At 62.8% G+C, this 114,945-nt stretch carries 100 protein-coding genes, 1 tRNA gene and 16 pseudogenes (1 of these 117 only partly in view); 53 read left to right on the forward strand and 64 right to left on the reverse strand.

The genetic code is table 11. The features are described from left to right. A partial coding sequence (locus tag CSV86_RS13445) for a hypothetical protein (RefSeq protein WP_170394774.1) occupies positions 1-184 on the reverse strand: 184 nt, incomplete at its 3' end. 47 nt (positions 185-231) lie between these two features. Here CSV86_RS13445 and CSV86_RS13450 point away from each other — a divergent pair. Then, on the forward strand, positions 232-663 hold the full coding sequence (locus CSV86_RS13450) for a hypothetical protein (protein ID WP_170394777.1): 432 nt from the start codon (positions 232-234) through the stop codon (positions 661-663). Between the two features lie 24 nt (positions 664-687). Here the strand turns inward: CSV86_RS13450 and CSV86_RS32745 are convergent, their stop codons facing one another. From CSV86_RS32745 to CSV86_RS13500, 10 genes and pseudogenes are all read right to left on the reverse strand, one after another. Further along, complete coding sequence (locus tag CSV86_RS32745) at positions 688-819, reverse strand: hypothetical protein (RefSeq protein WP_170394780.1); 132 nt, start codon at positions 817-819, stop codon at positions 688-690. Next, positions 804-989 carry a hypothetical protein gene (locus tag CSV86_RS33905; protein WP_170395057.1) on the reverse strand — a complete coding sequence of 62 codons (186 nt, stop codon included), beginning with the start codon at positions 987-989 and terminating at the stop codon, positions 804-806. Before CSV86_RS33905 ends, CSV86_RS32745 begins: the two co-directional genes overlap by 16 nt. Positions 990-992: 3 nt before the next feature. Beyond that, entirely contained in the window at positions 993-1,475 is a 483-nt protein-coding gene (locus CSV86_RS13465) for a hypothetical protein (RefSeq protein WP_311985874.1), read from the reverse strand. Between the two features lie 118 nt (positions 1,476-1,593). Continuing rightward, a complete protein-coding gene (locus tag CSV86_RS13470; protein WP_170394783.1) occupies positions 1,594-2,118 on the reverse strand; it encodes a hypothetical protein in 525 nt (174 codons plus the stop codon). Next, positions 2,081-2,767 (reverse strand): hypothetical protein, encoded by a 687-nt coding sequence (locus tag CSV86_RS13475; RefSeq protein WP_170394786.1) that lies wholly within the window; start codon positions 2,765-2,767, stop codon positions 2,081-2,083. Before CSV86_RS13475 ends, CSV86_RS13470 begins: the two co-directional genes overlap by 38 nt. 56 nt (positions 2,768-2,823) lie before the next feature. Further along, a pseudogene (locus tag CSV86_RS32750) lies at positions 2,824-3,588 on the reverse strand (hypothetical protein); the annotation flags it as partial. Between the two features lie 7 nt (positions 3,589-3,595). Next, positions 3,596-4,255 carry a hypothetical protein gene (locus CSV86_RS13485; RefSeq protein WP_205346333.1) on the reverse strand — a complete coding sequence of 220 codons (660 nt, stop codon included), beginning with the start codon at positions 4,253-4,255 and terminating at the stop codon, positions 3,596-3,598. Next, on the reverse strand, positions 4,234-5,163 hold the full coding sequence (locus CSV86_RS33820) for a flagellin family protein (protein WP_205346334.1): 930 nt from the start codon (positions 5,161-5,163) through the stop codon (positions 4,234-4,236). Before CSV86_RS33820 ends, CSV86_RS13485 begins: the two co-directional genes overlap by 22 nt. A gap of 356 nt (positions 5,164-5,519) precedes the next feature. After that, positions 5,520-7,246, reverse strand: a pseudogene (locus tag CSV86_RS33825) (filamentous hemagglutinin N-terminal domain-containing protein); the annotation flags it as partial. Positions 7,247-7,491: 245 nt separating this feature from the next. Next, positions 7,492-9,185 (reverse strand): annotated as a pseudogene (locus CSV86_RS13500) (ShlB/FhaC/HecB family hemolysin secretion/activation protein). Positions 9,186-9,900: 715 nt separating this feature from the next. Between CSV86_RS13500 and CSV86_RS13505 the strand changes: the two are divergent. Beyond that, positions 9,901-10,385, forward strand: a pseudogene (locus CSV86_RS13505) (helix-turn-helix domain-containing protein); the annotation flags it as partial. A 22-nt stretch (positions 10,386-10,407) separates the two neighbouring features. Next, entirely contained in the window at positions 10,408-10,668 is a 261-nt protein-coding gene (locus CSV86_RS31960) for a JAB domain-containing protein (protein WP_376699760.1), read from the forward strand. A gap of 119 nt (positions 10,669-10,787) precedes the next feature. Here the strand turns inward: CSV86_RS31960 and CSV86_RS13515 are convergent, their stop codons facing one another. The 6 genes and pseudogenes from CSV86_RS13515 to CSV86_RS13535 all read right to left on the reverse strand — a co-directional run bounded on the left by CSV86_RS13515 (position 10,788) and on the right by CSV86_RS13535 (position 17,978). After that, positions 10,788-11,924: a cupin-like domain-containing protein gene (locus CSV86_RS13515; protein ID WP_009394210.1), complete on the reverse strand. Its 1,137-nt coding sequence runs from the start codon at positions 11,922-11,924 to the stop codon at positions 10,788-10,790. Positions 11,925-12,067: 143 nt separating this feature from the next. Next, positions 12,068-13,075, reverse strand: coding sequence for an SbmA/BacA-like family transporter (locus CSV86_RS13520; RefSeq protein WP_170394795.1), 1,008 nt, complete (start codon positions 13,073-13,075; stop codon positions 12,068-12,070). A gap of 73 nt (positions 13,076-13,148) precedes the next feature. Then, on the reverse strand, positions 13,149-13,787 hold the full coding sequence (locus tag CSV86_RS31965) for a TolC family protein (RefSeq protein ID WP_240160506.1): 639 nt from the start codon (positions 13,785-13,787) through the stop codon (positions 13,149-13,151). Between the two features lie 86 nt (positions 13,788-13,873). Further along, positions 13,874-14,434 carry a TolC family protein gene (locus tag CSV86_RS31970; protein ID WP_240160507.1) on the reverse strand — a complete coding sequence of 187 codons (561 nt, stop codon included), beginning with the start codon at positions 14,432-14,434 and terminating at the stop codon, positions 13,874-13,876. Between the two features lie 125 nt (positions 14,435-14,559). Further along, positions 14,560-16,712, reverse strand: a pseudogene (locus CSV86_RS13530) (peptidase domain-containing ABC transporter). A gap of 12 nt (positions 16,713-16,724) precedes the next feature. After that, a complete protein-coding gene (locus tag CSV86_RS13535) occupies positions 16,725-17,978 on the reverse strand; it encodes an HlyD family secretion protein (RefSeq protein ID WP_051032662.1) in 1,254 nt (417 codons plus the stop codon). A gap of 230 nt (positions 17,979-18,208) precedes the next feature. On the opposite strand from CSV86_RS13535, the gene CSV86_RS13540 reads away from it, so the two are divergent. The 3 genes from CSV86_RS13540 (at position 18,209) to CSV86_RS33400 (ending at position 20,635) form a co-directional block, all read left to right on the forward strand. Next, positions 18,209-18,418, forward strand: coding sequence for a response regulator transcription factor (locus CSV86_RS13540; RefSeq protein WP_009394215.1), 210 nt, complete (start codon positions 18,209-18,211; stop codon positions 18,416-18,418). Between the two features lie 104 nt (positions 18,419-18,522). Next, entirely contained in the window at positions 18,523-20,313 is a 1,791-nt protein-coding gene (locus tag CSV86_RS13545; RefSeq protein WP_158487688.1) for a hypothetical protein, read from the forward strand. Next, positions 20,291-20,635 (forward strand): toxin-activating lysine-acyltransferase, encoded by a 345-nt coding sequence (locus tag CSV86_RS33400; protein ID WP_205346336.1) that lies wholly within the window; start codon positions 20,291-20,293, stop codon positions 20,633-20,635. Before CSV86_RS13545 ends, CSV86_RS33400 begins: the two co-directional genes overlap by 23 nt. A gap of 943 nt (positions 20,636-21,578) precedes the next feature. Here CSV86_RS33400 and CSV86_RS13555 read toward each other — a convergent pair. The 8 genes and pseudogenes from CSV86_RS13555 to CSV86_RS13590 form a co-directional block, all read right to left on the reverse strand. Next, positions 21,579-21,807 (reverse strand): annotated as a pseudogene (locus CSV86_RS13555) (transposase); the annotation flags it as partial. A 116-nt stretch (positions 21,808-21,923) separates the two neighbouring features. After that, positions 21,924-22,319, reverse strand: coding sequence for an Arm DNA-binding domain-containing protein (locus tag CSV86_RS13560; RefSeq protein ID WP_009394219.1), 396 nt, complete (start codon positions 22,317-22,319; stop codon positions 21,924-21,926). A gap of 225 nt (positions 22,320-22,544) precedes the next feature. Continuing rightward, positions 22,545-22,620: transfer RNA gene (locus CSV86_RS13565), tRNA-Gly, on the reverse strand. A 65-nt stretch (positions 22,621-22,685) separates the two neighbouring features. Continuing rightward, entirely contained in the window at positions 22,686-23,246 is a 561-nt protein-coding gene (gene pgsA / locus CSV86_RS13570; protein WP_009394220.1) for a CDP-diacylglycerol--glycerol-3-phosphate 3-phosphatidyltransferase, read from the reverse strand. Between the two features lie 33 nt (positions 23,247-23,279). Then, entirely contained in the window at positions 23,280-25,103 is a 1,824-nt protein-coding gene (gene uvrC / locus CSV86_RS13575; protein ID WP_009394221.1) for an excinuclease ABC subunit UvrC, read from the reverse strand. A gap of 2 nt (positions 25,104-25,105) precedes the next feature. Next, entirely contained in the window at positions 25,106-25,747 is a 642-nt protein-coding gene (gene gacA / locus CSV86_RS13580; protein ID WP_009394222.1) for a response regulator transcription factor GacA, read from the reverse strand. A 134-nt stretch (positions 25,748-25,881) separates the two neighbouring features. Continuing rightward, complete coding sequence (locus CSV86_RS13585; RefSeq protein WP_009394223.1) at positions 25,882-26,235, reverse strand: helix-turn-helix domain-containing protein; 354 nt, start codon at positions 26,233-26,235, stop codon at positions 25,882-25,884. Between the two features lie 134 nt (positions 26,236-26,369). Continuing rightward, positions 26,370-26,801 carry a GNAT family N-acetyltransferase gene (locus CSV86_RS13590; protein ID WP_009394224.1) on the reverse strand — a complete coding sequence of 144 codons (432 nt, stop codon included), beginning with the start codon at positions 26,799-26,801 and terminating at the stop codon, positions 26,370-26,372. 164 nt (positions 26,802-26,965) lie between these two features. Here CSV86_RS13590 and CSV86_RS13595 point away from each other — a divergent pair, with 164 nt between their 5' ends. Then, entirely contained in the window at positions 26,966-28,597 is a 1,632-nt protein-coding gene (locus CSV86_RS13595) for an inorganic phosphate transporter (protein WP_009394225.1), read from the forward strand. On the opposite strand, the gene CSV86_RS13600 is transcribed toward CSV86_RS13595, so the two are convergent. Continuing rightward, entirely contained in the window at positions 28,598-29,662 is a 1,065-nt protein-coding gene (locus CSV86_RS13600; RefSeq protein WP_009394226.1) for a sigma-54 interaction domain-containing protein, read from the reverse strand. Positions 29,663-29,956: 294 nt separating this feature from the next. Between CSV86_RS13600 and CSV86_RS13605 the strand changes: the two genes are divergently transcribed. Together CSV86_RS13605 and CSV86_RS13610 are read left to right on the forward strand one after the other, a co-directional pair. Continuing rightward, positions 29,957-31,180: a lipase family protein gene (locus CSV86_RS13605; protein WP_009394227.1), complete on the forward strand. Its 1,224-nt coding sequence runs from the start codon at positions 29,957-29,959 to the stop codon at positions 31,178-31,180. A gap of 12 nt (positions 31,181-31,192) precedes the next feature. Further along, positions 31,193-32,379 (forward strand): annotated as a pseudogene (locus CSV86_RS13610) (LLM class flavin-dependent oxidoreductase). 142 nt (positions 32,380-32,521) lie between these two features. Here the strand turns inward: CSV86_RS13610 and hpaA are convergent. Beyond that, positions 32,522-33,424, reverse strand: a complete 903-nt coding sequence (hpaA, locus tag CSV86_RS13615) for a 4-hydroxyphenylacetate catabolism regulatory protein HpaA (protein WP_009394229.1) — start codon at positions 33,422-33,424, stop codon at positions 32,522-32,524. A gap of 166 nt (positions 33,425-33,590) precedes the next feature. On the opposite strand from hpaA, the gene CSV86_RS13620 reads away from it, so the two are divergent. The 8 genes from CSV86_RS13620 to hpaI all read left to right on the forward strand — a co-directional run bounded on the left by CSV86_RS13620 (position 33,591) and on the right by hpaI (position 40,922). Then, positions 33,591-34,262: a fumarylacetoacetate hydrolase family protein gene (locus tag CSV86_RS13620; protein WP_009394230.1), complete on the forward strand. Its 672-nt coding sequence runs from the start codon at positions 33,591-33,593 to the stop codon at positions 34,260-34,262. Further along, entirely contained in the window at positions 34,262-35,035 is a 774-nt protein-coding gene (locus CSV86_RS13625) for a fumarylacetoacetate hydrolase family protein (RefSeq protein WP_009394231.1), read from the forward strand. Before CSV86_RS13620 ends, CSV86_RS13625 begins: the two co-directional genes overlap by 1 nt. Positions 35,036-35,040: 5 nt before the next feature. Then, positions 35,041-36,501: a 5-carboxymethyl-2-hydroxymuconate semialdehyde dehydrogenase gene (gene hpaE / locus CSV86_RS13630; protein WP_009394232.1), complete on the forward strand. Its 1,461-nt coding sequence runs from the start codon at positions 35,041-35,043 to the stop codon at positions 36,499-36,501. 169 nt (positions 36,502-36,670) lie between these two features. Then, positions 36,671-37,528, forward strand: a complete 858-nt coding sequence (gene hpaD, locus CSV86_RS13635; RefSeq protein WP_009394233.1) for a 3,4-dihydroxyphenylacetate 2,3-dioxygenase — start codon at positions 36,671-36,673, stop codon at positions 37,526-37,528. 15 nt (positions 37,529-37,543) lie between these two features. Beyond that, positions 37,544-37,936 carry a tautomerase family protein gene (locus tag CSV86_RS13640; protein WP_009394234.1) on the forward strand — a complete coding sequence of 131 codons (393 nt, stop codon included), beginning with the start codon at positions 37,544-37,546 and terminating at the stop codon, positions 37,934-37,936. A gap of 49 nt (positions 37,937-37,985) precedes the next feature. Continuing rightward, a complete protein-coding gene (locus tag CSV86_RS13645; RefSeq protein WP_009394235.1) occupies positions 37,986-39,290 on the forward strand; it encodes an MFS transporter in 1,305 nt (434 codons plus the stop codon). Between the two features lie 11 nt (positions 39,291-39,301). After that, entirely contained in the window at positions 39,302-40,105 is an 804-nt protein-coding gene (hpaH, locus tag CSV86_RS13650) for a 2-oxo-hept-4-ene-1,7-dioate hydratase (protein ID WP_009394236.1), read from the forward strand. A gap of 13 nt (positions 40,106-40,118) precedes the next feature. Next, the gene (hpaI, locus tag CSV86_RS13655) at positions 40,119-40,922 is read left to right on the forward strand and encodes a 4-hydroxy-2-oxoheptanedioate aldolase (RefSeq protein WP_009394238.1); all 804 of its coding nucleotides are present in this window, start codon (positions 40,119-40,121) and stop codon (positions 40,920-40,922) included. 88 nt (positions 40,923-41,010) lie between these two features. Here the strand turns inward: hpaI and hpaR are convergent, their stop codons facing one another. Next, positions 41,011-41,436, reverse strand: coding sequence for a homoprotocatechuate degradation operon regulator HpaR (hpaR, locus tag CSV86_RS13660; RefSeq protein WP_009394239.1), 426 nt, complete (start codon positions 41,434-41,436; stop codon positions 41,011-41,013). A gap of 167 nt (positions 41,437-41,603) precedes the next feature. Here hpaR and CSV86_RS13665 point away from each other — a divergent pair, with 167 nt between their 5' ends. Then, complete coding sequence (locus tag CSV86_RS13665; protein WP_009394240.1) at positions 41,604-41,969, forward strand: cupin domain-containing protein; 366 nt, start codon at positions 41,604-41,606, stop codon at positions 41,967-41,969. 111 nt (positions 41,970-42,080) lie between these two features. On the opposite strand, the gene CSV86_RS13670 is transcribed toward CSV86_RS13665, so the two are convergent. The 5 genes from CSV86_RS13670 to CSV86_RS13690 form a co-directional block, all read right to left on the reverse strand. After that, positions 42,081-42,659 carry a TetR/AcrR family transcriptional regulator gene (locus tag CSV86_RS13670; protein WP_009394241.1) on the reverse strand — a complete coding sequence of 193 codons (579 nt, stop codon included), beginning with the start codon at positions 42,657-42,659 and terminating at the stop codon, positions 42,081-42,083. A gap of 121 nt (positions 42,660-42,780) precedes the next feature. After that, positions 42,781-43,740 (reverse strand): transcriptional regulator FeaR, encoded by a 960-nt coding sequence (feaR, locus tag CSV86_RS13675; RefSeq protein ID WP_009394243.1) that lies wholly within the window; start codon positions 43,738-43,740, stop codon positions 42,781-42,783. Between the two features lie 187 nt (positions 43,741-43,927). Continuing rightward, on the reverse strand, positions 43,928-44,515 hold the full coding sequence (locus tag CSV86_RS13680; protein ID WP_009394245.1) for a DUF3156 family protein: 588 nt from the start codon (positions 44,513-44,515) through the stop codon (positions 43,928-43,930). After that, a complete protein-coding gene (locus CSV86_RS13685) occupies positions 44,475-45,977 on the reverse strand; it encodes an APC family permease (RefSeq protein ID WP_009394247.1) in 1,503 nt (500 codons plus the stop codon). Before CSV86_RS13685 ends, CSV86_RS13680 begins: the two co-directional genes overlap by 41 nt. Positions 45,978-46,205: 228 nt before the next feature. Beyond that, positions 46,206-46,703: a PaaI family thioesterase gene (locus tag CSV86_RS13690; RefSeq protein WP_009394249.1), complete on the reverse strand. Its 498-nt coding sequence runs from the start codon at positions 46,701-46,703 to the stop codon at positions 46,206-46,208. Between the two features lie 711 nt (positions 46,704-47,414). Between CSV86_RS13690 and CSV86_RS13695 the strand changes: the two genes are divergently transcribed. After that, a complete protein-coding gene (locus CSV86_RS13695; RefSeq protein ID WP_009394253.1) occupies positions 47,415-48,059 on the forward strand; it encodes a TIGR04211 family SH3 domain-containing protein in 645 nt (214 codons plus the stop codon). Here CSV86_RS13695 and CSV86_RS13700 read toward each other — a convergent pair. Continuing rightward, complete coding sequence (locus tag CSV86_RS13700) at positions 48,056-48,997, reverse strand: LysR family transcriptional regulator (RefSeq protein ID WP_009394255.1); 942 nt, start codon at positions 48,995-48,997, stop codon at positions 48,056-48,058. The genes CSV86_RS13695 and CSV86_RS13700 overlap by 4 nt on opposite strands. A gap of 90 nt (positions 48,998-49,087) precedes the next feature. On the opposite strand from CSV86_RS13700, the gene CSV86_RS13705 reads away from it, so the two are divergent. From CSV86_RS13705 to fusA, 9 genes and pseudogenes are all read left to right on the forward strand, one after another. Continuing rightward, complete coding sequence (locus CSV86_RS13705; protein WP_009394257.1) at positions 49,088-50,140, forward strand: Gfo/Idh/MocA family protein; 1,053 nt, start codon at positions 49,088-49,090, stop codon at positions 50,138-50,140. A 144-nt stretch (positions 50,141-50,284) separates the two neighbouring features. Beyond that, entirely contained in the window at positions 50,285-51,661 is a 1,377-nt protein-coding gene (locus CSV86_RS13710) for an MFS transporter (protein ID WP_009394259.1), read from the forward strand. Positions 51,662-51,679: 18 nt separating this feature from the next. Then, positions 51,680-52,120 (forward strand): type II 3-dehydroquinate dehydratase, encoded by a 441-nt coding sequence (aroQ, locus tag CSV86_RS13715; RefSeq protein WP_009394261.1) that lies wholly within the window; start codon positions 51,680-51,682, stop codon positions 52,118-52,120. A gap of 217 nt (positions 52,121-52,337) precedes the next feature. After that, a pseudogene (locus CSV86_RS13720) lies at positions 52,338-54,301 on the forward strand (type VI secretion system Vgr family protein). Next, positions 54,298-55,206 (forward strand): DUF4123 domain-containing protein, encoded by a 909-nt coding sequence (locus CSV86_RS13725; RefSeq protein WP_009394268.1) that lies wholly within the window; start codon positions 54,298-54,300, stop codon positions 55,204-55,206. Before CSV86_RS13720 ends, CSV86_RS13725 begins: the two are co-directional and overlap by 4 nt. After that, positions 55,199-55,588 carry a toxin VasX gene (locus CSV86_RS13730; protein WP_170394798.1) on the forward strand — a complete coding sequence of 130 codons (390 nt, stop codon included), beginning with the start codon at positions 55,199-55,201 and terminating at the stop codon, positions 55,586-55,588. The genes CSV86_RS13725 and CSV86_RS13730 overlap by 8 nt, the downstream gene beginning before the upstream one ends. A gap of 14 nt (positions 55,589-55,602) precedes the next feature. After that, positions 55,603-57,759 (forward strand): T6SS effector BTH_I2691 family protein, encoded by a 2,157-nt coding sequence (locus tag CSV86_RS13735; RefSeq protein WP_170394801.1) that lies wholly within the window; start codon positions 55,603-55,605, stop codon positions 57,757-57,759. Further along, positions 57,759-58,742, forward strand: a complete 984-nt coding sequence (locus CSV86_RS13740; RefSeq protein WP_037058362.1) for a DUF6708 domain-containing protein — start codon at positions 57,759-57,761, stop codon at positions 58,740-58,742. Before CSV86_RS13735 ends, CSV86_RS13740 begins: the two co-directional genes overlap by 1 nt. Positions 58,743-58,832: 90 nt before the next feature. Next, positions 58,833-60,937 (forward strand): annotated as a pseudogene (fusA, locus tag CSV86_RS13745) (elongation factor G). A gap of 51 nt (positions 60,938-60,988) precedes the next feature. Here fusA and CSV86_RS13750 read toward each other — a convergent pair. Both CSV86_RS13750 and CSV86_RS13755 read right to left on the reverse strand, forming a co-directional pair. Next, on the reverse strand, positions 60,989-62,191 hold the full coding sequence (locus tag CSV86_RS13750) for a delta-60 repeat domain-containing protein (protein WP_009394275.1): 1,203 nt from the start codon (positions 62,189-62,191) through the stop codon (positions 60,989-60,991). Between the two features lie 124 nt (positions 62,192-62,315). Then, positions 62,316-63,779 (reverse strand): SulP family inorganic anion transporter, encoded by a 1,464-nt coding sequence (locus CSV86_RS13755; RefSeq protein ID WP_009394276.1) that lies wholly within the window; start codon positions 63,777-63,779, stop codon positions 62,316-62,318. 524 nt (positions 63,780-64,303) lie between these two features. Between CSV86_RS13755 and CSV86_RS13760 the strand changes: the two genes are divergently transcribed. The 6 genes from CSV86_RS13760 to CSV86_RS13785 all read left to right on the forward strand — a co-directional run bounded on the left by CSV86_RS13760 (position 64,304) and on the right by CSV86_RS13785 (position 74,089). Then, positions 64,304-65,581, forward strand: coding sequence for a bifunctional O-acetylhomoserine aminocarboxypropyltransferase/cysteine synthase (locus CSV86_RS13760; protein WP_009408837.1), 1,278 nt, complete (start codon positions 64,304-64,306; stop codon positions 65,579-65,581). A 244-nt stretch (positions 65,582-65,825) separates the two neighbouring features. Beyond that, positions 65,826-67,595, forward strand: a complete 1,770-nt coding sequence (locus CSV86_RS13765; protein ID WP_009408839.1) for a flavin monoamine oxidase family protein — start codon at positions 65,826-65,828, stop codon at positions 67,593-67,595. Beyond that, on the forward strand, positions 67,592-69,274 hold the full coding sequence (locus CSV86_RS13770) for an alpha-keto acid decarboxylase family protein (RefSeq protein ID WP_009408840.1): 1,683 nt from the start codon (positions 67,592-67,594) through the stop codon (positions 69,272-69,274). The genes CSV86_RS13765 and CSV86_RS13770 overlap by 4 nt, the downstream gene beginning before the upstream one ends. Positions 69,275-69,295: 21 nt before the next feature. Further along, positions 69,296-71,293 carry a hypothetical protein gene (locus CSV86_RS13775; protein WP_009408841.1) on the forward strand — a complete coding sequence of 666 codons (1,998 nt, stop codon included), beginning with the start codon at positions 69,296-69,298 and terminating at the stop codon, positions 71,291-71,293. 223 nt (positions 71,294-71,516) lie between these two features. Beyond that, entirely contained in the window at positions 71,517-72,020 is a 504-nt protein-coding gene (locus tag CSV86_RS13780; protein ID WP_009408842.1) for a hypothetical protein, read from the forward strand. Positions 72,021-72,133: 113 nt separating this feature from the next. After that, positions 72,134-74,089, forward strand: coding sequence for a DNA topoisomerase III (locus tag CSV86_RS13785; protein WP_009408843.1), 1,956 nt, complete (start codon positions 72,134-72,136; stop codon positions 74,087-74,089). Between the two features lie 121 nt (positions 74,090-74,210). Here the strand turns inward: CSV86_RS13785 and CSV86_RS13790 are convergent, their stop codons facing one another. Next, the gene (locus CSV86_RS13790) at positions 74,211-75,032 is read right to left on the reverse strand and encodes a class I SAM-dependent methyltransferase (protein WP_009408844.1); all 822 of its coding nucleotides are present in this window, start codon (positions 75,030-75,032) and stop codon (positions 74,211-74,213) included. Positions 75,033-75,148: 116 nt separating this feature from the next. On the opposite strand from CSV86_RS13790, the pseudogene CSV86_RS13795 reads away from it, so the two are divergent. Next, positions 75,149-75,552 (forward strand): annotated as a pseudogene (locus CSV86_RS13795) (VOC family protein). 82 nt (positions 75,553-75,634) lie between these two features. Here the strand turns inward: CSV86_RS13795 and CSV86_RS13800 are convergent. The 3 genes and pseudogenes from CSV86_RS13800 to CSV86_RS13810 form a co-directional block, all read right to left on the reverse strand. Continuing rightward, the gene (locus tag CSV86_RS13800) at positions 75,635-77,728 is read right to left on the reverse strand and encodes a TonB-dependent siderophore receptor (RefSeq protein ID WP_009408848.1); all 2,094 of its coding nucleotides are present in this window, start codon (positions 77,726-77,728) and stop codon (positions 75,635-75,637) included. Between the two features lie 184 nt (positions 77,729-77,912). Then, entirely contained in the window at positions 77,913-78,857 is a 945-nt protein-coding gene (locus CSV86_RS13805) for a p-hydroxyphenylacetate 3-hydroxylase reductase component (RefSeq protein ID WP_009408850.1), read from the reverse strand. Positions 78,858-78,924: 67 nt separating this feature from the next. After that, a pseudogene (locus CSV86_RS13810) lies at positions 78,925-80,093 on the reverse strand (p-hydroxyphenylacetate 3-hydroxylase oxygenase component). A 259-nt stretch (positions 80,094-80,352) separates the two neighbouring features. Here CSV86_RS13810 and CSV86_RS13815 point away from each other — a divergent pair. After that, on the forward strand, positions 80,353-81,837 hold the full coding sequence (locus CSV86_RS13815) for an aldehyde dehydrogenase family protein (RefSeq protein WP_009408853.1): 1,485 nt from the start codon (positions 80,353-80,355) through the stop codon (positions 81,835-81,837). Between the two features lie 198 nt (positions 81,838-82,035). After that, entirely contained in the window at positions 82,036-82,899 is an 864-nt protein-coding gene (locus CSV86_RS13820) for a LysR family transcriptional regulator (protein WP_009408855.1), read from the forward strand. Here CSV86_RS13820 and CSV86_RS33405 read toward each other — a convergent pair. From CSV86_RS33405 to CSV86_RS13845, 6 genes are all read right to left on the reverse strand, one after another. After that, positions 82,896-83,591 carry a CBS domain-containing protein gene (locus tag CSV86_RS33405; RefSeq protein ID WP_240160510.1) on the reverse strand — a complete coding sequence of 232 codons (696 nt, stop codon included), beginning with the start codon at positions 83,589-83,591 and terminating at the stop codon, positions 82,896-82,898. The two genes, CSV86_RS13820 and CSV86_RS33405, sit on opposite strands and share 4 nt — an antisense overlap. Before the next feature lie 11 nt (positions 83,592-83,602). Beyond that, positions 83,603-84,043 carry an HPP family protein gene (locus CSV86_RS33410; RefSeq protein WP_240160511.1) on the reverse strand — a complete coding sequence of 147 codons (441 nt, stop codon included), beginning with the start codon at positions 84,041-84,043 and terminating at the stop codon, positions 83,603-83,605. A 201-nt stretch (positions 84,044-84,244) separates the two neighbouring features. After that, positions 84,245-84,955 carry an anti-sigma factor gene (locus CSV86_RS13830; RefSeq protein WP_009408858.1) on the reverse strand — a complete coding sequence of 237 codons (711 nt, stop codon included), beginning with the start codon at positions 84,953-84,955 and terminating at the stop codon, positions 84,245-84,247. After that, a complete protein-coding gene (locus tag CSV86_RS13835; RefSeq protein ID WP_009408859.1) occupies positions 84,952-85,488 on the reverse strand; it encodes a sigma-70 family RNA polymerase sigma factor in 537 nt (178 codons plus the stop codon). The genes CSV86_RS13830 and CSV86_RS13835 overlap by 4 nt, the downstream gene beginning before the upstream one ends. A 68-nt stretch (positions 85,489-85,556) precedes the next feature. Further along, the gene (locus CSV86_RS13840; RefSeq protein WP_009408861.1) at positions 85,557-86,081 is read right to left on the reverse strand and encodes a DUF3455 domain-containing protein; all 525 of its coding nucleotides are present in this window, start codon (positions 86,079-86,081) and stop codon (positions 85,557-85,559) included. Between the two features lie 122 nt (positions 86,082-86,203). After that, complete coding sequence (locus CSV86_RS13845; RefSeq protein ID WP_009408863.1) at positions 86,204-86,491, reverse strand: hypothetical protein; 288 nt, start codon at positions 86,489-86,491, stop codon at positions 86,204-86,206. 154 nt (positions 86,492-86,645) lie between these two features. Here CSV86_RS13845 and CSV86_RS13850 point away from each other — a divergent pair, with 154 nt between their 5' ends. Continuing rightward, on the forward strand, positions 86,646-87,083 hold the full coding sequence (locus CSV86_RS13850) for a hypothetical protein (protein WP_009408865.1): 438 nt from the start codon (positions 86,646-86,648) through the stop codon (positions 87,081-87,083). Between the two features lie 83 nt (positions 87,084-87,166). On the opposite strand, the gene ppnN is transcribed toward CSV86_RS13850, so the two are convergent. After that, complete coding sequence (ppnN, locus tag CSV86_RS13855) at positions 87,167-88,540, reverse strand: nucleotide 5'-monophosphate nucleosidase PpnN (RefSeq protein WP_009408867.1); 1,374 nt, start codon at positions 88,538-88,540, stop codon at positions 87,167-87,169. 164 nt (positions 88,541-88,704) lie between these two features. Next, complete coding sequence (locus CSV86_RS13860; RefSeq protein ID WP_009408869.1) at positions 88,705-89,898, reverse strand: Bcr/CflA family multidrug efflux MFS transporter; 1,194 nt, start codon at positions 89,896-89,898, stop codon at positions 88,705-88,707. A 230-nt stretch (positions 89,899-90,128) separates the two neighbouring features. On the opposite strand from CSV86_RS13860, the gene CSV86_RS13865 reads away from it, so the two are divergent. Continuing rightward, positions 90,129-90,677, forward strand: a complete 549-nt coding sequence (locus CSV86_RS13865; RefSeq protein WP_009408871.1) for a cupin domain-containing protein — start codon at positions 90,129-90,131, stop codon at positions 90,675-90,677. Between the two features lie 33 nt (positions 90,678-90,710). Here CSV86_RS13865 and CSV86_RS13870 read toward each other — a convergent pair. Beyond that, positions 90,711-92,191: pseudogene (locus CSV86_RS13870) on the reverse strand (DASS family sodium-coupled anion symporter). A gap of 445 nt (positions 92,192-92,636) precedes the next feature. Between CSV86_RS13870 and CSV86_RS13875 the strand changes: the two are divergent. Continuing rightward, complete coding sequence (locus CSV86_RS13875) at positions 92,637-92,969, forward strand: hypothetical protein (RefSeq protein WP_009408875.1); 333 nt, start codon at positions 92,637-92,639, stop codon at positions 92,967-92,969. A gap of 97 nt (positions 92,970-93,066) precedes the next feature. Here the strand turns inward: CSV86_RS13875 and CSV86_RS13880 are convergent, their stop codons facing one another. The 5 genes and pseudogenes from CSV86_RS13880 to CSV86_RS13900 all read right to left on the reverse strand — a co-directional run bounded on the left by CSV86_RS13880 (position 93,067) and on the right by CSV86_RS13900 (position 96,102). After that, positions 93,067-93,369 carry a hypothetical protein gene (locus CSV86_RS13880; RefSeq protein ID WP_009408877.1) on the reverse strand — a complete coding sequence of 101 codons (303 nt, stop codon included), beginning with the start codon at positions 93,367-93,369 and terminating at the stop codon, positions 93,067-93,069. Between the two features lie 174 nt (positions 93,370-93,543). Further along, positions 93,544-93,735, reverse strand: coding sequence for a hypothetical protein (locus tag CSV86_RS13885; RefSeq protein ID WP_009408879.1), 192 nt, complete (start codon positions 93,733-93,735; stop codon positions 93,544-93,546). A gap of 137 nt (positions 93,736-93,872) precedes the next feature. Further along, positions 93,873-94,756: pseudogene (locus tag CSV86_RS13890) on the reverse strand (EamA family transporter). Positions 94,757-95,130: 374 nt separating this feature from the next. Beyond that, the gene (locus tag CSV86_RS13895) at positions 95,131-95,682 is read right to left on the reverse strand and encodes an ATP-dependent Clp protease proteolytic subunit (protein ID WP_009408883.1); all 552 of its coding nucleotides are present in this window, start codon (positions 95,680-95,682) and stop codon (positions 95,131-95,133) included. A gap of 27 nt (positions 95,683-95,709) precedes the next feature. Next, a complete protein-coding gene (locus CSV86_RS13900) occupies positions 95,710-96,102 on the reverse strand; it encodes a low affinity iron permease family protein (protein WP_009408885.1) in 393 nt (130 codons plus the stop codon). 116 nt (positions 96,103-96,218) lie between these two features. Between CSV86_RS13900 and CSV86_RS13905 the strand changes: the two are divergent. From CSV86_RS13905 to CSV86_RS13915, 3 genes and pseudogenes are all read left to right on the forward strand, one after another. Then, positions 96,219-97,185, forward strand: a pseudogene (locus tag CSV86_RS13905) (DUF72 domain-containing protein). Positions 97,186-97,197: 12 nt separating this feature from the next. After that, entirely contained in the window at positions 97,198-97,626 is a 429-nt protein-coding gene (locus CSV86_RS13910) for a hypothetical protein (protein WP_009408889.1), read from the forward strand. A 43-nt stretch (positions 97,627-97,669) separates the two neighbouring features. Then, positions 97,670-98,041 (forward strand): hypothetical protein, encoded by a 372-nt coding sequence (locus CSV86_RS13915; RefSeq protein ID WP_009408891.1) that lies wholly within the window; start codon positions 97,670-97,672, stop codon positions 98,039-98,041. A gap of 22 nt (positions 98,042-98,063) precedes the next feature. On the opposite strand, the gene CSV86_RS13920 is transcribed toward CSV86_RS13915, so the two are convergent. The 4 genes and pseudogenes from CSV86_RS13920 to CSV86_RS13930 form a co-directional block, all read right to left on the reverse strand. Next, on the reverse strand, positions 98,064-98,282 hold the full coding sequence (locus CSV86_RS13920) for a hypothetical protein (protein WP_170394804.1): 219 nt from the start codon (positions 98,280-98,282) through the stop codon (positions 98,064-98,066). Between the two features lie 113 nt (positions 98,283-98,395). After that, a pseudogene (locus CSV86_RS33415) lies at positions 98,396-98,791 on the reverse strand (glycine-rich domain-containing protein); the annotation flags it as partial. Positions 98,792-98,922: 131 nt separating this feature from the next. Beyond that, positions 98,923-99,159: a metallothionein gene (locus CSV86_RS13925; protein ID WP_009408894.1), complete on the reverse strand. Its 237-nt coding sequence runs from the start codon at positions 99,157-99,159 to the stop codon at positions 98,923-98,925. Positions 99,160-99,174: 15 nt separating this feature from the next. Further along, positions 99,175-99,642, reverse strand: a complete 468-nt coding sequence (locus CSV86_RS13930) for a hypothetical protein (protein WP_009408896.1) — start codon at positions 99,640-99,642, stop codon at positions 99,175-99,177. Positions 99,643-99,794: 152 nt separating this feature from the next. Here CSV86_RS13930 and ligD point away from each other — a divergent pair, with 152 nt between their 5' ends. The 5 genes and pseudogenes from ligD (at position 99,795) to CSV86_RS13955 (ending at position 105,317) form a co-directional block, all read left to right on the forward strand. Continuing rightward, positions 99,795-102,266 (forward strand): DNA ligase D, encoded by a 2,472-nt coding sequence (gene ligD / locus CSV86_RS13935; RefSeq protein ID WP_009408898.1) that lies wholly within the window; start codon positions 99,795-99,797, stop codon positions 102,264-102,266. 13 nt (positions 102,267-102,279) lie between these two features. Beyond that, the gene (locus CSV86_RS13940; RefSeq protein ID WP_009408900.1) at positions 102,280-103,323 is read left to right on the forward strand and encodes an acyl-CoA dehydrogenase family protein; all 1,044 of its coding nucleotides are present in this window, start codon (positions 102,280-102,282) and stop codon (positions 103,321-103,323) included. After that, a pseudogene (locus CSV86_RS13945) lies at positions 103,320-104,071 on the forward strand (PIG-L deacetylase family protein). Before CSV86_RS13940 ends, CSV86_RS13945 begins: the two are co-directional and overlap by 4 nt. Further along, complete coding sequence (locus CSV86_RS13950) at positions 104,068-104,667, forward strand: class I SAM-dependent methyltransferase (RefSeq protein WP_009408903.1); 600 nt, start codon at positions 104,068-104,070, stop codon at positions 104,665-104,667. The pseudogene CSV86_RS13945 and the gene CSV86_RS13950 overlap by 4 nt, the downstream one beginning before the upstream one ends. Continuing rightward, positions 104,664-105,317 carry a glycosyltransferase family 2 protein gene (locus CSV86_RS13955; RefSeq protein WP_009408906.1) on the forward strand — a complete coding sequence of 218 codons (654 nt, stop codon included), beginning with the start codon at positions 104,664-104,666 and terminating at the stop codon, positions 105,315-105,317. The genes CSV86_RS13950 and CSV86_RS13955 overlap by 4 nt, the downstream gene beginning before the upstream one ends. 28 nt (positions 105,318-105,345) lie before the next feature. Here the strand turns inward: CSV86_RS13955 and ku are convergent, their stop codons facing one another. From ku to CSV86_RS13980, 6 genes are all read right to left on the reverse strand, one after another. Next, a complete protein-coding gene (ku, locus tag CSV86_RS13960) occupies positions 105,346-106,179 on the reverse strand; it encodes a non-homologous end joining protein Ku (protein WP_009408908.1) in 834 nt (277 codons plus the stop codon). 9 nt (positions 106,180-106,188) lie between these two features. Beyond that, a complete protein-coding gene (locus tag CSV86_RS32755) occupies positions 106,189-106,323 on the reverse strand; it encodes a PSPA7_2676 family Cys-rich small protein (protein ID WP_283811588.1) in 135 nt (44 codons plus the stop codon). A 72-nt stretch (positions 106,324-106,395) separates the two neighbouring features. After that, a complete protein-coding gene (locus CSV86_RS13965; RefSeq protein WP_009408910.1) occupies positions 106,396-106,575 on the reverse strand; it encodes a hypothetical protein in 180 nt (59 codons plus the stop codon). A gap of 116 nt (positions 106,576-106,691) precedes the next feature. Then, on the reverse strand, positions 106,692-106,868 hold the full coding sequence (locus CSV86_RS13970) for a con-10 family general stress protein (RefSeq protein WP_009408912.1): 177 nt from the start codon (positions 106,866-106,868) through the stop codon (positions 106,692-106,694). A 570-nt stretch (positions 106,869-107,438) separates the two neighbouring features. Then, positions 107,439-107,918, reverse strand: coding sequence for a copper chaperone PCu(A)C (locus CSV86_RS13975; RefSeq protein ID WP_100228105.1), 480 nt, complete (start codon positions 107,916-107,918; stop codon positions 107,439-107,441). Then, positions 107,912-108,517, reverse strand: a complete 606-nt coding sequence (locus CSV86_RS13980; protein ID WP_009398928.1) for an SCO family protein — start codon at positions 108,515-108,517, stop codon at positions 107,912-107,914. Before CSV86_RS13980 ends, CSV86_RS13975 begins: the two co-directional genes overlap by 7 nt. Positions 108,518-108,855: 338 nt before the next feature. On the opposite strand from CSV86_RS13980, the gene CSV86_RS31990 reads away from it, so the two are divergent. The 5 genes from CSV86_RS31990 to CSV86_RS14000 form a co-directional block, all read left to right on the forward strand. Beyond that, positions 108,856-109,275 carry a helix-turn-helix transcriptional regulator gene (locus CSV86_RS31990; protein ID WP_240160512.1) on the forward strand — a complete coding sequence of 140 codons (420 nt, stop codon included), beginning with the start codon at positions 108,856-108,858 and terminating at the stop codon, positions 109,273-109,275. Next, positions 109,272-109,727, forward strand: coding sequence for a WYL domain-containing protein (locus CSV86_RS13985; RefSeq protein ID WP_240160555.1), 456 nt, complete (start codon positions 109,272-109,274; stop codon positions 109,725-109,727). The genes CSV86_RS31990 and CSV86_RS13985 overlap by 4 nt, the downstream gene beginning before the upstream one ends. A gap of 14 nt (positions 109,728-109,741) precedes the next feature. Further along, positions 109,742-111,322, forward strand: coding sequence for a hypothetical protein (locus CSV86_RS13990; protein ID WP_009394090.1), 1,581 nt, complete (start codon positions 109,742-109,744; stop codon positions 111,320-111,322). A 65-nt stretch (positions 111,323-111,387) separates the two neighbouring features. Continuing rightward, positions 111,388-113,520 carry an AAA family ATPase gene (locus CSV86_RS13995; protein WP_512700230.1) on the forward strand — a complete coding sequence of 711 codons (2,133 nt, stop codon included), beginning with the start codon at positions 111,388-111,390 and terminating at the stop codon, positions 113,518-113,520. Beyond that, positions 113,511-114,945, forward strand: the 5' portion of a protein-coding gene (locus CSV86_RS14000) for a HEAT repeat domain-containing protein (RefSeq protein WP_170394807.1). The gene runs 629 nt beyond the window's last position; the window shows 1,435 of its 2,064 coding nt (coding positions 1-1,435); its start codon is at positions 113,511-113,513; its stop codon lies beyond the right edge, outside the window. Before CSV86_RS13995 ends, CSV86_RS14000 begins: the two co-directional genes overlap by 10 nt.

The following is a 114,945-nucleotide window of genomic DNA, read 5'->3' on the forward strand; positions in this document are numbered from 1 at the left end:
TGAGACCGTCGGCGGCGATCTGCCCGCCGATATTGAGCAGCGCCTGCTTCACGAGCAGGCTGATCGCCGCGTCGCTGAGCAGGTCGCCACCGCTGTTGTCGAGGCTTTCGGCACTCAGCTCGAAGCCCTGTTCGCTGGAGATCTCGCCGCCACGGTTGTGCACGGCGGCAAGGTTGCGCAGCAAACAGCTGCCCCGTGCGTTGATCAGGCACCGCTGTTGTTCAGTACGCCGTGGTTGAGGTCGAGGGTCAGGCGCTGATGCTGTACAGCTCGCCGCCGTTGCGCTGGTCCAGGCCGCTGACACTGGCGGTCAGGGCCCTGGCGCTGGCGATGCGGCGCCACGGTTGTCCACCACGCGGCACTCAGGTCGAGGCGATCGCTGCTGGTCAGGCGGCCGCCCTGGTTGCTGATGCCCTGCCCTGCCGTCACCAGCAAGGTCGAAGCACTGCTGATACGCCGCCGTCGTTGACCAGGCTGATCAGGTCAAGGCCGAGGCCGGCATCGCTGCGCAACACGCCCTGGGTGTTGTCCAGTTGCCCGGCAAGCCATGCTGCTACGCAGCAGCAACGACAGGCCGGTCTTGCCGTACAGGCTGCCCTGGGTGCCGTTGTTGACCTGGCCGCAGTGATCGAGACGGACTGCTGCCCGGAGACCATGCCCTAGTTCTGGTGTCGAGGCGCGCCAGGGTCAGTTGCAGGGCAGCGTTGGCGACAAGGCGACCGCCGCCGCTGTTGTCCAGGCGGCTGCGTTGACAGTGAGGGTGGAGACGCTGGCGATTTCCCCGGCGCGGTTGTCCACGCCGGTCACGTCCAGGGCCATGGCGCCGCCGGAATTGAGCAGGCCGCCTGGCGGTTGTCCAGTTCGCTGCCGCGTACCCGCAGTTGCCCGCTGGCGATCAGGCTGCCGCCGCGGTTGTCGATGCGGTCGCGTCGAGGGTCAGGTTGCTGCGGCTGGAGACCAGGCCGTCGAGCTGGTGTCGAGGCTGGCAGCGCTCAGTTGCAAGGTGCCGACCGAACCCAGCAGGCCGTCGCGGTTGAGCAATTGCCCGCAACGGCAATCTCCAGGGTGCCGTCGCTGGCAACCCGGCCAAGGCTGTTGTCGAAGCTGGCGGCGGTCAGGCCCAGGGCTTCGCCGGCCAGCAGACGGCCGCCGGCATTGCTGCCGGCGCCGGACAGGTCGAGGGTCAGGCGCTTGTCGCCCTGGATCAGGCCGGCGCCATTGTTCAACGTGGCGCTGGTCACCCCTGTGCTGGTACCGAGGATTTCGCCTTGCTGTTGTCCAGGCTGCTGTCCACCAGCAAGGTCAGGCCGTTGCCGCTTCAACGGTCCCTGCCGGTTGACCAGGCTGCCGGCACGGACATCCAGGGCAGCGGCCTTGATCATGCCCTTGGTGTTGTCCAATGCCTGGGCAATGCGCAGGGTCAGGGACTGTTCGCTGAGCAGCTTGCCGCCGTTGTCGAAACGGTTCGCGGCCAGCTCGAAGGCTTGGCACTGGAGATCTCGCCCCCGAGGTTGACCACGCTGCCGAGGTTTTTCAGAAGCAACTGGCCCGGTGCGTTGATCAGGCCGCCCTGGTTGTGCAGATGGCCGCCGTTCAGATCGAGGGTGATATCGGCCAGGCCATAGAGGCGGCCGCCAGCGTTGTCCAGGCTGGCGGCGCCGAGCTCGACGCCCTGCCGGGCGAACAGGGTGCCCTGGCGTTGTCCACGCCGCCCACACTGGTGATAGCCAGGCGGGTATCGCTTTGCACCAGGCCCAGGCGGTTGTCCAGCGAACCGACGCGGATCGCCGCGCTGTCGGCCAGCAGCTTGCCGCCCTGGTTGTCCAGGGCGCCGTCTACCAACAGGTCGATCGCGCCGGAACTGCTCAGGCTGCCGGACGGGTTGACCAGGCTGCCGGCGCGGATATCGAGGCGGGGCGCGAGACCAGCCCCGGGTGTTGTCCAGCAGCGGGCGATGCGCAGGGTCAGGCCTTGCTCGCTGAGCAGCTTGCCGCTGCCGTTGTCCAGGGCAGCGGCGGCCAGCAGGAAGGCCAGTTGACTGGAAATCTCGCCGCCACGGTTGTCGACGCTGCGAGGTTGTTCAACAGCAACTGGCCGGGGCGTTGATCCGCCCGCCACGGTTGTCCAGCAGGCCACCGTTGAGGTCAAGGCTGACACCGCCCTGGCTGAACAGCTGGCCGTCGTTCTGCTGGTCAAGACCGCTGGCGCTGGCCGTCAGTTGACCGCTGCTGCTGATGCGCCCGCCGTCGCCATTGTTCACCTGCCCGGCCCGCAGGTTGAGCCCCCTGTCTGCAGCCAGGACGCCGCCACGGTTATCCAGGTTGCCGCTGCGGAGCGACAGGTTGGCCTGGCTGGCGATGCGTCGGCTTCGCGATTGTCGAGGCTGCCGAGGATCAGATTGGCGTCGCCCTTGGCCGCCAGCAGACCGTGCTGGTTGATCGCCTGTCCGCTTACCTGGACGTCGAGCCGGCCATCGCTGGTCAGGCTGCCGTGGTGTTGTCCAGGCTGCCGGCGGTGAGTTCAGATGCTGGCCGGCGAGCAGTTGGCCGTCAGCGTTGAGCAATTCGGCAGTCTGCTGCAACACCAGGCTGCTATCGCCCTGGATCAAGCCGTTGCTGTTGTCCAGCGCCTGGCTGGTGACCGAAGTCTGCGCACCGAGCAGCTTGCCCTGCTGGTTGCCCAGCACGCCGGCGACAGCCAAGGCCAGGCCGTTGTGGGCCTCGACCAGGCCTTCGCGGTTGTCCAGGCTGGCGGCGCGCAGGTCCACGCCTGCCGCGCCGATCCGGCCCTGGCCGTTGAGCAGCGCGCGGCGATGCGCAGGGTCAGCTCCTGCTCGCTGAGCAGCTTGCCGTTGATGTTGTCGAGCCCGGTCGCAGCCAGCTCGAAGGCCAGCTTGCTGGAGATCTCGCCGCGCTGGTTGCCGACTTCGCCGAAGTTGCGCAGCAGCAACTGGCCCGGGGCGTTGATCAGGCCGTCCTGGTTGTTCAGGCTGCCGTTGTTCAGGTCGAGGGTGACGCTGCCCAGGCTGCTCAGGCGCCCCGAGGTATTGTCCAGGCTGGCGGCGCCTGCATCCAGGTGCTGCCGCCCGGCGAACAGGGTGCCCTGGCGATTGTCCAGGGCTGCGCGGCTGACCAGCGCCAGGCGGCTATCGGCCTGCAGCAGGCCCTGGCGGTTGTCCAGGCTGCCGAGGCGGATCACGGCGTTGTCGGCGAGCAGCTTGCCGTCGCGGTTATCCAGCGCCTCATCGACCGCAAGGGCCAGTTCGCTGCCGGCACTCAGGCTACCACCCTGGTTGAGCAGCCGCCCCGCCTGGATATCCAGCACGGGCGCGGAGACCAGGCCCTTGGCGTTATCCAGCAGGCGGGCGATACGCAGGGTCAGGCCCTGCTCGCTGAGCAGTTTGCCGCTGGTGTTGTCGAGTGCGCCCGCCGCCAGCAGGAAGGCCAGGTTGCTGGAGATCTCGGCATTGCGGTTATCGACCGTGCCCAGGTTGTTGAACAGCAACTGCCCGGGTGCGTTGATCCGCCCGCCCTGGTTGTTCAGGTGCCCGTTGTTCAGGTCGAGGGTCAGGCGACCCTGGCTGAGCAACTGGCCGTCACCCTGCTGGTCCAGGCCGGTGACTGGCGGTCAGTTGCTCGCCGGCGCTGATGCGCCCGCCTGCACCGTTGCTCACCTGCCCGGCTTGCAGATCCAGGCTGCGCTCGGCGCGCAGGATGCCGTTCTGGTTGTTCAGCGCGGCAGCCTTGAGTAGCAGGTCGCGGGCCAGCAGCTCGCCGTTGCCGTTGTCGAGCAGGCCGGCGGTGTCCAGCAGCAGCGTGTTCTGCGCTTCGAGCCTGCCGCTGGCGTTGACCAGGCTGCCGGTGCGGGCATCGATGCGCGCCGCCGACACCAGGCCACGCTGGTTGAGCAGACCGGCGCCCAGGTCGAGGGTCAGGGTCGCCTGGCTGTCGAGGCGCCCACCCGTGTTGTCCAGCCCGTTGCGGCTGGCGAGGGTCAGGTCGCGCTCGGCTTGCAGCAGCCCCTGGCGGTTGTCCAGCTCACCGACGCTGAGCCGGCCGCTACCGGCGAGGAACTTGCCGTCACGGTTGTCGAACAGGCCATCGGTTTGCAGGGTCAGGCCATTGCCGGCGACCAGGCTGCCGGACAGGTTGGACAGCGTGCCGGCCTGGATTGCCAGTTCCGGCGCCGACAGCAGGCCCTGGCGGTTGTCCAGCAGACCGGCGATGTGCAGGGTCAGGCCCTGCTCGCTGAGCACCTTGCCGCTGCCGTTGTCGAGAGTCGTTGCGACGAGCGCGAACGCCTGCTTGCTGGAGATCTCGGCGTTGCGGTTGTCGAGGCTGCCGAGGTTGTTAAACAGCAATTGACGGGCGCATTGATTCGGCCGCCCTGGTTGTTCAGGTAGCCGTTGTTCAGATCGAGGCTCAGGTTGCGCTCGGCGCGCACGCTGCCCGCGGTGTTTTCCAGGCTGGCGGCATCGAGCACCAGGTCGCGGGCCAGCAGCTCGCCGCTGCGGTTGTCCAGCAAGCCTGCGGTGCTGAACACCAGGTCGCTGCCGACGCTCAGCTTGCCGCCGGCGTTGTTCAGGCTGCCACTGCGACCGTCGAGCCGTGCGGCCGAGACCAGGCCAGCGGCATTGTCCAGGGCCTGGGCGATGCGCAGGGTCAGCAACTGGTCGCCAAGCAGCTTGCCGCCACGGTTGTCGAGGCTGCCGGCGGCGAACTCGAAGGCGCGGCTGCCGGAGATCTCGCCAGCACGGTTGTCCACGCTGGCCAGGTTGCGCAACAGCAGTTGGCCGGGAGTACTGATCAGGCCGGCCTGGTTATCCAGATGGCCGTTGTTCAGGTCCAGGCTCAGTACATCCTTGGCGTACAGCTGGCTGCCGGCCGATTGCAGCAGCCCGCCGACACTGGCGTCCAGCTCGCGACCGAGCAGGCGCCCGCTGCTGCGGTTGTCCAGGTCACCAGCCTTGACCTTCAGGGTCGAGGCGCTGCTCAGCAGGCCGCCGCGGTTGTCCAGGCCGCCGCCCAGCACCAGGTCGAGGCTGGCGTCGCTGCGCAGCGTGCCGCCCCGGTTGTCCAGGCTGTCGCCGCGCAACTGGAAGCCCAGGCTGCTGGAGATCTCGCCGGCCTGGTTGGCAACGCTGGCGAGATTGAACAGTTGCACCTGGCCCGGGGCGGTGAACAGGCCGCCCTGGTTGTTCCAGTGGCCACGGTTGAGGTCGAGGCTGATGCCCGACTGGCCATGCAGGCGGCCGGCACTGTTGTCCAGGCTGCCCACGGCGAGCTGGATATTGCCCTGGGCGCTGAGGTTGCCGTCGTGGTTGTCCAGCGCAGCGCCGATACGCGCGGCCAGGGTGCCGCGGCTGGACAGGGTGCCTGCTGGCCGTTGAACAGGCTGGCGGCATCGATCTGCAGCCCTTGGGCCGCGACCAGCCCGGCGGCGTTGTTCAGGGCTCCGGCGATGCGCAAGGTCAGGGCCTGGTCGCTGAGCAGCTTGCCCGCGCCGTTGTCGAGGCCGGTGGCGGCGAGCGTGAAGGCACGTTGGCTGGAGATCTCGCCCTGACGGTTGTCGACCGTGGCGAGGTTGTCCAGGGTCAACTGGCCGGCGGCATTGATCACGCCGCTGCGGTTGTCCAGCAGGCCATGGTGCAGGTCAAGGCTCAGGCCGGCGTCGCTGCGCAGGCGACCACCGCTTTGCTGGTCGAGGCTGCCGAGGCTGGCGATCATCTGCTGGCGGCTGCTGACCTGGCCGCCGCCGCTGTTGTCCAGCCGAGCAGCGACATACAGGCCGAGCCCCTGGCCGGCACTGACCAGCCCCGCGACGTTATCCAGGCTCGCCACGCGCAATGTGACCTGCCCTGCCCCGGCGAGCTCGCCCTTGCGGTTGATCAGGCTGCCGCTATTCAGGTTCAACGCAGCGCCACTGCTCAGCAACCCGCCCTGACTGTTGAGCAGGGCCTGGCTGGTGCTGGAGAGATTGGCCCCGGCCAGGACCCGCCCACGATTCTGGTTGTCCAGTTGGCTGGCATCGACCTGGGCATTGCCACCGGCGCTAACGGTACCGCCCTGGTTGGCCAGCGCTGCGGTGGTGATCGTGAGGTCACGGCTGGCCACCAGCGTCCGGCCGCTGTTGTCGATGCCCTGCGCGCTGATACGCAGGTCACCCTGGGCATTGCGGCTGTTGTCCGCATTCACCCCGGCTTCGATCACGCCCTGGTTGATCAGCTGCGCGCCGCTGTCGATGCTCAGGCGGTCGCGCGCGGCCAGGCTGGTGCCGGTCACATCGCCCTTGGCGCTGACGGCCAGGTCCTTGCCGGCGTAGACCCGGCCCATGCCGAGCTTGCCGTTGGCATCGATCTGGATATCCCCGCCAGCCATCATGTCGCCGGCCAGCTTCACCCCGACCCCGGCTTCGGTACCGACCAGGCGGATGGTGTCGACGTACATGCCGCCCAGCGCGGAGGAGTCGATCGCCAGTTCCGGCGCCTGGCTGCCATCGCGGCGCGGGCTGTCGCGGCGAGGGTGCGCGCATCGACGTCGTTGCGCCCGGCGACGATATCCAGCTTCCTGGCCTGGAGTTGCGCATTGATCTGGGTGGCGCGGGTGATGATCTCGAACTGGTCGACGTTGCTCGCGTTGAGCCCGGCGCCCTGGATGGCGACGTTGCCCTGGTCCACCTGATAGCGGCTCAACTGGCCGTTTTCGATCACCGGCTTGCGGTGCTGAGGGTGGCGCGCGGGTGTTGATGAAGCCGCAGCCGTCGCAGGTGATGCCGTGGGGGTTGGCGACGATGACATGGGCGGACTTGCCCGCCACCTCGTGTAGCCGCGCAACTGGCTGGGGCTGCCGCCATTCACCTCGTTGAGGATGATATCGGCGGCGCGACCGCTGAAATTCGGGTTGCCGACGATGATGCCGCCGAGCTGGGTGGCCTGGGTGCGATCCATGGCGTTGTTGAGGATCAGCCCCTTGGCATCGACGTTGTAGTCCTTGAACTGGTTATGGGACAGACCGTTGGCATTGGGCGCGGCGATATTGACGATGGGCACGCCGTTGCCGGCCTGGGCCAGGCCCGTGCCCGCCGCGCTGACCGCAATGCCATCCGCCTGTGCCCAGACCGGCTGCCAGAACATGACGTTGGCCAGCAGAAACGCCAGCGCCCGCTTCGGAATGCCGCAGAACGACTCGCGCGGTTGCACGGTCGCCGAAGGCAGGCGGGCCAGGAAAGCGAATTGACGGACGTCCATGTCGTGGTCTCGGTTCGGGCTTGGCGGGCTCACTAGCACGGCTATCTACACCTCTCAACCAGGCACCTTGTGGGAGCGGCTGTTAGCCGCGATTGGGCGCGAAGCCGTCGTAAAACCTGAGTCCCAGGTCTGCCTGACACTCCGAAGGCACAGGTTTTATGGCCGCTTCGCGCCCAATCGCGGCTAACAGCCGCTCCCACAGGGGGCTGGGTTGTACCTGATTGGGGTGTGTTAGATACCTATGCTTACAAGAGCAGCTCCACGCGGAAATAAACGGGCATTTCGCGCTCGGTGATCACATCCGGGCGCTCCAGGGAATGGGCAAAGGTCACGCTGGCGGCCAGGTGCTGGCCGCGGGCGAAGAATTCGATGGCGTTGCTGGAAACACGTCCATGCTGGTCGCCGTTGTAGCGGTCGCCGCGGATCACGCCCTGGTCGTAGCCGAGGCTCAGGCCGTACTCACCGAGCACCGGCTGCAGCCAGTCGAGCGTGACCGGGCGGGTCCAGCGCAGGTCGTTGCGCCAGTAACCGCCGCTGTCGCCGGTGAGGGACTGGTCCTTGTAGCCACGCACCGACGACAGGCCGCCCAGGCTCAGGCGCTGAGGGCTGTACAGCGGGTCTTCGCTGCGCTGTCCGGTGGCCAGGCTGCTGAAACTGAAGTTCTCGCCCCACAGGCTGAACGGCTGCAGGTAGCTGAGGGTAAGGCTGTACTTGCGGTAGCGGGCATCGGGGTCGCCGGGCTGGTCCTGGCGATCGGCCTGGGCGTCGAAGGCACCGATGCCCTGCTGCATGCCGAGGTCGAGGTTGACAAAAGCATTACCGATACGCCGGCCATGGTTGATGCCGAACTGGGCTTCGCTGAGGCGGTTGCTGCTGTTGTCCAGGCGGCTGTCTTCGATGTAGTTGTTCGAGCGCAGGTAGGCGATGCCGCTGTTGAGCGAGGTTTTCGACAGGCTGTCGCGGTGGATCACCCGTTCGGCGCGCAACTGGTGGTTTTGCGTATCGCCGGTCTGCTTGAAGGTGAAGTTGTTGGCCTCGGCCGGGAGCGGTAGGCGCTCTGGCTGTACGAGTAGCTGAAGTTCCACCAGCCCCAGGGCAGGTTGTAGAAGAGCATTTCACTGTGGGACGTACGCTGGTGATCGCTCACGGCATCATGGCCGCCGCGCAGCATGAGCTGATCGGCCAGCCCCAACGGGCTGTCCCATTCCAGGCCGTAGCCCCACTGCTGTTCGCCGGTGGCGAGCTGGCCGTCGTTGTTGCGCGAGACGCTGGCGCGCCAGGTTTTTTTCGGTGTATTGCCAACCTGCACCCTGCTGCCACCGACGTTGCTGCCGGGCACCAGTTCCATCTTGGCCTGGTTGGACGGCAGGCGATTGAGCTGGTCGACCATCTGCTCGATATCGCGCAGATTGAGCAGTTCGCCCACCCGCCCCGGAAAGGTCATCGCCAGTTCGCGGGGCGACACGCCGTTGCCATCCAGTCCTTCGAGGCGGCCTTCGACCACCTGGATTTCCAGATGGCGGCTGCTCAGGTCCTGTTGCGGCAGGTAGGCACGGCTGGTGACCAGGCCGCGGGCCAGGTAATGATCGGTAATGGCTTTGAGCAAGGCGTTAAGCTGCTCGACGCCGAGGCACTGGCCGAGCCACGGCTTGACCAGGCCCTCGCGGTCGGCCGGGGACAACTGGTCGGCGCCCTTGATCTCGATGGTGTCGATGGGAAAGCAGCGGCTATCGGGGGCGGCTGGGGCAGCCGGCGGCGTGGCGGACTGGCCTGGCAGATCGCGCAGCTCCTCCAGGCGGCGTTGCTGCTCCTGAAGCAGGCGGTCCTGTCGATCGCGGATCAGGTCCTGGTCGCCCGGGGTGGCGGCAAGGGACGGTAGAGTGGCGCCCAGGCTCAGGGCCAGAAGGCACAACCTCATCGCGAGGTGGTGGAAATGCATGAGCCAGAATCCTTGCCAGTATCACTATGCCATCATTGGCCGGGCGATATTAGTAAGCGGGAAAAATGGCGTCAAGCCTTGGGCATGAGTCGGTTTATTCGCCTTGGGAAAATCCGATGCAACGAAAAAGGCCCCGAAGGGCCTTTTTCTTTCACTCCAGAGCGACCAATAAATCACTCTGAAGCGCCATATTTGGAGCGGGAAACGAGACTCGCATCCGGCGCCTAGATGACTGAAAAATTTAGCTTTCTTTGAATTCCCACGTGGGGAATAGTCTCAATTGTGTACTCATTCGGGCAGCATGGCAACATAGCCAACAATCGTACTTTGGGACACGTTGGCACCGTTATCCACCACTGAGAGGCTGGGCTTGAACTGAAAAATCGCAACCGAGACACTCACTCCTGAACAGCCCCATGCTCGCCAGGCGCCCGACAGCCCCTGATATCGGAAAAAGTGGTCTTGACCATAAAGAGGGTACCGAACAGCGCTTTATCTGAGCTCAACTGTTTCTGCAGACGAGAACCTATCAGCTCTGTCTTCACCAGACGGGAACTTAGGGAAACTCCGAAACAGTTGCTCATGAGCGTCTTGGGGACGCCGAAAAGCCCGATTTTCAGGCGCTGATTATTGGATAGCCTAGTGTGGTGTTTCGCAAGTAACACTCATATTTTGGTCTAGGCTTTCAGCATCAGAAATGCCGTGGAGCAACGATATGAAAACCGGCCGACCTGCTGCCCCGATTGAGCTGAGCGACGAAGAAAACCTCGAACTGCTTCGTCGCTCCCGACAGAGTAAAGGCCCTGCTGAATCGCGCATTCGGGCCGAAATCATCTTGGCGTGCGCAGGTGGAGAGTCGGGTACCTCGATCGCCCGCAGACTCGGCATCGGCGTACACACGGTCTCGCGTTGGCGAGTGCGATTCAGTCGGCTGCGACTTGATGGTTCAAATGACAAGCATCGTTCAGGCCGGCCTCGCAGCATTGCCGATGAACAAGTACACGCCATGGTCAATCAGGCGCTGCAATCCAAACCCGAAGATGCCAGTCACTGGAGCACTCGCTCGATGAGTCAGGCAACCGGGATTTCTCTAGCTAGCGTCATGCGGATATAACATGCCTTCGGCCTCAAGCCCCACTTGGAAAAGACTTCAAGCTTTCGACCGATCCGCTGTTCGTCGACAAGGTCCACGACATTGTGTCCAAAGGGCTTTAGAGCTAAATTGTGCAGCCATGATTTCGCCCATAACCATCCTTCCGGTGACGTAACACCCAGCACAAAAGACAAGATGCTCACTCATAAGCTTGATGACCTACTCTCTGGAATCGAAGTGCGAGTCTTGGATCACCTCATCCATTGGCTGTGGCGAGCCTTTTTGAGTTTTAGAAGCAGGACTAATTTAGTGATATCGATTGATTCGCTGCATTTGCAGCGGATCAATCGCTGGTTGGCAACACTTGGAAAATCGCACTCTCCGACCTGAAACGACGATGACTCAATATTTAATTAGAGAATCAATTAACTTAAAGTTTCACTTACAGCTTGGGCACTTAGGAGAATTGAAAGCGCACACAGTTGAATTAAGGTGAGTTATCGCTCAATTCATAACTCACAATCCTTCCATGCCCGCACAGATCTGACCCAGAAATTAATAGACAGGGAGGTACTAAGCGACATAACTCGATGAAACCAACCTTCGGGCAAAAAGAATAAGTCACCAGGCTGAAGAATTACCTGTAGGAAATCTACATTTTTGGCGCTTGGAAATCTCTCAAAATCAGGATTATCTGGATCAAAGTCGCAGCCCTCCAGCCCGCCTTGAGGTGCGGTTGCCCAACTACCCAAGGCCTGACGGTGATGTGGTGCTGCCAGCAACATGGACTTTTCTCCCCAGACCTGGGCGAACAGATTGTCCGTGTCGTCACGGTGAAGTGGTGTCAGAGTACCTCTTGGCCCAAGCCAGAAACGCGGACCCACATGTAATTTAGGGTCAAAGTAATCCGGTAGGCGAATCAGGTTAAGCCATTGTTGTGGCAACTGATTGTTACCCATATAGGCAGGCGGTTCATCGCCGGCGAACTGATTTCGCTCCATGGTAGCAACGAAATCCCGGAGTGGAGTGGTTCTGAACTCACGCTCTGACGAAAACGCGTTCCGGGCATATTCGCCATGGCGTGTGATTCCTTGAACATGCGCCAAATGTTCAAGTGCCTCGGCCTTGGGCATCTTGAACAAGGGCCAGTCATCGAGCGCATCGCTGAGCACTAGTGGTATGCCCTTATTCTTGTACGAGTCGAAGTTTTTCCGGCACACCTCATGCGCGGGCAGTCGTGGGATGCTGCTTAGCAGCAGCGGCGCCGACAAGTGCTCACTTGCCCGTGGGACTGCGGGGTAGCGCTGGTTCATCCGCACCGGTGCGGCGCTGGATAATGGTCGCAGCCTTGCGCTGATCAATTGTGGTAGCAATGTCGCCAAGCCGATCTGTCCATGGATCTTCAACCTCCCTGTGGCGAAGAGGTTTTCTATATCACCCCGCCCCTCCATGATCTCCAGGAACATCTGCTTATCCAATCCAATCGTGACATCAGCGCGAGGGTGCAGGCCCGCTTGCGGCACGCTGGATGCCGGAGCATCGACCCAGAATCGCTCTTGGTCCGAGAACAGGAACTGGAATGTCCCGGCGACACCCACGGTATGGGCTTTGGCAAACAGTGATGACAGCGCAGATTGCAGTGGCATTTTTAAAGGCCTGTATCGGGTGGAATATGGGATCTGCTTACTTGGCAAATAGCGACGGGTAATCGAGATTATTCCCTTCAGTTCGAGACAACACTGCGAGCGCGCCATCGAATGAAATGAGGCGGTCCGTCGTTGCCTTCCAGTCAGCCAGGCGGTGGTAGGCATTGATGAACCAACTGAGGTTTCCACACAGGTTGCCGAACGCCGAATTTATCTGCATGACATCGCCGAACATGATGGCGCCGGAGAAAAAACCGCGGCACCGCCAACAGGCTGCTGAAGATCAGCGAGAGCTGGCTATAACTCTCGGTGAAGAGTGAAAGGCGCATTTTGACGCGGATGGTCCGGCGCATGTTGGCAAGGCTGACATCGAGCTTTTCGCTTATGCGATCTTTTTCACCGCTGCGGCCCGCGTGGTTTTCCTGCATGGTGGAACCGTCACGAAAGCGGAACAGGAAATAGCGGAGGTCGGCTTCAGAGCGCTGCTGATTGTTGCTTAAAGACACCAGCTTGAATCCGATCTTCTGGCTGATGTAGGTGCCAAGAAGGGCATACAAAATGGCGGCCCAGAACATATACGCTGGGATACTAACGCCCCACAACAGCGCATCGCCCGAGATACCGATCAACACGATGCTGAATGAAATAACGCTGACCAATGTGTAGAGCAGGCCGCAGGCGAGATCTATAGTCTCGAAGGTGAATTTATTGATATCCTCTGCAATCCGTTGATCCGGGTTATCCACACAGTGTTCGACATGGTGGGGCCGGTTGGACTCGATAATCCATGCTGAAAGGTAGTGGTTGGTCAGCCAGCGTCGCCATCTCAGGGCGAAAACATCGACCAAATAGGTTATCAGCACAGAACGCACTACCGAGAACAATATGATAGCGAGAAATACCACGACCAGAATATAGAACCTATGGGAGTCAAGCTCCTGAATCGCGTTGTAGAAATGCTTGTACCATTCGTTGATCGACAGAGCGGTAGCCACGGCAAGCAGCGAAAGGACAAAAAGTACGAACAACGACCACCACGCAAATACTTTTTCCTCTCCTCGCCAATATAACGAAAGCACGTAGAACGTCTTGCGATAAAACGATGGATTGCCAAGAGCTTCCTGCTCCCTCTGCAGACTATTCGAACTCATCAGGACCTCACGGTTTATCTCGGTTTTCTTGAACAGCGATCTCTTAATTCAATGGCGTGCTCTTCGGCGCGCTTCACAGAGTCCAGAAGCCTAAACGTCCCAGACTTGCCGCCAGCCTCAATCGGGCTAGGTACCAACTGTTCAAGGCAGTGATGTTTTGCTGTTCAGCGCTCGCATAGGCAGAAGAAGCATTGAGCAATTCGGTCATGCTGCCGACACCCGAGCGATAACGGCCTCGTACAACCTCCAACGCCTGGGTCGCTTGCTCTACCCACTCGGCGGTTCGTTCAAGCGCCTGCGTTTCAGTGGTCAAATCTTGGTAGCTAGCCCACAGTTCCAGAGCGATGCGCTGCTCGACTTCAGCCAGTTCCGCTTCGCCGGCTTGCACCCGTGCCCGGGCGCCGCGGATCAGGTACGTACGCTCGAAACCTTCAAACAACGGGATGCTGATTTGCAGGCCGACAGAGTGGTCGCGAGTACGACTGTCTCCGTTGTATTCCATGGGTTGGCGGGTCTGGGCATCCGAGGCAGAGGCGATGAACGACAGACTGGGACGGCCCGCGGCCTCTTGTTCCTTGACCGTCGCTTGAGCGGCCTCAAGCCGAGCTTTCGCAGCGATGAGTGATGGATGCTCCTCGTGGGCTTGCTGAAGCAATACATCGATACTTTTGACAAACGCGATTCCGGGGGACTTGATCAGGGTATCGGTCAAACCAATTGGTGTATCCGGCGGGAGCCCCATGCGTAACGCAATTTGGCCCTGCGCATAGCGCACAGCCCCTAGGCCACGGAGCTCGCTCAGCCTGGCCTGGGTGTAAGCCGTCTGGCTTGAAGACGATCTGACAACGCAGCGGCTCCGGCCTCGTATTTGGCGCTAGCATCCTTGAGGTTTTCAGCGGCCAACGCAGAGACTTGTCGGGCAGCCCGCTGACTGTCCTGTGCCGCCAAAGTGTCGTAGTACAACTTAGCCGCCAGTAAGAATGTCTCCTGCAATTGGTTGTCCCTAGTGGCATTGGCAGCGAGCAGAAGCTGGCGAGCATTATGCAGAGTCGCCTCCCTACGTCCGAAATCAAACAACACCCAGCTCAGCCCCAAACGGTATTCGAGGCGGCGTTGGCGTCCTTCGGTGGAATAAGCATCTAACTGATCGTAGGCAGTATCATTGCGGCCATGGGTAATCGCCGAGCTGGCTTCGATCCTTGGTAAGTACGCGGCCTGAGCCACTCCAACCTGAGCTGCAAATACTCTTGACTCAGCCCAGGCTTGTCGTGTCAAAGGGTCACGACAGAGTACCTGTTCAATCACTACTTCTAGAGTCAACGATGCGTGATTCAGATTGTCCCCGCAGGCCTCAGACATGGTTCGGCCATCCGGCAGCCGGGAGGATGTAACACCTTGCTCCACCCTGAATACGTCGAGCGCCGACGCACCGCTCGACCAGATACAGACTACAGCCAGAACATTCACGACAAAGGTTGCGCACTTCATGGCGCAATCGCTTGCTTTGATGTTCGTGCGCCGACCGCGACTCTGGTCTCTTGGACGACCCTCCCTGCCTCTAGGCGAACAACGCGATCCGCCGACGCAATCGTCTCTGCACGGTGAGCAATGATGATGCGTGTCACCTTCAGGTCTTGAATCGCTCGATTGACTCGCTGTTCACAGCCTGTATCCAAATGACTTGTCGCTTCATCGAGAATCAGGATCTCAGGGCGCTTATATAGGGCACGAGCAAGCATCAGGCGTTGTTTCTGCCCGCCCGACAACACCGTTCCCATATCCCCCACGAGAGTGTTGTAGCCCATCGGCATCGCCAGTACTTCCTCATGTATCGAGACCTTGCGGGCACACTCCATCGCCCAGTCCAGGTCAGGACTTGATTCGAAGAAGGTAATGTTTTCCATCAATGAACCGGTGAATAGGCAGTCGTCTTGGAGGACCGTGCCGATCCTGCTGCGCCAAGTGTCGACTTCGAGGTGGCGCAATTCGGTCCCGGCTATACGTATCTGCCCCATAACAGGGTGCAATATTCCCAGCATCAGGTTGACAAGCGTGCTCTTGCCGCAGCCCGATTTACCGGTGATCGCGATCGACTCTCCTCGAGTGATATACAGGTCTAGGCCATCCAGCACCCAGGGTTCCTGGTCCGAGTAACGATATCTCAAGCCCTGAATATCGATATCAAGGGCAACCGGTGACAAGGCAGATATACCGGAGATGTCCTGCGCTTCTTCCAGGGGATGTAGAACGATGTCGGCTAACCGCTCGCCCTGAAGGCGCAGCATGCGCAACTCGAATAAGTGATCTACCAGGCTGGCCACGCGGCCAACAAACTGTCCCTTGTAGGCCATGAAGGCCATCAGCACACCGACACTGAACTGGTTGTCCATCACCAGCGACGCGCCGAAGCCTATGGCTAACAGGTTTTCCAGGCCGAAGATCAGACTATTGAGCTGGGTATATAACAGCTGCAGTTTTTGCGTGCGCAATCCGGCGTTGATCTGCATCACTAGAAGACCAAGCCAGGTCGCACGCCGCTCGTTGTGACGCTGGAACAACTTAAGTGTGCGCATGCCGCGCAATGTTTCCAGGAAGTGACTATCCACCCGCGCAGCATGGATGATTTGCTCTTCGCTGGCCCGTCGTAACGGTTGGTACCAAGCCCAGCGGACAAGTATGTAGAGAAGCATTGCAGCCACCGCGACCAGGGCCAGCAGGGGGCTATAAACCAGCATCAAGAGCAGGGTCGCCAGGCTCATCAGACCATCAAGTACCGTCGAGAAAAAGGTTGCCGTCAGGGTCTGCTGTATCTTACCCACTGCACCGAACCGCGAAACCACGTCCCCAGATGGCGTTTTTCGAAGTATTGAATGGGAAGGCGCACTAGGTGACTGAACACATTGGCTTGCCATTGCACACCCAGAAGGGTACTCATGTGCATCGTCACCCAGTCCCGGACCAAGCTAACCGACTGTTTCATCAGCAATAGCAAACCGAAGCCGATCATCAAGGTAATCAGTAGATCGTGATCCTTGGTCACCAGCACGTTGTCAACGGTCCACTGCAGCAAGAGGGGACTGACCAGCGAGAATACTTCCAGCGCGAGGGCCAGAAGCAATACCTGCCCCAGCGACCGATACAAACCGGTAACACGCCCCAACATATGTGTCACACCGATCTGCGCTGGCGCGGGTTGCTGCTGGAAATCATTTTCCGGCCAGACTTCCAAGGCCACACCAGTAAACGCCTTGCTCGCTTCACTCAGGCTCAGTTGGCGAACGCCTTGGGCCGGGTCATGTAAAGTCAACCGCTGGCCATCAACGGCCTTTAATACGACGAAATGGTTGAAGTTCCAGTGCAGTACGCAAGGCAACCTCAGGTTGCCCAACTCATCCAGCTCTGCCCTGACCGCACGTGTGCCGAACTTGAGCCGGTCTGCGGTATGAATCAGGTGCTTGAGGGTGGTCCCCTTGAGCGACACGCTGAACTGCCGGCGAAGTTCCATAAGTGTGGTCTGGTGGCCGTGGTAGCTGGCGATCATCACCAGACAGGCCAAGCCACATTCAGTCGCCTCCGTCTGTAGGGTCAGTGGCAACCGTCGCCCCAGACGCAGGGCTAAAGCGTCGAGATAGTTCATCGGCGCTTGCATTCACAGCTTTCCAGTCAGGGTGTAGAGAGGTTCGAGCACCCATTCGTAAAGGTGGCGTGTCTCCTGAAGAATATCCGCTTCAATCAGCATGCCCGTCTGTAGCGGCCGGTATTCGCCGTAGGCACGCACCGACTGGTTTTCGATATCTACTCGGATGCGGTATATCTGTTCACCATCGATCCCGAGCCCTGGGATGCTCCCTGTCATATTGGCGAGATCAGCAGCTGAAAGTGTCGTGCGGGATATCGAGCGGACCTGCCCCTGATGCTGACCAAACTTCTGATAGGGATATGCCCGGTAGCGGAGCATCACTGCGTCGCCCGTGCGAATGAAGCCGATAGTCTTGCTCGGTGCGTAGAGCTCCGCTTGCAGTGTGGAGTCGGCGGGCACAATGCTCATTAGTGCGCGACTACTGTCAACGGTCTGCCCTGCCTCAGCGAGAATAGAAGTGGCAATGCCCTGATCAGGAGCGGTGATGAACACCGAACGTTTCGCTTCACTTTCGATAAGCTCCTGTTCGACGGATGACAAAGCACGGCGGATACTGGCAAGTTGATTCTCATGCAATGCCGGTAGCCCAGAGAGTTCGTGTTGTCGTTCAACCCGTTGCTGGCGGAGCGAGGTTGTCTCACGCATCAATCCTTGCAATGTCTGCCGCTCACCCAGTAACTGCGCTTGGCGCTGTTGAAGTTGATCCATCGAGATGTAGCCTTTGTCCATCAATCCTTGATATCGGTCAGCCGCATTATCAGCCAAACCGACGAGCTTCTTTTGACTGCTCAACTGCTGTACCAATGCCTCCAGCTCATTACTTAAACTATCTAATTTGCTTTGCAGGCTCTGCCGCTCTTCCAATTGTAACTTTTTCTGCTTATTCAGCTCTTCAATTAATGAGCTACGGCGCTGTGTGAGTTTTTCACTAATACTGGCCTGTACCAGACCTGCATCAGTTGACCGTTCGCTAGAAATAAGAAAAAGCCGAGCATTACGATCAACTTTTTGGCCTTCCTCAACGTAGCGCTTAAGCACCACTCCGTACTGAGGAGAATGAATTTTCATCTGACCAGAGACTGGCACCAACTGCCCTTGCAACGTGCTGCGCTTGGTGTACGTTCCGAACGCAAAAAAAAGCATCACTAGTGAAGCGAATACAACCGCAATCATAGTCATGACGGTGAAGGTTAGAGGTCTGGTCAGGACAATCTCCCCAAGCCAACTAATCTGACGAGATGCTAATGCTTCGGCCCTAAACAAGGGTATTTTGCTGGTCACGCCACCATCCTTAATCCGACAAATTTACTCGGGTATTTCTTGTCATGGGGGCTCTTACCTTTGCTGCACTCCTTCTCCTCTGAGAAGCAACGGAAAGGGAGTAAATTTTACGGCCGCCTATTCGTATGCATTCCGTTAGCAACCCGAGGCACCGCCTTGGCCCTTGCAACGCTAGGGGTGGGTACAACATCGAAGATCGCATGGAGCTATCAATGAAGTTCACGGAACGAGAAACACATGTCATGCACTGGTTAAGTCACGGGCTAACCAACAAAGAAATCGCTCAAAAGCTAAATATCAGCGATCACACGGTCAGGGACCATGTATCTTCAATGCTGAAAAAGAAGAAAGTAAAAAACAGGGTAGCGCTCACAACGTTAACCGCTAAACACGAGGAAATCTTCACAAGACGCCCTGACTAAATACCCACTAACGATATCATGTCTCATGGCCACCATTCACCCTACAGATGTAGGGGACACTTTGCGACGTAAAAAACATAATATCCACAAAAGACCACTTCTGCTTGGCCGAAGCTCTGTCAGCGCCCTACATTATTAGCACGACGATGAATAACAAAGCAGGATGTAACCCAAGCCTCATGGATACTAACCACCTCTCCAGCCTGAAAGAGGTTTTTGTACCTTTCGAGGCAGTAAAGGTCTCGGGATGTACCGTTGCCTACTTCAATAAAGCAACAGCCCCTGATAAAAATGAAGACTACTTGATCTCCAACTACAGCTATTTGGTTCCAACATCAAATTGCTTTGGCAGTCCGGCCCCAAAAACCTTTTGGGCCGAGCGCTATGGAGGTGACGGATTGGCGGGAAACGGCGGCGGAAGTCGTTGTGGTTTTGATGGGCTGTGGCAGCTTAAAGGAATTGGTCCAAATCAGTTGGTCGGAAATACTGCAGATATAGGGCATAGGGATGGCAACCTCTGCCTAATCACAGCGCTCTACGAGACCGCCTGGTCTGAACTTATAAGTTCCATACTTCCCTATGGGGCTGTGCGCACAGTGGCTGTAATGGACACAGGCCGGCAGTTTTCAATCAACGGAAAAATCAAGAACCGTGCACTTTTAGTCCGCGAGCCAGCAGTACGACCCGCACACTTCATAAGATCAATTTATTTCTATGAAGAAAACAAAAACCGGCTATCCGCAGATGCTGAAAGAGTAAAGCAAGCAATCATCAGGCTAATCGACTTCCTACCAGAGACAGGAGGCTTATCACTCTCCACGGCCGACCGTCTAGAGCTAGGATTAGTGAAACTATCTCAGCGTTTTGCGCAGCAGTTCGCTGCAGCACGGGCCAAAAACGTTATCCATTACAATGTAAGCGCTTCAAATATCTCTTTGACCGGAGCATGGCTTGATTTGAGTGGAGCTTGTTTATTTTCCGACCAAATCAAAGGGGACAGACTTGAAATAAATCGATTTAACGGTGAATTCGTTCCAGCCTTGGAAAGCATTTCCAACCTATGCTATTACCTAGAGAAATATAAGATAATCGATAGCAACCGCTCACGGCAGATCTTAGAGAGCTCCAACACAAGCTTCTTTAAGACATATGATGAGTTCCTGTGCCTCCATTTAGTTATGCAAGCAGGTTTCCCACATATCTACGTGCAGAGTCTTCAGAGTACGCCGGAGTTTAAAAATCTCTCCACAAGCCTAAAGAATCTATTCAAGAGCGATGACTTTCGTACTTCGAGAATCTCTTTCTCCGAGAATTGGTGCGGATACGAACGCTGGACCGCTCATATTTTCAGAGCTTTGCTTTTCAACAAACTCCATGAGAAAGGCGACACTCAGTTTAACCTGATAAATCATGAGGCCACCATCCCCGCTGCCCTTGCATCTAGCTATAGCATTTTTTTTGATATGGCCGCGAAGACAGCGATAAGATATGGTGTCAGCTTCAAAAACCTTGCTTGCTCCGTTGCGATAAACCTTACAAAACTGAATCGCAGCCACGAAAAGCTCTATAAATTACAACAAGATATTGAGCACATCCAAGACATGGAAAATAATAAAAAAGCATCCTATCAAAAACTAATAACCAACTTTGTTTCTACTGGAAAATTTAGCTTATTAAACGAACTCACCCTAGAAACCCAATTTTGGATTGGCGGCGGCATTGCTATATCTTATGATCCCTGCTCAGGACTTTACGATATTTCATCACAGAACCAAAATAAAGTCTGCTTCAGCGAGATGATGGCATACCGATCAGACAATAGTGAAATCGAGACCGCACTCAATTTTTATAAAAATATCTGGGAAATCCTGATTGAAAAACCATCTCGAACTTAACATCCACTGCCACAGCGAACCAATAAGCAGAAAAGCTGCCGAGCTTGGTTATGTAGCCATGATAATGTTTATGTCTGGAAGCTATTCTACCTTCCAAATGCGCACTTTGAATTTTTGGATAACACCTGCAATTGACCACCAGCAGATCCTATTCTTATTCGACAACACAGCAAGACCAATAGGCTACGTAACTTGGGCACATCTAGCACCGGACACTGAGCACCGACTGTTGAATAACAAAGATTTCCTTCTGCACCCATCAGAATGGAATGAAGGTGGGAAAACCTGGTTGATTGATTTCTGCTTTCCATGCGGGGGGTGATGGAGTCTCGGGCGGCCATCAAAAAACACCTGAAGAGCAAAGGAGTGACAGAACTCTTTTGGGCGCACAGGAAAACTGATTATTCAATAAAAAAACCTGGAGGGTTTCGCTGTGAGATCAGAACAGACGCCACACGCCCTCGATAGTCATTAAGAATTTATAGCTCAATTTTTACACCACCAATCTCAAGGAGAGATAGCAATGCGAGAACTAACACCCGAAGAATTTGACGAAGTTGGCGGGGCTTATGCGATCCCTGGAGCAATTGCAGGTGCCGCTTCCGGCGCCGCGGGTTATGTCGGTACGCTCCTGGGAGGGGGCACCTTCAATGCCGGGGAAGCACTCCTTTGGACCGCAGCAGGTGCTGGACTAGGTTTTATTTCGGGACCGATGGGTGTAGTCCAAGCGTTTTCGTATGGTGCGGGTTCATTCGCAACTGGTGTTGCAACGGGGAATTACCCTCGGGTGAGCGGCCAGTAGCACCGCCCAGAATCAATTAAACCTACACCTTGGTGTCTCTGCTTATTCATAGGCAATTCACCAAGGATCACCGGACTACTCTCCACGGAAACACTTATGACAATTATTTTTGGTTTCGTAATCGCACTCGCAGCTATCTTCACTCTCCAACTGATCACACGGGCCATTAACAGGAAGTTCGGGCCAATCTTAAACTTCAAATACATCCACTTTGGTGCCTTCGTTATCCTCCTCCCCGTGGTCGTTGCATTGGCTCATAAACTCTCTGCTTTTTTTGGGTTTGAGCCGTAGGCGGTATCCCTGAAAATCCACCAAACTTCATCATACATGGCATAACCACCTCATGCTTCCTACAGATCATAATTAAGAGCCGAACGATATACCTTCAGTTCCTTTACTTTTCTGCCACCCCAGGGAGGATTGGCCAAAGTCTTGCGCCACCGCTCGCCCTTCCTTCAGGCCTGAGCATCTTGTTGAAGGTGCCTTGGTTTCGCCAGTCTCGAAACCGCTGATTAACCGTGGACCAAGGGCCGTATCGCTCAGGCATGTCACGCCACGTAGCGCCGGAGCAGAGCACCCAGAACACACCGTTGAGCATCAGCTCGTGGACGTCCGGTACGGCGAGGTGTATTGAAGAGATCGGCGATCAACTCCCAGTCGGCGTCGGAGATTTCGTATCGCTGTTTAGGCATGGCAGAGTCCTGCGCTGAAAAGGCTAGAACTCTACGGAAACTCAGGCGGACTGGGTGTTGGCGGGTTTTCAAAGATTTTCATACAAAGCCTAGCAGATGAGGTTCTTCTCCCAAGCCTACCTCGAACCCACTGAGAGCTGAGGGTTATGCACACTCGGAAACATCCCACAGCCTATACATTCAAATGCGTACCACTGATTGAAGACGGCAGCAAAAACATGATCAGCCATCTCCCTGGCAACGCGTTTTTGTTCCTTTCGCTGATCGCATGGGTTGATGCCATCCGCCACAAGCCCCCGCGCCTCTTCTCGCTTGATGCGAGCTTCTTTGAGGGAGATTTGGGGATAGCTACCCAGCGAAATGCGCTGCTGCTTGCCTAACCAGTAGTAGCGGAAGTGCCAGATCTTGCTGCCCCCTTTGCTGACGAATAGGGACAGTCCATCGCCATCAGTGAGGGAGTAGGGATTGCCGGTAGTCCGGGCTTGCCGAACTGCGGCTTCTGAAAGAGACATATCAAGCTCCTGAGCTGGGCCAGGAACCAGATGCTTTGTCACGCGACCCAAGTGTCTCCAGTTGAAAACCGCTTCAGGGCACCTCCGGATTTCGTGTACTCAATCGTGTACTTAAAAATCTTGGATGCTACCGGTTTTCGGTGGTTTTCCGTGGAACGAAAAAAGGGCCCGAAGGCCCTATTTTCAGCTGTTTCAGACCTCTATGGAGCTCTGAAACACAATACTTGGAGCGGGAAACGAGACTCGAACTCGCGACCCCGACCTTGGCAAGGTCGTGCTCTACCAACTGAGCTATTCCCGCGTCGTCTTGATGGTGGGCATTGTATAGACTTGAAATATATCGTCAAGCCCTTGATTCAAAAAACTTTATTTTTTCTCGGAGCCTTCGCGCAGGTGCGGCCAGGCGGCACGAAGGTAATGCAGCATGGACCACAGGGTCAGGCCCGCCGCGATCATCAGCAAGGCATAGCCGAGCACTACCCAGGCGGTGAAGGCCGGTGGGTTGGCCAGGAGGATGACCAGCGCCAGCATCTGCGCCGCAGTCTTCCATTTGCCCAGGTTGGAAACCGCGACATGCGCCCTCGCCCCCAGCTCCGCCATCCATTCACGCAACGCCGAGACCACGATCTCGCGGCCGATGATCACCGCCGCTGGCAGGGTCAGCCACAGGTTGGCGTGGACCTGCACCAGCAGCACCAGCGCCACGGCGACCATCAGTTTGTCCGCCACCGGGTCGAGGAAGGCGCCGAACGGCGTGCTCTGCTGCAGGCGCCGGGCCAGGTAGCCATCGAGCCAGTCGGTGGCGGCGGCGATGGCGAACACGCTGCTGGCTGCTACGTAGCTCCAGTGATACGGGAGATAGAACAGCAGAATGAAGATCGGGATGAGCAGGACACGAAGAACTGTAAGCAGATTCGGGATATTCATCAGGACAACTGGCCACAAGGTGAGCGGAGGATTCTACTCGCTATGCAGGCTGTCATAAATCGACTCGGCGAGCTTTTTGCTGATTCCCGGCGCCTTGGCGATTTCTTCCGCACTGGCACGGGACAATTCCTGCAGGCCGCCGAAATGTTTCAGCAGGTCGCGGCGGCGCTTCGGCCCGACCCCGGCGACATCTTCCAGGCTCGACGTGCGCCGCGCCTTGCCACGCCGGGCGCGGTGGCCGGTGATGGCGAAACGGTGGGCCTCGTCGCGGATCTGCTGGATCAGGTGCAATGCCGGGGAGTCGCCGCGCAAGGTGAATTCATGCTGCACATCGTTGAGGTAAAGCGTTTCGAAACCGGCCTTGCGCGTTACGCCCTTGGCCACGCCGAGCAGGGTCAGGTCGGGCACCAGCAGCGCCTGCATCACTTCCCGGGCCATGTTCAGCTGGCCCTTGCCGCCATCCACCAGCAGCACGTCCGGCAATTTGCCCTCGCCGTCCTTGATCCGCCCATAGCGCCGGGTCAGGGCCTGCTGCATGGCGGCATAGTCGTCGCCGGCGGTGACGCCTTCGATATTGAAACGGCGGTAATCCGACTTCAGCGGGCCTTCCGGGCCGAACACCACGCACGAGGCCACCGTGGCTTCGCCGCTGGAGTGGCTGATGTCGTAGCACTCCAGGCGCTGCGGCACCTCGGGCAGACCGAGCACCTCGGCCAGGGCCTCGAAACGCGCCGCCATATGCTGGCGGTTGGCAAGACGGGCCATCAATGCCTGCTCGGCGTTGGTCACCGCCAGTTGCTGCCAGCGGGCGCGGGTGCCACGCACCCGGTGGCTGATGCTCAACTCACGGCCGCGCAGGGTTTCCACGGCGTCGCGCAGGGCATCGAAGTCTTCGTGCACCACGTTGACGATCAGTTCCGCAGGCAGCTCGCGCTCGGAGTTGCCCAGGTAGTACTGGGACAGGAAGGCCGACATGACCTCGGCCACCTCCTCCTCGATGCCCACCTGGGGAAAGAAGTTCTTGCTGCCCAGCACCCGCCCGCCGCGCACGCTGATCAGGTGCACGCAGGCGCCGCCCGGGTTGACGAACGCCGCGACCACATCGACGTCGCCGCTGCCGCCCTCCATGCTTTGCTGGTCCTGGACCCGGCGCAGCAGGGCGATCTGGTCGCGCAGCTCGGCGGCCTTTTCGAATTCCAGGGACATGGCCGCCTTCTCCATGTCGGCGTTGAGCTCGTTGGTCAGTTGATGGCTGCGGCCTTCGAGGAACATCACCGAGTGGCGTACATCGTCGGCGTACTCCTGGCTGTCTACCAGGCCGACGCACGGCCCCTTGCAGCGCTTGATCTGGTATTGCAGGCACGGCCGGGTGCGGTTGGCGTAGTAGCTGTCCTCGCACTGGCGAACGTGGAAGGTCTTCTGCAACAGGCTCAGGCTTTCGCGGATCGCGCCGGCACTGGGATAGGGCCCGAAGTACCTGCCCTTCTGCTTCTTGGCCCCACGGTGGATGCCCAGCCGCGGGAACTCGCCGTCGGACAGGAAAACGTAGGGGTAGGATTTATCATCGCGCAGCAGGATGTTGTAGGGCGGGCGCCATTCCTTGATCAGCGTCTGCTCGAGCAGCAGCGCCTCGGTCTCGCTGGAGACGATGGTGGTCTCGACACTGGCGATATGCCCGACCAGCGCAGCGGTCTTGGGTGCCAGGCCGGTTTTGCGGAAATAGCTGGCCAGGCGTTTCTTGAGATTCTTGGCCTTGCCTACATAAAGCAGGCGACCGCCAGCGTCGAACATCCGGTAGACACCCGGACGGCCGCTGCAGGTCGCCAGAAAAGCACTTGGATCAAACGCGGGGGTCATGTTCAGAGGTTGGCATCAACCATACCGTGGCGGACCGCCAGCAACGTGAGCTCCACATCGCTGGTGACCGAGAGTTTTTCGAAGATGCGGTAACGGTACGTGTTCACCGTTTTCGGCGACAAGCACAGCTTGTCGGAAATGATCTGCACCTTCTGGCAACCGACGATCATCAGGGCGATCTGGATTTCCCGCTCCGACAGGCTGTCGAACGGCGATGCGTTCTTCGGCTCGAAGGATTTGAGTGCCAGTTGCTGGGCAATCTGCGGGCTGATGTAACGCTGCCCGGCAAACACCAGGCGAATGGCCTGGACCATTTCCTCCAGCCCCGCGCCCTTGGTCAGGTAACCGGCGGCGCCGGCCTGGAGCAGGCGGGTGGGGAACGGATCGTCTTCACAGACGGTGACCGCTACCACCTTGATGTCGGGGTGACTGCGCAACAGCTTGCGGGTGGCTTCGAGGCCACCGATTCCGGGCATTTTCACGTCCATCAGGACCACGTCCGGCTTCAGTTCGCGGGTCTTCTTCAGCGCTTCTTCGCCGGAGTCGGCCTCGCCCACCACCTGCAGACCGTCGATGTCGGCCAGCATGCGGGTTATACCGGTACGTACCAGATCGTGATCATCGACCACCAGAACCCTAATCAAGCAGACACCTCGCCTTACGGTCTGAATTGGATCCGGCCACCTTATCAAAAAATCGCAGGGGGGACCTAACAGATTGCGTCACGAATATGACGTCAGATTTCATTTTTTCGACGCTCCGGTTTCGCTCTGTCGTATCAAGCCGATGCCACTTTGCCTACAGGCGACACGGCATTGCCCGCCAAGCTCTCCAGGAGATGTCTTACAGCCTGCTGATCCGCCGGTTGCAAGCGCCGGTAGCAGTCGAGCAGATGGTTTTCGCCGGGGCGAAGATCGTCGAGGGTTGCCGGCGTGGGCACGCCGCTGAGCACATAGAGGGCGTCCACCCCGCGTGCCGCGACCGCTGCGAGATAGTCCGCACGCGGGGTGCGCTCGCCACTTTCATATTTGCCCTGGGCGTTGGGCTCGACCCCGCCGATGTCGCCAAATGCCCGCTGGGTGAGGCCGAGGCGTTCACGTTCTTCCCTGAGACGTAGTCCAATACCCTTCATACGAATACATAATCCTTTGCAAAACACCCGATAGCGGGTAGGAAACCCGGTACATCCACTGCACCGTCAACAAGCGTGAACTATGCCTGCGCGGCGAAGTTCTGCACAAGCCATCCTACGCCTTTCGAAGGGTGTCAGCGGACGCTGCGCTGCATGCGGATGAAGCATTCCTCGGTGCCTTCTTCGCGAAATCCTTCACGCAGATAAAGCTGACGGGCCGGATTGGTTTTGAATACGGTCAAACGCAGCCACGACAACCGCCGCTGCGCCGCCCAGGCGTTCAATTCGCGCAATACCCAGGTGCCTGTGCCTCGACCGTGGCACTCCCGGGCTATATGCAGTTCGCGGATATACAACGCACGCATGTCCTGGCTGAGGCTGCAAAAGCCCAGGCGCCGTTCGTCGTCCATGACCAGCCACTGCTCGCGCCAGCCCCAGGCCTGGTCGAAGGCCTCGTCCTGCCACAGCAGGTCGAATTCGCAGTAGTAGCGCAGCATGCCGCGCCGGGTCAGGTCGCGGGCAAAGGGCAGGTCGAGCTCGCCGGCCCGGCGCAGTTGCAGGGTCATGGCGCGCGCTGCCCGATCGATGCTGCAAGGACCTGTCGCCAGTGGATCATGAGCCACCCTCCATCACTGAAATCAATGGAGCTTACACCCGCTTTCATTGACTGGCGTCAGCTCGATCAGTGCCTATGCTAGTACGCTGCCCTGGTACAGGCAGGAGCCTGAAAATGTCGCCCCCGGACCCGTTCATGACTACCCAGACCAGCGCCGCCGCTCCCTCGGCCGTGCTCGCTACACCCTCCTCCGGCTCCCGCGCGAGCCGAACCCCCGCCGTGGTTTTCTGCAGCCTGCTGATCGGCGCCCTGCTCTACACCGCCTGGAGCCTGCTACGCGATATCGACGCCAGCGGCACGGTGATCACCACCTGGACCCCTTTCCTGCTGCTCGGCCTGGCGCTGCTGATCGCCCTGGGCTTCGAATTCGTCAACGGTTTCCACGACACCGCCAATGCGGTGGCCACGGTGATCTACACCAACTCCCTGCCGGCGCGCTTCGCCGTGGTCTGGTCGGGGTTGTGGAATTTTCTTGGCGTGCTGTTTTCCAGCGGCGCGGTGGCCTTCGGCATCATCGCCCTGCTGCCGGTGGAACTGATTCTCCAGGTTGGCTCCTCGGCCGGCTTCGCCATGGTCTTCGCCCTGTTGCTGGCGGCGATCATCTGGAACCTCGGCACCTGGTGGCTGGGCCTGCCGGCGTCCTCCTCGCACACCCTGATCGGCTCGATCATCGGCGTCGGCGTGGCCAATGCGCTGATGCACGGGCGCGACGGCACCTCCGGTGTCGACTGGGCCCAGGCCGGCAAGGTCGGCTATGCCCTGCTGTTTTCGCCGATCCTCGGTTTCGCCTGCGCCGCCGTGCTGTTGCTGGGCCTGCGCAAGCTGGTGAAGAACCGCGCCCTATACGAAGCGCCAAAGGGCGACCAGCCGCCGCCGCTGTGGATCCGCAGCCTGCTGATCGTCACCTGCACAGGCGTGTCCTTCGCCCACGGTTCCAACGACGGACAGAAAGGCATGGGCCTGATCATGCTGATCCTGGTCGGCACCCTGCCCATGGCCTACGCGCTGAACCGGACCATGCCGGAGGAACAATCGCAGCAGTTCGTCGTGGTCGCCGAGGACACGCGCCAGGCACTCTCGGGCTACATCACCGAGCCCTTGCTGAGCGCGAAACCACGCGAGGTCCTGACCCAGTTCATCCGCACTCCGCAAGCCAGCCCCCTGCTGGTTCCGGCGCTCGCCGCGCTGGCCGGGGACATTGGTCACCAGGTGGACAGCTATGGTATTGCCGGCATTCCCGCCGAGGCGGTGAGCAACGTACGTAACGACATGTACCTGACCAGCGAGGCGATCCGCCTGATGGACAAGCACGGGCTGCTGGACGTGGATGCCGCCACGCGCCAGACCGTGCAGCAGTTCAAGGTGGCGATCGACGATGCCACGCGCTTCATTCCGCTCTGGGTCAAGGTTGCCGTGGCCCTGGCCCTAGGCCTGGGCACCATGGTCGGCTGGAAGCGCATCGTAGTGACCGTCGGCGAGAAGATCGGCAAGACCCACCTGACCTACGCCCAAGGCGCTTCGGCGGAGCTGGTGGCCATGTGCACCATAGGTGCCGCGGACCATTTCGGCCTGCCGGTATCCACCACCCACGTGCTGTCTTCAGGTGTGGCCGGGACCATGGTCGCCAACGGCTCCGGGGTGCAGGGCAGGACCATCCGCAACCTGGCGATGGCCTGGATCCTGACCCTGCCGATGTCGATCCTGCTGTCCGGCACCTTGTACTGGCTGCTGACCCGCTTTATCTGATCAGGCGCTGTTGCTGCGCAGTTCACCGATCTTCTCCAGCCGCGCGCGGACGATATTGCGGCTGATATTCAGCAAGCGCCCGGTCTGCAACTGGTTGCCGTGGCAGAAACGGTAGGCGGTGCGGAACACGGTCTCCTCGATATGCTCGTAGAGGTCGGGGATGTTCTGTTCGAACAGCGCCGTCAGCGCCGCTTCCAGATCCGGCGGCGCGGCTGGCAGGCGTTGCGGCAGTGCATGCTCCTCGTGCCTCACGCCGGTCGGACGCATGTCCACCAAGTGCAGGTCCCCCGGCTGCACCCGTTGCTGGCGGCACACCAGCAAGGCGTGGTGGATGGCATTTTCCAGCTCGCGGATGTTCCCCGGCCAGCTGTGGGACAGCAGCTTGCGTTCGCTTTCCGGGCTCAGGCTGGCGCGGTTGTAGCCCAGGCGCTGGCAGTGTTCCTCAAGGAAGAACTCGGCCAGGGGCAGGATATCCCCCGGCCGCTCGCGCAGTGGCGGCAGGCGGATGGTCGCCACGTGCAGACGGTAGAACAGGTCCTCGCGGAAATTCCCCGCCACCACCGCGTCGGCCAGGTTGACGTTGGTGGCGGCAACCAGGCGCACGTTGATCGGGATCGGCGTGCGCGAGCCCAGGCGCACCACCTCGCGCTCCTGCAACACCCGCAGCAACTTGACCTGCATGTTCAACGGCAGGTCGCCGATCTCGTCGAGGAACAACGTGCCGCCGTTGGCCGCTTCGAACCAGCCGGCCTTGGCATTGGTCGCCCCGGTGAAGGCGCCCTTCTCGTGGCCGAACAGCTCGCTTTCCACCAGGGTTTCGGCGAAGGCGCCACAGTTCACCGCTACGAACGGTTCGCGGCCACGGCGGCTGAGTTGATGGATATGTCGCGCCACCAGCTCCTTGCCGGTCCCGGTCTCGCCGATGATCAGCGTATTGGCTTCGCTGGGCGCCAGGCGCTCGATGCGGCTGAGCAGTTCCTGGGAGCGCGGGTCCTTGAACACCAGGACGGTAGCGCGAACGGATTTGGTCAGCTCGCGGGCATTGGGATGGGTAATCAGCGACATAGAAGGCATTCCTGGCATGGGTGGCGCGCCTTCATAGTGCACGAAACAAATTAGAACAAATAATTATTAATTTGCATTTGGATATTCCCAAAAGAACCACGTGGATGGATTGCTGCTCCAGCAGCAATCAGCCAGCACCGAGGTGCTCCCTGGACAGCACAGTGCCCGCTAACCGCGCCCAGTGGCTCGGCTGGAAGCCAAGCCAGGCAGGGCCTGCAGGGCTTTCCCGGATAACTGGCATGGCTTTCGCTCAAGGGTGAGGGTATCGACCGTCGTCTCGCTCAAGGACCCTTCATGAAACTGCCCCACGCCCTCACCGTCGGCCTCAGCCTGCTGACCCTGTCACTGACTGCCCTGGCCGCCGAAACCTATGCACCCAAGCCCGATCCGCTGCAAGGCGACGGCCGGGTCTCGGCGTTCTACACCTTCGACAAGGCAATCCCCGCCACCCCGGGCAAACTGCTGCGCAGCGAACCCCTGGAGCAGACCCTCAGCCTGCCCGGCGCCGCCTCGCAACTGCGCATCCTCTACAGCTCCACCGACGGTATCGACGGCAAGACGCCGATCGCCGTTTCCGGCGCGCTGTTCATTCCCCACGGCAAGGCGCCGGAAGGTGGCTGGCCGGTAGTGACCTGGGGCCATGGCACGGTTGGCGTGGCGGATATCTGCGCGCCGTCCTGGTCGGGGCGCTCCTATCGTGACGTGCAGTACCTGGCGCGCTGGCTGAACGAAGGCTATGCCATCGTCGCCACCGACTACCAGGGCCTCGGCGTCCCCGGCGGCCATCCGCTGCTGAACAACCGCATGGCCGCCTACGGCATTCTCGACGCCGCCAAGGCGGTGATCGCCGGCGTCCCGGGCCTGGCCAACAAGGTGCTGGTGCTCGGCCAGTCCCAGGGCGGCGCCGGCGCCTTCGCCGCAGCCGCCTATGCACCGATCTACGCGCCGGACCTGGGCCTGAAGGGCAGCGTCGGCACCGGGGTGATCTACACCGTCGGCAGCAAGAACGTCGGCGAGCAGGACCCGAACAAGGTCGATGCCGCCCTCGCCTACGGTTTCTACACCCTGCTCGCGGCGCAGCAGTACAACCCGAAGATCGACCCGCGCGACTACTACACCGACAAGGCCCTGCCGCTGTTCGAACAGGCCCGCACCAGTTGCCTGGCGCAACTGACCGCCGACGTGATCGGCACCGGCCTGACCCCGGCCAATACGCGCAAAGCCAATGACGGCGAGCAACTGAAGGCCTGGCAGGCCCAGGTCAGCTACCCGACCCTGAAGCTGGCGCAACCGATCTTCATCGGCACCGGCGCCGAGGACAAGACCCCCGCCGCCTCGACCCAGGTTGCCCTGATGCAGGACGCCTGCAAGGCCGGCTCGGTGGTCGAGGGCCATCTGTACAAGGGGCTGGGCCATAGCGAGACGGTCAATGCCTCGCTCAAGGACTCGCTGCCGTTCGCCCGCAAGGTCTTCGCCGGCGAAACCGTCGCCCCCATCTGCAACCCCAGCGTGCAATAAGGACAGCGCCCCATGAGTATCGAATTCTTCACCCGCCTGCCCTTGCACGGCGAAACCCAGTTCCTCCCGGGCGACCCGCGCAACCGCGGCGACTGGCACCCCGGTGGCGACAGCACCGGCGCGGTGTCGGGCTTTCGCGTCGGTGACCACTTCACCTACATCGACTACCTGGGGCAGATCGCCAAGGCCGCGGAAATCAATGGCTTCGGCGGCGTGCTGATGGTCAACGCGCCCTATGGCGAAGAACCCTGGACCGTCTGCTCGCTTCTGGCCCGGGAAACCCGCACGCTGAACTACGTGGCCGCCTTCCAGCCGTACCACTACACGCCGTGGGTCGCGGTGCAGCAGGCCGCCACCTACCAGCGGGCCACCGGCAACCGGCTGATCTGGAACATCATCAACGGTGGCTCGGATGCGGTGCAGCGCCAGGTCGGGGATTTCTTCGAGCATGACGAGCGCTACGAGCGCGCCACCGAGTTCATGGACGTGGTGCGCGGCTACTGGAACTCGGAGAACTTCCATTACGACGGGCGCTTCTTCAAGGCTGGCGGCGGCGGGTTGCGCGGCCCGCAGAAAAAGGCCGAACTGCCGCTGATCTGCACCGCCGGGTCGTCGATCCCGGCGCGGGAGTTCGCCGCCAAGCATGCCGACTTCTACCTGATGCGTGCCGAGCATCCGGACAAGATTCGTGAACTGATTGCCGATATCCGCGAGCGGGCATTGAAATACGGGCGCAGTGATATTCGCTTCGGGCTGTCCATCGATGTGATCACCCGCGAGACCGAGGAACTGGCCCATGCCGAGGCCCGGCGCTTCTTCGACGAAGGCGTGGCGAAGAACACCATCAAGGCCGCGGCGGCCCATGCCGGGCTGCGCACCGCACGCAAGCTAAGTTATGAGGAAGAATACGGCGACCGCGAGCAGAGCAAGCGCTTCGACGACTTCTTCATCTACCCGAACGTCTGGGCCGGCTTCGGCTACATCGGCATTCCGCCGGGGCTGGCGCTGGTGGGGAGCTATGAAAACGTGGTGGCGCGGATCCGCGAGTACAACGAACTGGGGATCGATGTGTTCTTCCTGGCGGGGTATCCGCATCTGGAGGAGGCTTATCGGTTGGGGAGCATATCCTTCCGCATTTCCGCGGGGAGCGGGAGGCGTTGAAGCGGGCTGCTTTGCCTGGGCTTAAAGTGGCTGGCTGATAGCTCTTCATTGCTGTTTCGGGCCTCATCGCTGCGGTGCGGCGATCCGACAAGCCAGCTCCCACAGGGTCACCACTGCTCTCAAGAGCGGCACTATACCTGTGGGAGCTGGCTTGCCAGCGATGAGGCCCGAGAGAACACCCTAGCGCAACCCGCCCTGCCGCAACCGGTACTCCCCCGGCGTCACCTGCGCATACCTCATGAAGAACCGGCTGAAATACGCCGGATCCTTGAACCCCAGGCTGTAGCAGATCTCGTTCGCCGAGCTTCCGGTGAACAGCAGCAGCCGCCTGGCCTCCTGCATCACCCTTTCCAGCACCAGGCGCTTGGACGGCAGGTCGGCGATTCGCCGGCAGACATCGTTCAGCCGCGCCTCGGTCACCCCGATGCCTTCGGCATAGCGCGACAGCGGCCAGTGCTCCAGGTAATGCGCTTCGATCAGTTCATTGAAGCGATGGAAGATGTGCAAGTCCTCATGCCGCGTGGTCCGCGCCGGCAGTGACCTGGCACACAGGCGCAGCAGGCTGGTCATCAGCAGCCGGGTCAGGCTGTGCAGCGCCGCCTCCCTGCCCGCCTCGGTTCCTTCCACTTCCCCATGCAACAGGTCGAACAGCACTTCCAGGCGCTGCGCCTCGACGGCGAACTTGCCTTCCAGGCCACTCAAGGCCACGCAGGCCGGCGCCACCTGGGCTCCCGGCGCCAGGCCGGGGTCGGCTTCGAGCAACTGCCACACCAGTTGCTGGCGCACCGTCAGCACATGCCCGTCGGCATCCGCCTCGGTGACGAACGAGTGGGGAATGGTCGGCGGCGTCAGAAAGAACATCGGCCCGGACTCGACGTACTGCTGGTCGTCCAGGTAGACCCGCACCGTCCCCGACTTGACGTAGTGCACCTGGAAAAACCGGTCATGGCGGTGCACCGGCATGTTGCGTCCGAAGAATCCGGCCAGGTTGCCGAGCTTGTCGTAGTGCACTTCCGAGTCGCTGTAGCGCTGGTCGTAGACCTGGCCGATGTTGATGTTGGGGATCGGCGTGCGATCGCTCATGACTGCCCTCACCTCTTGCCGCTTTCTTGTTCTGCCCGCCAGCTTACCCCTGCGCCCGGCGATCGGCAGCTTGCATTTCGTTAACATCTTAATTATAACGTTAACACATTAACAATTATCCACCTGGGGCACCCCGTGTCGTCCCGCCCACTGCCAGGAGAAGAGCATGAGCCGTGCCCTGCATGACGCTGCCACCGGCACCCTGTTCGGCGTTGCGCTGAACTACAAGGGGCTGCTGGAACAGCGTCTCGCCGAATTCGAACAGGCGCCGTACCAGAAGCCACCGGTCAAGCCGGTGCTGTTCATCAAGACCCCCAACACCCGCAATGGCCACGGCCAGCCAGTGGTCTATCCCAAGGGCGTCGAGCGCCTGCAGGCCGGCCCCGCCCTGGGCGTGGTGATCGGCAAGCGCGCCACCCGGGTCAGCGCCGAACAGGCCCTGGACCACGTTGCCGGCTTCACCATCGTCAACGAATTCAGCCTGCCGGAAGAGAGCTACTACCGCCCGGCGGTCAAGGCCAAGTGCCGTGACGGTTTCTGCGTGATCGGCCCGGAGCTGGTGCCGGTGGCACAGATCGCCGACCCGCATGCCCTGGACATCCGCCTGTTCATCAACGGCGAAGTCCGCCAGCAGAACAGCACCGCCAACCTGGTGCGCGGCATTGCGCAACTGATCGCCGAAATCACCGAATTCATGACCCTGCATGAAGGCGACGTGCTGATCACCGGCACCCCTGAAGGCCGTGTCGATGTGCAGCCGGGCGACCAGGTCGAAATCGAAATCACCGGGCTGGGGCGCCTGGCCAATCCCATCGTCGCCGAACAGGAGGCCCACTGATGAAACACGCTCGTATCCGTTTCCAGGGTGAAGTCCACGCGGTGACCGTGGAAGCCGACAACGCCGTGCGCCTGGCCGATGGCAGGCTGCTCGGCGAAGACCAGGTCGAGTGGTTGCCGCCTGCCAACGGCAGCATGTTCGCCCTCGGCCTGAACTACGCCGACCACGCCGCCGAACTGGCCTTCGCCCCGCCAACCGAGCCGCTGGCGTTCGTCAAGTCGCCCGGCACCTACACCGGCCACAACCAGGTCACCTGGCGCCCGGACAACATCAAGTACATGCACTACGAGTGCGAGCTGGTGGCGGTGATCGGCAAGCCGGCGCGCAACGTCAAGCGCGAGGACGCCCTGGAGTACCTGGCCGGCTACACGGTCTGCAACGACTACGCCATCCGCGACTACCTGGAGAACTACTACCGGCCCAACCTGCGGGTGAAGAACCGCGACTGCACCACCCCGGTCGGCCCGTGGATCGTGGACGTCGCCGATGTGCCGGACCCGTCCAGCCTGACCCTGCGCACCTGGATCAACGGTGAGCTGAAACAGGAAGGCACGACCCGCGACATGATCTTCGACATCCCCTACCTGATCGAATACCTGTCCAGCTTCATGACCCTGCAACCCGGCGACATGATCGCCACCGGCACCCCGGAAGGCCTGGCCGACGTGGTGCCGGGCGATGAAGTGGTGGTGGAAGTGGAAGGTGTCGGCCGCCTGGTCAACCGCATCGTCAGCGAAGCCGAGTTCTTCGCCCAATACAAAAAAGAGGCATGAGCAGCATGATCAAGCATTGGATCAACGGCCGCGAGGTCGAGAGCAAGGACACCTTCGTCAACTACAACCCGGCCACCGGCGAAGCCATTGGCGAAGTCGCCAGCGGCGGTGCCGAGGAAGTGGCCCAGGCCGTTGCGGCGGCCAAGGAAGCCTTCCCGAAATGGGCCAACACCCCGGCCAAGGAACGCGCGCGGCTGATGCGCAAGCTGGGTGAACTGATCGACCAGAACGTACCGCAACTGGCCGAGCTGGAAACCCTGGACACCGGCCTGCCGATCCACCAAACCAAGAACGTGCTGATCCCGCGCGCCTCGCACAACTTCGATTTCTTCGCCGAAGTCTGCACGCGCATGGACGGCCATACCTACCCGGTCGACGACCAGATGCTCAACTACACCCTATACCAGCCGGTCGGTGTGTGTGGCCTGGTGTCGCCGTGGAACGTGCCGTTCATGACCGCCACCTGGAAGACCGCGCCGTGCCTGGCCCTGGGCAACACCGCGGTGCTGAAGATGAGCGAACTGTCGCCGCTGACCGCCAACGAACTGGGCCGCTTGGCCGTCGAAGCCGGCATTCCCAATGGCGTGCTCAACGTGATCCAGGGTTACGGCGCCACCGCCGGCGACGCCCTGGTGCGCCACCCGGACGTGCGCGCGATCTCCTTCACCGGCGGTACCGCCACCGGCAGGAAGATCATGCAGACCGCCGGCCTGAAGAAGTACTCCATGGAACTGGGCGGCAAGTCGCCGGTGCTGATTTTCGAGGATGCCGACCTGGAGCGCGCATTGGACGCCGCGCTGTTCACCATCTTCTCGCTCAACGGCGAGCGCTGCACCGCCGGTAGCCGGATCTTCATCCAGGAAAGCGTGTACCCGCAGTTCGTCGCCGAGTTCGCGGCGCGCGCCAAGCGCTTGATCGTAGGCGATCCGACCGATCCGAAGACCCAGGTCGGCTCGATGATCACCCAGGCGCACTACGACAAGGTCACCGGCTACATCCGCATCGGCATCGAGGAAGGCGCCACCCTGCTCGCCGGCGGCCTGGAGCGCCCGGCCAACCTGCCGGCGCACCTCGCCAAGGGCCAGTTCATCCAGCCGACCGTGTTCGCCGATGTGAACAACAAGATGCGCATCGCCCAGGAAGAGATCTTCGGCCCGGTGGTCTGCCTGATCCCGTTCAAGGACGAGGCCGAAGCGCTGCAACTGGCCAACGACACCGAGTACGGCCTGGCCTCGTACATCTGGACCCAGGACATCGGCAAGGCCCACCGCCTGGCCCGTGGCATCGAGGCCGGCATGGTGTTCATCAACAGCCAGAACGTCCGCGACCTGCGCCAGCCGTTCGGCGGCGTGAAGGGCTCGGGTACCGGTCGCGAAGGCGGCCAGTACAGCTTCGAGGTGTTCGCCGAGATCAAGAACGTGTGCATCTCGATGGGCAGCCACCACATTCCGCGTTGGGGTGTGTGACCGGTAGACGAGGTTGCCTGAAAACCTGAGGCAACCCCAATCCCTGTGGGAGCTGGCTTGCCAGCGATGAGGCCCTGGCTGACCCCCTGAGGTGCTGCTGATGGCCCTATCGCTGGCAAGCCAGCTCCCACAGGGACCGTGCAACCAACAAGAAACCAGGAGTTCCACCATGGGCGAAGTCGTCCTGGCAGCCAAGGTCTGCCACGTCCCCTCGATGTACCTGTCGGAGCTGCCCGGCAAGCACCACGGCTGTCGTGAAGCGGCCATCGCCGGGCACAAGGAAATCGGCCGCCGCGCCCGCGAACTGGGCGCCGATACCGCGGTGGTGTTCGATGTGCACTGGCTGGTCAACAGCGCCTACCACATCAACTGCGGCGAGCATTTCAAAGGCGTCTACACCAGCAACGAACTGCCGCATTTCATCAAGGACATGGCCTTCGAGTATCCCGGCTGCCCTGAACTGGGCGAACTGATCGCCGCCGAGGCCAACGCCGCCGGTGTGCGTACCCAGGCCCACAATATCCCGAGCCTGGAGCTGGAATACGGCACCCTGGTGCCGATGCGCTACATGCATATGGGCGTGCCGGAGGAAGAACGCCTGAAGGTGGTGTCCATCGCCGCCTGGTGCGCCTGGCACCGTCTGGAGGACAGCCTGGCCTTCGGCGCCGCCGTGCGCCGGGCCATCGACAAGAGCGACCGCAAGGTCCTGGTGCTGGCCTCCGGCTCCCTCTCCCACCGTTTCTCCGACGACCGCAACGCCGAAGCCAACATCCACAACTGGACCCGCGAATTCGACAAGCAGGTCGACCTGCGCGTGGTGGAACTGTGGAAGCAGGGTCGCTTCAAGGAGTTCTGCGCAATGCTCCCCGACTACGCCACGGCCTGCTACGGCGAAGGCGGCATGCACGACACCGCGATGCTCCTCGGCCTGCTCGGCGGCGCCAACTACGACAAGCCGGTGGAGGTCCTGACCGAGGCCTTCGGCAGCTCCGGCACCGGGCAGATCAACGCTATTTTCCCGCTCTGATTCCAAGGAAGCCCCATGCCCCATTTCATCGCTGAAATCACCGACAACATCGAAGCCCGGGCCGACCTGCCGGGCCTGTTCGAGAAGGTCCACGCCACCCTCGGCGCCAGCGGCGTGTTTCCTTTGGGCGGCATCCGCAGCCGCGCGGTGCGCCTGGACACCTGGCGCATGGCCGACGGCAAGCACGACTACGCCTTCGTTCATATGACCCTGAAGGTTGGCCACGGCCGCGACCTGGAAACCCGCACGAAAGTCGCCGAACAGCTCTTTGCCGTCATCACCGAACACTTCGCCGCCCTGCAGGCCGAGCGCTTGCTGGCCCTGTCGTTCGAGATGAGCGAACTGCACCCGCAACTCAACTTCAAGCAGAACAACGTCCACGCGTTTCTCGACAACCAGGCGGGTTGACCTCCCCGCCTGAACTCCCCATGGCCACTCTGACAAAAAGTACAAGATCATGAGCACAGCCAATACCGCAGATAGCGTCACCCTTGCCCGTCAGGATTCGACCCATTCCACCGTGACCTGGCGGCTGATGCCGCTGTTGCTGGTGTGTTACCTGTTCGCCCACCTCGACCGCATCAACATCGGCTTCGCCAAGATGCAGATGAGCACCGACCTGCACTTCAGCGACACCGTGTACGGCTTCGGCGCCGGACTGTTCTTCATTGCCTATGCACTGTTCGGCGTGCCGAGCAATATTGCCCTGGATCGCTTCGGCCCGCGGCGCTGGATCGCCACGCTGATGGTGGTCTGGGGCGCGCTTTCGACCAGCATGCTGCTGGTGCAGACGCCCACCGGCTTCTATGTGCTGCGCTTCCTCCTGGGCGTGGCCGAGGCCGGGTTCTTCCCGGGCATCCTGGTCTACCTCAACCGTTGGTATCCCGCCAGGCGCCGCGCCGGGATCACCGCGCTGTTCGCCATCGCCGTGCCCATGGCCGGGGTGATCGGCGGGCCGCTGTCGGGCGGCATTCTCGAGCTGTTCCACGACGCCGCCGGCCTGCGCGGCTGGCAGTGGATGTTCCTGATCGAGGGTGCTCCGGTCATCCTGCTCGGCATGGTCGTCCTCAAGTGCCTGCCGGACAGCTTCGCCAGTGTCGACTGGTTGAGCGCCGAACAAAAGCAAAGCCTGCGCGACGAGCTGGACAAGGAAGAGCAACGCAAGTCGATCACTTCCTTCAGCGGCATCCTCGGCGACGCCCGGGTCTGGCTGCTGGTGGCGGTGTACTGCGCGGTCATGCTGGCGGTGAACACCCTGGCCTTCTGGATGCCGACCCTGATCCATGCCGCCGGCATCGGCAGCGACGGCCGTGTCGGCCTGCTCAGCGCCGTGCCGTACCTGGCCGGCTGCTGCTTCATGATCGCTTGCGGGCGCTCCTCGGACCGCCGCCGCGAAAGGCGCTGGCACCTGTGCGTGCCGCTGCTGATGTCCGCCGTCGGCATCGCCGTGGCCGGCATCGCCCCGCAGAACCCGACCCTGGTGATGGGCGGCCTGATAGTCGCCGGCATGGGCGCCAGCGCGGCCCTGCCGATGTTCTGGCAATTGCCGCCGGCCTTCCTGGCCAACACCACCCAGGCCGCCGGCATCGCCCTGATCAGCTCGTTCGGCAGCATCGCTTCGTTCGCCGCGCCCTACCTGATCGGCTGGATGCGCGACACCACCCACAGCGCCAGCCTTGCCCTGTACGTGCTGGCCTTCTTCATCACCCTTGGTGGCCTGCTGGTGCTGCGCACCCACGCCGCCGCCGTCAACCCTCAGTAAGAGATTCGATCATGCTCGACCACAGCCAGATCCTCAGCGCCGCGGCCCAACTGGACCGGGCCGAACGCAACCGCGAACAGGTGCGCCAGTTTTCCCTGGAGCACCCCGGCATCACCATCGAGGACGCCTATGCCATCCAGCGCGCCTGGGTGGCGCAGAAGATCAAGGACGGGCGCAAGCTGGTCGGCCACAAGATCGGCCTGACCTCTCGCGCCATGCAGGTTTCTTCCAACATCACCGAACCGGACTACGGCGCGCTGCTGGACGACATGCTGTTCGAGGAAGGCAGCGACATCCCGTTCGAGCGCTTCATCGTGCCGCGCGTGGAAGTGGAGCTGGCGTTCATCCTCGGCAAGCCGCTGAAGGGGCCGAATGTCACGGTGTTCGATGTGCTCGACGCCACCGAGTGGGTGATTCCGGCCCTGGAAATCATCGACGCGCGCATCCAGCAGGTCGATCCGCAGACCCAGGTCACCCGCAAGGTCTTCGACACCATCTCCGACAACGCGGCCAACGCCGGCGTGGTCATGGGCGGACGCCCGGTGCGGCCGACCGATATCGACCTGCGCAAGGTCCCCGCAGTGCTTTACCGCAACGGCGTGATCGAGGAATCCGGGGTTTCCGCCGCCGTGCTCAACCACCCGGCCAAGGGCGTGGCGTGGCTGGCCAACAAGCTGGCGCCGTACGACGTCACCCTGGAGGCCGGGCAGATCATCCTCGGCGGCTCCTTCACCCGCCCGGTGGCGGCGCGCCCGGGCGATACCTTCCATGTCGACTACGACATGCTCGGCTCCATCGCCTGCCGTTTCGTCTGATCAGGAGGTTTCCATGGACATGCCCATCAACCGCTTCAAGCAGCGCCTGCAGCAGGACCAGGCGCAGATCGGCCTGTGGCTCGGCCTGGCCGACGCCTACTGTGCAGAGCTGGCGGCCAACGCCGGGTTCGACTGGCTGCTGATCGACGGCGAGCACGCGCCGAACGACCTGCGCGGCATGCTCGCGCAACTGCAGGCGGTGGCGCCCTATGCCAGCGAGGCGATCATCCGCCCGGTAATCGGCGACACCGCGCTGATCAAGCAGATCCTCGATATCGGCGCGCAGACCTTGCTGGTGCCGATGGTCGACAGTGCCGAGCAGGCGCGGCAACTGGTGCGTGCCATGCATTACCCGCCCAGGGGCGTGCGTGGCGTGGGTAGCGCGCTGGCGCGGGCGTCGCGCTGGAACAGCATTCCCGGGTACCTCGATCACGCCGATGCGCAGATGTGCCTGCTGGTGCAGATCGAGAACCTGGAGGCGCTGGCTAACCTGGACGAGATCGTGGCCGTGGAAGGAGTCGATGGCGTGTTCATAGGGCCGGCGGACTTGAGTGCGTCCATGGGCCATCGCGGCAATCCGGGGCACCCGCAGGTGCAAGCGGCGATCGAGGACGCCATCCTGCGGATCAACAAGGCCGGCAAGGCGGCGGGGATCCTCAGCGCCGACGAGAAACTGGCCCGGCGCTATATCGAACTGGGGGCCAGGTTCGTCGCGGTGGGGGTGGATACCACGGTGCTGATGCGCGGGTTGCAGGGCTTGGCGGCGAAGTTCAAGGAAGGCCAGGTGGTAGAGCCAACCTCCGGCGGCGTCTATTAGTCAGTCATCGCTGGCAAGCCAGCTCCCACAGGGTTCTGTGGGAGCTGCGGTTCGGCGCTCCGACTTGCCAGCGATGAGGCCCTCAAGATCACCGCCGAACCTGCTTCAGTTCATCCAGCAGCCCCAGCAACTGCTTCAGCTTCTCCTCCCCGAACTGCCCCTGCAACGCCTGGTAGTTGGCCTCCATGCACTGGCTCATCGAGGCAAAGCACTGCTCGCCTTTCTCCGCCAGCTCCACCAGCACCCGCCGCTGGTCAGTCTCGGCCTTGCGCCGTTTCACCAGTCCCGCCGCCTCCATGCGCACCAGCACGCCGGTCATGCTCGGCTTGAGGATGCAGGCCTGGTCGGCCAGTCGGTAGATCTCCATCTCGCCCTGCTGGCGCAGGATACGGATCACCCGCCACTGCTGTTCGGTCAGGCCGTGTTCGTTGAGGGAGGGACGGAAAAAGCGCATCGCGGCTTCGCGGGCTTGCAACAAGGTCAGGGTCAGGGACTGGCGAGGACGGCTGGACATGAAGTGATAAGGGGCTCAGGTTGATCTTGTTAACACTTTAACAAAAAGTCCGACCGCTAACAGTGCGTGGCATCACCGATCAAATGCACCGGCACGGAGGGGCAAGACAGCATCCCCTGCAACGGCGTTAATGACAGCCTTTCTTCCCTCCTTAAAGGAAACCTGCCATGACCCTGCACGCCGCCAAACACGACATCCAGCTCAGCGAACTCGACGCCTGGGGCACCGTTGCCGACCTGGGTTCGGAGATTCTCGAAGGTGAAGTCCGCGCCTTCGGCAAGATGACCTTCGGCGCACCGACCGACGCCATCAGCAGTGCCTATTTCGGCACTACCCAAGGCAGGTTCCGCATGGTCTACCCGTTCAACGAACAGGCCGTGGTGGTAACGGGCGCGGTGCGCCTGACCGACGAAAGCACCGGGCAGGTCACCGAGTACAAGGTGGGTGACAGCTGGTTCGTGACCAAGGGCACGCCGGTGCTGTGGGAAATCCTGAGCGAGAGCTTCGTGAAGCATTACTTCGCGGTGGCCTGAGTTTCTTAATAAATCCTGAGGGCCTCATCGCTGGCAAGCCAGCTCCCACAGAGTTCGGCAGCGCCGCGGATATTGTGGGAGCTGGCTTGCCAGCGATGAGGCCCTCAAGATCTACACCGAAGCGCGAAGCGAAGCCGCAAAGATCGTCCACATCGCCCGCAACCGCCGCTCGTATGCCGCCTGCCCGGCATAGATCAGCTCGACGATCAGGCTGTCGACCACCCCGAGATAGGCATCCACGAACAGCTCGCGCCTGCCCCCGTCCAGTTGCGGGAACTGGCGTTCCAGCGCCTTGCCGAAGACCTCGCCCATCCGCGCCAGATAGCCCTCGAAACCCGAGGAAACCAGGGGCCGCAGGTCCGCCGGCGGAAAGAACGCCGCCCGCAGCAGGAAGCGCAAATGCGCCGACGCCAGGAAGCGCTCGGACAACTGCTGCGCATACAGCGCCCCCGGCAAGCCGTCATCGGCGGCAAAACAGCCTTCCACATAGAGCCGCTCGGCCTCGATGGCCCGCTCGAACACCGCCTCGAACAGGTCCACCTTGCCGCTGAAATGGGCATACAGCGACGGTTTGCGCATACCCACCGCCACGGCGATATCGTTGAGCGAAGCGGCGTCGTAGCCGGATTCGGCGAACTGCTCGACAGCTACCAGGCAAATCTTCTCCGCCGAAGGCGACAGCACTCTCATTGCATAACTTCCTTGATCAAACGGGCGAATATTCCACGACCTAGCGACCGATAGGTAGTCACCTCGGGCGAGCCTGGTGCGATCCGCCCAGGCTCAGGTCAACCCATGTTCGAATGTCTCTTCAGCTCAGGACGAGGCCCGCCAGGCTACTGCTGCGGAAGTCCTTGGGTGATTGCTCGAACTGTTTCTTGAACGAACGGCTGAAGTGCGCCGAATCGGTGAAGCCCCACTTGTAAGCGATGGTGGTGATCGATTCGGTCTTGTGGATCGGGTTGGCGAGGTCGTCGGCGCTGCGTTGCAGGCGTGCACGCTGGATATAGCGGCAGACGCTGTCGCCCTGCTCTTCGAACAGGCGATACAGATGGCGTACCGAAATGTTCAGGCGGCTGGCCAGGCTGACCGGGGTCAGGCCGGGCTGGCCAAGGGACTCGTCGATGACCTTCTGCACATAACTGCGCAAATCGGCGCCTTGCAAGGCGGCAGGCGCACGGCTGTCGTGATCGCTGCCTTCGAGGGCCGAACCAAGCAGCGACAGGAAGGCGCTGTGCAGCGCGTCGCCCTCGGCCTGTTCGCCATCCTGGGTGCCGCTCTCCTTGCACAACTGGTCCATCAGCAGGTGCAGCATGCGCCCGCAGGCCTTGCTCTGGGAGATCTTGCCGAAGATCCGTTGGTCACTGCCCAGCTGGCGGCAGACTTCATCGCGGGACAGGCCGAGGGAGGCGTGTTCGATCAGGCCGAAGGGCGTGATTTCGCAGGCGCCCACCGAGTCCATCAGCAGCATCTCGCCGGGCGCCAGTTGCAGGCTGGTGCCGTTCTGGGTGATCTGGGAAAAACCGGTGCGCTGGCTGACCAGGAAGCAATGCCGGTCGTTGTCGCGATCGGCCTTGAGACCGTTACGGCGGATCACCCCGGCGTTGGTGCGCAGGTTGGCCATGCCCAGGCCACCCCGCGACCAGGTGGAAATCTCGCCGATGAACAGCGAGCGGTTGAACGCAAGTTCGGTTTCGAAATACCCGCACGTTGCCTGCATTGCCGCGTTCCAGCGATCCAGGGCCGAGCCGGTATCCTGATGGATACTCATGACGTACCTCCACAGTGGCATCTTGTTTTTGTCGGGCAATAGTTAACATGTTATCTATATGCACGCAACAATTCTGTAAGCACCTGTGTGGAAGCATATTGAGTGCCAACCTTTCGGTAGGTTGGCTTACACACACCTTGTGGGAGCTGGCTTGCCAGCTCCCACAGAGTTTTGCACCGGTTTCGGATCAGTGGTCTTCCAGCACTCTCCTGAAACCAATCAACGCAGTCAGCAACAACTCCCTCTGCTGCGAATCAACGCGGATATACCGCCGAAACGCCGGCATCCGGTTGACCACTTCACTACCGCCCATATGCTCCAGGACCACCGTCCACTGCCCGTCGGCACGCTCCAGGCGCAGGCGTTTGAAATCCAGTGGCATCAGCGCCTGGTACAGCGTCCGGTCCTGCTCCAGGCGCTGGCGCAGGGTCTCCATCAACCCCGCCTCACCGCCCTTCTGCTTCCAGCCCAGACCGCTGCGACGAATCGCGCCAGTGTGGTGCAATTCCAGGGTCGCACTGCCCCCGGATGCGGCACTGCACTGCAAACGAAACTCGCAGACCACGATGTGCATGAGCAACTGCGATTCGGTGCGCTCGTGCACCTCGAACGTCACCCCGTCCGCCAGGCTGAAACATGCCCGGCCGGGCTCAAGTACCTGGCACCCGGCCAGGCCGAGATTGCGCCGCAAATGCTCCAGAGTCACCCCCGGGCGATAGCCCGAGGGTGCACGGTCAAACAGTTTTTGCCAGAGGTTCGGCGTAGTGGCTGCCATGATGGACTCCAGGTTCGTTGGCAAACTCCTTCGCCAGGACGTCCTCGACCGAGGCCGGCTTGAACGGATTGACCCGCTGCACCACCAGCGTCCAGAACAGCGCATAGGCCGCGGTGCCCCCGAGCATCCAGGCAAACGGCACATAGACGTCCGCAGGATTCATGCCCGGCGGGGTGATGAACCACATGCCCAGGACAATACCGACGCTCGACAGGATCTGCGGCAGCGGGAACAGCGGCGAGCGGTAGGCACGCGGCAGGTCCGGGCGGCGGATGCGCAGGATCACCACCGACAGGGTCACCAGCAGGTACGCGGTGCTCCAGGCGCAGACCGCCGCCAGCACCAGGTGCATGATGTTGTCGGTGTTGCCGCCCAGGTACAGGGCGTGCAGGCAGGGAATCAGCATCGCCACCAGGATGCACAGCAGCGGGGTCTTGAAACGCGGGTGCAGGTAGGTGAAGACCCTGGGCAGCGCGCCGTCCACGGCCATGCCATAGAGGATGCGCGGCACGCCGGCCATCAGGGTATTGATGGTCGCGGCCCCGGCGAACAGGAAGCCGATGCCCAGCCACAGCGGGCCGATGTTACCCATCACCTGCTCGGCGAATTTCGGGATGGCCATCGGCGTGTCGAGAAGATGCACGCCGGAAGCGGCGTCGAGCACCACGTTCTCCACCTGGCGCTTCATGGCCGCACCGTAGATGAACATGCAGCTGGCCACGCCCAGCAGGCCGAGGGCCATGGCCCGCGGCATGGTCCGCGCCGAACGGCGCAGGTCCGGGGCCAGCGGGGTGACGAACTCGCAGCCGACGAACATGAACATGGCCATGCCCACCAGGGACAGCACGGTGACCAGGTCGGTCCCGACCATGGACTCGCCGAACCAGCCATCCAGTTGCACCGCCGGGGCAGCGACCAGGCCAAGCACGCCGAACACCATCAGGGTGGTCCACATGCCGAAGGTGAGGATGATTTCCGCCTTGCCGAAGGCACTGACGCCGAAGGCATTGAGGATCGCAAAGACCACCACGAAGCCGACCCCCAGCAGCCAGGAGCCACCGGCGGACTCGGCCAGGGTGTTGAGGTGTTCGAAGTTCACCAGGGCCATGACCCCGGCGAGGATGGTCTCGGCGGTACCGGCGAAGACATGCACGATCAGGTACGCCGAGAGGGTGCCGGTGATGGCGAAGAAACGGCCCATGCCGCAGTTGATGTAGTCATAGACCGAACCGGTGGTCGGCAGGATCGCTGCGGCTTCGGCGAAGGTGGTCGATTGCGCCAGCATCAACAGCACCGCGATCAGCATCGCCATGGCGAAGGCGCTGCCGCCGATGCCGAAGCCCATGGTCGCGGTCAGGATGACAGGGCTGGCCATGATCAGGCCGATGGTGCTGGCCAGGGCGGTGGGAAACCCGATCGTGCCCCGGTTCAGGTGCGCGCTGAGCGTGTCGTTGAGCGACATGGTGAAGACCTCAAGTGCCGTTGTTATGGTTGTGCGTCACTCTGCGCCGCACTCCATTGCACGTCTTGCCCCAGGCTGCCGGGGGTTTTGTTGCTGGCTGCCAGGCCTTGAGAGGGAGGTTGCCTGTACTGGCCTCATCGCTGGCAAGCCAGCTCCCACAGGGTTTGAGGTGCATGCGGTCACTGTGGGAGCTGGCTTGCCAGCGATGAGGCCCTCAGGAACTACACATCAACCTTGCCCATGCGCCTTCTGCTTCAACCGCTCGGTATCCACCTGCACGAACACCGAGTCCGCCGTCACCGTCAGTACATCCCCCGCCCACACCTCGCAGATCACCCGGGTCTTGCGCCCCGGCTCGCCTTCGACCCGTGCCTTCAAGGTCAGCTCCACGCCCATCGGCGTCGGCTTCAGGTAGGTCAGCCCCAGGTGCCCAGTGACGCAGTCGATGCGCGGCAACGACCCTGGCTCGCGCCCTTGGGCGCGGTAGTGATACGCCATTGCCGTCCAGTTCGAGTGGCAATCCACCAGCATCGCCAGCAGCCCGCCATAGACCAGGCCGGGCCAGCCGCAGAAGGTGCTGTCGGGAGAATGGGTGCAGACCACATGGACGCCATCATCGGCCCAATGGCTTTTCAGATGCAGGCCGCTCGGGTGGGCCGAGCCGCAGCCATAGCAGACGCCGTCCGGCGCTGCCAGGTCCTGGAGGGAGGGTGCTGGGTTGTTCATTTGTTTCCAGATTTGTTTTTGTTGGAAAGTTCAGATGTTAACGCTGCAAGCGCCGATGCGTCATTAAGTCTCATATGGCTACCCGCCATGCCAGGAAGGAGTAAGCTAGGCGCCCAGCAAGGCCCCACATCAGAACAAGGACTGCTGCGATGATTGCTCAAGATGCCAGCTGGCATTATGCCGATGACGGTTCCCCACGCCACGCCCCCTACACCGGGCTGTTCCTGGCCTGGAGCGCCAACCGCGACCTGCTCAGCCGCGACTTCAAGGCCGATTACGACGCCGAGATCCAGGCCCTCGCCGAACGCCTGCTGACCCCGCCCGCTTCTTCCAGTTGTGCTGCGACAGCCTGCTGGTGGACGAAGACCTCAACCGCCAGGGCAATGCCTTCGCTGCCCACTACCTTGGCCGCAAGGCCCGTCCCTGCCCGACGACCTGACTCAGTTGCTCGGCATCGTCGGCATCGACGAGCCCGGCGCCAGTTGGGAACACTACGACCTGCTCGCGCCGCGCCTCGACCAACGGTTCGCCCAATGGCAGGCCGGCCAGTGAACCTGACGCGATAAAAACTGTCTTCTCGCGGTGGCTTGTCGCGGCACTCCCTGACTGACAAGCCCCGGGGACGTCCATCGGTTATCCCCTTTTTTCGTTGCGCTGGCGGCAGGCATGCCGGTCGGCGGTTTTCATTTTTTCTTCTCGGGGAAGATAACCATGCGCCTGCTTCGCCCTCTCCGCGCACGCTCCGCCGTGCTTCCCGCAGTGTTCGCCGGCCTGCTGCTGAACACCCTCGCCCATGCCGAAGAACCTGCCAGCGACGACCGCTGGGTCAGCGACAGTCTCAGCACCTACGTACGCAGCGGCCCCACCGACGGCCACCGACTGGTCGGCACTCTCAAGTCCGGGCAGAAGGTCAAGCTGCTCGGCAGCCAGGGCAACTACAGCCAGGTCCGTGGCGAGTCCGGCGATACTGTGTGGATTGCCAGCAGCGATCTGCAAAACGTGCCCGGCCAGGCCGAGCGCCTGCCGCAACTGACCGAGCGGGTCGCCCAGCTCGAGCAGGAACTGAAAACCATCGATGACAGCTGGAAGAACCGCGTCCAGGGCATGCAGGAAACCATGGACTCGCGCAAGCAACTGGTGGACGAGCTCCAGGCACGCAACCAGTCCCTCAGCGAAGAGCTCACCCAGGCCCAGTCGCAGCTGCGTGATACCCAGGCCCGTCTTGGCGACGAGAACAAGCAGGTGATGATGCGTTACATGGTGTACGGCGGCGGCATCGCCGGGGCGGGCCTGCTCGCCGGGCTGATCCTCCCGGCGCTGACCCGCAGCCGCAAGCGCAACAGCGGCTGGGCCTAATCGCGGGTAAGTGCATAGGGCCCGCTGGCAAGCTGCTCGCGCAAGAATGCCACGCACGCCCGCACCTTCGCCGAGGCAGACGAGCGTACCGCCGTCACCGCCCAGATATCGGCCGGCTGGTACCAGGCCGGCAGCACCTGCACCAGTGCGCCGCTGGCCAGGCTGTTGGCGATGTCCCACTGCGAAGCCATGATGATGCCGTGGCCATCATGGGCCCACTGGCGCACGATATCGCTGTGATTGGACGCCATGGGCCCGGTGACCTTGACCGTTTCCGCGCCGTTGGGGCCGACCAGGCGCCAGACCCCGAAACGGTCGTCGCGGCTGCGAAACAACAGGCAGTCGTGCTGGGCCAGGTCCGCCGCCACCTTGGGCACCCCGCGCTGCTCCAGATACTCCGGGGCCGCCGCCAGCACCCGGGTGCTTTCGGCGATGCGGTGGGCAATCAGGTGCTTTTCCTGGACCTCGCCGACGCGAATATCGATATCGAAATTGTCAGCGATCAGGTCGACCCGGCGATCCAGCAGTTCAACCCACACCTCCAGCGCCGGATACTGGCGGCGCAGTAGCGAGAGAATCGGCGCAATATGTTCCCGGCCCAGGCGCAGGCTGGTGCACAGCCGCAATGTCCCCTGCGGCTCGCGCTGGCCGCCGGACAGCGCATCCACCATCGCCCCCACGTCTTCGAGGATCTTCTGCGCCCAGACGAAGGCGGCCTCGCCATCGCTGGTGATATTCACCCGCCGCGTGGTGCGGTTGAACAGCTTGACCCCGAGCTGTTCCTCGAGCGTGGCGATGCGCTTGCTCACATGCGCCGGCGACAGGCCGGTCTCGCTGGCGGCGGCGATGAAGCTCGAGCGCCGGGCCACTTCGCAGAACAGCTGGAGGTCACGCAGCAAGGGCTCATTATTCGCTGTGAGCACATTCTGATTCTTCATTGCGCCCGATTATCTCCTGGGACTTTTTATTTAGGCTCTCACATAACCTGCTTTGCCTTGAAGCAGGATTAAAAAAAACAAGAGAGACCCATGAAGAAGATCCGCATTGCCGTGGCCGGCGCCGGGCTGATCGGCCGCCGCCATATCGAACTGATCCAGGCCAGCAGCGAGTGCGAACTGGCCGCCATCGTCGATCCGCTGCCGGCTACCGCCGCCTATGCCGAAGGCCTCGGCGTGCCGCTGTTCGCCGATCTCGACAGCCTGCTCGCCAGCGAACGACCCGATGGCGTGATTCTCGCCACGCCCAACCAGCTGCATGTCGAAGGCGCCCTGGCCTGCGTCGCCCGTGGCGTGCCGGCGCTGATCGAGAAACCGGTCGCCCACACCCTGGACGAAGGCAAGCGCCTGCTGGCCATTGCCGAACAGGCCGGGGCCAGGTTGCTGGTCGGCCATCACCGTGCCCATAGCGCGATCCTGGAAAAGGCCCGGGAGGTGATCGCCGAGGGCGTGCTGGGCAACCTGGTGGCGGTGATGGGCAGCGCGCTGTTCTACAAGCCCGACGACTACTTCGACGCCGCCCCCTGGCGCCGCGAGGCCGGTGGCGGACCGGTGCTGATCAACATGATCCATGAAATCGGCAACCTGCGTTCGCTGTGCGGCGAGATCGTCGCGGTACAGGCCCAGGCGTCCAGCGCCACCCGTGGTTTCGCCGTGGAGGACACGGTGTCCATCAGCCTGCGCTTCGCCAGTGGCGCGCTGGGCACCTTCATGCTTTCCGATACCGCCGCCTGTGCCCGCAGTTGGGAACAGACCGCGCGGGAAAACCATGACTACCCGAGTTATGCCGACGAGGACTGCTACGTGCTGGCCGGCACCCAGGGTTCGCTGTCGATCCCGACCATGCGTCTGAAGTACTACGGTAAACGCGAGGATCGCTCGTGGTGGAAGCCGTTCGAGACGGCGGTAGCGCAGTTGCAGGAAGCCGATCCGCTAGCGCGTCAACTGGCGCACTTCTGCCAGGTGATCCGCGGTGAAGCGCAGCCGCTGGTCAGTGTGAGGGATGGACTGCGCAACCTGCAGATCGTCGATGCGATCAGCGAGGCGGCGCGGACCGGGCAGATCGTTTCGACCGAAGAGTTGTAGAGACCTTTCGGGCCTTATCGCTGGCAAGCCAGCTCCCACAGGTATCGAGTGCACCGCTGGACCTGTGGGAGCTGGCTTGTCGGACCGCCGCACCGCAGCGATGAGGCCCTCGAGAACACCATAAAAACAACAAGAGTGAACACCATGGCCACACACGACAACAACCGGCAAACCCGCAAGGCCACCGCCAGCGGCTGGGTCGGTTCCGCCCTCGAATACTACGATTTCTTCATCTACGCCCAGGCCGCTGCGCTGATCTTCCCGCAGATCTTCTTCCCCGCTGGCGACCCGAAACTGGCGATCATCGCCTCCCTGGCCACCTACGGCGTCGGTTACCTGGCCCGCCCGGTCGGCGCTTTCGTGCTCGGCCACTGGGGCGACACCCGCGGGCGCAAGAACGTGCTGCTGCTGTGCATGTTCCTGATGGGCATCGCCACCTTCGCCGTCGGCCTGCTGCCAACCTTCAACCAGATCGGCTACTGGGCTCCGGCCCTGCTGGTGGTGCTGCGCCTGATCCAGGGCTTCGCCGTGGCCGGCGAAATCGCCGGGGCCAGCTCGATGATCCTCGAACACGCGCCACCGGGACGCCGCGGCTTCTTCGCCAGTTTCACCCTGCAAGGCGTGCAGGCCGGCCAGGTGCTGGCGGCGGCGATCTTCCTGCCCCTGGCCTACTTCATGCCGGAAGACGCCTTCAACAGTTGGGGCTGGCGCATTCCCTTCCTGCTCAGCGCCGTGGTACTGATCGCCGCCTTCATCATCCGCCGCGAGGTCAAGGAACCGGAGGCCTTCGTGCAGAAGGTCGAAAAGGTCGCCCGCACCCGCTCGCCGATCCGCGAAGCCTTCAAGTACAGTTGGCACGGCATGCTGGTGGTGTTCGGCGTGTCGCTGATGAACGTGATCCCGGTGGTCACCACCATCTTTGGCGCTGCGTACGCGGTTCAACCGGCCTATGGCATCGGTTTCGACAAGAGCGTGTACCTATGGATCCCTGTGGTCGGCAATATCGTCGCGGTGCTGGTCATCCCCTTCGTCGGCAACCTGTCCGACCGTATCGGCCGGCGCCCGCTGATCATCGGCGCGGCGATCGGTTGCGGCCTGATGTCGTTCCTCTACCTGTACGCCATCAGCATCCATAGCGTACCGTTGGCCTTCGCCGCCTCGCTGCTGATGTGGGGCACGATCTACCAGGGCTACAACGCGATCTTCCCGAGCTTCTTCCCCGAGCAGTTCCAGACCCACTACCGGGTCTCGGCGATGGCCGTGGCCCAGAACATCGGCTACATGATCACCGCCCTGTTGCCGGCGCTGTTCACCGCCGTGGCTCCGCCGGGTTCGGACAACGTGCCGCTACTGATCGGCGCGATCACCTGCGTGGTCACCGCCATTTCGGCGATCGCCGCCTGGAGCGCCCCGGAAACCTACCGCACCCCGCTGGACCAGCTCGGCAAGCCCGACGCCGTGGCCCTCGACAAGACCACCTACGACGCGCAACGGGCCAAGGCCCTGCGCAGCAACGCCTGACCAAGGAACCTTTTGCCCATGAAAACCGTACTCGTCCTCAACGGCCCCAACCTCAACATGCTCGGCCTGCGCCAGCCCGAAGTGTATGGCCGCGAGACCCTCGCCGATGTGGAAGCCCTGTGCCGCGCCGCCGGCGCCCGGCACGACCTGGCCATCGAATTCCAGCAGACCAACCATGAGGGCCAGATGATCGACTGGATCCACCAGGCCCGTGGCCGGGTCGCCGGTATCGTCATCAACCCGGGTGCCTGGACCCACACCTCGGTGGCCATCCACGATGCCCTGATCGCCGCCGAAGTGCCGGTGATCGAGGTGCATATCTCCAACGTGCATCGCCGCGAAGCCTTCCGCCATCACTCCTATGTATCGCTGGTGGCGCAATCGGTGCTGGCCGGTTTCGGCACCCACGGCTATGTGCTGGCGGTCGATCACTTCGCCCGGCAACTGCAGGGAGCCTAATGTGAAAGTCCTCGCCGATCCGTACGGCCCCCTGCGCCCGGGCTTCGTCGGCGGTGGGCTGGAGTCATCTATCGGCTCCTGACACACTTCGCACTTGAGCTGCTTTCCGGTGCTTGGACGTTCAGACATTTCAAGCGGCTTCTTGGGAGTTTTCCTATATACCACTGGTTGACCGGCAGTCAGGATTCCGGGGAATTCGTTCCCCGGGACATCCGCCATGGCCGTTCAATCCGATCTGCGCTTCACCTTCACCGCAGCAGCCGGTGAATTCGAAGTCGTCGAGTTCCACCTCACCGAGGCCCTTTCCGAAACCTTTCGCCTCGAAGTCGACCTGAGCAGCACCGATGCCGCCGTGAAGTTCGGCGAGATCCTCGACCGCCCCGCGCTGTTCACCCTCTGGCAGGGCGGCCAGCCCGTACGCTACGTCCACGGTTCGGTCAGCGGCTTCCAGCAAGGTGAGACCGGCTTTCGCCACACCCGCTACCGTGCGCTCGTCGAACCCCGCCTGGCCCGCCTGCAGCTGTGTTCGGACTGGCGCATCTTCCAGACCCTCAGCGTGCCCGACATCGCCAACGTGATGCTGAAGAAGCACGCCCTCACCCTCGACTACGAACTGCGCGCGGCCAAGGCCCACACTGTGCGCGAGTACTGCGTCCAGGCCGGCGACACCGACTATCACTTCGTCGAACGCATCATGCGCGAGGAAGGCTTTTTCTACGGTTTCCTGCACAGCGAGGAAGGGCATCGCCTGATCCATTGCGACTACCTGTGGATCTTCGGCAAGCAGCCCGGCCCGCCGGTGGAATACAACCCCAAGCCCGGCGCCGACCGCCCGGGCCCGGCGCTGCACCGCTTCACCTACACCGAGAACGTGCGCAGCGCCCGCCAGGTGCAGCGCGACTACAGCTTCAAGAACCCGAAATACACTGAACAGAGCACGTACACGGCCACCGACCTCAAGCACCAGGCGGACAGCTACGAACGCTACGACTACCCCGGTCGCTACCGCGGAGAAAAGCCCGGCGAGGCCTTCAGCCGCAGCCGCCTGCTCGGCCTGCGCGGTGACGCCTGCCAGGTCATTGCCGAGGGCGACGACGCTCGGTTGGTGCCGGGCCTGTTCTTCGACCTGGTCGGCCATCCTCGCGAGGAATTGAACCGCGGCTGGCGCCCGGTGCACCTGGAGCACCACGGCAAGCAGTACGTCAGCCAGGCCGAGGAAAGTGCCGAAGCCGACTGCGGCACCCACTACAACTGCATCGCCACCCTGGTGCCACACGATGCCGAATGGCGCCCCGAGCCGCTGCCCAAACCTCGTATCGACGGCCCTCAGATGGCCACGGTGGTGGGGCCGCAGGGTGAGGAAATCCATTGCGATGAATACGGCCGGGTGAAGGTGCAGTTCCCGTGGGACCGGTTGGGCAAGAACGACGAACACAGCTCCTGCTGGATCCAGGTTTCGCAGAACATCGCTGGTGCGCTGTGGGGCATATGGCGATACCGCGCATCGGTCAGGGCGTGATCGTCAGCTATCAGAACGGGGATGCCGACCAGCCCGTGATCACCGGTCGGTGCGTGACGGCACTTCAGCGCCCGCCCTACCCACGTCGGGCACGACCGCAGCGAGCGGGTGGACAACGACGAGAGCCTTACCGTTGGCCACGACCGCAAGGACACGGTGGGCAATGACGAAACACTGCTCATCGGGCAGAACCGGCGGCATGAGATCGGCAACAACGACGAACTGGTCATCGATCGCAACCATACCATCACCATCGGCAGGGACCGCAGCGAAGAGGTTCGCGGAAACCGCCGTGACACGACCGCCGCCAATCATCGGGTGGAGATCGGAGGGCATATGGAACAAAACGTACAAGGAGCAGTCAGCCTGCACGCAGGCCAGCGCATCGTCCAGCACACCAAGGTCTTCGAAATCCATTGCGCCGACGCGCTGAACATCAAGGGGCCGGGGGCTCACTGCGTATCGACGCTGCGGGTATCACCCTGGATGGCATCACGCTCCAGCAGCGAGGGCCACTGACGGTCGACCCACGAGGAAACAGCAACAGTATCGCCATGTCCGGCGTGGCGGACGTGAGCGAACCCGTGTGTGTGGGATGTCTGCTCAAGGCTATCGCCGAGGGGAACAACCTGATCCCGATGGAAGGAGCACCTGCGGCATGATGACACCCTTCGAACGTCTACTGGTGGAGCAACTCAGGCCGCTGCCAGACCATCGCCTGACAGCCATCGTGGAAATGGCTCGCCTGTCGCCTCCCGAGCGTCGCCAGGTTTTCGATACATTCGGCAACGCCGGCTATCCGATCCTGCAACAGGACCACTTTGCCAATCTTCGGGACATCGGTCCCTGGTTGTTCTGCTCCGGGGAGCGCACCGGCCTGCAAGGCCAGTACGAATTCCATCATGACCTGAGCAACGTGGCAGGCGATGCACCGAGCAGTTGGCTGATAAGTGCCCTGGAACCCTCCAGGCTCGCTTTCCACCTCGGCGAGGCCGCCATTGCCCGAGGCCCGGACGGACGCACCCACCTGCTGCGCTTCTACAGCGAGAAAGCCTTTCCCGTTCTGCATTCCCGCCAGGACCTGCCTGGCATCGTGCACCTGCTTGCCCCAATCCACTCATGGTGGCTCAGGGAGCCCGAGTCTGACCTAGATGATGGAGAAAAAGGCTGGCGACGCTATGCCGGCAAGGACCGGGCGGACTACTGCGGCGTTCCGCCGATCTACCTTGACCAGCTCTGTTGGGATGACCTGACGGGTGACAGGCTCAGCTACCGGCTGGTCGATCTGATCGACCAGCTGCAGGTAACGCCGGCCACCGAGGGCTGCCATGGCAAGCGTCTGGCACAAGTTCGCAGGCTGCTGGCCGAGGCGCGTCGAATGGGTTTCAGGCAGCAAGCAGACCAGAGCGACTACGCCCTGCTCATGGCCTTGCATGACCGGGCCTTGCGCGGTGGCCTTCCATTACAGGCCGCACTGAAAGACGCTCTTGAAGGCAAGCAACCCCTCGCCCAGGCGCTGAAACGGCACATTACTCCGACAATGCTGACGAGCCCCCACCATGTCTAACCTGGAAAAAACCTTCGAACTCTGCGAGCTAATGCGTACATGGTTGCAAGGTCAGGTACAGGGCTCGGCCACCACCTGCACGCGCACCTTCTCTTTCCTCCCGCTGCGCTATGGCGCAGTGGGCGGCAGCGCGAGCCAGAAGGGACAACTGCCCTTCCTGCCGCCGCACCTGAGCCGCCCGACAAAGGTCGGTCGGCTCAGCGAGTCCGCCTATGCCCTGCGCCCTCTGCGCGAGGGATTCCTCTATGTCCTCATCAAGCGCAAGGAAGCAGCCTACGCCTGGCATAGCCAGTACCGCGTCTCGGCTATCGGCGTACTCGACTTCATTGACCCCGACCGACCCTGGGCCAACCGGCTCCGACCTTTGGCCCAGGCGCAGTGAAGGCCCCAACCTGGATGCTGCGGCTGCACGACATGGACGGCATCGATGACCTGCGCTTTCTCTACAGCCCGGCGCCCCTCACCCAGACAGTGCGTGACAGGTTCCGCCAGCTTGCCAAGTACCGCGACACCATGACCTCGGTGGATATCGCCGGACTGCTCTCGGCAGAACCACCCATCATGCCCAACGTGCTCACCCGCAATGCCCTCGACCTGATCACGGACTTCGCGGCAGACAGCAAGCCCACGCTCAAGGAGCACCTCAAGACACAGGCCTTCCTGCCCTTCCCGCCACCCCGGCAGGCAGTCTCCGCAGAAATGCGGCCTGCTGCCGGACGTGACACTCAAGGCGGAGTCGCCATCGTCCTGAATGATGCCCTCGGCATGGTTCAGGAGCTCAATGCCTGGCGTAACGCGAGCAGCGACTCACTCGACACCTTCATGGCCAAAGAGGATGAAGAAAAGGTCGACAACCAGCGCAAGTTCACCATCGCCTTCGCTATCGACAACATCAGGAAGCTGGTGGAGGACGAGGCCGAGGCCAGCTATCGCAATCATCAGAACACTATCGGCGTGCGTTACACCGACCCGGAGTACCAGGCGGGCAACAGGTATGCAGTAGTGCAATCCTCCGGCAACTACCAGAGCTTCCGCAATCCGACCCAGCAACGGCAGGTACAGGACGCCGCGATCAAGGCCGCACGCGCCAGCAGTTGGGACAAGTACGCGCCCTATATCGACGAGCAAAGGCGCCAGGATTTCCTCAAGCACTATCAAGCCGAGGTTGCCAAGGCCGATGCGGCTCGCAATGCACGCACGGCGGATCACCTGCTCTGGCTGCAGAGCGAACAGTTGCTCGATGCCCTCGAAGTGTTCGACCGTGATGACACGGAACAAGCGCTGTTGTTCGAAGACCAGATGGGCAAGGCCATCGCCGGAATGAATGCCACCGAAGCTGGCCAGGCGTTGCTGGAGCGCTGGCGCGAGGCCGGTGTCTCCCGGGACAACCTGTACTGGCGGTCGCTGGCGCAGAACCAGCAGGCGGCCGAAAATGAAGTGGCTGCGTTGTACCAGGAGCGCAACACGCTGGAGAACATCGACCCTGTCGCCCTGCAGGACCGCCTGAAGAAGCTGGCCGTTGTCTACGACCGCGCCCATGCCTTCATGGACGAGCTGGCCGCGGGCACGGGCGGACCACCGTCCAGCTACCTGGTGGGCGGGGCCATGCTGATCAATACCCTTGGCAACTCCCTGCTCCAGAACCAGCCTGCGACCCTTCTGGACAAGCCCGTCAACAAGGTGGCGGCAGCGGTGCTGCAGGCGGAACTGGGGCGCTATGCACAGAACATCCAGCTCGAAATGCGTGGCGGGAAACCCCTCGGTCGCGGCGCGTCTGCGCGCATCGATCGAGCTGCGCAACGTAGCTTCGACGACGCGCTTCGAGGAGGGCGCCACGGGCCGATGGTAGAAATGCGGCTTGGCGGGGTCCTGGCGGTGCTGGATGTCTGGAATCTGCTCAACAAGCTGGCGGTCGAGGACAAAGGCAGCAGGCAATATGCCGAGTTGGTAGCCGCGATACTGGCGGTGACGGCTGCTGGTGTCGAAATCGGCGCGGCGGCGGTGGCGTTTGGTTCGCTGAGCGGGAGCGCTGCGGTTCAGCAAGGGGCCAAGGTGTTTGGGGGTGGCTTGAGGTTGGGGGCGGGGGTTCTGGCAGCAACTGCCGGGGCCGTAGGGGCGTACTACGACTACGCTGACTTTATGGAACAGTGGCGTTTGGAGCGATACTCCTCGGCATACATTTATCTTCTTCGCGCAACAGCTCAAACAGGCGCGGCGACATTGTCAATTGCAGTTGGGCTGGCGTATGCGACGCCATACTTTGAATACTTGGTGAAAAAGTATGGAACGCGTACCGTTATTGGAAAGGCCATGATCTTTGGGATGCAGGGATCGGCCGCAATGGCTGCTCGAATGGTACCAATGCTTCGTCTGTTTTTAAGTGCGAATCTTGTGATATTGGCGCTGGTTCTGATAGAGATGTTCCTGCTACCAACTCCTCTGCAGCGTTATCTGGACCACAGCACATTCCGCAAAGAGCGTAGAAACGGAGTGGCAGAAACGGAAGTTAAAGAAATCGAAATCATGCAAAATGCACTGAAGAGCCCGCGCTAATGTATTTTCTGGAACGAGGATTTGAATGGTCTAAAAAACAGCTGAGTTACGAAGAAGCTACTGAAGAATACAAAGCCCGAATACGTCAGCAAGGGCAAGCCGAACTTCATACTCCAGCGGATGTCAGAGAGCCTGTCTCAAATAACCCCTCTAACAACTGCTCACTTTATGAGCATAACGATTTCTACATTGACCTCCGAACCCCGAGCGATGAAAAACGAGGCTTGATTACTTTTTTCTTCCTTATATTGGGGGGCATGCTTGCTTGGGCAGGCATGGCTACGATCTGGTTCGCTGTCAGTGATTTCATGGCCACTGATAGAGGCACAAGCTGGGAGTTCTACATATTTGGGCTAACTTTTGCTCCATTGACTGCAAACATCGCATTATATTTCTTCCTCAAATTTTCGATTAAATTTTTTCGATTAGAATCATTGACCGCCCGCCGCATCATCGTCCGATTCAACCGCATCACCCGAAAAGTCTACCTCCTCCGTCCCAAGCACCTGGGCGGCATCCGGATCATGGACTGGGACAAGACCGAGATCCTTATCGACAAGAAAATGAGCGAACTCGAAGGTACCGGCGGCTTCGTCATCCTGGTCTGGGACAAAGGCGATGGCGTGGATCTGCAGGGCACCCCCACCGATAACATCGAAGTCACCTTCATCGGCAAACCCACCCGCAACGCCAGTGAACTGCTGGCGTTCTGGGAATACATCCGCCGCTACATGGAAGACGGCCCCGCCGCCGCGCCAGCCCCAAAGAAACTCATCTGCAAATTCCCCTGGCCCTGGCTTTCGCTCAAGGCCGCCTGGGGATTGGACACCAGCTTCTTCCGCCAGAGCGAACTACGGGTATTCGTGTTGCTCAACTTGCTGCTATGGCCCGTTATCCTGATCCACGCCACCGGCCACTGGTTATCACTCCTGCTTTGCTATGAGCCAAGGTTTCCGAAGGTCATCGAAGAAGCCGGGCGTTGATCGATCATCTGTCCGGCGATCCGGCAATCCCCCTAGCCTCTGCTACCGTGGAAATACCACTCCACCCCCACGCAGCACAGGTGACCCCTCATGGCGCGCACCACTCCCATCGAGCTGTACCGCAATATCGGCATCGTCGCCCACGTCGATGCCGGCAAGACCACCACTACCGAGCGCATCCTGTTCTACACCGGGGTCAACCATAAGATGGGCGAGGTCCACGACGGCGCCGCGACCATGGACTGGATGGCCCAGGAACAGGAACGCGGCATCACCATCACCTCGGCGGCGACCACGGCCTTCTGGCAGGGCTCGACCAAGCAGTTCGCCGACAAGTACCGCTTCAATATCATCGACACCCCCGGCCACGTGGACTTCACCATCGAGGTGGAACGCTCCCTGCGCGTGCTCGACGGCGCGGTGGTGGTGTTCAGCGGCGCCGATGGCGTCGAGCCGCAGTCCGAAACGGTGTGGCGCCAGGCCAACAAGTACCATGTGCCGCGCCTGGCCTACGTGAACAAGATGGACCGTCAGGGCGCCGACTTCCTGCGCGTGGTCAAGCAGATCGACCAGCGCCTCGGCCATCACCCGGTGCCGATCCAGCTGGCGATTGGCGCCGAGGAACACTTCGCCGGGCAGATCGACCTGGTGAAGATGAAGGCCATCTACTGGAACGAGGACGACCAGGGCACCAGCTACCGCGAGGAAGACATCCCCGCCGAACTGCTGGAGCAAGCCCGGGAATGGCGCGCGCATATGATCGAAGCCGCCGCCGAGGCCAACGACGAGTTCATGACCCTCTATCTGGACGGCATCGAACTGAGCAACGAGCAGATCAAGGCCGGCCTGCGCCAGCGCACCCTGGCCAACGAGATCGTTCCGGCGATCCTCGGCTCGTCGTTCAAGAACAAGGGCGTGCCGCTGATGCTCGATGCCGTGATCGACTACCTCCCCGCCCCTCGGAGATCCCGGCGATCAACGGCACCGACCCGGACCACGAGGACCGGCACCTGGAGCGCCACGCCGACGACAACGAGCCGTTCTCGGCCCTGGCCTTCAAGATCGCCACCGATCCCTTCGTCGGGACCCTAACTTTCGCCCGGGTTTATTCCGGCGTGCTCAGTTCCGGCGACGCCGTGCTCAACTCGGTCAAGGGCAAGAAGGAACGGGTCGGCCGCATGGTGCAGATGCACGCCAACCAGCGCGCCGAGATCAAGGCGGTGTGCGCCGGGGACATTGCCGCGCTGATCGGCATGAAGGACGTGACCACCGGCGACACCCTGTGCGATATCAACAAGCCGATCATCCTCGAACGCATGGACTTCCCCGACCCGGTGATCTCGGTGGCGGTAGAACCCAAGACCAAGGCCGACCAGGAAAAAATGGGCATCGCCCTCGGCAAGCTGGCCCAGGAAGACCCGTCGTTCCGGGTCAAGACCGACGAGGAAACCGGGCAGACCATCATCTCCGGCATGGGCGAACTGCACCTGGACATCATCGTCGACCGCATGCGCCGCGAGTTCGGGGTCGAGGCCAATATCGGCAAACCCCAGGTGGCGTACCGCGAGAAGATCCGCAACACCTGCGAGATCGAAGGCAGGTTCGTCCGCCAATCCGGCGGGCGCGGCCAGTACGGCCACTGCTGGATCCGCTTCGCGCCGGGTGACGAAGGCAAGGAAGGCCTGGAATTCCTCAACGAGATCGTCGGCGGCGTGGTGCCGCGCGAGTACATCCCGGCCATCCAGAAAGGCATCGAGGAACAGATGCAGAACGGCGTGGTTGCCGGCTATCCGCTGATCAGCCTCAAGGCCGCGGTATTCGACGGCTCGTACCACGACGTCGACTCCAACGAGATGGCGTTCAAGATCGCCGCGTCCATGGCCACCAAGCAACTGGCGCAAAAAGGCGGCGCGGTGCTGCTGGAGCCGGTGATGAAGGTGGAAGTGGTGACGCCCGAGGAATTCATGGGCGACATCATGGGCGACCTGAGCCGCCGTCGCGGCTTGATCCAGGGCAGCGAGGACACCCCGGCGGGCAAGGTGGTGCGGGCCGAAGTGCCGCTGGGCGAAATGTTCGGCTACTCCACCGAGATGCGCTCGATGACCCAGGGCCGGGCCAGCTATTCGATGGAGTTCACTCGCTATGCGGAAGCACCGGCGAGCATTGCCGATGTGATCATCAAGAAGCAGGGATGATGAACCCGGCAGCGGCGATGGTACGGACAACCGGCCATCGCCGCCCGGCCTTCAGACCAGCAATCGGGTGACCGTCAGGCCAGCCCGCTGCTTGCTGGCGTCACGCACGGTCGCCGTGGCCAGCACCTTGTCGGCGGACTGGGCCAACAAGCGAGGTTGCCCGTCCTCGACGAAGCCGCCATCCAGGCCGGCACTGGCCACGCCGAACGAGCTATCCAGGCTGCCGCTTGCCGTGACACGTCTGACGATCAATTGCTGCGTGCGGCTGTCCAGTTCCAGGGTGAGAATACGGCCAGCAGCGTCGAGCAGCATGTCTCGTGGTGTGGTCTCACCCAGTTCGACAGGCCTGCCCCCATTGAAGGCGCTGTCGACACTGCCATTGAGCAGGAGCCTGGCCAGGAACCCGCGGTCGGCGAAGTCTGCATCGCTGCCTTGTCCAAGCGCAACAATCCGCCCGTCGGGCTGCTCCAGCAGGCGCTCGATACACATGTCCTTCAGCGAACCCAGCGGCAGGCTGACGAAAGAGGTCATGGCCAAGGAAAGATCAGGTGCTGCCGTGTCGTAGAAACGCTCCACGCTGGCCTGCGACATGCAGCTACCACCGAACAGCAGACGACCATCCTCCTGACGAGCAGCGGCATGCAGGCTGGTGTGCTCGCCGAACCCCAGCACACCGCGCCTGCCAAAGGTCTTGTCCAGTTGCCCCGTACTGCTGATCCGCACCGCGCCGCTGCGGTCCAGCCCTATGGCTACACCCTCGCACACGGCGATCAGGTTGCCGTCCTTCTGCACCAGCAGCGCACGGGCGAAGCGGCTTCTCACCAGCGGTGCGAAGAGCACCGTGCCGCCGCTGCCGAAGCTGCTGTCGAGGCGCCCGTCGGCCAGGAAACAGGCGAGAAAAAACTCTTCATCAGCATTGCGGTCATTCGGCGGGCGCCGCGCGCCAAGTGCGACCAGGCGCGTGTCGGGCAACTGGACGCAATCCGCCACGGATACCTCGAACCCCGCAAACAGCTCGCGGACCGCCACGCCCTTGTCGGCAAACGTCGCATCGAGGACGCCATTGGCAGTGAAGCGCGCCAGGGTCAGGGCATTGGGCTTGAGCGAACCGACGCCGATGGCGACGATTTCCTTGGCCGGGCCCAGGATGGCTCGGGCGACATAGTCCTGCCCTGGCAACTCAAAGCGCAGCGTGCCGCCATTACCGAACGAAGCATCCAGCTTGGCCGTGGACGGCCGGGTTTGTACGTTCATTGCTCATCTCCATCGACACTGAGGGTGTCGGATGGACCGCCGCCCTGCCGGGCCTCATCCGTGAACCTATTCAATCCTTGTCGACTAGCGCACGCACCTGACAGAAATACCAGGTGCGCGCGTATCAGTGCTCCACGCTGGCGCGCTTGAGCAACTGCTTGCAACGCTCCGACAGATGCACCACCCGCAGGTGCTTCCCCGCCTTCTCATACCGCTCGCGCAAGGTCTTCAACGCCGCGATGGCCGAGTAATCGACGAAGCTCAGGTGCCGGCAGTCCAGCGTTACCTGCGCCGGATCATTGGCTGGGTCGAACTGGTCGAGAAACGGTGTAGACGAGGCGAAGAACAACGTTCCATGCACCCGGTACAGCCGGCTGCCGTCCGCTTCGTCATGGATGTCGGCATACAGCTCGCGGGCGTGCTGCCAGGCGAAGTTGATCGCGGCGATGACGATGCCGAACAGCACCGCCGTGGCCAGGTCGGTGAACACCGTGACCACGGTCACCGCGACGATGGCCAGCACATCGCTGGCCGGCACCTTGCGCAATACCCGCAGCGAGGCCCAGGCGAAGGTCTGCTGGGCGACCACGAACATCACCCCGACCAGCGCCGCCAGCGGGATCTCCTCGATCAGCGGCGAGAGGAACAACACGAACAACAGGATCATCACCCCCGCCACGACTCCGGACAGGCGTCCGCGCCCGTTGGAGCCGAGGTTGATGACGGTCTGCCCGATCATCGCGCAACCGCCCATGCCGCCACACAGCCCTGAAACCATGTTGGCCGCGCCAAGGGCCACGCATTCGCGGTCGGGGTGGCCGCGGCTCTCGGTGATTTCGTCGGTGAGGTTGAGGGTCAGCAGGGTTTCCAGGAGGCCGACCAGGGCCATCAGCACCGCGTAGGGGGCGATGATGCGCAGGGTTTCCAGGTTCCACGGTACTTGTGGCAAGGCCAGGGACGGCAGGCCGCCGGCGATATGGGCCATGTCGCCAAGGGTACGGGTTGGCAGATCGAGCAGCCAGACCAGCATGCCGACACCGAGGATCGCCACCAGCGCGGGCGGCACTGCGCGGGTCAGTTTCGGCAGGGTATGGACCACCAGCATGGTCAGGCCCACCAAGCCAAGCATCAGCCACAACGCCGGGCCTTGCAGCCAGTGCTCGCCATCCTTGAAATGTTCCAGCTGGGCCATGGCGATCACGATGGCCAGGCCGTTGACGAAGCCGAGCATCACCGGATACGGCACCAGGCGCACCAGCTTGCCCAGGCGCAGCAGGCCGAACAGCATCATCAGCAGCCCGCCCAGCAGCACCGTGGCCAGCAGGTACTGCACGCCCTGCTGCACCACCAGGGCGACGATCACCACGGCCATGGAGCCGGCCGCGCCGGAAATCATTCCCGGGCGGCCGCCGAACAAGGCCGTCAGGGTGCAGATGATGAAGGCGCCGTACAGGCCCATCAGCGGATTGAGGTGCGCGACCAGGGCGAAGGCGATGCACTCCGGCACCAAGGCGAACGACGTGGTCAGACCGGCGAGGACATCGCTGCGCACGCGCAGGGCCCGGTTTCGGGTGTGGGTATGGGACATCGGGGAATTCCGTGAGGGCAAGCCAGGCGGGGAAAAATCGTTAGCAAGCTTACCGGATTCGCCATGGCCGACACAAAACCCTGTGGGGCTTGCCAGCGATAGGGGCCTGACCTGACAGCATCATTGCTCATGCCGGCCTCATCGCCGGCAACGCCGGCTCCCACAGGGCCCTGAGTCAGCCGCACGATTTGGATGTGGCACTGAACTTGTGGGAGCTGGCTTGCCAGCGATAGGGCCCGACCTGGCAGCATCTTTGTCAGTGCCGGCCTCATCGCTGGCAAGCCAGCTCCCACAGGGTCAGTGCTGAACACAAATCCTGTGGTTGACTCAGGATCCTGGGGGAGCCGGCGTTGCCGGCGATGAGGCCGGCATAGGCAATGATGGTGTCCGGACGGACCAATCGCTGGCAAGCCAGCAGGGTTCTCCGGTGCTCCGGCTATTTCCTTATAACCACTATGGCTATTGACCACCCGCTCGCCCCCGCCCCATGCTCCGCCTCTCCAACCCTTTCAAGGAACGACTGCATGAAGCTGGAAACCCTGGCCATCCACGCGGGCTTCAGCCCGGACCCGACCACCAGGGCGGTGGCCGTGCCGATCTACCAGACCACCTCCTTCGCCTTCGACGATACCCAGCATGGCGCCGACCTGTTCGACCTGAAGGTTGCCGGCAATATCTATTCGCGGATCATGAACCCCACAAACGATGTGCTGGAACAACGCATGGCCGCGCTCGAGGGCGGGGTCGGGGCGCTGGCGGTGGCCTCGGGCATGGCGGCGATCACCTATGCGATCCAGACCATCGCCGAAGTCGGCGACAATATCGTTTCCGTGGCCAAGCTGTATGGCGGTACCTATAACCTGCTGGCCCATACCCTGCCACGTATCGGCATCCAGACCCGCTTCGCCCCGCACGACGATATCGCCGCCCTCGAAGCGCTGATCGACGAGCGCACCAAGGCGGTGTTCTGCGAGACCATCGGCAACCCGGCGGGCAATATCGTCGACCTGCAGGCCCTGGCCGACGCCGCGCACCGCCATGGCGTGCCGCTGATCGTCGACAACACCGTGGCCACGCCGATCCTCTGCCGGCCGTTCGAACACGGCGCCGATATCGTCGTGCATTCGCTGACCAAATACATCGGCGGCCATGGCACCAGCATCGGCGGCATCGTCATCGACTCGGGCACGTTCCCCTGGGCCGAGAACAAGGAACGCTTCGCCCTGCTCAACACCCCCGATCCGTCCTACCACGGCGTGACCTACACCGAGGCCTTCGGCCCAGCGGCGTTCATCGGCCGTTGCCGGGTGGTGCCGCTGCGCAACACCGGCGCGGCGCTGTCGCCGTTCAACGCCTTCCTGATCCTGCAAGGCCTGGAAACCCTGGCGCTGCGCATGGAACGGCATACCGAAAATGCCCTCAAGGTCGCCCGCTACCTGCAAACCCACGAGCAGGTGGCCTGGGTCAAATACGCCGGCCTGCCGGATCACCCCGAGCACGAACTGGCCCGGCGCTACACCCAGGGCAAGCCGGCGTCGATCCTCTCGTTCGGCATCAAGGGCGGCCAGCAAGCCGGGGCGCGGTTCATCGATGCCCTGAAGCTGGTGGTACGCCTGGTCAACATCGGCGACGCCAAGTCCCTGGCCTGCCACCCCGCCTCCACCACCCACCGCCAGCTCAACGACGAAGAGCTGGAGAAAGCCGGAGTGCCACGCGACATGGTGCGCCTGTCGATCGGCATCGAGCACAGCGATGACATCATCGCCGACCTCGAACAGGCCCTCGCCGCCAGCCGCGGATAACCGCCGCAACCGCCAGCCTCGCCCGACCCGATAACGATGGAGGGCGCGGGCTTGAGCGGTCCCTTTCAAATTGCCTTGCGCACATACCTTAGACGCCCGGGAAACCCCCGGATTCATTGGGGTTCACCGTTTCAGCCAATGCCGACAACATTTTCCGTAATGGCAGATTGGCATTAACGAAAACCTCGTCGATACTGGCTCCCGCACGGAATTCCTTGCCCACAACAACATAGGGATATTTGCGATGAGCCAGACCCAGCCATTGGATGTCGCCATCATCGGCGGCGGCGTATCAGGGACCTACAGCGCTTGGCGCCTGCAAGAAGCACAGGGCGATCATCAACGCATACAGTTGTTCGAATACAGCGACCGCATCGGCGGGCGTCTCTTCAGTATCAACCTGCCCGGCCTGCCCAACGTCGTCGCTGAAGTCGGCGGCATGCGCTGGATGCCGGCCACCGACGACAATACCGGCGGCCACGTGATGGTCGACAAGCTGGTCGGCGAGCTCAAGCTGGAGAGCAAGAACTTCCCCATGGGCAGCAACCTGCCGGAAAAGGATCCGGTCGGTGCCAAGGACAACCTGTTCTATCTGCGCGGCGAACGCTTCCGCCTGCGTGACTTCACCGAAGCCCCGGACAAGATCCCCTACAAACTGGCGTGGTCCGAACGCGGTTTCGGCCCCGAGGACCTGCAGGTCAAGGTGATGAACAACATCTACCCAGGCTTCGACAAGCTCAGCCTGGCCGAGCAGATGCAAGTCAAGGTGTTCGGCAAGGAGATCTGGCGCTATGGCTTCTGGGACCTGCTCTACCGCGTGCTGAGCAACGAGGGCTACCAGTTCATGAAGGACGCCGGCGGCTACGAGGCCAACGTGGCCAACGCCAGCGCGGTAACCCAGTTGCCCGCCACCGAATACAGCGACAAGACCATCTTCCTGACCCTCAAGAAAGGCTTCCAGGCCTTGCCCCTGACCCTGGCCCAACGCTTCGCCGAGGTGCCGGGCGGGTTGGTCCCGGGCGAGCAGCGCATCCGCATGAACCGCCGCCTGGCCTCGGTGCAGTTCAGCGACGACACCGAGTACCCCTACCGCCTGCACTTCCAGGCCACCCGCACCATCGACGGCAAGACCAGCGACGTGCCTGGTGCCGAGGAAATCGTCCACGCCCGCCAGGTGATCCTGGCCTTGCCGCGTCGCTCCCTGGAACTGATCCAGTCACCACTGTTCGACGACCCGTGGTTGAAGGAAAACATCGACTCGGTACTGGTGCAGTCGGCCTTCAAGCTGTTCCTCGCCTACGAGCAACCCTGGTGGCGCAGCCAGGGCCTGGTGGCCGGGCGCTCGGTCACCGACCTGCCGATCCGCCAGTGCTACTACATGGGCACCGAGTGCGAGCAGGACGGCGGCGAGAAAACCCTCAACTCGCTGCTGATGGCCTCCTACAACGACATCGGCACCGTGCCGTTCTGGAAGGGCCTGGAGGACGGCGCGCCGTTCGAGGGCTACCAGCCGAAAAGCCTGCTGGGCCGCGTCGATGCCAATGAAGTGGTGCCGAAGATGCAATACCAGATCAGCGAAGAGATGGTGCGCATCGCCCAACGCCAGGTCACCTCGCTGCACGACCAGATCGAACTGCCGGCGCCCTATTCGGCGGTCTACCACGCTTGGGATGCAGACCCGTTCGGCGGCGGCTGGCACGAATGGAAGGCCAACTACCGCCTCGACCTGATCATCCAGCGCATGCGCCATCCGGTGCAGGAGCAGGAGGTGTACATCGTCGGTGAAGCCTATTCCTACGGCCAGGGTTGGGTCGAAGGTGCACTGACTACCGCCGAATCCACCCTGCAGGACTTCTTCGGCCTGCCCCGTCCGGCCTGGCTGCCCGAGGCCTACCAGTTGCTGCCCGCCCCGGCGCCGGTCGATATCGACAATCCGCCGGCCCTGGCCTGCACCGACTGCAAGAAGACCCTGACCGAAGTTACCGAATTCGCCTACACGGGGATCAAAGCATGAGCAGCGCACCTTTCACCGTTGCCGACTACCTGCTGACCCGTCTGAAGGAACTGGGCCTGACCAAGGTCTTCCAGGTGCCCGGGGACTACGTGTCCAACTTCATGAACGCCCTGGAAGCCTTCGACGGCATCGACGCGGTGGGCGAAGTCTATGAAATGGGCGCCGCCTACGCCGCCGACGGCTATGCCCGGGTGCACGGCATCGGCGCCGTCTCCCTGCAATATGGCGTGGGCACCTTCAGCGCGGTCAACGCCATCGCCGGTTCCTTCGTCGAGCGCGCCTCGGTGGTGGTGATTTCCGCCAGCCCGTCCACCCAGAACCGCGAGCGGGCACGCCAGCAGCATGTGCTGTTCCACCATTCGACCGGCAACTTCGAGGCCGATCGCAATGTGCTGGAGCAGGTTACCGTGGCCTGCGAGATCATCTCCGACGCGCGCCAGGCGCCCTGGCAGATCGATAGCGCGCTGATCGCCGCCATCACCCATCGCCAGCCGGTGTACCTGGAGGCGTGGAAGGACGTCTGGGGCCTGGAATGTTCGCAGCCGCAAGGCACCCTGAGCCCTGCGCCACGGCCCTCCAACCCGGACGCGCTCAAGCTGCTGGTGGACAACAGCGTCAAGCGCCTGGCCGAAGCGAAGAAACCGCTGGTGCTGCTGGGCGTGGAAGTCATGCGCTATGGCCTGCAGGACGCCGTGCAACGGCTGATCGATGGCTGCCAGTTGCCGTTCAGCACCACCCTCGACGCCAAGACCGTTCTCGACGAAAGCCAGGCGCCGTTCATCGGCACCTATGCCGGCCCGGCCTCGCGCCTGGAAACCTCGCCCCAGGTGCTGGATGCCGACTGCATCCTGGCCATCGGAGTGATTTTCACCGACGACTACCTGGACCTGCTGGGCAAGCGCTTCGAGCAGATCATCCAGGTCAACTGCGACCTGGCCCGCACCGGCGCCGAGTATTACCCCAACGTGCGCCTGCCGGATTACGTCGACAGCCTGCTCAAGGCCTTCGACCTGGACCCGCGTTTCCCGCGCAAGGATGTATTCCTGCCCCGCCATCCGGCCCTGCTCGCCGCCGGCGGCCCCGGCGACGCGCTCGGCTACCAGAGCTTCTTCGCCAGCCTGGTGGAATTCGCCAGGGAGCATCGGCTGTGGGACAGCAGCACGCTGATCCTCGGTGAAAGCTCGTCGCTGTATGTGGCCAGCAATATCCAGGACATGCCGCGCAACGGCTTCCTCTCCGATGCCATCTGGGGCTCGCTCGGCCACGAAACCGGCTGCGCCTTGGGCGTGGCGCTGGGCAGCGGGCGGCGGCCGGTCGTGGTCGCCGGCGACGGCGGCTTCATGATGGTCAGCCAGTCCCTGGCGGCGCTGGCGCGCAACAAGGTCAACGCCATCGTCTTCGTCATGAGCAACCAGGTGTATGCCATCGAGCAGGCGTTCGTCGATATCAAGGCGTTCGACGCGGATGGCCAGTTCGCCCCGTTCGACACCCTGCCGAGCCTCGACTACCGGGCCCTGGCCCAGGGCTACGGCGCGCTTGGCTATCAGGTGACGACGGTCGGCGAGTTGCAGGCGCTGCTGCCGAAACTGCTGGCGATAGGCGACCGGCCGGCGCTGGTGGAAGTGAAGATCCCCGAGAAAGACCTGGCGGCACAGATCAAGCGTCTGGCCGAAGACTGACAAGGACACAGGAACCCGTTCATGGAAAGAATCACCAGCGTGCGCACGGCGGTAGCCTGCGCACTGCTGGCCTCGTTGCCGCTCAACGCCATCGCTCACGGTGGACACGGCGACGCAGGCCCGCAAGGCAAGACCTTCACCAAACTGCCCGACAACACCCCGCTGCAACAGGCGCTGGAGCTGTGCGTCAGCTCGAAGGACACCCGCCAGGACCATCTGCTCTCCGGCCTGGGCGGAACGCGCTACGACCTGGTGTCAGTGGGCGACAACGAGAAGATCCAGGCCTTCTACAGCCAGGGCATGGCCCTGCAATACGGCTTCAACTTCAGCGAGGCGATCCGCGCCTTCTACCAGGCTTACGTACTCGACGAGAAGTCGGCGATGCCGCTCTGGGGCATCGCCCTGTCGGCCAGCTCGAACATCAATACCGACGCCACCGAGGGCTGCGATCAACTGGCGTACCTGGCGGTGAACCTGGCGCAACAGCATGCCGATCGGCGCGTGCAAAGCATTCCTGCCGGATTCACCGAGGCGCAGGTCAAGCGCGAAGCACGCTATGCCAAGGCGTTCCTCAGCCAGTACGACGTCAAGGGTGACCAGGTCACCCTGTCGGCGGACGGCAAGAAACGCTACGTGGCCGAGATGAAAGGGCTCTCCAACGACTACTTCGACGACCTCGACGCCGCCGCCCTGTACGCCGATGCCCTGCTCAACATCGACCCGTGGAAATGGTGGAAAGGCAGCGAAGCCACGTCCGATGCGGTCAAGCCCACGGATGAAGCCGCCGACGCCCTTGAGGTGCTCAACCGCGTGCTGGTGCAGGACCAGAACCACTCCGGCGCAAACCACTTCTTCATCCACGCCATCGAGGAATCGCCATTCCCCGACAGCGGCATGCCCATGGCCGAGCGCTTCCGCACCCTCAACCCGGCGGTGGGCCACCTTATCCACATGGCCTCGCACATCTACCAGCGCACCGGCAACAACGCGCTGTCCAGTGCCACCAACTACGCGGCGATCTCGGTGGACCGCGCCTATGGGCGCGAAATCCAGCCGGAGAGCCCGTACCTGCTGCACTACCTGGGGCACAACATCCACTTCCTGACCTGGACCCTGTCCATCGAAGGGCGCAGGAACGAAGCGCTGAACATGGCCAGCGAACTGGTGGACAACACCACCGAAAACGCTTCGGTGAAGTTCCTCTGCGAGAAGTATCCAACCGAACTCAAGACCAAGTCCGACTACTTCTATGCCGTGCCCTACTACTACGCCGTGCGCTTCCAGGCGTGGGACAAGCTCGATGGCTTCGACCAGCAGGTCAAGGACGGGCTGGCGAAAATCAATGCCACCTGCAAGGCCAGCACAGGGGGCTGGGAGACGCTGACCATGCCCTACACGCGGATCATGCAGCGCTACGCCCGGGCCTACCAGGCCCTGGACGGCACGCAAGACAGCGGCAAGGCGGTGCAGGCGCTGAACGGTTTCTGGACCACCACCCGCGACGTGCTCAAGGAAACCGAAAAGACCGGGCTCAACTACGGCAACAACAAGGCCGTGGACCTGCTGCGCCTGGCCAACCTGATCCTGTTCAACAAGGCGCAGGCGGCGACCGGCAACACGCTGTCGTTGGCTGACGTGCAGAAAACCAGTGCCGGCGCCGTCGGCGACCTTGCCAAGGTCCTGGCCGATGACCTCGCGCAACTGAAGGGCGACAACAACGCACAGATCCTCGCGGCATGGCGCAAGGCCGTCGAAGTACAGGACGGGCTCTGGTACAACGAACCGCCGGACTGGTACTACACGGTGCGCGAGTCGCTCGGCTATGCGTACCTGGCCCAGGGCAAGGCGCTGGATGCGGAGCGGGTGTTTACCGAGGACCTGAGCGAAAACCGCTTGAGCGGTAGATCGTTGAACGGGTTGAAGCTGAGCCTGGAGGCGCAGAAGAAACCGGTGAGTGCGGAGCTGGAGCAGAAGCTGGCGACTGCGTGGCGCAATGCGACGGTGAGTGCGAGGCCTTAGAAGCTAACTCGGGGAGCCGCCTGGCGGCCCCCCGATCAGCAATTTGACAAGAGAACCGCCTGTACTAACTTTTCAAGTATCTGCCAGGGTGTCGTAAGCATTCCTGGCGGTATTCACAGCGTTATTTCCGACTTCAACCAAACCCTACGCGGTTTGAAGTTTGTTTGTAGACGCGTATTTCCCACTCACCGGGGCGCCATTCCCGGTGTATAGGAGATCAACTATGAACAAACGGTTCGTTACCTCACTTTTCATTGCCTTGGGCACCTGCTTCGCCCTTCATACCCCGTCAACCTACGCAGGCGTATCCGTTGGAGGCGCATGTACCAAGGGATCGGTCTGTGCTGCTGGCCTGGTATGCAGCAACGCTACCTGTCAATACCCAGGCGACAAAATCGACGACGACCTTCAGCGGTGCAAGGATAAACTGATCACCAATGGCATGAGCTCTGGCACAAAAGCCTCCTACCATAACAATTTCTGCTATGACAGCGTAGCCTGCCCCGAAGTCAGCAACACATTGCAGCAGCTACAGTACGAAGTTGTGGTGGAGCCTCGTGGGAACATTAGCTACGAAGAATGGCTTAAACAGAGAGACGCCCTTGCTGCTAAATCAGCTGCGGCCAAAAGCGAAAGGGACGCGACTGTGATCAAGGCCGCCAGCCAGGAGTGCAACCAGTGCACGTCGGGAGGCAAAGCCAGATGCTTTTATCCGGTTCTGTATTAGTCGAAAAGCCGTGGCTGACGACAAAGCTGTATATCCATACAGATAATCCTTGCTACCCGTTCATTTCCTGCGCATCCTAGGGAACCTCGTTCCCCAGGATGCCTCCCTTCCCCATGCGCCTGTTTCTCTGCGAAAAGCCCTCCCAGGCCAAGGATATCGCCAAAGTCCTCGGTGCCAGCCGGCGCGGGGATGGCTGCTGGGTGGGCAGCGGGGTGACGGTGACCTGGTGCATCGGTCACCTGCTGGAAACCGCGCCGCCCGACGCCTACGACGCGCGCTACAAGCGCTGGGTGCTGGCCGACCTGCCGATCGTGCCGGAGAAGTGGAAGATGCAGGTCAAGCCCAAGACCGCCAGCCAGTACAAGGCCGTCAAGCGCCTGCTGGGCGAAGCCGCCGAGCTGGTGATCGCCACCGACGCCGACCGCGAAGGCGAGATGATCGCCCGCGAGCTGGTGGAACATTGCCGTTACCGCGGGCCGATCCGCCGCCTGTGGCTGTCGGCGCTGGACGATGCCTCGATCCGCAAGGCCCTGGCTGCGCTCAAGCCCGGTGCCGAAACCTTCAGCCTGTACCATTCGGCCCTGGGCCGCTCCCGCGCCGACTGGCTGATCGGCATGAACATGAGCCGCCTGTTCACCCTGCTCGGCCGCCAGTCCGGCTACCAGGGCGTGCTGCCGGTGGGCCGGGTGCAGACCCCGACCCTGCGACTGGTGGTGGACCGCGACCGCAGCATCGCCGATTTCGTCCCGGTGCCGTTCTGGGCCATCGATGTGCAACTGGACAGCGCTGGCACACTGTTCACCGCGCAATGGCGCGCGCCGGACGATGTGTGTGACGACCAGGGCCGCTGCCTGAAGCACGAACTGGCGCAACAGGCCGCCGCAGCGATGCAGGCGGCGGGCACGGCGCAGGTTATCGAGGTGAAGACCGAGCGGGTCCGCGAGGCGGCTCCCCTGCCCTTCGACCTCGGTACCCTGCAGGAGGTCTGCTCGAAGAAGCTGGGGCTCGGCGCCCAGGAGACCCTCGACATCGCCCAATCGCTGTACGAAACCCATAAGGTCATCACCTACCCGCGCAGTGATTGTGGCTACCTGCCACTGAGCCAGCACAGCGAGGCGCCGGCGATTCTCGCCGCGCTCGGTCGGGCCGACCCATCACTGGCGCCCTTGCAGCCGCACCTTCAGGCCCAGCGCCGCTCGCGGGCGTGGAACGACGCCAAGGTCAGCGCCCACCACGGCATCATCCCCACCGCGGCGGCGCTCGACCCCAACCGCCTGCCGGGCAAGGCCAAGGCGGTCTACACCCTGATCCGCGCGCGCTACCTGGCGCAATTCCTGCCCAACCACGAATACGACCGCACCCAGGCGGATTTCGACTGTGCCGGCCAGGCGTTGCGGGCCGTGGGCAAGCAGATCGTCGAGCCGGGCTGGCGGCGGGCCTTGCCGGAAGCACTGACGCCGCCAAAGGGCCGGGAGGCGCCAGCAGCGCAAGTGCTGCCGGCGTTAAGCAAGGGCCAATGGTGCGAGGTGCGCGATCTGCAACTGAAAGACCTCTGGACCCAGCCGCCCAAGCCCTTCACCGAAGGCGACCTGATCAAGGCGATGAAGAACGTCGCCAAGCTGGTGGAAGACCCGCGCCTCAAGCAGAAGCTCAAGGAAACCACGGGCATCGGCACCGAGGCGACCCGGGCCGGGATCATCCAGGGCCTGCTCGATCGTGGTTACCTGGTGAAGAACGGCAAGGCCCTGAACGCCACGCCGGCGGCCTTCAGCCTGATCGACGCGGTGCCGCGGGCAATTGCCGACCCGGGTACCACGGCGATCTGGGAGCAGGCGCTGGATATGGTGCAAAGCGGGGAAATGAGCCTGGAGACCTTCGTCGCGAAACAGTCGGCGTGGATGAGCAAGCAGGTGGAGCGCTGTGCAGGGATGCAGTTGCGGATTTCCGGGCCGGCAACTCCGGCCGGGCGGGGTGGATCGCCTTGGAAGAAGAAGCGCAAGGCGGGTACTGCGGCGAAGGATGGGGTGAAGCGGGTGCGCAAGCCGAGGGTGAAGAAGGCTGGGAGTTGATGGGGTGTTGCTTATGGCCTCATCGCTGGCAAGCCAGCTCCCACAGGTCCGGTGTAAGCCATACCTGTGGGAGCTGGCTTGCCAGCGATAGGGCCATCAGCAACACCATCAAGCCAAAGCCTTACTCCTTGACCGCCTGCAAGGTGTAGCTCAACGGCAACCGCCAGGGCTGCTTGTCCAGCTGCCATTCCCCATTGTCCCGCCGGCTCATCTGCCCCGGCAGCGCTTCCCAGGGAATGCTGTCGTGCTCCACGAGCCCGGTGACCCGCAGCCCTTGGCTGATCAAGGCACTCACCACCTCGCCCAGCCCGTGGTTCCATTCATGGGTTTCGGTATTGACCAGGCTGACGTCGGTGCTGACGTAGGTCTGGTCACTGATCCATACCGTCGGCTCGGGCCGTTCGAAGTATGGGTATTCCACCACCAGCCGGTCCTGATGATCCTCGTTCAGGGCCAGCAGCATCGGATGGCCCTCGCGCAGGAACAGTCGCCCGCCCGGCTTGAGCAGGGTCGCCACGGTCCCGGCCCAGCGCTGGATGTCCGGCAGCCAGCACAGGGCGCCGATGCCGGTATAGAGCAGGTCGAACGAGGCAGCCGGCAGCACCGAGCAGGCCGCGTAGACCTCGGCTTCGACGTACTCGATGTGCGTGGCGCAACGCCCGGCCAGGGCCCGCGCCTGTTCCAGCGAACGCGCGGAAAAATCCAGCCCGGTCATTTGCGCGCCAAGGCGGGCCAGGGACAGGGTGTCGGTACCGATATGGCATTGCAGATGCAGGCCACGCAGGCCGGCGATATCCCCCAGCAGCGGCAAATCGAAGCGCACCACTTCCGAGAGGTGCGCGGGGTCGGCGACGAATGCCGCCACCTCGTAGTCGCCCGACGCCGCGTGCAACGGCGCGCGCTCGTCCCAGCTGGCTTTGTTGAGGGCAAGTGAATCGGCCATGGTCAGCTCCTTTGGTCCAGGTCCGTGCGCCAAGATAGTGCGCTCGTTCGACAGTGGCAATGTGCTGGATGCCGCAGTGCGGTATAACGTCGGCTTCATCATCAAGGAGGAACGGCATGAAACTGGGTTACACCATCGCTTATGTCGCCGATGTAGCGGCGTCGTTGCGCTTTTTCCAGCAGGCCTTCGGTTTGCAGCAACGCTTCCTGCATGAGTCGGGGATTATGGCGAGCTGGAAACCGGCGCAACCACCCTCGCCTTCGCTTCGCTGGAACTGGGTGAGATGAATTTCGAGGGTGGCGTGCTGGCGGCGAGTGAAAGCCAGCGGCCACTGGGGATGGAGATCGGATTGGTGACCGAGGATGTACCGGCGGCCCATGCCCGGGCGGTGGCGGCCGGGGCGGTGGCGGCCGGGGCGGTGGAGCTGAAGGCGCCGCAGGTGAAACCCTGGGGGCAGACGGTGTCGTGGGTCAGGTGTCCGGCGGGGATTCTGGTCGAGTTGTGCACTGCCGTGGGTTGACGTGTTGGTCTTGAGGGCCTCATCGCTGGCAAGCCAGCTCCCACAGGGTCTGCGGCGCTTGCGATGAGGCCCTCAAGGACCACTACATCGAATAAGCCAGGCTCAGGCTCAGGTTGCGCGGCTCGCCCGGCATGTTCCACGCCAGGTTGTACCCGCGCTCGTAGTACTTGCGGTCGAACAGGTTGTTCAGGTTCAGCCCGAGGGTCAGTTGTTCACTGGCCTTGTAGTGAGCCAGCAGATCGACCGTGCTGTACGACGGCAGCCTGAAGCTGCTTCCCGCCTGCCCCGAGCGGTCGCCGACATAGTTCGCCGAGGCGCCGAAGTCGGAGCCGCGCAACGCCCCGTCCTGGAACTCGTATACCGCCATCACGCTGCCACTGTGCCGCGGAATGCCCAGCAGATCGCTGCCCTTGGGCAGGCTTGCATCGCCCTTGGTCACTTCGGCGTCGATATAGGCATAGGCGCCGATCACCCGCACTGCATCCGTCACCTGCCCGCTGAACTGCAGGTCCACACCCTGGCTACGCGCCTTGCCCGCCGCGATGCTGTCGCCGAAGGCATCGGTGGTGATGACGTTTTCCTTGTCGATGTGGAACAGTGCCAGGGTCGCACCGACGCGGCTGTCGAACAGGTCCAGCTTCAACCCGGTTTCATAGCCGATACCCTTCTCCGGCTTGTACACCTGCCCGCGCGTGCCAATGGCGTTGGGCTTGAACGAGGTGGAGGCATTGGCGAACACGCCTATTTGCGGGGTCACCTGATACAGCAGGCCGACACGTGGCGTGGCGACATCCTTCTCCTGACTGTTGCTGACCCGGGTCGTGCGGTTCAGCGCCGTCTGCTCGACCCGCTCCAGGCGCACCCCGACCAACCCGCGCAGGCGGTCGGTAAAGGCGATCTGGTCTTGCAGGTTCAACGCATAGCTTTCGGTGTGCTCGAAGAAGTCATTGGCATTCACCAAAGGTGGCTTGGCCTGGCCGTACACCGGGTTGTAGATGTCGAGCCCGTAGCCGAAGCCGGTCACGCTTTGCGGATACTTCTGGCTGTTGCGGTAGTTCTCGTACTCCAGGCCGACGAGACTCTGGTGCTGCCAGCCGAGGAATTCGAACTGCCCGTGCAGCTCGGCCTGGGTGATGTTGTCGTTCCACTCGAAGTTCCGCTCGCGGTAGAAGCGGCTGATGCGATCACCCACCACCCGCGAGGTTTCCGAACTGTTTCCGCGCAGGGTGCCCTGGGTGTAGTGGTTGGCCAGGCGCAGTTTCCAGTTGTCGTCGAGGTAATGCTCCAGCGCCAGGTCCAGGGTCTGGTTGTCATTGCGGATATGACCGTCGTTGGGCTCGCCAAGGAAGGTCGAACGGGAGACCGGGCCCAGTTCGTTGTTCACCGCCGGGATACCCCGGTCGAATACCGATTCGGTGCGGGAGAATTCGCTGTCGAGGGACAACAGCGTGTCTGGGGTCAGTTGCCAGCTCAGGGACGGACTGACGATGGCGCGGCGGCTGTCGACATGGTCGCGGAAGCTGCCGTTGTCCTCCAGCGCCAGGTTCACCCGGGACAGCACCCGCCCCTCCTCGTCCAGCGGCGTGTTGACGTCGAGGCTGCTGCGATAGCGGTCCCAACTGCCGGCGCTGGCCTTGAAGGTGCTGAAGGCCTCGGCCTGGGGCTTCTTGCCGACGATATTCACCAGGCCGCCTGGGTCGCCCCGCCCATAGAGACTGGCGGCGGGCCCCTTGAGCACTTCGATGCGTTCGATGGTGGAGGTATCCGGCGCACTGTAGCTGCCGCGGTTGATGGCGAAGCCGTTCTTGTACAGCTCGCCCGTGGTGAAGCCGCGCACGCTGTAGTTGAGGAAGGTCAGGCCACCGAAGTTGTTCTGCCGGGAGACGCCACCGGCAAAATCGAGGGCGCGGTCGATGCGGGTGGTGTTGAGGTCTTGCAGCACCTGGGCGGGAACCACGCTGATGGCCTGCGGCGTGTCGCGGATATCGGTGTCGGTTTTCGTCGCAGTGGCCGAACGGGTGGCGCGATAACCCTGGACAGGGCCGTCGGCGCGTTCTTCGATCTGGCGTTCGCTGATGGTCAGGGCGTCGAGCAGAACCGGCTCCTGGGCAAGGGCGGGCAGGCCGAACAGGCTGGCGGAAAGGCCGAGGGAAAGTGTGGTGAGCGGGGTGTTCATGGGGGCACCTGAATTGTTGACGTAATAACATAACAATTCAGATACAAAAAGACACCTTCGGGTTTGTGGGGGATTGGATTTTCTTGCAAGGCTCAAGGGCCTCATCGCTGGCAAGCCAGCTCCCACAATGTCCGCGGCACAGATCACTGTGGGAGCTGGCTTGCCAGCGATGAGGCCATCAGATTCACCCGCGAATCACAGCCTTGAGCACCGTCTTGAAATTCTCGATCTGCTCTTCACTGAACTGCCCGAACACCTTGTCCTGCTGTTCCTTGGCAATGCTCCACAGCGCCTCGGTCTGCTCCACGCCATTGGAGGTCAGGCGCACATTGCCGCCCTCCTCGCTACCACTCACCAGCCCCTTGCGGGTCAGGTTGGCCACCGCCTCGTCGATCTCCCGCGCCGGCATCGCCACTTCGCGTTGCAGGTCGGCCAGGCTCAGGCCGGCATCGTTCTCCAGCACCATGAGCATCCGCGCTTCGCTGGTACGCAGGCCGCTGGAAAGCTGGCGCGGCTGGTACCCGGCCTGATAGGCGCGCAGCGCCTGGGTCATCAGGTAGTACAGGTTATGGCTCAAGCGCCCCTGGAAGTGGCTACTCGGCGGCTGCCCTTCCTCGCGACGGGTCATTCGCGTATGCGGCAGCACCATCGAGTAAGCACCCTGGTGGTACAGCAACGGTGAACGCCCGCAGTCCTCGAAGGCCACGACCTTGCCGATCATGATCCAGTGATCGCCACCGTCGACCATCTGGTACTTCTCGCACTGGAAGTTGGCCGAGCAGTCCATGAGGATCGGCGCCCCGCCGGCCCCCGGCTGGTGCGCGATCCCGGCAAAACGGTCATCACGCGGCTTGGCGAAGTTGTTGGACAGGTCGATCTGGTCCGCCGCGAGGATGTTCACCGCGAAATGGCTGGCCGCATCGAAGGTCGCCAGGCTGCTGGAGCGCTTGTCCAGGCTCCAGAGGATCAGCGGCGGATCGAGGGACACCGAGTTGAAGCTGTTGGCGGTAACGCCCACCTTGTTGCCCCGGCCATCGTCGGCGGTGACTACAGTAACGCCAGTGGCGAAGTTGCCCAAGGCGCGGCGGAAGGCGCGGCTGTCGAAGGCCGCGGCAGTTTCTGCAGACATGCAAGACTCCCCGGCTGCCGCACAGGGCAGCCGTGATTGTTGTTATGCGAGAGAGAAAAATCCGGACTCAGACCATGCTCGGGTCAGGTTCCAGGCCCATCAGTTCACGACCGAGGATCTGCGCGCAGACATCGTAGTCGGTGTAGGCATGGGCGCCGGTCATGTGCGAGTCGCGCCACAGGCGCTGCAGCTCGTTGCTTTCGAACCAGGCGGTACCGCCGGCGGCCTCGTACAGGCGATCCACGGCCTGGATGCACATTTTCACCGCGTAGGCCTGGTTGGTACGCCAGAAGGCCAGGGTCTCGCGGCTCGGGTATTCCTTGCGCGCGCCATGCTCGGCGTGATCCTGCCAGGTCTTCTCCAGGAAGGCGCGGGCAGCGGCGACCTGGTGGGTCGACTCGGCCAGGCGCATCAACGCAGGCGTCGCGGCACCGACGCTGGCGCCGGTGTAGGCACGTACGCGGTTTTTGGTCTTCTCGCGGAATACCTCGAGCATGCGCTCGGCGATACCCAGGCTGACGGTGGCGAAACCGACGGCGAAGTACGGGCGGTACGGGGTGTAGAAGATCTTGCTGTCCGGGTACAGACCGAAGCCGGCGGACTTGCCTTCCATCATGTCCTTGGCTTTCTGGATACGGTGCTCGGGGACGAAGGCCTTGTCGATGACCAGGGTCTTGGTGCCACTGCCCTTCATGCCGGCGGCGAACCAGTCATCGCGGATCTCGTAGTCGCTGCGCGGCAGCACGGCGAAGCAGTAGTCCTGGGTGCCTTCGGCGTTGGCCCGACGGCAACCGACAATCGCCCATTCGGCATGGTCGCAGCCGCTGCTCCAGCCCATTTCGCCACTGAACAGCAGCCCCCCTCGACCTCCTCGACCCGACCGAACGGCGCAATGCTGCTGGACGCGGTGTGGTCCGGATCCACGCCCCAGATCTCTTCCTGAAGCCTGGCCGGGAACATCGCCAACTGATGGTTATGGGTGCACAGCAGGCTCATGGCCCAGGCGGTGCTGGCGCAGGCGCCGGCCAGCAGGGCGATGCAATCGGTGAACTCGGGCAGGGAGATTTCCATGCCGCCCCAGGCCTTGGGCTGGAAAGCTCGATGCAGGCCGATGCCCTTGAGCAGGGCGATGTTCTCGGCGGGAACCATGCGTTCCTTTTCGGCACGGGAGGCATTGGCGGCGATGGCCGGCAGTAACGACCTGAGGTCTTCGAGCAGCGGGTTTGGCTTTTTCATGGGAGGTCCTGCTTATTATTGGATGTCCGGCCCACCTGCCAGCGGCAGCGGTTGCGGCGGATTCGGAGCCAGTATGGGAGCCGGACAATCCTCTGGAAATGCACCTTCCACAGACAAGATTGTACTTTTCATGGCGCAGCCCTCCTGACTGCCACGCCCGTGGCAGACCCGGTCATGTCGGCGTGGCAGGCACAGTCAAGTCCCACCCCCGAGGCTGCGCTAGGGTGCGGTTTTGCCTCTTTGCACAGGTACATCCGACATGAGCATTTCCCTTCTGCCCTCCGTCCAGGCTTTCCTCCAGCGTGATCACGGCCTGTTCATCGACGGCCGCGCCCAGCCCGCCGCCAGCGGGCGCAAACTGGACGTCATCGATCCGGCCAGCGGCGAAGTCATCAGCCGCGTTGGCGAGGCCAGCACGGCGGATATCGATGCCGCGGTGGCCTCGGCGCGCAAAGGCTTCGCCCAATGGTCGGCAGCGGCGCCCGCAGTACGCGGCGCAGTGCTGCTGAAACTGGCCGACCTGCTGGAACGCAACCGCGAGGAACTGGCGCAGATCGAAACCCTGCAATCGGGCAAGCTCATCCAGATCTCGCGCAATTTCGAGGTCGACCAGGCCGCGCACTTCCTGCGCTACTACGCCGGCTGGGCAACCAAGATCAGCGGCGAAACCATCACCCCGTCGCTGCCCTCGTTCAACGGCGAGAAATACACCGCCTTCACCCTGCGCGAGCCGGTCGGCGTGGTGGTAGGCATCGTGCCGTGGAACTTCTCGACCATGATCGCCATCTGGAAACTGGCCTCGGCGCTGGTCACCGGTTGCAGCGTGGTGATCAAGCCCAGCGAGTTCACCCCGCTGACCATCCTGCGCATCGCCGAGCTGGCGATCGAAGCCGGGCTGCCGGCCGGCGCGCTGAATGTGGTCACCGGCGCCGGCGGCGTGGGCAAGGCGCTGATCGAGCATCCGCACACCGACAAGGTTTCCTTCACCGGCTCGGTGCCCACCGGCCTGGCCGTGGGCCAGACGGCCATGGCCGCCAACCTGACCCGCGCAACCCTGGAACTGGGCGGCAAGAACGCCGCCGGCTTCCTGCCGGACGTGGACGTGGAAAAAGCGGTCAATGGCATCATCGAGGCAGGCTTCCTGCACTCCGGGCAGATCTGCGCGGCGGCCGAGCGCTTCTATGTGCACCGCTCGCAGATCCACGCCATCACCCAGCGCCTGTGCGAACGCCTGAGCCAACTGAAGATCGGCTCGCCGCTGGATGAAAGCGCCGAGTTCGGCCCGGTCACCAACAAGCAGCATCAGGCCAAGCTGGGCCAGTTGTTCGCCAAGGCACGGGCGGAAAACTGCAGCATCCTGCATGGCGGCCAGTTGATCGACGGCCCGGGTTGCTACGTCGAGCCGACCGTGATCCTGGCCAACTCGGCCAAGGACAGCCTGATGACCGAGGAAACCTTCGGCCCGGTGGCGACCTTCCTGCCCTATGACACCGAGGAAGAGCTGGTCGAATTGATGAACGACAGCCCCTACGGCCTCAGCGCCAGCCTGTGGACCAACGACCTGGGCAAGGCCATGCGCTTGATCCCGCGGATCCAGGCGGGGACGCTGTGGGTGAACATGCACACCCTGCTCGATCCGGCGGTACCGTTCGGCGGGATCAAGGCGTCGGGTGTGGGCCGGGAATTCGGCGGGGCGTTCATCGAGGATTACACCGAGCTGAAATCGGTGATGATTCGCTACTGACACAACCGAAACAGCAAGGACACTGCTGAACCTGTGGGAGCTGGCTTGCCAGCGATAGGGTCAGGCCTGACAACATCATTGTTCAAGCCGGCCTCATCGCTGGCAAGCCAGCTCCCACAGGTTTTGGGATGTCCAGAAAATCCCATTTCATTCCAAAAGCCTTAGAATCCCCAGCTCCCCTCCCCTCCAGGTTGCCCCATGGACATCGAGCTGGCCCGGACCTTCCTTGAAATCGTGCGCAGCGGCAGCCTGGTCGCTGCCGCCGAGCGCCTGCATGTTACCCAGACGGCCATCAGCGCCCGGGTGCAGAAGCTCGAACAGCAACTCGACAGCCAGCTGTTCATCCGCAGCCGCACCGGCGCCAGCCTGACGCCCAACGGCGAGGCCTTCGTGCCCTATGCCAAGCAGTTGCTGCACACCTGGGAAGCGGCTCGGCGCGATCTGCCGCTGACCGACAACTCCCTTCAGGTGCTGCGCATCGGCGGCGAAGTCAGCCTGTGCAACCCGCTGATGCTCGACTGGGTCGGCGTGCTTCATGAACGGATGCCGCACCACGCGATCCGCAGCGAAGTCGGTGCCAGCGACAGCCTGCTGGACAAACTGGAAGCCGGCACCCTCGACGCTGCGTTGGTCTACCAGCCGATCTACAGCCCCGGCCTGCAGGTGGAACAACTGCTGGAGGAAAAACTGATCCGCATCCAGCTCAAGCGCAAACCCGAGCCTTACGTCTACATCGACTGGGGCGACGCCTTCCGCCGCCTGCACGACGAGGCCCTGCCCGACTGCACGCGCCCGGACATCAGCTTCAACCTCGGGCCGCTGGCCTTGCAGTTCATCCTCGAACACGGCGGCAGCGGTTATTTCCGCACGCGGGTGGTGCAGAGCTATCTGGACCGCGGGGTGCTGGAGCGCGTGCCGCAGGCACCGGAATTCCCCTATCCGACCTGGCTGGTGTACCCGAGGGAACGGGATTCGCAGGTGCTGCAGCAGGCCTTCGACCTGCTGCGCGAGGTGGTGGCGCGCGACAGCGACTGGTCGCAACGCTGGGATCCGCTGATCTAGGCGGCCTTGGCCAGCCGGTCCTGGGCCAGCAGGTGTTGGCTGAGCGCGGCGATCAGGTCGGTCTGGGTCACCACACCGACCACTTTCCCGCCTTCCAGCACCGGCAGGCAGTGCAAGCCGCGGTCGCACAGCAACGGAATCAATTCCACCGCCTGCAGATCACTGTCCACGGTGATCACCGGCTCGCTCATGATCTGCGCCAGGGTCACCGCCTTGCCGCGACCGAACAGCCCGCGCCAACTGAATTTCGCCTGGGCCATGGCCGGGCCGACCAGGTCGCTGAGGCTGACGATACCCACCAGCTTGCCGGACCCGTCCAGTACCGGAAGGTTCTTCAAGTGATGGGAGGACAACTGCTTCCACGCCTGCTGCAAGGTGGTCTGCGGCGTGGCGAACTGCACGTCGCGGGACATTACCCTGGCCGCCGTGAGGCCGCCGAGGCTGCGCTGCACGGCGTGACGTTCGGTAGCGAGGATGATCCGCTCCAGCTCGGGGCGGGTCACATCGACAAACCCGCCCAGTTCCTCCAGGGCATCGTCCAGGTCGCTGCTGCTGATCCCGACGCGCTCGCTGGCCGGCTGGTCGGCGGTGGCATGGGCGGCTTTGCGTGGCATGCCGATCTTTGGATAAAGCACGCCCGTGAGGCGGTTGTAGCCGATGGCCACGGCCAGCACGATCAGGGCGTTGAGCATCACCGGCTCGATCACACGCCCCCCATGGCCGCCAGCGACGGATCGGCCAGGGCCAGGCTCACCGCCAGCGCCGCCCCCGGCGGGTGCAGGCAGCGCAGCAGGCACATTAACAGGATCACCAGCAACAGGGCGGCGCTGGCGACGAACAGGCCCGGGCCGAACCAGTGGTGCAGGCTGATGCCCACCGCTGCCGCACAGACGTAGCTGGCGAGCAGCGGCCAGGGCTGTGACAGCGCGCCGGAATGCACGGCGAACAGCAGCACGGTGGACGCCGCCAGCGGCGCCATCAGGTGCAGTGCCGCAGCCGAACCGAACAGGTAGCTGCACGCACTCCCCGCTGCTACCAATGCCAGCAAGGCACCGATCGCGGCACGGAACCATTCTTGTGGGGGGATATGCAACGCAGCCGGAATGAAGCGATCGAACCAGTGACCAAGACCACGACTAGACATGTGACGACCAGGCACCTTCTTGAAGAAAAGAAGCCCGCCCAACCTGGGCGGACTTGTATCGCGAGGGGCAATACGCAATGGGCTCCTTCCGTGGAGATGGAAAGATTGCCTGGCAGTCTGAAGAAAACCGGCCCGTTGCTCCAATTCAAAAAAGTGCTGTTTTAGTGCAATTATTTTGCAGTGTCGCATTTTGGTGCTCGCTCAGAGCACCTTGACCGCCCGCCCGATGAACTGGATCGGACCGCTTGGCTTGCCCGTCGGCGAGCCCGACGGGCCCTCCAGGGTCAATTCGAAGAGCTGGTTGTCCTCCAGCGGCGGCAGGGTTTCGAGCGGCACTTCGACGCGCTCGCCCGGCTTGATCAGGCCCAGCGAAACCGGACCGCTCCAGCCGTCGGCCTTGGTCCAGAATTGCAGGGTCTTGCCCGCCGGTACCTCGGCCATGCCCAGCGGAATAAGCTGGGCGCTGCGCGGGCTGCTTGCCTGCACGACCCAGCCCGGGGCCTGGTCCTGCGGGGCGACCAGCACCACCAGGTAGGTCGGTACCGGTGCAGGCGCTTCACGCCACAGTACAACGGCCATGAACAGGCTGGCCGCCAGCCCTGCTGCGGTGGTCCAGCGCCAGGGCGTTGCACGCTGCCACCAGCGCGAAGGGGTCGCTATGGCCGCCGCAGGCGAGAGGCCATCAAGGCTGCGCTCGATCCTTTGCCATAGATAATCCGAAGGCAATTGCGCCGGTGTCAGTTCCTGCAGCGGCTGCAGGCGGCGCTCCCAGGCATCCACCGCCGCGCGCAACGCCGGCTCGTGCTGCAGACGCCGGGCCAGCGCCTGACGCTGCTCGGACGGCAGCGTACCCAGCACGTACTCGGCGGCCTGGGCGTCCAGATCGTGGTCCTTACCGTCGCCGCTTGTCATCCCATGCACTCGCGCAAGGCAGCCAGGCTGCGTTTGACCCAGGCCTTCACCGTCCCCAGCGGACTATCGAGCTTGCGCGCGATCTCGGCGTGAGAGTAGCCATCGACATAGGCGTGAACCAGGCATGCCCGGCGTAGTGGCTCCAGTTGGTCCAGGCATTGGGTCAGGCGAGCGCCGTGCAACAGCCCGTCGAGCTCGCCGGTATCGGTCAATGCTGGCTCGTTACGTTCGTCCAGCTCCACGTCCCGTTCCTGGCTGCGCAGGAAATCCAGCGCCAGGTGCCGGGTGATGCTGAACATCCAGCCACGCCCGCTGCCCCGCGCCGGGTCGAAGGTGGCGGCGCGGGTCCAGATGCGAATGAACGCGTCGTGCACCACATCCTCTGCCAGTGCGGTGTCCTTGACCAATCGCCGGGCCACGCCGAGGAGACGCGGGCCCTCGACGTCGTAAAGGCGTCGCAGGGCCTGGCGGTCGCCGCGGGCGCAGGCCGCCAGATGGTCTTCGTAGTCGAACGCAGGAGCAGATAAGGTCACAGGGTCTCGCCGTGGCTGGGGACTGGCTGAAAGCAGCGTAGACCAGCCCCCGGGCTGGCAGTGGTGATTTAGCGGGCGGTCCAGAAAATATAATCCGCCTGGTAGCTCACCACCTCGCGCTTGCCCTTGTCGGCCGTGGTGCAGGCGCTGCCCGGCGCGACCCCGCCCTTGAGCGCAGTGCGCTGGATATAGGTCACCCCGCTCATGGCCCCCTTGCCTTCGGCCGGATTGGCCTTGACCAGCTGGTACGGCAGGTTGCCAGGGCTCGAAGGCGCCACCGCCAGTTGCGTGCCCGTGACCCTGGAACCGTCCTTGGCCTGCCAGGTGGCGGGTGGACCGAAGTAATCGCCTATGGCCTTGCCGCTACGGTCGTTGAGCACCGCTTTCGGCCCGACGAAGACCCACTCGGTCTGTCCTGGCATATTCGCCTTGTCGCGGCATTCGTAGGTGATTTCACCGACGCCCGTGGTCTCCAGGGCGACCTTGTGTCCGTCGGGCACCTTGATGCTGTCGGGCAGCGTGCCGCTGGCGTGGGCCAGGGAGCTGGACAACAGGACGGCAACGACCAGTTCGAAGCGGAATTTGACGTTCATGGGCATGACTCCAGTCAGGGGATCGGTTCGACAGCGCGACGGCTGCTGTCTGGACTACCTGGCTGGAGGGGAAACGGATGCAGGCCGCTGAAAATAAATCCGCAGCGGCCCGGGGCAAGCGCTTACAGCCCGAGTTCTTCCGGGGTCAGCATGTCCGACTCGAAGGCGATCCAGCCGTATTCCAGCTCGGCGTGGCCATTGAGGATCTCGCCGTAGTAGGTCAGGCCGTTGTCCAGGGTGACGCAGATATGGGTGGGGTTTTCCGGGGCGGCCAGGGTGCCGTTGAAGTGGACTTTCTTCAGCTTTTCCGACACCGCCTCCAGGGATACCTGCACACCGGTATTTTCGGTGGCTTCAACGTCATCGCGCTGCTCGGCGCTGATGGTGACGGTGGCGGTGTATTTCTGCATGCTCGGCGGCTCCGGAATGAACGGACTGGAAAAGTCGCACAGGATAAGCCAGGACGCCGCTAAAAGCCCGCCCGGCCATCATGAAAACGAGCACCCGGAGCCGCGCGCTGGTATCGTGCCCGGCTGAATCCGCACGACCGCAAAGGAGATGACCTTGAGTGCCGAAGCGAAAATGACCGGTGACCTGTTCGAAGTCGACAAGCGCCTGAGCCTGAAGCCCGTGGTGGACTTCAACACCTACCTGAGCAATGCCTTCGGCGACGGCCGTTGTGCCTGCGCGCGCTGCAAGGACAGCGCCAACGACGAAAGCGCCTATGCCTTCGCCCACAGTTTCGAATTCAACGGGATTCCCTTGCATCGGCGCTTTGCCGTGACAACGGCGGCGGACGTGCTGGGCGGTCTGAAGAAGGCCTGGCTGTCCTACAACAAGGAAGAGATGCCGATGACCGGAAGCCTGGACCTGGAGGCGGTCAAGGCCTTTGTCGAGCCAAGCCTGCATGTGCGGGTGAAGCCACTGTTGCTGGCCAGTGGGCTGGTGAAGGAGCAGGCCGACGGGGGCCTGCAATTGATGGCTGACGGGGATTTTGTGTAAATCCTGCGGACCTGTCGCTGGCAAGCCAGCTCCCACAGTGATCCCTGTGGGAGCTGGCTTGCCAGCGATGAGGCACTGAAGGGCTACGCCACTACCCGATAACACGGCACATAGGCCGCCCCACCCGGCAATTTCATCCGGTGCTGCTCGACGAACGCCTGCAGCAGCTTGTCCAGCGGCCCCATGATCTCGGGATCGCCATGGATTTCGTACGGTCCGTGTTCCTCGATCAGCCGGATGCCCTTGTCCTTGACGTTCCCCGCCACGATCCCGGAAAACGCCCGGCGCAGGTTGGCCGCCAGTTCATGGGGCGGCAGCGACCGGCTCAACTGCAGTGCCGCCATATTGGCGTGAGTGGGGTCGAACGGTCGCTGGAAGCTCTCCTCGATCTTCAGCAACCAGTTGAAATGGAAGGCGTCGTTGCGCTCGCGACGGAACTGCTTGACCTCCTTCAGCGCCTCGGTCATCACTCGCGCCACCTCTACCGGATCATCGATGATGATCTGGTAAAGGCCCTGCGCCGCCTCGCCAAGGGTGGCCCCGATGAAGGCATGCAGTTGCTGCAGGTACGGCGCGGCACTGCGCGGGCCGCTGAGGATCACCGGGAAGCGCAGCTCGCGGTTCTCCGGGTGCATCAGGATGCCCAGCAGATAGAGGAATTCCTCGGCGGTGCCGGCGCCGCCGGGGAAGATGATGATGCCGTGGCCGACACGGACGAAGGCTTCCAGGCGCTTCTCGATGTCCGGCAGGATCACCAGTTCGTTGACGATCGGGTTCGGCGCCTCGGCGGCGATGATTCCCGGTTCGGTGAGCCCCAGGTAGCGTCCGTTGCTCATGCGCTGCTTGGCATGGGCGATGGTGGCGCCCTTCATCGGCCCCTTCATCACGCCCGGGCCGCAGCCGGTGCAGATATCCAGCTTGCGCAGGCCCAGTTCGTGGCCGACCTTCTTGGTGTACTGGTATTCCTCGCTGCTGATGGAGTGGCCGCCCCAGCACACCACCAGCTTGGGATCGACGCCCGAACGCAGGGTCCGCGCGTTGCGCAGGAGCTGGAACACGTAGTCGGTGATGCCCTGGGAGCTGTCCAGGTCGATCTTCAGGCGGTCGAGCTCGCTTTCGGTGTAGACGATGTCGCGCAGGGCGCTGAACAGCATTTCCCGGGTGCTGGCGATCATTTCGCCATCGACGAAGGCGTCGGCCGGGGCATTGAGCAGTTCCAGGCGCACGCCGCGGTCCTGCTGATGGAAACGGACCTCGAAGTCCTTGTAGGCATCGAGGATGGTCTTGGCATTGTCGACATGGGCGCCGGTGTTGAGGATGGCCAGGGCGCACTGGCGGAAAAGGGTATACATGCTGCCCGAGCCGGCCTGGCTCAATTGCTGGACTTCACGTTGGGAAAGCGTCTCCAGGCTACCCTTTGGGGCGACCGAAGCATTGATTACCTGTCTTTGGGTCATTCTGGATTCCATGCTGTTCGGTGCCTGCGAACGACTGTGGCACCGCTGTTGTGAACACCGCACGCGCGGGTCTCGCACCTGTTTGTAACAGGTGCCCCGGCATGAGGCAAACGCCGCCGGGGTTCACTGAGTATGGACGCTTGCGCGGACTTGTCGTTCCCTCCTCAGGCCTTGTGCCTGACACCTCGGACAATCATCCCGTAGCAGGCCAGGCAGCCCAGCCCCGTCAGCGCCAGGGTCAGGCACATCGGCCGCGGCGTGCCGTCCGCAAGGGCGCTCACCAGCGCGGAGAACAGCGCGCCCAGGGCGAACTGGCAGGCCACCGCCAGCCCGGCCGCAGCCCCGGCCTGGCGCGGGTACAAGGCCAGCAGGCTGGCTACGCAATTGGCCCCGAGCAACCCGGTGACGCTGACATAGACCACCACCAGGGCCACCACCAGCGCCAGCCCGCCCCAGCCGGTCAGGCCTGCCGCCAGTAATCCGAGGGCTGACAACCCGGCCAGGCCCGCGCCTACCGCCAGCATGCGCAACGGCCCCCGACGGGTCACCAGGCGGGCGTTGACCAGGGTCATCAGGATGATCCCGGCGATGTTCAGGCCGAACAGCCAGGCGTAGCTGCGCGGCGACACGCCGAAGTACTCCATGTAGACAAAGGGCGACGCGGTGATGAAAGCGAACATGCCAGCGAAGGCCAGGCCCATGCACAGGATGTAGCCCAGCGCCAACGGTTGCGTGGCGATATGCCAATAGGCCAGGAATACCGTGCCCAGGCTTTCGCCGCGCTGGTCCGGCGCGTGGGTTTCGGCGAGCTTCCAGGTGGCGGCAACCAGGCAGGTCGCGCCGAACAGCAGCAGCCCGAGGAATACCGTGCGCCAGCTATCCAGCTCCATCAGCACGCTGCCCAGCAGCGGTGCGACCAGGGTGGCAAGCATGGTCACCAGGTGCATCAGCGACAGCACCTTCGCCGCTTCGGCCAGGGCGAACAGGTCACGCACGATGGCCCGCGCCAGCACCGAGGCCGCGGCTCCGCCCAAGGCCTGGAAGAAGCGCCAGGCGACAAGCTGCTCCACCGAGCCGGCGAACAGGCAACCCAGGGTCGCCACCAGGTACAGGCCGATGCCACCGAGCAACAGCGGGCGCCGGCCATAGCGGTCGGACAGCGGGCCGTAGACCAGCATGCCCAGGCACAGGCCGACCAGGAACAGGCTGATGGTCAGTTGCACGCTGCCAGCGCTGGCCTGCAGGTCCCTGGCGATCAGCGGCAGGCTGGGCAGGTAGGTATCGATGGACAGCGGCGCGAAGGCCACCAGGGCAGCGAGCAGGACGATCAGGCGCGCCGGATTGGAGTTACGAATCATTGGGGCTCCGCAAGCAAGTCATGGCGTTAATGTATCTACGTAACAGAGAAGTTCGTGGCTTCGCGAGCGAAAAGATAACATGTTAACAATGCGGCGATGACTCATGTCCGTCGAAGCGGGCCGGCCAGGTACGAGGCGCGAAAGAAGCCCATGAAAATCCGGCCCCGACACACCCCCGCGAGTGTGTTTTAATGCGTCGCCCATTTTTTCTTCTGAACACCAAGGCGGCTATGGACACGGGGACACGACTCAGACTGGTGCGTGAACGCAACAAGCTCTCCCAACGGGAACTGGCCCGACGCAGTGGCCTGACCAACTCGACGATCTCGCAGATCGAGCAGAACCGCGTCAGCCCCTCGGTCAGTTCCCTGAAGAAACTGCTCGAAGGGATTCCCATGTCCCTGGCGGAGTTCTTCAGCTTCGACGAGCCGCCGCGGGAAGAACGCTTCGTCTTCCGCGCCGCCGAACAGCCCGACCTCGGCCGCAGCGGCATGCGCATGCTGCTGGTCGGCGCCAGCGTGGAAGGCCGGCAGATGCGCATGCTGCGCGAGCTGTACGCCCCCGGCGCGGATTCCGGCGAAGAGCCGATCGTCCATGCCGAAGGCGAGGAATGCGGCCTGGTGACCCGTGGCACCATCGAACTGCGGGTCGATGGCCAGGTGAGTATCCTCAACTCCGGTGACGGCTACTACTTCCCCACCACCCTGCCCCACAGCTTCAAGAACATCGGCCAGGACGAGGCCGAGATCATCAGTGCCAACACCCCGGCGAACTTCTGATGAAACGGCGGCCCTGGAGGCCGCCGTTCTCGTTCACATCCACCCGAGCCAGTGCCACCAGGTAGCGGCGAACACCAGCATCAGCAGGTAACCGACCAGGGTCACGACAATCCCGACCTTGGCGAACTGGCGTGCGTTGAAGGTTTCGGTGCCCAGGCAGACCATGTTCTGCGGCGCATTGATGGGCAGGATGAAGCCGTAGCTGACCACGAAGCCGAGGACCATGGTCATTCCCAGGCGGTTGAAGTCGCCCGGCAGCGTCTGCAAGACCGCGATCAGGATCGGCAACAGCGCCGAAGTCAGCGCGGTAGCGCTGGCGAAGCCCAAGTGGATCAGGATCAGGAAGGCGCCGAGAATCGCGAATACCCCCAGCGTACCCAACTGGTCCAGCCCGGTATGGGCGACCACCTGCGCGCCCAGCCACTGTCCGGCCTGGGTAGTGAGCAGGGTGGTGCCGAGGCTGATGCCAACCCCGAAGACAATCACCGTGCCCCAGGGAATACGCGCCTGCACGTCCTTCCAGGTCATCACGCCGACTCGCGGCAGCAACAGCAGGACCAGCCCGGCATAGGTGGTCGAGGTGGTGTCGAACCCATGCAGCTTGCCTTCGGTGGCCCAGGCCAGCAGCAGGGCCAGGGACACGCCGAGCAGACGTTTCTGCGCGGTGCTCATCGGCCCCAGCGCCGCCAGTTGCGCAGACACCGCGGCCTTGCCCCGGGGATGCTGTCGGTCTCCGGCGGCAGCATTTTCAGCACCACGACGATCAGCAGCGCCGACATCAGCACCGCCCACGGCGCGCCGGCGACCAGCCAATCGATCCACGACACCCGGGCACCGAGCATCTTGTCCATGAAACCCACGGTCAGCAGGTTCTGCGCGGCGGCGGTCTGGATACCGATGTTCCAGATGCTGGTGCCCTGGGCGACGATGATCATGATGCCGGCGGCGATGTTCGAGCGCTTGTCCACGCCGAACGCGGCAATCACCCCCATCATGATCGGTACCACGCACGCACTGCGCGCCGTGGCGCTGGGCACTACCAGGCTCAGGAGTAGGGTGACCACCACCGCGCCCAGGAGGATGCGCCGGGTGCTGACGCCGACGCGGTCCAGGGTGACCAGCGCGATACGCCGGTCCAGGCCAGTGTGGGTCATGGCGGCGGCAAGGAACAGCGCGCCGACCACCAGTGCCAGTGCGGTATTGGAAAAACCGGTGAGGGCCATGCCCACCGCGGCGGACGAACCATAGCTGACGCTCGGGTCAGCCAGGGTCGGCGCGGTTCCCAGGAGAAACGCCAGCAGCGAGGTAATCATGATCGCACTGGCTTCGTAGGACACCGCCTCAGTGATCCAGATGACCACCGCGAAGGCGAGGATCGCCAGGACCCTGTGCCCGGCCACCGGCAGATCGCTTGGCAACGGCAGCAGCAGCACGCCGATCAGCGCGGCGCTGCCCACCCACAGGCCGATGGGTAATCCCAGCCTGGGGCTAGCGGTTGTGGACGACGTATTCATGGCCTGCCTCGCTGGCTTGGAAAATGTTGGCAAGCGCTCTACCGCGAGGCCTGCCCCCTTCCATCAATCATCCCTGCGCTGTTGCGCGGAGAAAATGACATCGATCAACCCCCGCCGGATTAGCCCATCGCGGATTTTGTAGGACAACCCGGCAATAACTACATAAGCAGGAAATCAATTTTGTAGTGATAAGAAAAAATCACTACAAACCCGTTGACGCCGTTTATCGGGCTCTTGCATGATGGGCCCGTCTCCCCGATCGGGAGCGCTGGCAAGGGTGTTCCAGACGATCCGAGCGGTATGCGGGTTGTCCGTGGAGTGGGACTGTCCAAAAGGCAGAGTGAAGAAAGCCCCTGTTGCGATGCTGCTGTAGCAGCCTTGGTAGATGCGCTACATGAAGCGCGAGTCTGAACGAATCAACCACTGAAGGGTTATGGGGGCTTTAATGATGAATCTGAACGAACAACCGACCATCCAGGAACTGGCCAAGCTGTTCGCTGCGCGCAAAGACACGCTCGACAGCCATATCCTGTGGATCTGCGAAGCCGGTGAAGTGCATATCGACAGCCTGTCGCCCTGCACCACCGAAGATGAATTCGAACAGCGCAAGCCCGGCATGCGAGCGCGGATGAAGATGTACCGCCGTGGCCAGGGCTACGTCGGCAAGAAAGCGGCCGCTGATACCCAGTTCGTCGGTCGCGTGCTGGAAACCCTGCAACAGGAGTGGCCAGCGCTGCGTGAAGGCCAGGGCGTGCGGGTCATCGACCGCCTTAGCTGAGTCTTCCGTTCGCTTGAGCCCGGCCCGCAAGGCCGGGCTTTTTAATGCGCGAAGAAAAGGCCGGTGGGTCACACCGGCCTTTTACCAAAGGTTTTGGTCATGCGCGGCGCAACAGCGCCAGCGGTTCTTCAGGCTGCAACCCGGCGACCATCGCCCTGGCCCGATCCACGCCCCAGACCAGCGCCCGGCTCATGCTCTCCCCCGGCCTGGACGGATAGTATTCCTCCAGCAGCGCCTTGCCGTGGCGGGCGTACACGCCGAGGAACAGCTGGGTCGCGCCGGTGCGCGAGAGCCGAACCTGGACGTCGATGCTGATCCCGTCGTTGAGCACTTCATCATGGCTGCGGCTATGCAGCATCGCATCCGCCCATTCCCAGTATTTTTCTTCCCTGATACGCATTGCTTTCCTCCACTGGAATAGCGCATTGACGGCACATAGTAAGGCATAGATCGCCATCACTCTCCAGCGCCGCAGGGCGGCGCAATGAGCGAAGTCAAACAAAGCTGCATGAATTGGCCGGAATCGCGTACCCGTCGGTGCTTTCACCAATCGGGCGACACGCCGGCCGCGGATTCAGCGCTTGGGCAATGCTGCGGGAAGGAAGCGGCGACTTTCCATGCGCGCCGGCATCCTCGACTTGAAGGTGGCCTGGGCATCGTCCAGGGTCATATGGGCAAAGCCCAGGCGGAACGCCGACTGGCCACAACGCACCACGGCATTGATCGGGAATTCGTCGCCGAGGTCTTCGAGAAATTGATCCTTCATGTTCCTGCTCCCCTCTGAAAGCGACCGATACCGATCCTCCAGCGGAGGACCTGAAAATATCGATCTCAACCCTCGAAAGACTAGCCGGACATTTAGCGACCAACCGGTCAGCATGCCGATCCCCGACCAATGGCACCTCAGGCCTGGGCGGTCCTCAATGCTTCCCGCAGACGCGGGCCGAAAACATTGATCAGCAACCCCAGCATCACCAGCAGGCCGCCCCAGCACTGGATCGCACTGAGGCGCTCGTCCAGCAGCAAGGCCGAAGAGGTCAGCCCTACCACCGGAACCAGAAGCGAAAAGGGTGCCACTTTCCCCGCCGGATAGCGCGACAGCAGGCGACTCCACAAGCCGTAGCCGAGCATGGTGGCGATGACCGCCAGGTAAACCAGCGACAAAATCGAACTCAACCCGATATTGCGCAGCGACGACTCGATCAGTTCCGGGCCTTCCAGGTACCACGACAGGCCCAGGAACGGCAGCGGCGGAACCAGTCCGCCCCAGATCACCAGGGCCATCAGGTCGATATTGCCGAAACGTCGGGTGATGATATTGCCCATGGCCCAGCAGGCACCGCCGCACAGGGTCAGGAGCAACGCCAGCAAGGGCACGTGGCTGTCGTTCTCGCTGCCGATCAGCGCCAAGCCACCCGCCGCGACCAGCAAGCCGAACACACTAGCGCTGCGCAGGCGCTCACCGAGGAACAGCGCAGCGAAGACCATGGTGAAGAAGGCCTGGGACTGCAGCACCAACGACGCCAGCCCCGGCGGCATGCCGTTGTGCATGGCCTCGAAGAGAAAGGCGAACTGGCCCAGGGAAATGGTCGAGCCGTAGGCGATCAACCAGCGCCAGGGCAGTTGCGGACGACGAATGAAAAACACCGCCGGAACGCCACCAGGATAAACCGCAGCGCGCCCAGCAACATCGGCGGCAGGCCGTCCAGACCGACCTTGATCACCACGAAATTCAGGCCCCAGGCAACGATCACCACCAGCGCCAGCAACAAATCCTTGAGCGGCATTCTTCCCCCATTGCACGCGTAATAATTTGAAACATCATATCGTCATTACGCTGGCGGGTGACACTGCAAGGTCCGCCGCTTCAACCCCGGATTGTGTAGATACCCATGCTCATCGCTGGCAAGCCAGCTCCCACAGGGTCAGCACAGACCTTAAGCCATGTGCAGTACCTGTGGGAGTCCACCCAGCCTTTCAGGCTACTCTGTCGCGCAGAGAACAGTTCCAAAGCACGACGCGTACCCTGTGGGAGCGGGTTTACCCGCGATTGCTATGGTGACTTCACTACCGCAATCGCGGCGGTTCGGCGCTCCGATGAACCCGCTCCCACAAGGTCCTTGCAAATCAAAGAGTCATGTTTTGCTCTATCAGAACCGCCTCAGGCATGCACACTCCACTGCACCACATCCACACCAATCACCGAATCGTCCACCGCCTGGATCAAGCCGCAGCGCATCGCCTCTTCGGGCGTGACGATTCGCGGATGGGCCATCAGGTAGCGCGGAATATCCAGCACCTCCTCCGCGCCCTGGGTGCGTTTCTCGACGATCTGCGCGTACAGCTGCAGGTCGTAATCCAGGCTCATCGCGTATTCGGCCATCCGCGCATGGTCCACCGAACCGTGCAGGGTCCAGTGGAAGGGATGGAACAGGAATTTGCTCAGGGCACAGGCCGTACGCCGCTCGCCGGCCAGGAACAGGATGTTGCCCATCGACTCCACCGTGCCGAGATTGTGGGTATGCACCGGTACCGGCAGCGCCCTGAGGAAGTTATAGAGGCTGAAGCCGTAGCTGCATTCCCCGCCCATGGTGGCGATATTCAGCTGGATACACTCGGCGCCCTGCTGCAGAGCCCGCGAGCAGGTGGTGATGAGGTTGCCGCAGGTGGACGCATTGATCGGTCCGGTGAAATGGATGATATGACTGGCCATGGTCACCTCGTGCTGTGGGTCCTTGGGTCAGGGGTCGTTGTCACGCGTTTGCTTGTCGGCCCCCTTGTTCTCGGCGAGTTCGCCCAGGTGCTGGTAGCGCTCGCGTAGCGCATGCAGCTGCTTTTCATCCAGGTCGTCGAGCCCGAGCAAGGCGTTGTGGGCCCGGCGCGTGGCACGCAGCAGCTCGTCGACCTTGATATGCAACTGATCGGTGTCGCGGTTCTGGGTGTTCTGGATCAGGAACACCATGAGGAAGGTCACGATGGTGGTTGAAGTATTGATCACCAGTTGCCACGTGTCGCTGAAGTGGAACAGCGGCCCGCTGATGCCCCAAGCCAGGATCAGACCGAAGGCGATGGCGAAGGTCACCGGACGGCCCGTCCAGTTGGCCAGCTTCTGGGCGAAACGGGAGAACTTCATGGGAGGGCCTCCTCTTGCGGTCCTGCGTGTCGAACCCGACATTCGGTGGAAAAGCTGGGGCTGGCAAAGTTCAGTCCGGCCACTGCGCGCCACTCGTCAATCTTGCTGAACCCGCCTTGCCAGGCCCCGGTCGCAACCTGTAACGAGCAGGACAAGGAACGACGGCGTGAGCGAGATTCGCATCGGTATTTCCGGCTGGCGCTATGCCCCGTGGCGCAAGGTGTTCTATCCCCAGGGCCTGGTCCAGGCCAAGGAGCTGGCATTCGCCTCGCGGGCAGTGAGCAGCATCGAGATCAACGGGTCGTTCTATGCCCTGCAGACCCCGCAGCGCTATGCCGAATGGCGCGACGCGACGCCCGAGGATTTCGTCTTCGCGGTCAAGGCGCCTCGCTACATCACCCATGTGCGACGGCTCAAGGAGATCGACGAGCCGCTGGCCAACTTCTTCGCCTCCGGGCCGCTGCAACTGGGCGCCAAACTGGGGCCAATCCTGTGGCAGTTCCCGCCGAGCCTGAAATTCGACCCGCAGCGCTTCGCCGATTTTCTTCAGCGCCTGCCCCATGATCATGCTGCGGCCAGCCGATGCGCACGCCATTGCGCCGAGCGCTTGAAGAAAGACGGCGCCTTCGAAACCCAGGGCAACGGCACGCTGCGCCATGCCGTGGAGATCCGCCACGACAGCTTCCGCGACCCGGCCTTCATCGAACTGTTGCGCGCACACCAGGTGGCCCTGGTGGTCGCCGATACCGCCGGGAAATGGCCCTACCTGGAAGACCTGACCGCCGACTTCGTCTATCTGCGCCTGCATGGCGATGCCGAGCTCTACGCCAGCGGCTACACCGATGAAGCCCTGCAGCGCTGGGCCCAACGCATCCGCACCTGGGGCCGTGGGCAACAACCGGGCGATGCACAACTGGCGGGCCCCGGGAAGCCGCGTCCAAGGGGGCAAAGGCGGTGTACTGCTATTTCGACAACGACCTGAAAGTCCGCGCGCCCTTCGATGCCCGGGAGCTGCTGCACCGGTTGAAACTCGATGCCGGGCTGCAAACCGAACCGGGCCAACCGGCGCAGCCACCTTTGTGACGGGAGACGATCATGCATACCCCTGCCCTGCTGTTGATCCTTGCCAGCCTTGCCAGCGGCACGGTCCTGGCCGATGCCTGCCAGGTCACCACGCGCTCGTCCAGCGCCGCGGTGCCGGAGGTGGAGACGCGTACCTGCTACAGGCTCGAAGGCATGCCCGACGAGGCGATCGATTGGTCCTGCAGTAGCGAGAACAAGGAAATGCTCAATACCCTGAAACAGCGGGTCCCGCGCTGTCCGGACCAGGAAATCGGTCAATGCACTGCACCCTTGACCCAGGAAAGCCTGGCCAACCCCAAGGCCACCAGCAATGACCCGCAGGCGGCCAGGCCACAGGTTCCCAACGATGCGCGGGTGGTGACCTATTACTACGACACCCGCAACCAGGGGCAGGCCAGGATCGACTGCGAGAAGGCAGGCGGGACCTGGCGCATGCCGTGACGCCCGCAGATTTCCCTTGCAACCCACACAGGAGTGCATACCCATGCCACGCGGAAGCAAAGCGAAGTACACCGAAGAACAGAAACGCAAGGCCGAGCATATCGAGGACAGCTACGAGGCCAAGGGCGTATCCAAGGGCGAGGCCGAAGCCCGAGCCTGGGCCACGGTAAACAAGCAGTCCGGCGGCGGTGAAAAAGCCGGCGGGTCCGGGCAGAAGAAGAGCGCAAGCGCCAAGCACAAGGCGCGACAGTCTTCGGCGCAACGGGCGGTGAAGACCAAACATGGCGTGCCACGGCCGGATCAGCCGTTGGGCGAACTGACCAAGGCGGAATTGATGGACAAGGCAAGGAAGCAAGACATTTCCGGACGTTCGAAGATGAACAAGGCGGAGCTGGTCAGGGCGCTGAGCCGATGACCAGCCGCAGCCACTGGTTCGTTCAATAATCGATGGATGCGCATCCATCCGCACCGAGCATTGCGGGTGCCCCGCCGCTGCCGGCGGTCTTGCAGGCAGCGGCGCGGACTGCGTCGGCTGCCCCGGCGATCTCCGGCTCATGGATAATCCGATTATGTTCGTACTCAAGCTTTTGAGTATCCAGTTCATAGAGAGGCATACCCGTAATTTTGCTCCAGAACTGGCGCTCTTCCTCTTCCACCTTTGCCTCGCGCCTCGCACCTTCCAGACGCGAAGCCTGCGCGGTATCCGGCTTGCCGCCTGCGGTCGCAGTGCCGTTGCCACCACTGCTGAGCCCGCATTCGGGGAAGCCAATGCACTACCACCCTTCCCTCCTTCAGCCGTCGCTCCCTTGCCGCCCTTCGCGGAAAGCTGGTACCCGCCGGGATTGAAAGACAATCCGCTTTCACCACCTGCTGCACCGGCCGCGCCGCTGGTACCCGCCTTCCCGCCGGCCCCCACAACAAGGGTCACGATCTGCCCGGCATACAGGTTATAGGTGCATACCAATGTCACGCCCGCACCACCACCTGCCGCGCTCCCGCCTCCGCCTGCACCGATCAGGGTGATGTACACCTTGTTGGTGGACTCAGGCATCTTCACTTCATAAGTGCCCGCAGCGGTGAACGTCTGGTTGGCCGCCAGGGCCGGTCCACTGGAAGCCAGCAGGATGCCGGCGGACAACAGAGCGAGAAGGGGTTTTGTGAACATGGCGAGCCTCCGGTACCTTTCGATGAACCCACTTGGGTCATGGAAAAATACCGCTCGGCCCACCCCTGTTCTGCTGGCAAAAATGCCAGTTCTCAAGACCTCTTCGCGCTAAGGCTTATCGCCAAAGCGCTTCAAGGCGAAATGGGATCACTGGCCGGGAAAGTTTCTTCAAGTGCGTTATCCACCTGCTCTTCATCTGGCTGCCTGGCCTTGTCGTCCCCGCAGTGGCATTCACTCATGCGGCACGGTTCGCCGTTGGCGTGGCCACTGGCGCAGGCCTTGCAGCAATAGGCCTCGCCAGCCAGTTGCACGGCGTTGGCGTCCACCTCGCAGGTACATCCGGGACAGGCGCAATGTTGTTCGCTCATGGTCGTGTCCTCCTCTCAAACGTCTTCATCGCCTTCGGGCGGCGATACACGATCGGTCCAGGGTTTGCCGTCCAGTGGCGCCGAGCGGGCCAGCTCGGCTTCGTCCAGGCCGATGCCGCCGCCGATCTCGTCCTCGTCGACCCGGCGCAATTGCTGGTCTGCCGGCCCCGGGCCGCCTCGCTCGGAAGGATCGCGGGCGCCGGTCTGGTCGAACAGGGTGTCGGGGCTGAGGTCGTCCAGGGTGACATTGTCCTCGTGCAGGCTTTCAGTGAGCGCTTCACCGCCACTCATGCCACCCCGCTCGACACGCTCGGCGGGAAACTCGCGGTTGAATTCCTCTGCCGGCCGCGCATCGCCGGCGCGGCCCTGGCGTTCGTCATGGCGGTCACTGAAATCCAGCTCGCGGACTTCGCCCATGCGGTCCTGGATGTCGTCGATTTCGGCTGGCACATGGGTGGCCGGCCTTTGGCTTTTCTCGTTCATGGCAACCTCGCTTGCGGATGAGCTCTCCTGAAGTCGACTCCCCTGCGCGGAAAATGATTCAGTCTTTCTGCCGCCCGGTCGCCACGCCGATTGAACTCCCGTCCCGCACGCCCTCTCCCACTTGGTAAGACGCCGGACACAGAGCATTCGCCATGGCCAAGCCCCTCGAGGAGTACCAACGCAAGCGCAACTTCGCCGCCACCCCTGAACCCAGCGGCAAGCGAGCCCGTGGCAAGGCCCGGGCGCTGCAGTTCTGCATCCAGAAACACGACGCCAGCCACCTGCACTACGATTTCCGCCTGGAGCTCGATGGCACCCTGAAAAGCTGGGCGGTGCCCAAGGGCCCGTCGCTGGATCCCAAGGTCAAGCGCCTGGCGGTGCACGTCGAGGACCACCCGCTGGACTACGCCAGCTTCGAAGGTCATATCCCCGAGGGCCACTACGGTGCCGGCGACGTGATCGTGTGGGACCGCGGCATATGGATTCCCGAAGGCGACCCGCACCAGGGCTACGCCAAGGGCCACCTGCGCTTCGAACTGCAAGGGGAAAAGCTCGGCGGACGCTGGAACCTGTTCCGCACCCGCCTCGGCGGCAAGAAGGAACAGTGGATGCTGGTCAAGTCCTCGGATGCCCAGGCCCGCGAAGAGAAGGACTACGACATCCTCGAAGCTGCCCCGGACAGCGTGCTCAGCGACCGCAGCCTGCCTTCGGCCAGGCCGGTCGCGGCGCCTGCGGCAAAGGCCCCCGCGGCAAGGAAGAAAGCCGCATCCGCCAGCCGCACGAAAAAGGCACCCAAGGCCGCCCTGCCCGAAAGCCTCAAGCCGCAGTTGGCCACCCTGGTGGACTCGCCGCCGCAAGGCGACTGGAGCTACGAGATCAAGTTCGACGGCTACCGCATCCTTGCCCGTATCGACGATGGCGAGGTGCGCCTGTTCACCCGCAATGGCCACGACTGGACGGCGAAGATGCCGCGCCAGGTGGCGGCGCTGAAAACGCTCAAACTGAAATCCGCCTGGCTCGACGGCGAGATGGTGGTCGCCGACGAAAACGGCGTGGCCGACTTCCAGGCCCTGCAGAACGCCTTCGATACCGAGCACGACGAACGCATTCTCTACTACCTGTTCGATGTGCCCTGGCTCGAAGGTCGTGATCTGCGCCAGTTGCCACTGCAGGAGCGGCGCGCCGCCCTTGAAGCGATCCTCGCCGACCCGCCGCCGGAGCTGCGTTACTCGGCGAGCTTCGCCGAGCCGGTCGCCTCGCTGCTCGCCAGCGCCTGCCAGATGAACCTGGAAGGCCTGATCGGCAAGCGCCAGGACAGCGTCTACGTGGAACGACGCAGCAGCGACTGGATCAAGCTCAAGTGCCAGAAACGCCAGGAGTTCGTGGTGGTCGGCTACACCGAGCCCAAGGGCAGCCGGGCAGCGTTCGGCGCCCTGTTGCTGGCCCTGCATGACGATGGCCGGTTGCGTTATGCGGGCAAGGTCGGCACGGGTTTCAGCACCGAGACCCTGCAAAGCCTGCATCGCCGGCTGCAGCCGCTGGAGGCGCCGCGCCCGCCACTGGATAACCCGCCGACCGGCGCCGAAGCCCGGGGCGTTCACTGGCTCAAGCCACAGTTGCTGGCAGAGGTCAGCTTCGCCCAGATGACCCGCGACGGCATCGTTCGCCACGCGGTCTTCCATGGCCTGCGCAACGACAAGCCGGCCAGCGCCATCAACCTGGAGCGTGCCATGCCCGTGAAGAACAGCAGCGCCAAGGCGATGCGCCTGACCCATCCTGATCGCATCATCGATGCCAGCAGCAACACCACCAAGCTGGATATCGCCGAGTACTACGCCAAGGTTGCCGGGCTGATCCTGCCGCACCTGGAGAACCGTCCCGTGGCGCTGGTCCGCGCCCCGGACGGGCTGGACGGCGAACTGTTCTTCCAGAAGAACGCCGCCCAGCTTGACCTGCCCCACGTGAAAACCTACGACAAGGACCAGGCCGGTCAGGCCGCGATGATCATCAACCGCGAAGACACCCTGCTTGGCGCGGTGCAGATGAACACGCTCGAACTGCACACCTGGAACGCCACCGACAAGCAATTCGAGCGCCCCGACCGCTTCGTGCTCGACCTCGACCCGGACCCGAAACTGCCCTGGAAGGCGATGATCGAAGCCACCACCCTGACCCTCACCCTTCTGGAAGAGCTGGGCCTGCGCTGTTTCCTCAAGACCAGCGGCGGCAAGGGCATCCACGTGGTAGTGCCGCTGCAGCGCAAGGCCGGCTGGGACGAGGTCAAGGACTTCAGCCACGCCATCGTCAGCCACATGGCCGGGCTGTTCCCTGAACGGCTGTCGGCGGTTTCCGGGCCGAAGAACCGGGTCGGGCGGATCTTCATCGACTACCTGCGCAACGGCAAGGGAGCGACAACCGTCTGCGCCTGGTCGCTGCGGGCCCGGGAAGGCATGCCGGTGTCGGTGCCGATCTGGCCCGAGGAACTGGCCGGGCTCAAGGGGGCCAACCAATGGACCCTGGCCAATATCGACGAGCGCCTGGCCGACGGCAACGACCCGTGGCAGGACTACGCCGGCACCCGCCAGTCGATCACCGCCGGCATGCGCAAGAAACTCGGCCTGTGAAGGAGCCACCGCCATGAGCATCATCCAGGATTTCGACCTGGGCAGCCTGGACACCCTGCTGCGCAGCTTTACCCAGCGACCCCAGGCGCTGCATCTGGACACCCAGCTGCCGCTGGTCATGCAGTCACTGCAACAGGACCATCTCGACCTGCTGCCACTGCCCGGCCAGGGCCATACCCTGCAACGCTGGCAGACCCTGGCGCGCATCGCCGGCTGCGACCTGAGCCTGGCCAAGCTGTACGAGGGGCACACCGATGCCCTGGCGATCCTCTCCGAGTGCAGCGCCAGCCACCGGGTCGGGCAAGGCATCTGGGGGGTATGGGCCGCCGAGTCGGCAGAGGCCCGCACGCGCATCGTCGGACGCGAAGGCGACACGGTGCTGCTGGAAGGACGCAAGGCCTGGTGCTCCGGCGCCCTGCAGATCGACAACGCCCTGCTGACCGCCTGGGACAGTAACGAGCAGCCGCAACTGGTGGCCATCGAGCTGTCCCATCCGAGCCAGCGCATCCTTGCCGAGGGCTGGCAGGCGGTGGGCATGGCCACCACTACCAGTGTGGTGATGGAGTTCGATGGTACTCCTGCCGTGGCCATTGGCGCTCCCGGGCAGTACCTATCGCGACCTGGCTTCTGGCACGGCGGCGGCGGAATCGCTGCGTGCTGGTACGGGGCCGCCGAGGCGCTGGCCGATTACCTGCGCGAGCACTGCCGCAAGCCGCGTCCCGACCCGCATGCCGAGGCCCACCTGGGCGCGGTCGATGCCGCACTGGGCGGTGCCCGGGCGACCCTGCGCGAATGCGCCGCGTGGATCGACGCCAACCCCGGCGCCAACGCCGAACTGCTGGTACGGCGCACCCGTGCCCAGATCGAACAGGCGGTGAGCCAGGTTATCCAGCATGTCGGCCGCGCCCTGGGTGCCACGCCGTTCTGCCACAACAGCCACTTCGCCCGGCTCTCCGCCGACCTGCCGGTCTTCCTGCGCCAGAGCCATGCCGAACGCGATCTCGCCGTCCTCGGTCAACAACTGGCCCAGGTGCCGGCGGGAGCCTGGCAGCTATGAGCGAAGACCTGTTCCGTGGGCCGGCGACCACACCCGCGCAATGGCAGCAGTCGGCCCATCTGGCCCGGGCCACCTGGATTACCCCGAGCAACTGTGCCCGCCCGGGCGCCGCCTGATCGTGGTGGCGCCCCACCCTGACGACGAGATCCTCGCCTGCGGCGGCCTGCTCGCCAGTCTGCGCGGCCGTGAGCAGGACCTGCTGCTGATCTCGGCCACCGATGGCGAGGCCAGCCATCCCGGTTCGCAACAGTGGACGGAGCATCGCCTGCGTCGCCAGCGCCCCCAGGAAAGCCGCAACGCCCTGCACCGGCTCGGCCTGGACCTGCAGGCCCTGGACTGGCAGCGCCTGTCGCTCAAGGACACCGCGGTGGCCCGCGACGAAGCCTACCTGGTCGGTCACCTGGGCCAATTGCTGCGGCCCGACGACCTGCTGCTCTGCACCTGGCGCGGCGACGGCCATTGTGACCACGAGGCGGTTGGCCGCGCCTGTGCCCAGGCGGCGCAGGCCAAGGGCGCGACCCTGCTTGAAGTGCCGGTATGGGCCTGGTACTGGGCGCAGCCCGAGGATCCGCGGCTGCCCTGGGAACGGGCTTGCAAGGTGCAACTGGACGCCGATGCCGTGCAACGCAAGCAACAGGCGATTGCCGCCCATGTCAGCCAGATCGAATCCGATGGCGAGCGCCCGCCGGTGCTCCCGGCCGAAACCCTGGAGTGCCTGATGCAACCTTTCGAACTGGTGTTCCGATGAGTGTGGATGCGCGCTATTTCGCCGACCTGTTCGCCGCCAGCGACGATCCTTGGGCCTTCCGCACCCGCTGGTACGAAAAGCGCAAGCGCGAACTGATCATGGCCAGCCTGCCCAGGCAGTTCTATGAGCGAATCTTCGAGCCGGCCTGCGCCAACGGGGAACTGAGCGCGGCGCTGGCCGAACGCTGCACCGAGCTGGTCTGTCATGACCTCGACAGCACCGCCGTCGCCCTTGCCCGCCAGCGCCTGGGCGGCCTGCGCAATGTGCAGGTGGGGCAAGGACGCCTGCCGGGAGACTGGCCCGGCGGCAGTTTCGACCTGATCGTACTCGGCGAGATCGGCTACTACCTCGACCCGGAGCAGTGGTTGCAAGTGATCGAGCAGGCAGTCGCCAGCCTGGGCGAGGACGGCGGGCTGCTCGCCTGTCACTGGCTGCACCCCATCGATGGCTGCCCGCAGAACGGTCGCCAGGTGCACGCCCTGCTGGAAGAGCGCCTGCCGCTGTATCGCGTGCTGCGTCATGAAGAAGCGGATTTTTTGCTGGAGTACTGGAGTTGCCAGCCCAGCGTGATCGACCTCGACGAGACCTGCCCATGATTGCCGTGATCATCCCCGCCCACAACGAAGCCGACACGCTGCACGCTTGCCTGACCGCCATGCGCGCCGCCGCCGACACTGCTGCAAGTGTGGGGCATCGGGTCGAAATCCTGGTCGTGCTGGACTGCTGTACCGACGCCAGCGCCGCCATCGCCCGCCGCTTCGGCGTAGACACCCTGGAGGTGGAGGTGCGCAATGTCGGCCAGGCGCGCCGTGCCGGCGCCGAGCTGATGCTGCAGCGTGGCGCCCAATGGCTGGCCTGTACCGATGCCGACAGCTGCGTACCGGCGGACTGGCTGCTGTGCCAGCTGGACTTCGCCGCCGATGCGGTGTGTGGCACGGTGCATATCGAACAATGGCAGGCCGAGCAGGACCAGGCACTGCGCGAGCGCTACCTGGAGCACTACCAGATGCGCGAAGGACACCGGCATATCCACGGCGCCAACCTGGGAATCTGCGCCCGCGCCTACCAAAGGGTGGGCGGCTTCCGCCCGCTAGCGCTTAACGAGGATGTGCAACTGATCGAAGACCTGCAGGCGTGCGGGGCAACTATCGTATGGACGGCGCGCAACAGTGTGACCACCAGCAGCCGCATGGACAGCCGCGCCCGGGGTGGCTTCGGCGACTATCTCAGGTCCCTGATGGCCTGATTGACCGCAGGCCTTGCCGGGGGCTGGTTCAAGAGGCCTTGCGCGACGCCTTCTTCTTCGGCGTCGGCTTGGCCTTGCCACCCAGGCTGCGCTTGAGCAGTTCGGTGAGGTCGATGATATCGGCGCCCTTGCCCTCGCCTTCCTCGCCCGGTTGCTCGACCACGCTGATCTTGCCCTTGGAGGCCTTTTCTTCCACCAGGTCCATGATGGTCTGGCGAAACTCGTCGCGGTAATCCTCGGGTGTCCAACTGCCGCTCATGTCCTTGACCAGGCGCTTGGCCATGTCCAGCTCGGCCTTGCTGACCTTGGCATGGGTCACGCTGTCATCCAGCTCCAGGCTGTCGAGGTCCTTTACTTCGTCTGGCCAGCGCAAGGTAATCAGTACCAGGGCATCGTCCAGTGGCCGCACGAGTGCCAGGTGCTGCTGGGTATGCAGCACCACCGTGGCCAAGGCCACCTTGCCGGTGCTTTCCAGCGTATCGCGAAGCAAGGCGTAGACCTTGCCGCCGCGCTTGTCCGGCGCCAGGTAGTAAGGCGTGTCGAAGTGTTGCAGGGGAATATCGCCGGCGTCGACGAAGGAAAAGATATCGATGGTCTGGGTCGCTTCGGGCCGGGCCTTGCGGATCTCGTCCTCGCTGATCACCACATAGCGACCCTTCTCGTATTCAACGCCCTTGACGATATGTTCCTTGCTGATTTCCTTGCCGGTGACCTTGTTGATCCGCTTGTAGCCCACCGGATCCATGCTGCGTTGGTCAAGCCAGTCGAAATCGACCCGCTGGCTGCGCACGGCGGATGCCAGGGCGACCGGGATATGCACCAGGCCGAAGCTGATCGCGCCCTTCCAGATTGCACGAGGCATGGCGGACTCCTAGCGACGCGGAAGTTGCAGAAGGTGATGACGCAAGGCACCGCAACGCTCGCAGCACTCGCAATCGCCGGGCACGGCATCGTTCACCGGCATCGAGCGCCACTGGCATCCACGTAGCAGGCAAAAAAAGGTCATGGGGCACCTCCTGGTCATAGGTCTGTTACCACTAATGACTACCAGGAGGTGCGGAAGGTTTGATCGGGATGATCAGTTGTCGCTGTCCTTGCTCGGAGCCAGTTGCGAGGCAGGGCTTTCCGATTGCGGTTGCTGCATCTGCAGCGACGGCTTGCTCGGGTCGGAGTCCTTGCCGGGGTGATCGGAGTTGTCGAAACAGCCGCCCAGGGCCAGCAGGCCGGACAGCAGCAACAGGGCTGCGCCTTTGTTCATGGCCACGTTCTCCAGGAAAGTTCTTCACAATAGCAAATGGCGCATCAAGGCCGAGGCCTCCGATGCGCCAGACGAACGAGGCATGGCTATGCCCCGTCATTCACTACGCTACCGCGTCAGGAACGGCCACCTTTGCGGCCGGAGTCCTGGGTTTTCTGCCGGTCCTGATTCATGCCACCCGAATGTTGCCCGCCCTTGCGACCGGCTTCGGAGGCTTTTTCCCGATCGTTGGCAAAGTTGCCCGGGTTGCCGCCGCCTTGCTTGGAGCCAGTGCGGTTTTCATTGTTAGCCATGATCTTTCACCTCATAGAAAACTAGGGATGCACGACGTTTGCCGTACATGATGTGTGAGTCCATGGCGTTGCAAGGATTCGCTTTGGTTCGAAGCGGCCGGACGGGTGGCGGGAAATAGCGGGAAGGGGGTGTTTGGGGTGATGGGTATTTGGGGTGTGGGTATCGGTTTTGGTGGCTGCGACGTGCCCGTCAGAGAACCGCGTTATGGCCACCAGGCGCTTGCCGGGAGATCTTTAGCGCTCTCCAGACCGAGCGCCGCCCGCGCGGCGCATCGCTGGCAAGCCAGCTCCCACATTTGTTGCAACGTGCCTATGCCTGTCAGACCATAGTTGACCGCCTTGTTTGTCCGACTCGATTTCCCGCCGAACATCCAAAGGCTGGCAGCGGAGATCTCACAGGCCATGGCACGTTGCAACAAATGTGGGAGCTGGCTTGCCAGCGATGCGCCGCGCGGGCGGCGCTCGATCTCAAGGGCGCTGGAGAAGTCATGACAAGCACCTGTCAGCCCTGATGCGATCTACTGACGGACCTTCAAGACAAAAGCCAACCGGGCGACGAAGCCCGTGAAATCACTGATGCACGTGACCGTGCTTCATTTCCGGCTCACCCTCGGTCAAGGAGCGCACCGGCGCCTTGATCTCGAGGTTTTCCTTGTTGCCCTTGGCATCCTCGATCACCAGGGTGAGCGGTACTTCCTGACCCTGCTTGAGCTGGTGAACCAGGCCCATGAGCATCACGTGATAGCCGTTGGCATCCAGGCTAACCGCCTTGCCGGCCGGCAGGTCGAGGCTCGAGACCGGCCCCATGGTCATCACGTCGCCGTTCATCTTCATTTCATGGATCTGCACATCCTTGGCGACCGGCGACTGCACGGCGACCAGCTTGGCGTCGGTATCGGAAGTGAGGGTCATGAACGCGCCGGAGGAATGCTGGTTGGCCACGCTGGCACGGGCCCAGGCATTTTCCACGGTGGTTTGCGCCAGCGCCGGCAGGGCGGCGGCACACAGGGCCAGGACGGCCAGGGGTTTGCGAATCGGCAGCATCAGCAGATCTCCATCAGGGTCAGCAGGTCTTCGGCGCATTCCTTCGCCGTCAGCGAATGGGACAACCCCAGGTGCAGGCGGCCACGGGAATCGAAGACGAAGCTGGTGGACGAGTGCGACACGGTGTAGCTGTCGCCCAGCGGTACCTTCTCGTAGAACACGCCGAATTCCTTGGCGGTGGCCGCGATCTGTTCCGGGGTGCCGGACAGCGCGGTGAAGGTCGGGTCGAAGGCCTTCACATAGTCTTCGAGTACCTGCGGGGTATCCCGTTCCGGATCCAGGGTGATGAACACCACCTTGAGGAAATCGCCGTCACGGCCCATCAGTTTCTTGATCTGCACCGCACGCGCCAGGGTGGTCGGGCAGATCGCCGGGCACTGGGTGAAGCCGAAGAACACCATCGGCATGGAGCCGTAGAAGCTCGACAGCGCGTAGGTATCGCCGTGGACATCCTGGAGCTTGAAGGAGCGGCCCAGGATCTTGTTGCTCAGGTCCTTGCCGTACTTGAAGTCGAGCTTGGGCGAGGTATCGCAGCCGGTCAGGGCGGCGAGCCCCGCCAGGCCGAGCCCGGCGAGAACCTTGCGCCGGGTCAGTAGGTCGTTCATGTAACCATCCTTTGGGAAGGTGCACGCTTGCGCAGGGAAGCTGTTCATTCCAGCTTTTCACGGGGCGGCATTTTGGCACGCAAGGACAGGAGGGGCCAGCGCAGGGCGCCCGAAGGGTGCGGCGTGGTGTCGCAGAAGGGGCCGACAATACGTAACAAGCTGTAAAACCGAGACGAGGTCGAAGTTCCCGTAACATTCCCCATCCGGTGAGTGGCCTTGAGCCACTACTCAGGTTATTGTCGCCGTCTCTTTCGGCATGGACTTTGTCAGTGCCACTGACACGGCCTGTCAGTCGCCTCCTCTAGAGTCGCCGCCAAGCCCACCGACAAGGATTCGCCATGGCGGCCACCGATCACGAAACCCTGGCCTTGCGCCTCGCCGACATCCTGCGTCTGCTGCTGGGCGGCGAACGCCCTACCCGCCTTGAGCTGGCCGAACGCTTCGGCGTCAGCGAACGCACCATCTACCGCGATCTGAACCGCCTCGGCGATGTGGTCGAGCCCGGGGCGCATGGGGTTTACCAGCTGGCCAGCGCCTACCGCGGCAGCTTGTCCCCGCCGACCTGCAGACCTTCGCCCGCATCAGCGGTGTCGAGCAGCTGTTCCCGGCCAGCGATCGCCGCGCCTGGATGGACTTGCTCAAGCCGGGTCCGACCAGCTTTCTCGTACGCGATGGCCATTTCGCCGCCAAACGACCCGAAAACGGGGATTTCCGCGAACTGGGCCGGGCCATCGGGCAGCACCGCCGCTGCCAACTGACCTATACCGGCAAGCAGCGCAGCGTCGAGCCCTACCGCCTGGTCCACAACAAAGGCATCTGGTACCTCGCCGCCACCGAAGCGGGACGCCTGAAGAGCTTTGCCTTCGCCCGCATCGAAGCCCTGCGGGTACTCGACCAGTCCTTCATCCCCGACAGCACTGTCCAGACCCGGATCGAAAGCGACGATGACATCTGGTTTGGCGAAGACCACCTCAAGGTCACTGTCCAGGTCGCCGCCAGCAACGCCTACTACTTTCAGCGGCGCAACGTGCTGCCGCACCAGCAACTGATCGAGCAGTTGGCCGACGGTCGCCTGCTCCTGCAATGCCGGGTCAATCACCCGAACCAGTTGCTGCCGATCGTTCGCTACTGGATCCCCCATGTGCGAATTCTCGAACCCGCCTGGCTGCAACAGCAACTGCACGACGAACTCACCGACTATCTGCACTGAGAAGGACTCCGCCAATGACCGCCGACATGGAAAAGAACCTCGGCCAGGAACCCGACCCGGAACACAGCCTCGACTTCGAGCAGGTCGCCGAAGCACAGGCCAGGCGCATGGAGGGCGTGCTGTTCGACAAGCCGGACAACCCTGGCAAGACCAGTGCCGTGATCGCATCCTTCGTCGCCTCCTGCAATGCCCGTGGCGAAAAGCCGCTGGAGCAATGGCTGAGCGACGAGTTCCGCAAATACCCTGACCTGTGGAAAGACGAGCAGGACCTGCAGCAGACCAGTCGTGAGGTCATCCAATCGACCCGCGCCTTCAACCAGGCCCGCGAGTCGCTGCAGGACCATCTCGACAAAGGGCGCAGCCAGGCCTCCTGGCTCGCCGCCGAGATCGAGAAGAACGCCGGCCTGTCGGGCTCGGTGCAGGTAGGCCAGTACGCCGCGCGCATCGACCAGGCCCTGGCCGACGCCACCGACAACGCCAGGCGCATCGTCACCACCCAGGGCGGCGCCATCAGCCTCAACCCCAACCTGGACGGTTTTATCGCCGAGCAGCACCACGTCGATACCTTCAACATCGACGCGACCACCAAGGGCAGCCAGTACCGGGCAAGGATGGTCAACTCCCGGGAACTGAACTCGGTGGATATCGAGGTCATCGACGGCAATGGCAACGTGGTCGCCAAATACCAGTCCAAATACGGCTCGGACGCCAGCGCCACCCAACGCCAGTTCGAAAGCGGCGACTACGCCGACCAGCAGCGTCTGGTGCCAGAAGGCCATGGTGCCGATGTGGCGGACAGCAGCGAAGTGATCGAGGCCGATGGGGTCAAGTCCAGGCCACTGTCCAAGGAGGACGCCAAGGCCTTGCAGGAGAAGGCCCAGGCGGAACAGGAAGCGCGGCAGTACGAATGGAACGACACCAACCGGCTGGACATTGCCAAACAGATCGGCAAGCAGGCCTTGGTCGGTGCCTGTATCGCGGTCGGCCTGCAGGGCGTCCGGATACTGGCACGGCGCGCCTGGAACAGCCTGAACGGTCGGGAAAACCCCAGCACCGATGACGAACTCAAGGCGTTCTTCGACAGCGCGCTGCGCAGCACAGGCGAAACCGGCGCCCAGGTAGCAGTGTCCGGCGCGGTGGTAGTCGCGGTGAAGAACGGCTGGCTCGGCGCGGCCCTGCGCGGCACCCCGGCCGGTTTGATCACCAATATCGCCTGCGTCGGCCTGCAGAATGCCAAGGCCCTGTACAAGCTGGGCAAGGGCGAACTGACCGGTGAAGAAGCCCTGGATACCCTCGGCAGCACCACGGTGACCACCTCCATGGCCATCGCCGGCGCAACCCAGGCGGCCGCCCTGGGGGCCAGCCTGGGCACCGTACTCGGACCGGTCGGCACGCTCGTTGGCGGGTTCATCGGCGGCGTTGCCGGAGGGATCGCCGGCAGCCAGATCGGCGAGACGGTCTACGCCGCCGGGAAGACGCTGGCGAAAACCGCACTCAAGACTGCCGCACGGGTCGCCGAAGGAGCCGGGCGGATGCTCGAATCCGCCGGCCGCGCCCTGAGCAATTTCGCCTCTTCCCTTTTCCCTGGCTGGTAAGCACCGATGAACCTGCTCGAACTCAAGGACAAGATCAAATCCCACCTGGTCGCCGGTTACCCGGGCTGTTCATCCACTCAGGGGAAGAGGCGCGGATCGACGCCGTGCTGGCCGACGTAGCGGCGCAACTGCATCTGAGCCCAAAGGAGTGGAACCTCGGTTATGGCTGGGTGGATTTTCACAACAAGCAGCCGCGGGGCAGCCAGGGCCCGGACACCGACCTGGCTACCAGCCTGCCGGCACTGCTCGACGATGACCTGGACGGCAAGCTGTTCGTCATCAAGGACGCCCGCAGCGCCCTGGAGCACCAGCCCCTGGCCGTGGCGCGACTGAAGCAGTTGCTCAACCGCATCCAGCGCCATCATCGCGGCGCGGCGGCGGTGGTCCTGGTCTCGGAAACCCTGCATATCCCGCCACAGATCGAAGCACAGATCACCCTGTTGCCCCTTCCCTTGCCCCGTGGCGAGGAGATCGTCGAACAAATCGGCCGCGTTTGCCGCGAGTGCGACCTGCTGGTGCCGGAAAGCCTGCAACAACGCCTGCAGGCCGCATGCAGCGGCCTTAGCCAGGAGGAAATCCGCTCGGCTCTGGCGATGGTTCGATTGCAGCATGAACAGATCAACGATGCCGCCCTGGCGCTGATCCAGCGCGAGAAGGAACAGATCATTGCCAAGAGCGGTGTCCTGGAGATGCTCCGGGTCAATGCCAGCGCCGCGGATATCGGTGGCCTGGAAAACCTCAAGCAGTGGCTGGAGCGCCGCGCACAGATCTTCCGCCGCCTCGGCGAAGCCCGTGAGGCACGGGTCCAGGCGCCCAAGGGCGTGCTGATCGCCGGCATGCCCGGATGTGGCAAATCCCTGACTGCCAAGGCTGCGGCCGGGCTCTTCCAACTGCCATTGCTGCGCCTGGATATCGGTTCCTTGCTGGGCAAGTATGTCGGCGAAAGCGAACACAACATGCGCCGCGCCCTGACCATGGCCGAGTCGGTCAGCCCCTGCATCCTGTGGATCGACGAGTTGGAAAAGGCCTTCGTCGGCATGACCAGCGGCAGCGGTTCGGAAGTCTCCTCGCGACTGTTCGGCTACTTCCTCACCTGGATGCAGGAAAAGACCGGCGCGGTATTCGTGATCGCCACCGCCAACAATGTCGCCGCGCTACCGCCGGAACTGCTGCGCAAGGGGCGTTTCGACGAGGTGTTCTACGTCGGTTTCCCCAATGCCATCGAGCGCGGCGCGATCCTGGATATCCAACTCCGCGGCGAAACCCTGGAGCTGGACGACGAACAGCGCCGGCAACTGGTCAGCCAGTGCCGCGACTATGCTGGCGCGGATATTCAGAACGCCATCAACGAAGCACGGGAAACTGCCTTCCTCGCCGACCGCGCATTGACTTTCAGCGACCTCGAGGCGGCCATCGACTCGACCGTTCCCCTGCGGGAAACCCTGCGCGAGCAGGTCGCGGAGTACGAGGAGATTTTCGAGAAACTCAAGCTCAAGCCTGCCTCCCGGTGCGATGGCCTGAGCGTGGCGCAGATGATCCAGATGGCCGAAAGCGCCAACGCCTTACGCCGTGAGGAAGTAGCGCGCAACGAGGACTGCCCGGACGACCTGCTGGAAAAGCTGGCTCTCGATCCGGTCGGGGAAATCCGCAATGCCGTGTACCGTAACCCCAACTGCCCGGAGCGGGTGCTGACCCTGCGGATCAATATCGACGAGGGTGCGGCCGGCTTCGATCGCGAGCTGCTGCACCTGGCCTGCCTGCATCCCCATGCACCGCAGGATCTGTTGGCGTCACGGTTCCAATGGCTGGCGCTCAAGCCTGACCAGCGCCGCCAACTGGCAGTGAAAAGCAGCCATGAATCGCTGCTGCGCCAGTTGTTGCACGACGAGGACACCGAGGTACGTGTTGCCCTGGCGCACAACCGGCACCTGGGCATCGATGGCCAGCGCCAGTTGGGCAAGGATACCGAAGATGCCGTGCGACTGGCCCTGGCCGGCAACCCGCTGCTGTCCGGCGAGCTCCAGTCGCTGTTGTCGCGAGACCCGAGCGGTGAAGTCCGGGCGACGCTGGCGCGACTGCCGACCCTTGGCGAAAAGGCCCAGTTGAACCTGGGGCAGACGACGATATCGACGTCCTGCTTGCGCTGGCGGCTCGCCACGCTGATGCGCAACTGCCAGAGGCGGTGCAGATGGAGCTGACCAAAAGCCCCGTGGACGTGCGCCTGCAACTGGCGGGCAATCCCGCGACCGGCGCTGCGGCGCAATTGCTGCTGGCCCAGGATGCTCATGTCGAAGTCCGCAAGACCCTGGCCGGTCACCCGGCCTTGGGCAGTGCCACCGTTCAGTACCTGATCAAGGATGTGGAGGCGGTACTGGTCACCCTGGCTGGCAACCACGGCCTGAGCCCGCTGCAATTGCGGGGTCTGGTCCAGCACGAATCCGGGGACGTGCGCAAGGCCCTGGCGGGCAACACAAGCGCCGGCCTGGAGATTCTCGGCCTGCTGAGTCGGGATCCGTTGGCGGAGGTCCGCGAGGAGCTCGCCAGCAACGAGACCCTCAGCGCGCAAATTATCGACACCCTGCTTCGCGACCCGCATAGCGACGTACGCGAGGCCATACTGCTATGGCATAAGGAAGTCGATACCGAGCAACAACAACGCCTGGCGAATGATCCTGTGTGCGCAGTGCGCGAGCGCTTTGCCTGGCACAACGCCACGGGCGTCGACATTCACGAGCAACTGCTCGCCGACAACGCCAAGGTGCGCGCTGAACTGGCCAGCAATAGAAGTACCAGCATCAGCGTCCAGCAACGCCTGGCGCTGGATCCGGCCCCTGAGGTCCGCTGCGCCCTGGCACGCAACGCTGAAACCCACGAAGGCATCCAGGTGTTGCTGGCCGAGGACCCGGATGTCCAAGTGCGCGTCGAACTGGCCGGCAATGAAGATCTGGCAGGTGTAGCGTTCCCGCTGTTGCTCAAGGATGTCGAGGAAGTGCAACTGGCGCTGGCCGCGAACCGTGGACTGATGCCAAAACAATACGGCCGGCTGGCACGAAGCGGTTTCGACAAGGTGCAGATGGTGCTCGCAGGTAACCCGTTTATCGACGAGGAACTGATACGCGAGCTCGGCCAACACGCTGTTGCCACCACTCCGGGCAGCATTTGGACCATCCAGCATGAACCCTCGCCGAGGTTGCTGGCGCTGGCCCGAAATCCCGGGCTGGGGGAAAGCCTGCAGCGCGAGTACTACGAAGGCTGGAAGCATTCTCCAGTGTTGATGCAAGCGTTGGCCGGCAATCGTTCGCTGGTTCCGGGCTTGCAACTGCTCCTGGCAAGGCACCCGGATACCGAGGTCCGCCGTCAGCTTGCGAACAATGAGAAGCTGGCCGCAGACGTCGCGCGCGTCCTGCTCGAGGATATGTCGGTACGTACCGCGCTGATTCGTAGCCAGGTGCTGGATGCCGATATAGAGCAGGCGTTGCGCGACGATCACCGCTACGACATTCGCTTTGAACTGGCGGGTAACCGATACACGAGGACCGCCACCCAGTTGGCGCTCGCAACGGACCACGACGTAGATGTGCGCCGCGAACTGCTGACCCAGGCCAACGCCCAGCGCGGCTTCA

It is taken from the genome of Pseudomonas bharatica CSV86 (genome assembly GCF_000319305.2).
GTDB classification, from domain to species: Bacteria; Pseudomonadota; Gammaproteobacteria; order Pseudomonadales; family Pseudomonadaceae; genus Aquipseudomonas; species Aquipseudomonas bharatica.

Coding starts and splice junctions, on each gene's coding strand:
- hpaI (WP_009394238.1), top strand. CDS start 40,119: ATGGACATGCCCATCAACCGCTTCAAGCAGCGCCTGCAGCAGGACCAG.
- CSV86_RS13940 (WP_009408900.1), top strand. CDS start 102,280: ATGAGCATCATCCAGGATTTCGACCTGGGCAGCCTGGACACCCTGCTG.
- CSV86_RS32745 (WP_170394780.1), bottom strand. CDS start 819: ATGGCCCTGGACGTGACCGGCGTGGACAACCGCGCCGGGGAAATCGCC.
- CSV86_RS33405 (WP_240160510.1), bottom strand. CDS start 83,591: ATGCTCAACGCCCTGATCGTGCTGGCCGTGGCCATCGGCTACAACCGC.
- CSV86_RS13830 (WP_009408858.1), bottom strand. CDS start 84,955: ATGACAAGCGGCGACGGTAAGGACCACGATCTGGACGCCCAGGCCGCC.
- CSV86_RS13600 (WP_009394226.1), bottom strand. CDS start 29,662: ATGTCGCTGATTACCCATCCCAATGCCCGCGAGCTGACCAAATCCGTT.
- CSV86_RS13520 (WP_170394795.1), bottom strand. CDS start 13,075: ATGAGTTCGAATAGTCTGCAGAGGGAGCAGGAAGCTCTTGGCAATCCA.
- CSV86_RS13955 (WP_009408906.1), top strand. CDS start 104,664: ATGATTGCCGTGATCATCCCCGCCCACAACGAAGCCGACACGCTGCAC.
- CSV86_RS13665 (WP_009394240.1), top strand. CDS start 41,604: ATGACCCTGCACGCCGCCAAACACGACATCCAGCTCAGCGAACTCGAC.
- CSV86_RS13915 (WP_009408891.1), top strand. CDS start 97,670: ATGCCACGCGGAAGCAAAGCGAAGTACACCGAAGAACAGAAACGCAAG.
- CSV86_RS31990 (WP_240160512.1), top strand. CDS start 108,856: ATGGCGGCCACCGATCACGAAACCCTGGCCTTGCGCCTCGCCGACATC.
- CSV86_RS13815 (WP_009408853.1), top strand. CDS start 80,353: ATGAGCATTTCCCTTCTGCCCTCCGTCCAGGCTTTCCTCCAGCGTGAT.
- feaR (WP_009394243.1), bottom strand. CDS start 43,740: ATGAGTATCCATCAGGATACCGGCTCGGCCCTGGATCGCTGGAACGCG.
- CSV86_RS13880 (WP_009408877.1), bottom strand. CDS start 93,369: ATGCGTATCAGGGAAGAAAAATACTGGGAATGGGCGGATGCGATGCTG.
- CSV86_RS13560 (WP_009394219.1), bottom strand. CDS start 22,319: ATGTCTCTTTCAGAAGCCGCAGTTCGGCAAGCCCGGACTACCGGCAAT.
- ku (WP_009408908.1), bottom strand. CDS start 106,179: ATGCCTCGTGCAATCTGGAAGGGCGCGATCAGCTTCGGCCTGGTGCAT.
- CSV86_RS13805 (WP_009408850.1), bottom strand. CDS start 78,857: ATGTCTGCAGAAACTGCCGCGGCCTTCGACAGCCGCGCCTTCCGCCGC.
- CSV86_RS13775 (WP_009408841.1), top strand. CDS start 69,296: ATGGAAAGAATCACCAGCGTGCGCACGGCGGTAGCCTGCGCACTGCTG.
- CSV86_RS13790 (WP_009408844.1), bottom strand. CDS start 75,032: ATGGCCGATTCACTTGCCCTCAACAAAGCCAGCTGGGACGAGCGCGCG.
- CSV86_RS13950 (WP_009408903.1), top strand. CDS start 104,068: ATGAGTGTGGATGCGCGCTATTTCGCCGACCTGTTCGCCGCCAGCGAC.
- CSV86_RS13755 (WP_009394276.1), bottom strand. CDS start 63,779: ATGTCCCATACCCACACCCGAAACCGGGCCCTGCGCGTGCGCAGCGAT.
- CSV86_RS13860 (WP_009408869.1), bottom strand. CDS start 89,898: ATGATTCGTAACTCCAATCCGGCGCGCCTGATCGTCCTGCTCGCTGCC.
- hpaR (WP_009394239.1), bottom strand. CDS start 41,436: ATGTCCAGCCGTCCTCGCCAGTCCCTGACCCTGACCTTGTTGCAAGCC.
- CSV86_RS13760 (WP_009408837.1), top strand. CDS start 64,304: ATGAAGCTGGAAACCCTGGCCATCCACGCGGGCTTCAGCCCGGACCCG.
- CSV86_RS13585 (WP_009394223.1), bottom strand. CDS start 26,235: ATGAAGGGTATTGGACTACGTCTCAGGGAAGAACGTGAACGCCTCGGC.
- CSV86_RS13735 (WP_170394801.1), top strand. CDS start 55,603: ATGCTGCGGCTGCACGACATGGACGGCATCGATGACCTGCGCTTTCTC.
- CSV86_RS13645 (WP_009394235.1), top strand. CDS start 37,986: ATGAGCACAGCCAATACCGCAGATAGCGTCACCCTTGCCCGTCAGGAT.
- CSV86_RS13695 (WP_009394253.1), top strand. CDS start 47,415: ATGCGCCTGCTTCGCCCTCTCCGCGCACGCTCCGCCGTGCTTCCCGCA.
- CSV86_RS13875 (WP_009408875.1), top strand. CDS start 92,637: ATGATGAATCTGAACGAACAACCGACCATCCAGGAACTGGCCAAGCTG.
- CSV86_RS13605 (WP_009394227.1), top strand. CDS start 29,957: ATGAAACTGCCCCACGCCCTCACCGTCGGCCTCAGCCTGCTGACCCTG.
- CSV86_RS13770 (WP_009408840.1), top strand. CDS start 67,592: ATGAGCAGCGCACCTTTCACCGTTGCCGACTACCTGCTGACCCGTCTG.
- CSV86_RS13620 (WP_009394230.1), top strand. CDS start 33,591: ATGAGCCGTGCCCTGCATGACGCTGCCACCGGCACCCTGTTCGGCGTT.
- CSV86_RS13740 (WP_037058362.1), top strand. CDS start 57,759: ATGTATTTTCTGGAACGAGGATTTGAATGGTCTAAAAAACAGCTGAGT.
- CSV86_RS13540 (WP_009394215.1), top strand. CDS start 18,209: ATGAAGTTCACGGAACGAGAAACACATGTCATGCACTGGTTAAGTCAC.
- CSV86_RS13590 (WP_009394224.1), bottom strand. CDS start 26,801: ATGACCCTGCAACTGCGCCGGGCCGGCGAGCTCGACCTGCCCTTTGCC.
- CSV86_RS13700 (WP_009394255.1), bottom strand. CDS start 48,997: ATGAAGAATCAGAATGTGCTCACAGCGAATAATGAGCCCTTGCTGCGT.
- uvrC (WP_009394221.1), bottom strand. CDS start 25,103: ATGACCCCCGCGTTTGATCCAAGTGCTTTTCTGGCGACCTGCAGCGGC.
- hpaE (WP_009394232.1), top strand. CDS start 35,041: ATGATCAAGCATTGGATCAACGGCCGCGAGGTCGAGAGCAAGGACACC.
- CSV86_RS13685 (WP_009394247.1), bottom strand. CDS start 45,977: ATGTCGCTCAACGACACGCTCAGCGCGCACCTGAACCGGGGCACGATC.
- CSV86_RS13840 (WP_009408861.1), bottom strand. CDS start 86,081: ATGAACGTCAAATTCCGCTTCGAACTGGTCGTTGCCGTCCTGTTGTCC.
- CSV86_RS13800 (WP_009408848.1), bottom strand. CDS start 77,728: ATGAACACCCCGCTCACCACACTTTCCCTCGGCCTTTCCGCCAGCCTG.
- CSV86_RS13785 (WP_009408843.1), top strand. CDS start 72,134: ATGCGCCTGTTTCTCTGCGAAAAGCCCTCCCAGGCCAAGGATATCGCC.
- CSV86_RS13970 (WP_009408912.1), bottom strand. CDS start 106,868: ATGGCTAACAATGAAAACCGCACTGGCTCCAAGCAAGGCGGCGGCAAC.
- CSV86_RS13885 (WP_009408879.1), bottom strand. CDS start 93,735: ATGAAGGATCAATTTCTCGAAGACCTCGGCGACGAATTCCCGATCAAT.
- CSV86_RS13515 (WP_009394210.1), bottom strand. CDS start 11,924: ATGCCACTGCAATCTGCGCTGTCATCACTGTTTGCCAAAGCCCATACC.
- CSV86_RS13965 (WP_009408910.1), bottom strand. CDS start 106,575: ATGAACAAAGGCGCAGCCCTGTTGCTGCTGTCCGGCCTGCTGGCCCTG.
- CSV86_RS13595 (WP_009394225.1), top strand. CDS start 26,966: ATGTCGCCCCCGGACCCGTTCATGACTACCCAGACCAGCGCCGCCGCT.
- CSV86_RS13765 (WP_009408839.1), top strand. CDS start 65,826: ATGAGCCAGACCCAGCCATTGGATGTCGCCATCATCGGCGGCGGCGTA.
- CSV86_RS13710 (WP_009394259.1), top strand. CDS start 50,285: ATGGCCACACACGACAACAACCGGCAAACCCGCAAGGCCACCGCCAGC.
- hpaD (WP_009394233.1), top strand. CDS start 36,671: ATGGGCGAAGTCGTCCTGGCAGCCAAGGTCTGCCACGTCCCCTCGATG.
- CSV86_RS13730 (WP_170394798.1), top strand. CDS start 55,199: ATGTCTAACCTGGAAAAAACCTTCGAACTCTGCGAGCTAATGCGTACA.
- CSV86_RS13820 (WP_009408855.1), top strand. CDS start 82,036: ATGGACATCGAGCTGGCCCGGACCTTCCTTGAAATCGTGCGCAGCGGC.
- CSV86_RS33410 (WP_240160511.1), bottom strand. CDS start 84,043: ATGTCTAGTCGTGGTCTTGGTCACTGGTTCGATCGCTTCATTCCGGCT.
- CSV86_RS13690 (WP_009394249.1), bottom strand. CDS start 46,703: ATGAACAACCCAGCACCCTCCCTCCAGGACCTGGCAGCGCCGGACGGC.
- CSV86_RS13750 (WP_009394275.1), bottom strand. CDS start 62,191: ATGAACGTACAAACCCGGCCGTCCACGGCCAAGCTGGATGCTTCGTTC.
- ppnN (WP_009408867.1), bottom strand. CDS start 88,540: ATGACCCAAAGACAGGTAATCAATGCTTCGGTCGCCCCAAAGGGTAGC.
- CSV86_RS13865 (WP_009408871.1), top strand. CDS start 90,129: ATGGACACGGGGACACGACTCAGACTGGTGCGTGAACGCAACAAGCTC.
- CSV86_RS13670 (WP_009394241.1), bottom strand. CDS start 42,659: ATGAGAGTGCTGTCGCCTTCGGCGGAGAAGATTTGCCTGGTAGCTGTC.
- ligD (WP_009408898.1), top strand. CDS start 99,795: ATGGCCAAGCCCCTCGAGGAGTACCAACGCAAGCGCAACTTCGCCGCC.
- CSV86_RS13990 (WP_009394090.1), top strand. CDS start 109,742: ATGACCGCCGACATGGAAAAGAACCTCGGCCAGGAACCCGACCCGGAA.
- CSV86_RS13900 (WP_009408885.1), bottom strand. CDS start 96,102: ATGAAGTTCTCCCGTTTCGCCCAGAAGCTGGCCAACTGGACGGGCCGT.
- hpaH (WP_009394236.1), top strand. CDS start 39,302: ATGCTCGACCACAGCCAGATCCTCAGCGCCGCGGCCCAACTGGACCGG.
- CSV86_RS13705 (WP_009394257.1), top strand. CDS start 49,088: ATGAAGAAGATCCGCATTGCCGTGGCCGGCGCCGGGCTGATCGGCCGC.
- CSV86_RS13680 (WP_009394245.1), bottom strand. CDS start 44,515: ATGGCAGCCACTACGCCGAACCTCTGGCAAAAACTGTTTGACCGTGCA.
- CSV86_RS32755 (WP_283811588.1), bottom strand. CDS start 106,323: ATGACCTTTTTTTGCCTGCTACGTGGATGCCAGTGGCGCTCGATGCCG.
- CSV86_RS13625 (WP_009394231.1), top strand. CDS start 34,262: ATGAAACACGCTCGTATCCGTTTCCAGGGTGAAGTCCACGCGGTGACC.
- CSV86_RS13725 (WP_009394268.1), top strand. CDS start 54,298: ATGATGACACCCTTCGAACGTCTACTGGTGGAGCAACTCAGGCCGCTG.
- CSV86_RS13640 (WP_009394234.1), top strand. CDS start 37,544: ATGCCCCATTTCATCGCTGAAATCACCGACAACATCGAAGCCCGGGCC.
- CSV86_RS13895 (WP_009408883.1), bottom strand. CDS start 95,682: ATGGCCAGTCATATCATCCATTTCACCGGACCGATCAATGCGTCCACC.
- CSV86_RS31970 (WP_240160507.1), bottom strand. CDS start 14,434: ATGTCTGAGGCCTGCGGGGACAATCTGAATCACGCATCGTTGACTCTA.
- CSV86_RS13910 (WP_009408889.1), top strand. CDS start 97,198: ATGCATACCCCTGCCCTGCTGTTGATCCTTGCCAGCCTTGCCAGCGGC.
- CSV86_RS13980 (WP_009398928.1), bottom strand. CDS start 108,517: ATGAACGACCTACTGACCCGGCGCAAGGTTCTCGCCGGGCTCGGCCTG.
- hpaA (WP_009394229.1), bottom strand. CDS start 33,424: ATGAGCGATCGCACGCCGATCCCCAACATCAACATCGGCCAGGTCTAC.
- CSV86_RS13930 (WP_009408896.1), bottom strand. CDS start 99,642: ATGAACGAGAAAAGCCAAAGGCCGGCCACCCATGTGCCAGCCGAAATC.
- pgsA (WP_009394220.1), bottom strand. CDS start 23,246: ATGAATATCCCGAATCTGCTTACAGTTCTTCGTGTCCTGCTCATCCCG.
- aroQ (WP_009394261.1), top strand. CDS start 51,680: ATGAAAACCGTACTCGTCCTCAACGGCCCCAACCTCAACATGCTCGGC.
- CSV86_RS13780 (WP_009408842.1), top strand. CDS start 71,517: ATGAACAAACGGTTCGTTACCTCACTTTTCATTGCCTTGGGCACCTGC.
- CSV86_RS13925 (WP_009408894.1), bottom strand. CDS start 99,159: ATGAGCGAACAACATTGCGCCTGTCCCGGATGTACCTGCGAGGTGGAC.
- CSV86_RS13845 (WP_009408863.1), bottom strand. CDS start 86,491: ATGCAGAAATACACCGCCACCGTCACCATCAGCGCCGAGCAGCGCGAT.